This window comes from Ferroplasma sp. (assembly GCF_031200575.1).
Lineage (GTDB): Archaea > Thermoplasmatota > Thermoplasmata > Thermoplasmatales > Thermoplasmataceae > Ferroplasma.
This window is the reverse complement of sequence record NZ_CP133597.1, coordinates 57,672-171,352: the sequence shown is the minus strand read 5'-3', so window position 1 is coordinate 171,352 and position 113,681 is coordinate 57,672. Positions and strand designations below refer to the sequence as shown.

General features: G+C 38.6%; 132 protein-coding genes and 4 tRNA genes (1 of these 136 only partly in view). 71 read left to right on the top strand and 65 right to left on the bottom strand.

Annotated elements, in window-relative coordinates:
• Both RE471_RS00985 and RE471_RS00980 read right to left on the bottom strand, forming a co-directional pair.
• Positions 1-294, bottom strand: partial view of a DMT family transporter gene (locus RE471_RS00985; RefSeq protein ID WP_309214899.1) — the 5' end (the start) only. The gene continues 588 nt to the left of window position 1, outside the view; 294 of the gene's 882 nt are visible here — the first part of the coding sequence; its start codon is at positions 292-294; its stop codon lies beyond the left edge, outside the window.
• A gap of 81 nt (positions 295-375) precedes the next feature.
• Positions 376-1,521, bottom strand: coding sequence for an NAD(P)/FAD-dependent oxidoreductase (locus RE471_RS00980; protein ID WP_309214898.1), 1,146 nt, complete (start codon positions 1,519-1,521; stop codon positions 376-378).
• Positions 1,522-1,635: 114 nt separating this feature from the next.
• Between RE471_RS00980 and RE471_RS00975 the strand changes: the two genes are divergently transcribed.
• A complete protein-coding gene (locus RE471_RS00975) occupies positions 1,636-2,340 on the top strand; it encodes a hypothetical protein (protein WP_309214897.1) in 705 nt (234 codons plus the stop codon).
• Positions 2,341-2,397: 57 nt separating this feature from the next.
• Positions 2,398-3,366, top strand: a complete 969-nt coding sequence (locus RE471_RS00970; RefSeq protein ID WP_309214896.1) for a PhoU domain-containing protein — start codon at positions 2,398-2,400, stop codon at positions 3,364-3,366.
• Here RE471_RS00970 and rpiA read toward each other — a convergent pair.
• The 7 genes from rpiA to RE471_RS00935 all read right to left on the bottom strand — a co-directional run bounded on the left by rpiA (position 3,361) and on the right by RE471_RS00935 (position 8,076).
• Complete coding sequence (gene rpiA, locus RE471_RS00965) at positions 3,361-4,029, bottom strand: ribose-5-phosphate isomerase RpiA (protein WP_309214895.1); 669 nt, start codon at positions 4,027-4,029, stop codon at positions 3,361-3,363. The genes RE471_RS00970 and rpiA overlap by 6 nt on opposite strands.
• Before the next feature lie 169 nt (positions 4,030-4,198).
• Entirely contained in the window at positions 4,199-5,095 is an 897-nt protein-coding gene (locus tag RE471_RS00960; RefSeq protein ID WP_309214893.1) for a 4-hydroxybenzoate octaprenyltransferase, read from the bottom strand.
• A gap of 49 nt (positions 5,096-5,144) precedes the next feature.
• Positions 5,145-6,011: a hypothetical protein gene (locus RE471_RS00955; RefSeq protein WP_309214892.1), complete on the bottom strand. Its 867-nt coding sequence runs from the start codon at positions 6,009-6,011 to the stop codon at positions 5,145-5,147.
• Positions 6,012-6,013: 2 nt separating this feature from the next.
• Positions 6,014-6,688 (bottom strand): helix-turn-helix domain-containing protein, encoded by a 675-nt coding sequence (locus RE471_RS00950; protein WP_309214891.1) that lies wholly within the window; start codon positions 6,686-6,688, stop codon positions 6,014-6,016.
• Positions 6,689-6,760: 72 nt separating this feature from the next.
• Positions 6,761-7,510, bottom strand: a complete 750-nt coding sequence (locus RE471_RS00945) for a class I SAM-dependent methyltransferase (protein WP_309214889.1) — start codon at positions 7,508-7,510, stop codon at positions 6,761-6,763.
• 110 nt (positions 7,511-7,620) lie between these two features.
• On the bottom strand, positions 7,621-7,809 hold the full coding sequence (locus RE471_RS00940; protein ID WP_309214887.1) for a hypothetical protein: 189 nt from the start codon (positions 7,807-7,809) through the stop codon (positions 7,621-7,623).
• 183 nt (positions 7,810-7,992) lie between these two features.
• Positions 7,993-8,076 (bottom strand) — tRNA-Leu (locus RE471_RS00935).
• Positions 8,077-8,148: 72 nt separating this feature from the next.
• Between RE471_RS00935 and RE471_RS00930 the strand changes: the two genes are divergently transcribed.
• Both RE471_RS00930 and RE471_RS00925 read left to right on the top strand, forming a co-directional pair.
• Complete coding sequence (locus RE471_RS00930; protein WP_309214886.1) at positions 8,149-8,724, top strand: isochorismatase family protein; 576 nt, start codon at positions 8,149-8,151, stop codon at positions 8,722-8,724.
• Positions 8,725-8,767: 43 nt separating this feature from the next.
• Positions 8,768-10,741 carry an acetate--CoA ligase family protein gene (locus RE471_RS00925; RefSeq protein ID WP_309214885.1) on the top strand — a complete coding sequence of 658 codons (1,974 nt, stop codon included), beginning with the start codon at positions 8,768-8,770 and terminating at the stop codon, positions 10,739-10,741.
• A 1-nt stretch (position 10,742) separates the two neighbouring features.
• On the opposite strand, the gene RE471_RS00920 is transcribed toward RE471_RS00925, so the two are convergent.
• The 6 genes from RE471_RS00920 to RE471_RS00895 all read right to left on the bottom strand — a co-directional run bounded on the left by RE471_RS00920 (position 10,743) and on the right by RE471_RS00895 (position 19,121).
• Positions 10,743-11,588: a UbiA-like polyprenyltransferase gene (locus RE471_RS00920; RefSeq protein ID WP_309214883.1), complete on the bottom strand. Its 846-nt coding sequence runs from the start codon at positions 11,586-11,588 to the stop codon at positions 10,743-10,745.
• 43 nt (positions 11,589-11,631) lie between these two features.
• On the bottom strand, positions 11,632-12,411 hold the full coding sequence (locus RE471_RS00915) for an ATP/GTP-binding protein (protein ID WP_309214882.1): 780 nt from the start codon (positions 12,409-12,411) through the stop codon (positions 11,632-11,634).
• A 19-nt stretch (positions 12,412-12,430) separates the two neighbouring features.
• Complete coding sequence (locus RE471_RS00910) at positions 12,431-15,673, bottom strand: DNA polymerase II large subunit (protein ID WP_309214881.1); 3,243 nt, start codon at positions 15,671-15,673, stop codon at positions 12,431-12,433.
• Position 15,674: 1 nt separating this feature from the next.
• Positions 15,675-16,007: an SCP2 sterol-binding domain-containing protein gene (locus tag RE471_RS00905; protein ID WP_309214880.1), complete on the bottom strand. Its 333-nt coding sequence runs from the start codon at positions 16,005-16,007 to the stop codon at positions 15,675-15,677.
• Positions 15,988-17,601: a glutamine hydrolyzing CTP synthase gene (gene pyrG / locus RE471_RS00900; RefSeq protein ID WP_375379263.1), complete on the bottom strand. Its 1,614-nt coding sequence runs from the start codon at positions 17,599-17,601 to the stop codon at positions 15,988-15,990. Before pyrG ends, RE471_RS00905 begins: the two co-directional genes overlap by 20 nt.
• A gap of 158 nt (positions 17,602-17,759) precedes the next feature.
• Positions 17,760-19,121, bottom strand: a complete 1,362-nt coding sequence (locus tag RE471_RS00895; RefSeq protein ID WP_309214878.1) for an MFS transporter — start codon at positions 19,119-19,121, stop codon at positions 17,760-17,762.
• 279 nt (positions 19,122-19,400) lie between these two features.
• Between RE471_RS00895 and RE471_RS00890 the strand changes: the two genes are divergently transcribed.
• Positions 19,401-19,895: a DUF367 family protein gene (locus RE471_RS00890; RefSeq protein WP_309214876.1), complete on the top strand. Its 495-nt coding sequence runs from the start codon at positions 19,401-19,403 to the stop codon at positions 19,893-19,895.
• On the opposite strand, the gene RE471_RS00885 is transcribed toward RE471_RS00890, so the two are convergent.
• The 4 genes from RE471_RS00885 to RE471_RS00870 form a co-directional block, all read right to left on the bottom strand.
• Positions 19,886-21,301 carry a metal-binding protein gene (locus RE471_RS00885; RefSeq protein WP_309214875.1) on the bottom strand — a complete coding sequence of 472 codons (1,416 nt, stop codon included), beginning with the start codon at positions 21,299-21,301 and terminating at the stop codon, positions 19,886-19,888. The genes RE471_RS00890 and RE471_RS00885 overlap by 10 nt on opposite strands.
• A gap of 30 nt (positions 21,302-21,331) precedes the next feature.
• On the bottom strand, positions 21,332-22,360 hold the full coding sequence (locus RE471_RS00880) for a DUF1611 domain-containing protein (RefSeq protein ID WP_309214874.1): 1,029 nt from the start codon (positions 22,358-22,360) through the stop codon (positions 21,332-21,334).
• Positions 22,360-23,295 (bottom strand): pyridoxal-phosphate dependent enzyme, encoded by a 936-nt coding sequence (locus tag RE471_RS00875; RefSeq protein ID WP_309214873.1) that lies wholly within the window; start codon positions 23,293-23,295, stop codon positions 22,360-22,362. Before RE471_RS00875 ends, RE471_RS00880 begins: the two co-directional genes overlap by 1 nt.
• A 139-nt stretch (positions 23,296-23,434) precedes the next feature.
• On the bottom strand, positions 23,435-24,208 hold the full coding sequence (locus RE471_RS00870) for a D-aminoacyl-tRNA deacylase (RefSeq protein WP_309214872.1): 774 nt from the start codon (positions 24,206-24,208) through the stop codon (positions 23,435-23,437).
• 83 nt (positions 24,209-24,291) lie between these two features.
• Between RE471_RS00870 and RE471_RS00865 the strand changes: the two genes are divergently transcribed.
• Both RE471_RS00865 and glyA read left to right on the top strand, forming a co-directional pair.
• Positions 24,292-25,626 carry a hypothetical protein gene (locus tag RE471_RS00865; RefSeq protein WP_309214871.1) on the top strand — a complete coding sequence of 445 codons (1,335 nt, stop codon included), beginning with the start codon at positions 24,292-24,294 and terminating at the stop codon, positions 25,624-25,626.
• 52 nt (positions 25,627-25,678) lie between these two features.
• Positions 25,679-26,980: a serine hydroxymethyltransferase gene (gene glyA, locus RE471_RS00860; RefSeq protein WP_309214870.1), complete on the top strand. Its 1,302-nt coding sequence runs from the start codon at positions 25,679-25,681 to the stop codon at positions 26,978-26,980.
• Positions 26,981-27,000: 20 nt separating this feature from the next.
• Here the strand turns inward: glyA and RE471_RS00855 are convergent, their stop codons facing one another.
• From RE471_RS00855 to RE471_RS00830, 6 genes are all read right to left on the bottom strand, one after another.
• Positions 27,001-28,098, bottom strand: a complete 1,098-nt coding sequence (locus RE471_RS00855) for a CofH family radical SAM protein (RefSeq protein ID WP_309214869.1) — start codon at positions 28,096-28,098, stop codon at positions 27,001-27,003.
• A gap of 60 nt (positions 28,099-28,158) precedes the next feature.
• The gene (locus RE471_RS00850; RefSeq protein ID WP_309214868.1) at positions 28,159-28,890 is read right to left on the bottom strand and encodes an MqnA/MqnD/SBP family protein; all 732 of its coding nucleotides are present in this window, start codon (positions 28,888-28,890) and stop codon (positions 28,159-28,161) included.
• A gap of 1 nt (position 28,891) precedes the next feature.
• Positions 28,892-29,998 carry a radical SAM protein gene (locus RE471_RS00845; protein WP_309214867.1) on the bottom strand — a complete coding sequence of 369 codons (1,107 nt, stop codon included), beginning with the start codon at positions 29,996-29,998 and terminating at the stop codon, positions 28,892-28,894.
• A gap of 203 nt (positions 29,999-30,201) precedes the next feature.
• A complete protein-coding gene (locus tag RE471_RS00840) occupies positions 30,202-31,158 on the bottom strand; it encodes a cobalamin biosynthesis protein (RefSeq protein WP_309214866.1) in 957 nt (318 codons plus the stop codon).
• Positions 31,155-32,576, bottom strand: coding sequence for a cobyric acid synthase (locus tag RE471_RS00835; RefSeq protein ID WP_309214864.1), 1,422 nt, complete (start codon positions 32,574-32,576; stop codon positions 31,155-31,157). The genes RE471_RS00840 and RE471_RS00835 overlap by 4 nt, the downstream gene beginning before the upstream one ends.
• The gene (locus tag RE471_RS00830; RefSeq protein ID WP_309214863.1) at positions 32,569-33,597 is read right to left on the bottom strand and encodes an aminotransferase class I/II-fold pyridoxal phosphate-dependent enzyme; all 1,029 of its coding nucleotides are present in this window, start codon (positions 33,595-33,597) and stop codon (positions 32,569-32,571) included. Before RE471_RS00830 ends, RE471_RS00835 begins: the two co-directional genes overlap by 8 nt.
• Before the next feature lie 253 nt (positions 33,598-33,850).
• Between RE471_RS00830 and RE471_RS00825 the strand changes: the two genes are divergently transcribed.
• Positions 33,851-34,735, top strand: a complete 885-nt coding sequence (locus RE471_RS00825; protein ID WP_309214862.1) for a phosphoserine phosphatase — start codon at positions 33,851-33,853, stop codon at positions 34,733-34,735.
• Between the two features lie 2 nt (positions 34,736-34,737).
• Positions 34,738-35,133, top strand: coding sequence for a DUF131 domain-containing protein (locus RE471_RS00820; RefSeq protein ID WP_309214861.1), 396 nt, complete (start codon positions 34,738-34,740; stop codon positions 35,131-35,133).
• Here RE471_RS00820 and RE471_RS00815 read toward each other — a convergent pair.
• Entirely contained in the window at positions 35,120-36,196 is a 1,077-nt protein-coding gene (locus tag RE471_RS00815) for an NDP-sugar synthase (protein ID WP_309214860.1), read from the bottom strand. The genes RE471_RS00820 and RE471_RS00815 overlap by 14 nt on opposite strands.
• 80 nt (positions 36,197-36,276) lie before the next feature.
• Between RE471_RS00815 and RE471_RS00810 the strand changes: the two genes are divergently transcribed.
• Positions 36,277-38,634: an ABC transporter substrate-binding protein gene (locus tag RE471_RS00810; protein ID WP_309214859.1), complete on the top strand. Its 2,358-nt coding sequence runs from the start codon at positions 36,277-36,279 to the stop codon at positions 38,632-38,634.
• A 35-nt stretch (positions 38,635-38,669) separates the two neighbouring features.
• Here the strand turns inward: RE471_RS00810 and RE471_RS00805 are convergent, their stop codons facing one another.
• The 6 genes from RE471_RS00805 to RE471_RS00780 all read right to left on the bottom strand — a co-directional run bounded on the left by RE471_RS00805 (position 38,670) and on the right by RE471_RS00780 (position 42,891).
• Positions 38,670-39,752 (bottom strand): hypothetical protein, encoded by a 1,083-nt coding sequence (locus RE471_RS00805; RefSeq protein WP_309214858.1) that lies wholly within the window; start codon positions 39,750-39,752, stop codon positions 38,670-38,672.
• Between the two features lie 52 nt (positions 39,753-39,804).
• A complete protein-coding gene (locus RE471_RS00800) occupies positions 39,805-40,623 on the bottom strand; it encodes a hypothetical protein (RefSeq protein WP_309214857.1) in 819 nt (272 codons plus the stop codon).
• A complete protein-coding gene (locus tag RE471_RS00795) occupies positions 40,613-41,629 on the bottom strand; it encodes an ABC transporter permease subunit (protein WP_309214855.1) in 1,017 nt (338 codons plus the stop codon). Before RE471_RS00795 ends, RE471_RS00800 begins: the two co-directional genes overlap by 11 nt.
• Before the next feature lie 57 nt (positions 41,630-41,686).
• On the bottom strand, positions 41,687-42,220 hold the full coding sequence (locus RE471_RS00790) for a GNAT family N-acetyltransferase (RefSeq protein WP_309214854.1): 534 nt from the start codon (positions 42,218-42,220) through the stop codon (positions 41,687-41,689).
• Positions 42,217-42,540 carry a transcriptional regulator gene (locus tag RE471_RS00785; protein ID WP_309214853.1) on the bottom strand — a complete coding sequence of 108 codons (324 nt, stop codon included), beginning with the start codon at positions 42,538-42,540 and terminating at the stop codon, positions 42,217-42,219. Before RE471_RS00785 ends, RE471_RS00790 begins: the two co-directional genes overlap by 4 nt.
• Before the next feature lie 108 nt (positions 42,541-42,648).
• Entirely contained in the window at positions 42,649-42,891 is a 243-nt protein-coding gene (locus tag RE471_RS00780) for a hypothetical protein (RefSeq protein ID WP_309214851.1), read from the bottom strand.
• Between the two features lie 112 nt (positions 42,892-43,003).
• On the opposite strand from RE471_RS00780, the gene RE471_RS00775 reads away from it, so the two are divergent.
• Positions 43,004-44,431 (top strand): RtcB family protein, encoded by a 1,428-nt coding sequence (locus RE471_RS00775; protein WP_309214849.1) that lies wholly within the window; start codon positions 43,004-43,006, stop codon positions 44,429-44,431.
• A 49-nt stretch (positions 44,432-44,480) separates the two neighbouring features.
• On the opposite strand, the gene aroF is transcribed toward RE471_RS00775, so the two are convergent.
• The 8 genes from aroF to RE471_RS00735 are packed head-to-tail and all read right to left on the bottom strand — an operon-like array spanning position 44,481 to position 51,186.
• A complete protein-coding gene (gene aroF, locus RE471_RS00770; RefSeq protein ID WP_309214848.1) occupies positions 44,481-45,263 on the bottom strand; it encodes a 3-deoxy-7-phosphoheptulonate synthase in 783 nt (260 codons plus the stop codon).
• A gap of 4 nt (positions 45,264-45,267) precedes the next feature.
• A complete protein-coding gene (locus tag RE471_RS00765) occupies positions 45,268-45,978 on the bottom strand; it encodes an indole-3-glycerol-phosphate synthase (RefSeq protein WP_309214847.1) in 711 nt (236 codons plus the stop codon).
• Positions 45,975-46,535 carry an aminodeoxychorismate/anthranilate synthase component II gene (locus tag RE471_RS00760; protein ID WP_309214846.1) on the bottom strand — a complete coding sequence of 187 codons (561 nt, stop codon included), beginning with the start codon at positions 46,533-46,535 and terminating at the stop codon, positions 45,975-45,977. Before RE471_RS00760 ends, RE471_RS00765 begins: the two co-directional genes overlap by 4 nt.
• A complete protein-coding gene (locus RE471_RS00755; protein ID WP_309214845.1) occupies positions 46,513-47,664 on the bottom strand; it encodes a chorismate-binding protein in 1,152 nt (383 codons plus the stop codon). The genes RE471_RS00760 and RE471_RS00755 overlap by 23 nt, the downstream gene beginning before the upstream one ends.
• Complete coding sequence (locus RE471_RS00750; protein ID WP_309214844.1) at positions 47,651-48,241, bottom strand: phosphoribosylanthranilate isomerase; 591 nt, start codon at positions 48,239-48,241, stop codon at positions 47,651-47,653. Before RE471_RS00750 ends, RE471_RS00755 begins: the two co-directional genes overlap by 14 nt.
• Complete coding sequence (gene trpD, locus RE471_RS00745; protein WP_309214842.1) at positions 48,238-49,209, bottom strand: anthranilate phosphoribosyltransferase; 972 nt, start codon at positions 49,207-49,209, stop codon at positions 48,238-48,240. Before trpD ends, RE471_RS00750 begins: the two co-directional genes overlap by 4 nt.
• Positions 49,202-49,936, bottom strand: coding sequence for a tryptophan synthase subunit alpha (locus RE471_RS00740; protein WP_309214841.1), 735 nt, complete (start codon positions 49,934-49,936; stop codon positions 49,202-49,204). Before RE471_RS00740 ends, trpD begins: the two co-directional genes overlap by 8 nt.
• Positions 49,933-51,186 carry a TrpB-like pyridoxal phosphate-dependent enzyme gene (locus tag RE471_RS00735; RefSeq protein ID WP_309214840.1) on the bottom strand — a complete coding sequence of 418 codons (1,254 nt, stop codon included), beginning with the start codon at positions 51,184-51,186 and terminating at the stop codon, positions 49,933-49,935. Before RE471_RS00735 ends, RE471_RS00740 begins: the two co-directional genes overlap by 4 nt.
• 157 nt (positions 51,187-51,343) lie before the next feature.
• On the opposite strand from RE471_RS00735, the gene RE471_RS00730 reads away from it, so the two are divergent.
• From RE471_RS00730 to RE471_RS00720, 3 genes are all read left to right on the top strand, one after another.
• Positions 51,344-51,994, top strand: a complete 651-nt coding sequence (locus RE471_RS00730; RefSeq protein ID WP_309214839.1) for a triose-phosphate isomerase — start codon at positions 51,344-51,346, stop codon at positions 51,992-51,994.
• Between the two features lie 4 nt (positions 51,995-51,998).
• Positions 51,999-52,670, top strand: coding sequence for a hypothetical protein (locus RE471_RS00725; protein WP_309214837.1), 672 nt, complete (start codon positions 51,999-52,001; stop codon positions 52,668-52,670).
• 139 nt (positions 52,671-52,809) lie between these two features.
• Positions 52,810-52,882, top strand: a tRNA-Gly gene (locus RE471_RS00720).
• Positions 52,883-52,937: 55 nt separating this feature from the next.
• On the opposite strand, the gene RE471_RS00715 is transcribed toward RE471_RS00720, so the two are convergent.
• Entirely contained in the window at positions 52,938-53,273 is a 336-nt protein-coding gene (locus RE471_RS00715) for a DsrE family protein (protein WP_309214836.1), read from the bottom strand.
• 113 nt (positions 53,274-53,386) lie between these two features.
• Between RE471_RS00715 and RE471_RS00710 the strand changes: the two genes are divergently transcribed.
• The 3 genes from RE471_RS00710 to RE471_RS00700 are packed head-to-tail and all read left to right on the top strand — an operon-like array spanning position 53,387 to position 56,411.
• On the top strand, positions 53,387-55,393 hold the full coding sequence (locus tag RE471_RS00710; RefSeq protein WP_309214835.1) for a threonine--tRNA ligase: 2,007 nt from the start codon (positions 53,387-53,389) through the stop codon (positions 55,391-55,393).
• Positions 55,394-55,443: 50 nt separating this feature from the next.
• The gene (gcvH, locus tag RE471_RS00705; protein ID WP_309214833.1) at positions 55,444-55,818 is read left to right on the top strand and encodes a glycine cleavage system protein GcvH; all 375 of its coding nucleotides are present in this window, start codon (positions 55,444-55,446) and stop codon (positions 55,816-55,818) included.
• An 8-nt stretch (positions 55,819-55,826) separates the two neighbouring features.
• Positions 55,827-56,411, top strand: a complete 585-nt coding sequence (locus tag RE471_RS00700) for an RlmE family RNA methyltransferase (RefSeq protein WP_309214832.1) — start codon at positions 55,827-55,829, stop codon at positions 56,409-56,411.
• A gap of 23 nt (positions 56,412-56,434) precedes the next feature.
• On the opposite strand, the gene RE471_RS00695 is transcribed toward RE471_RS00700, so the two are convergent.
• The 3 genes from RE471_RS00695 to RE471_RS00685 form a co-directional block, all read right to left on the bottom strand.
• The gene (locus tag RE471_RS00695; RefSeq protein WP_309214830.1) at positions 56,435-57,067 is read right to left on the bottom strand and encodes a hypothetical protein; all 633 of its coding nucleotides are present in this window, start codon (positions 57,065-57,067) and stop codon (positions 56,435-56,437) included.
• Entirely contained in the window at positions 57,064-57,984 is a 921-nt protein-coding gene (locus RE471_RS00690) for a helix-turn-helix domain-containing protein (protein WP_309214829.1), read from the bottom strand. The genes RE471_RS00695 and RE471_RS00690 overlap by 4 nt, the downstream gene beginning before the upstream one ends.
• A 63-nt stretch (positions 57,985-58,047) precedes the next feature.
• Complete coding sequence (locus tag RE471_RS00685) at positions 58,048-58,635, bottom strand: hypothetical protein (RefSeq protein WP_309214828.1); 588 nt, start codon at positions 58,633-58,635, stop codon at positions 58,048-58,050.
• A 226-nt stretch (positions 58,636-58,861) separates the two neighbouring features.
• On the opposite strand from RE471_RS00685, the gene RE471_RS00680 reads away from it, so the two are divergent.
• Together RE471_RS00680 and RE471_RS00675 are read left to right on the top strand one after the other, a co-directional pair.
• Complete coding sequence (locus tag RE471_RS00680) at positions 58,862-59,764, top strand: NAD(P)-dependent oxidoreductase (RefSeq protein WP_309214827.1); 903 nt, start codon at positions 58,862-58,864, stop codon at positions 59,762-59,764.
• 2 nt (positions 59,765-59,766) lie between these two features.
• Complete coding sequence (locus RE471_RS00675; RefSeq protein ID WP_309214826.1) at positions 59,767-60,882, top strand: aminotransferase class V-fold PLP-dependent enzyme; 1,116 nt, start codon at positions 59,767-59,769, stop codon at positions 60,880-60,882.
• Here the strand turns inward: RE471_RS00675 and alaXM are convergent.
• Positions 60,869-61,585 carry an alanyl-tRNA editing protein AlaXM gene (alaXM, locus tag RE471_RS00670; RefSeq protein ID WP_309214824.1) on the bottom strand — a complete coding sequence of 239 codons (717 nt, stop codon included), beginning with the start codon at positions 61,583-61,585 and terminating at the stop codon, positions 60,869-60,871. The genes RE471_RS00675 and alaXM overlap by 14 nt on opposite strands.
• Before the next feature lie 107 nt (positions 61,586-61,692).
• Between alaXM and RE471_RS00665 the strand changes: the two genes are divergently transcribed.
• Entirely contained in the window at positions 61,693-62,355 is a 663-nt protein-coding gene (locus RE471_RS00665; protein ID WP_309214823.1) for a thioredoxin family protein, read from the top strand.
• A gap of 64 nt (positions 62,356-62,419) precedes the next feature.
• A tRNA-Thr gene (locus tag RE471_RS00660) sits at positions 62,420-62,493 on the top strand.
• Positions 62,494-62,514: 21 nt separating this feature from the next.
• Here RE471_RS00660 and RE471_RS00655 read toward each other — a convergent pair.
• Both RE471_RS00655 and RE471_RS00650 read right to left on the bottom strand, forming a co-directional pair.
• Positions 62,515-63,723, bottom strand: a complete 1,209-nt coding sequence (locus RE471_RS00655) for an FAD-binding oxidoreductase (protein WP_309214821.1) — start codon at positions 63,721-63,723, stop codon at positions 62,515-62,517.
• A 69-nt stretch (positions 63,724-63,792) separates the two neighbouring features.
• A complete protein-coding gene (locus RE471_RS00650) occupies positions 63,793-64,059 on the bottom strand; it encodes a hypothetical protein (RefSeq protein WP_309214820.1) in 267 nt (88 codons plus the stop codon).
• A gap of 83 nt (positions 64,060-64,142) precedes the next feature.
• On the opposite strand from RE471_RS00650, the gene RE471_RS00645 reads away from it, so the two are divergent.
• The gene (locus RE471_RS00645; RefSeq protein WP_309214819.1) at positions 64,143-64,808 is read left to right on the top strand and encodes a type I 3-dehydroquinate dehydratase; all 666 of its coding nucleotides are present in this window, start codon (positions 64,143-64,145) and stop codon (positions 64,806-64,808) included.
• Here the strand turns inward: RE471_RS00645 and RE471_RS00640 are convergent.
• The 3 genes from RE471_RS00640 to dnaG all read right to left on the bottom strand — a co-directional run bounded on the left by RE471_RS00640 (position 64,789) and on the right by dnaG (position 68,279).
• Positions 64,789-65,415, bottom strand: a complete 627-nt coding sequence (locus tag RE471_RS00640) for a MarC family protein (RefSeq protein WP_309214818.1) — start codon at positions 65,413-65,415, stop codon at positions 64,789-64,791. The genes RE471_RS00645 and RE471_RS00640 overlap by 20 nt on opposite strands.
• Before the next feature lie 102 nt (positions 65,416-65,517).
• Complete coding sequence (locus RE471_RS00635) at positions 65,518-66,999, bottom strand: ATP-binding protein (protein WP_309214817.1); 1,482 nt, start codon at positions 66,997-66,999, stop codon at positions 65,518-65,520.
• Positions 66,984-68,279 (bottom strand): DNA primase DnaG, encoded by a 1,296-nt coding sequence (dnaG, locus tag RE471_RS00630; RefSeq protein WP_309214815.1) that lies wholly within the window; start codon positions 68,277-68,279, stop codon positions 66,984-66,986. Before dnaG ends, RE471_RS00635 begins: the two co-directional genes overlap by 16 nt.
• A gap of 289 nt (positions 68,280-68,568) precedes the next feature.
• Between dnaG and RE471_RS00625 the strand changes: the two genes are divergently transcribed.
• From RE471_RS00625 to RE471_RS00615, 3 genes are read left to right on the top strand one after another with little or no spacing between them, the layout of a single operon-like run.
• Entirely contained in the window at positions 68,569-69,582 is a 1,014-nt protein-coding gene (locus RE471_RS00625; protein WP_309214814.1) for a TIM barrel protein, read from the top strand.
• Between the two features lie 9 nt (positions 69,583-69,591).
• Positions 69,592-69,879 (top strand): DUF5611 family protein, encoded by a 288-nt coding sequence (locus RE471_RS00620; protein ID WP_309214813.1) that lies wholly within the window; start codon positions 69,592-69,594, stop codon positions 69,877-69,879.
• A gap of 22 nt (positions 69,880-69,901) precedes the next feature.
• Positions 69,902-70,267 (top strand): DUF3198 domain-containing protein, encoded by a 366-nt coding sequence (locus RE471_RS00615; protein WP_309214811.1) that lies wholly within the window; start codon positions 69,902-69,904, stop codon positions 70,265-70,267.
• On the opposite strand, the gene speE is transcribed toward RE471_RS00615, so the two are convergent.
• The gene (gene speE / locus RE471_RS00610) at positions 70,268-71,089 is read right to left on the bottom strand and encodes a polyamine aminopropyltransferase (RefSeq protein WP_309214810.1); all 822 of its coding nucleotides are present in this window, start codon (positions 71,087-71,089) and stop codon (positions 70,268-70,270) included.
• Positions 71,090-71,332: 243 nt separating this feature from the next.
• Here speE and RE471_RS00605 point away from each other — a divergent pair, with 243 nt between their 5' ends.
• From RE471_RS00605 to RE471_RS00580, 6 genes are all read left to right on the top strand, one after another.
• Positions 71,333-71,605 (top strand): HU family DNA-binding protein, encoded by a 273-nt coding sequence (locus tag RE471_RS00605; protein WP_309214809.1) that lies wholly within the window; start codon positions 71,333-71,335, stop codon positions 71,603-71,605.
• A 102-nt stretch (positions 71,606-71,707) separates the two neighbouring features.
• Positions 71,708-73,306, top strand: coding sequence for a bifunctional N(6)-L-threonylcarbamoyladenine synthase/serine/threonine protein kinase (locus RE471_RS00600; protein WP_309214808.1), 1,599 nt, complete (start codon positions 71,708-71,710; stop codon positions 73,304-73,306).
• Between the two features lie 37 nt (positions 73,307-73,343).
• Positions 73,344-73,895 carry a non-canonical purine NTP pyrophosphatase gene (locus tag RE471_RS00595; protein WP_309214807.1) on the top strand — a complete coding sequence of 184 codons (552 nt, stop codon included), beginning with the start codon at positions 73,344-73,346 and terminating at the stop codon, positions 73,893-73,895.
• 254 nt (positions 73,896-74,149) lie between these two features.
• Positions 74,150-74,539 (top strand): 30S ribosomal protein S6e, encoded by a 390-nt coding sequence (locus RE471_RS00590; RefSeq protein ID WP_309214806.1) that lies wholly within the window; start codon positions 74,150-74,152, stop codon positions 74,537-74,539.
• Positions 74,539-75,756 (top strand): translation initiation factor IF-2 subunit gamma, encoded by a 1,218-nt coding sequence (eif2g, locus tag RE471_RS00585; RefSeq protein ID WP_309214805.1) that lies wholly within the window; start codon positions 74,539-74,541, stop codon positions 75,754-75,756. Before RE471_RS00590 ends, eif2g begins: the two co-directional genes overlap by 1 nt.
• 86 nt (positions 75,757-75,842) lie before the next feature.
• Positions 75,843-76,127 carry a DUF357 domain-containing protein gene (locus RE471_RS00580; protein WP_309214804.1) on the top strand — a complete coding sequence of 95 codons (285 nt, stop codon included), beginning with the start codon at positions 75,843-75,845 and terminating at the stop codon, positions 76,125-76,127.
• On the opposite strand, the gene RE471_RS00575 is transcribed toward RE471_RS00580, so the two are convergent.
• The 5 genes from RE471_RS00575 to RE471_RS00555 all read right to left on the bottom strand — a co-directional run bounded on the left by RE471_RS00575 (position 76,115) and on the right by RE471_RS00555 (position 79,669).
• Positions 76,115-77,266 carry a DNA recombination protein RmuC gene (locus tag RE471_RS00575; protein ID WP_309214803.1) on the bottom strand — a complete coding sequence of 384 codons (1,152 nt, stop codon included), beginning with the start codon at positions 77,264-77,266 and terminating at the stop codon, positions 76,115-76,117. The genes RE471_RS00580 and RE471_RS00575 overlap by 13 nt on opposite strands.
• 49 nt (positions 77,267-77,315) lie before the next feature.
• Positions 77,316-77,711: a hypothetical protein gene (locus RE471_RS00570; RefSeq protein WP_309214802.1), complete on the bottom strand. Its 396-nt coding sequence runs from the start codon at positions 77,709-77,711 to the stop codon at positions 77,316-77,318.
• A gap of 77 nt (positions 77,712-77,788) precedes the next feature.
• Positions 77,789-77,862 (bottom strand) — tRNA-Lys (locus RE471_RS00565).
• 60 nt (positions 77,863-77,922) lie between these two features.
• Positions 77,923-78,420, bottom strand: coding sequence for a hypothetical protein (locus RE471_RS00560; protein ID WP_309214801.1), 498 nt, complete (start codon positions 78,418-78,420; stop codon positions 77,923-77,925).
• A 76-nt stretch (positions 78,421-78,496) separates the two neighbouring features.
• Positions 78,497-79,669, bottom strand: coding sequence for an MFS transporter (locus tag RE471_RS00555; RefSeq protein ID WP_309214800.1), 1,173 nt, complete (start codon positions 79,667-79,669; stop codon positions 78,497-78,499).
• A gap of 192 nt (positions 79,670-79,861) precedes the next feature.
• Here RE471_RS00555 and RE471_RS00550 point away from each other — a divergent pair, with 192 nt between their 5' ends.
• Positions 79,862-80,488 carry a helix-turn-helix domain-containing protein gene (locus RE471_RS00550; RefSeq protein ID WP_309214799.1) on the top strand — a complete coding sequence of 209 codons (627 nt, stop codon included), beginning with the start codon at positions 79,862-79,864 and terminating at the stop codon, positions 80,486-80,488.
• A 75-nt stretch (positions 80,489-80,563) separates the two neighbouring features.
• Here RE471_RS00550 and RE471_RS00545 read toward each other — a convergent pair whose 3' ends face one another.
• Together RE471_RS00545 and RE471_RS00540 are read right to left on the bottom strand one after the other, a co-directional pair.
• Positions 80,564-81,340, bottom strand: coding sequence for a cytochrome C oxidase assembly protein (locus RE471_RS00545; RefSeq protein WP_309214798.1), 777 nt, complete (start codon positions 81,338-81,340; stop codon positions 80,564-80,566).
• 12 nt (positions 81,341-81,352) lie between these two features.
• A complete protein-coding gene (locus tag RE471_RS00540) occupies positions 81,353-83,521 on the bottom strand; it encodes a 4Fe-4S binding protein (protein WP_309214796.1) in 2,169 nt (722 codons plus the stop codon).
• A 136-nt stretch (positions 83,522-83,657) separates the two neighbouring features.
• Here RE471_RS00540 and RE471_RS00535 point away from each other — a divergent pair, with 136 nt between their 5' ends.
• Positions 83,658-85,196, top strand: a complete 1,539-nt coding sequence (locus tag RE471_RS00535; protein ID WP_309214795.1) for a hypothetical protein — start codon at positions 83,658-83,660, stop codon at positions 85,194-85,196.
• 88 nt (positions 85,197-85,284) lie between these two features.
• On the opposite strand, the gene RE471_RS00530 is transcribed toward RE471_RS00535, so the two are convergent.
• Positions 85,285-85,440, bottom strand: coding sequence for a hypothetical protein (locus tag RE471_RS00530; RefSeq protein WP_298278158.1), 156 nt, complete (start codon positions 85,438-85,440; stop codon positions 85,285-85,287).
• Between the two features lie 132 nt (positions 85,441-85,572).
• Between RE471_RS00530 and RE471_RS00525 the strand changes: the two genes are divergently transcribed.
• Positions 85,573-85,791 carry a hypothetical protein gene (locus tag RE471_RS00525; protein ID WP_309214794.1) on the top strand — a complete coding sequence of 73 codons (219 nt, stop codon included), beginning with the start codon at positions 85,573-85,575 and terminating at the stop codon, positions 85,789-85,791.
• 69 nt (positions 85,792-85,860) lie between these two features.
• On the top strand, positions 85,861-86,082 hold the full coding sequence (locus tag RE471_RS00520; RefSeq protein ID WP_309214793.1) for a hypothetical protein: 222 nt from the start codon (positions 85,861-85,863) through the stop codon (positions 86,080-86,082).
• 218 nt (positions 86,083-86,300) lie between these two features.
• On the opposite strand, the gene RE471_RS00515 is transcribed toward RE471_RS00520, so the two are convergent.
• Positions 86,301-87,062 carry a DUF929 family protein gene (locus RE471_RS00515; RefSeq protein ID WP_309214792.1) on the bottom strand — a complete coding sequence of 254 codons (762 nt, stop codon included), beginning with the start codon at positions 87,060-87,062 and terminating at the stop codon, positions 86,301-86,303.
• A gap of 494 nt (positions 87,063-87,556) precedes the next feature.
• On the opposite strand from RE471_RS00515, the gene RE471_RS00510 reads away from it, so the two are divergent.
• The 36 genes from RE471_RS00510 to RE471_RS00335 all read left to right on the top strand — a co-directional run bounded on the left by RE471_RS00510 (position 87,557) and on the right by RE471_RS00335 (position 110,335).
• On the top strand, positions 87,557-90,064 hold the full coding sequence (locus tag RE471_RS00510; protein WP_309214791.1) for a cbb3-type cytochrome c oxidase subunit I: 2,508 nt from the start codon (positions 87,557-87,559) through the stop codon (positions 90,062-90,064).
• Positions 90,065-90,074: 10 nt separating this feature from the next.
• Entirely contained in the window at positions 90,075-90,302 is a 228-nt protein-coding gene (locus tag RE471_RS00505; RefSeq protein ID WP_309214790.1) for a hypothetical protein, read from the top strand.
• Positions 90,299-90,913, top strand: a complete 615-nt coding sequence (locus tag RE471_RS00500; RefSeq protein WP_309214789.1) for a sulfocyanin — start codon at positions 90,299-90,301, stop codon at positions 90,911-90,913. The genes RE471_RS00505 and RE471_RS00500 overlap by 4 nt, the downstream gene beginning before the upstream one ends.
• A gap of 10 nt (positions 90,914-90,923) precedes the next feature.
• Positions 90,924-91,751, top strand: a complete 828-nt coding sequence (locus RE471_RS00495; protein ID WP_309214788.1) for a cytochrome-c oxidase — start codon at positions 90,924-90,926, stop codon at positions 91,749-91,751.
• 51 nt (positions 91,752-91,802) lie between these two features.
• A complete protein-coding gene (cyoE, locus tag RE471_RS00490) occupies positions 91,803-92,669 on the top strand; it encodes a heme o synthase (RefSeq protein ID WP_309214787.1) in 867 nt (288 codons plus the stop codon).
• A 32-nt stretch (positions 92,670-92,701) separates the two neighbouring features.
• Complete coding sequence (locus RE471_RS00485; RefSeq protein WP_309214786.1) at positions 92,702-93,316, top strand: MBL fold metallo-hydrolase; 615 nt, start codon at positions 92,702-92,704, stop codon at positions 93,314-93,316.
• A 342-nt stretch (positions 93,317-93,658) separates the two neighbouring features.
• Positions 93,659-94,651, top strand: coding sequence for a 50S ribosomal protein L3 (gene rpl3p / locus RE471_RS00480; RefSeq protein ID WP_309214785.1), 993 nt, complete (start codon positions 93,659-93,661; stop codon positions 94,649-94,651).
• Position 94,652: 1 nt separating this feature from the next.
• Positions 94,653-95,423: a 50S ribosomal protein L4 gene (rpl4p, locus tag RE471_RS00475; protein ID WP_298278126.1), complete on the top strand. Its 771-nt coding sequence runs from the start codon at positions 94,653-94,655 to the stop codon at positions 95,421-95,423.
• Positions 95,424-95,672: a 50S ribosomal protein L23 gene (locus RE471_RS00470; RefSeq protein ID WP_298278123.1), complete on the top strand. Its 249-nt coding sequence runs from the start codon at positions 95,424-95,426 to the stop codon at positions 95,670-95,672.
• A gap of 10 nt (positions 95,673-95,682) precedes the next feature.
• On the top strand, positions 95,683-96,381 hold the full coding sequence (locus RE471_RS00465; protein WP_309214783.1) for a 50S ribosomal protein L2: 699 nt from the start codon (positions 95,683-95,685) through the stop codon (positions 96,379-96,381).
• Positions 96,375-96,830 carry a 30S ribosomal protein S19 gene (locus tag RE471_RS00460; protein ID WP_309214782.1) on the top strand — a complete coding sequence of 152 codons (456 nt, stop codon included), beginning with the start codon at positions 96,375-96,377 and terminating at the stop codon, positions 96,828-96,830. The genes RE471_RS00465 and RE471_RS00460 overlap by 7 nt, the downstream gene beginning before the upstream one ends.
• 4 nt (positions 96,831-96,834) lie before the next feature.
• A complete protein-coding gene (locus RE471_RS00455; protein ID WP_309214781.1) occupies positions 96,835-97,284 on the top strand; it encodes a 50S ribosomal protein L22 in 450 nt (149 codons plus the stop codon).
• Between the two features lie 4 nt (positions 97,285-97,288).
• The gene (locus RE471_RS00450) at positions 97,289-97,939 is read left to right on the top strand and encodes a 30S ribosomal protein S3 (protein ID WP_309214779.1); all 651 of its coding nucleotides are present in this window, start codon (positions 97,289-97,291) and stop codon (positions 97,937-97,939) included.
• Between the two features lies 1 nt (position 97,940).
• Positions 97,941-98,135 (top strand): 50S ribosomal protein L29, encoded by a 195-nt coding sequence (gene rpmC, locus RE471_RS00445; RefSeq protein ID WP_298278109.1) that lies wholly within the window; start codon positions 97,941-97,943, stop codon positions 98,133-98,135.
• On the top strand, positions 98,135-98,434 hold the full coding sequence (gene yciH / locus RE471_RS00440; RefSeq protein ID WP_309214778.1) for a stress response translation initiation inhibitor YciH: 300 nt from the start codon (positions 98,135-98,137) through the stop codon (positions 98,432-98,434). Before rpmC ends, yciH begins: the two co-directional genes overlap by 1 nt.
• Positions 98,431-98,730 carry a ribonuclease P protein subunit gene (locus RE471_RS00435; protein ID WP_309214777.1) on the top strand — a complete coding sequence of 100 codons (300 nt, stop codon included), beginning with the start codon at positions 98,431-98,433 and terminating at the stop codon, positions 98,728-98,730. Before yciH ends, RE471_RS00435 begins: the two co-directional genes overlap by 4 nt.
• Positions 98,727-99,047: a 30S ribosomal protein S17 gene (locus RE471_RS00430; RefSeq protein WP_309214776.1), complete on the top strand. Its 321-nt coding sequence runs from the start codon at positions 98,727-98,729 to the stop codon at positions 99,045-99,047. The genes RE471_RS00435 and RE471_RS00430 overlap by 4 nt, the downstream gene beginning before the upstream one ends.
• A gap of 1 nt (position 99,048) precedes the next feature.
• Positions 99,049-99,447, top strand: coding sequence for a 50S ribosomal protein L14 (rpl14p, locus tag RE471_RS00425; RefSeq protein ID WP_298278101.1), 399 nt, complete (start codon positions 99,049-99,051; stop codon positions 99,445-99,447).
• 10 nt (positions 99,448-99,457) lie between these two features.
• Positions 99,458-99,943: a 50S ribosomal protein L24 gene (gene rplX / locus RE471_RS00420; protein WP_309214775.1), complete on the top strand. Its 486-nt coding sequence runs from the start codon at positions 99,458-99,460 to the stop codon at positions 99,941-99,943.
• Positions 99,933-100,649, top strand: a complete 717-nt coding sequence (locus RE471_RS00415) for a 30S ribosomal protein S4e (RefSeq protein ID WP_309214774.1) — start codon at positions 99,933-99,935, stop codon at positions 100,647-100,649. The genes rplX and RE471_RS00415 overlap by 11 nt, the downstream gene beginning before the upstream one ends.
• Positions 100,639-101,166 (top strand): 50S ribosomal protein L5, encoded by a 528-nt coding sequence (locus RE471_RS00410; RefSeq protein ID WP_309214773.1) that lies wholly within the window; start codon positions 100,639-100,641, stop codon positions 101,164-101,166. The genes RE471_RS00415 and RE471_RS00410 overlap by 11 nt, the downstream gene beginning before the upstream one ends.
• A gap of 5 nt (positions 101,167-101,171) precedes the next feature.
• Positions 101,172-101,330 (top strand): 30S ribosomal protein S14, encoded by a 159-nt coding sequence (locus tag RE471_RS00405; protein WP_309214772.1) that lies wholly within the window; start codon positions 101,172-101,174, stop codon positions 101,328-101,330.
• Positions 101,331-101,340: 10 nt separating this feature from the next.
• Positions 101,341-101,730 (top strand): 30S ribosomal protein S8, encoded by a 390-nt coding sequence (locus tag RE471_RS00400; protein ID WP_309214771.1) that lies wholly within the window; start codon positions 101,341-101,343, stop codon positions 101,728-101,730.
• A 13-nt stretch (positions 101,731-101,743) separates the two neighbouring features.
• A complete protein-coding gene (locus RE471_RS00395; protein WP_309214770.1) occupies positions 101,744-102,289 on the top strand; it encodes a 50S ribosomal protein L6 in 546 nt (181 codons plus the stop codon).
• On the top strand, positions 102,279-102,683 hold the full coding sequence (locus RE471_RS00390; protein WP_309214768.1) for a 50S ribosomal protein L32e: 405 nt from the start codon (positions 102,279-102,281) through the stop codon (positions 102,681-102,683). The genes RE471_RS00395 and RE471_RS00390 overlap by 11 nt, the downstream gene beginning before the upstream one ends.
• Positions 102,680-103,156, top strand: coding sequence for a 50S ribosomal protein L19e (locus RE471_RS00385; protein ID WP_309214767.1), 477 nt, complete (start codon positions 102,680-102,682; stop codon positions 103,154-103,156). The genes RE471_RS00390 and RE471_RS00385 overlap by 4 nt, the downstream gene beginning before the upstream one ends.
• A complete protein-coding gene (locus RE471_RS00380; protein WP_309214766.1) occupies positions 103,134-103,607 on the top strand; it encodes a 50S ribosomal protein L18 in 474 nt (157 codons plus the stop codon). Before RE471_RS00385 ends, RE471_RS00380 begins: the two co-directional genes overlap by 23 nt.
• 2 nt (positions 103,608-103,609) lie before the next feature.
• On the top strand, positions 103,610-104,275 hold the full coding sequence (locus tag RE471_RS00375) for a 30S ribosomal protein S5 (protein WP_298278077.1): 666 nt from the start codon (positions 103,610-103,612) through the stop codon (positions 104,273-104,275).
• Complete coding sequence (locus tag RE471_RS00370; RefSeq protein WP_309214764.1) at positions 104,253-104,747, top strand: 50S ribosomal protein L30; 495 nt, start codon at positions 104,253-104,255, stop codon at positions 104,745-104,747. Before RE471_RS00375 ends, RE471_RS00370 begins: the two co-directional genes overlap by 23 nt.
• Positions 104,728-105,135, top strand: a complete 408-nt coding sequence (locus RE471_RS00365; protein WP_309214762.1) for an uL15m family ribosomal protein — start codon at positions 104,728-104,730, stop codon at positions 105,133-105,135. Before RE471_RS00370 ends, RE471_RS00365 begins: the two co-directional genes overlap by 20 nt.
• Positions 105,128-106,888 (top strand): preprotein translocase subunit SecY, encoded by a 1,761-nt coding sequence (gene secY / locus RE471_RS00360; RefSeq protein ID WP_309214761.1) that lies wholly within the window; start codon positions 105,128-105,130, stop codon positions 106,886-106,888. Before RE471_RS00365 ends, secY begins: the two co-directional genes overlap by 8 nt.
• A 2-nt stretch (positions 106,889-106,890) precedes the next feature.
• Positions 106,891-107,433: an adenylate kinase gene (locus RE471_RS00355; RefSeq protein ID WP_309214760.1), complete on the top strand. Its 543-nt coding sequence runs from the start codon at positions 106,891-106,893 to the stop codon at positions 107,431-107,433.
• Position 107,434: 1 nt separating this feature from the next.
• The gene (locus RE471_RS00350) at positions 107,435-108,118 is read left to right on the top strand and encodes an EMC3/TMCO1 family protein (RefSeq protein ID WP_309214759.1); all 684 of its coding nucleotides are present in this window, start codon (positions 107,435-107,437) and stop codon (positions 108,116-108,118) included.
• Positions 108,115-108,651: a (d)CMP kinase gene (cmk, locus tag RE471_RS00345; RefSeq protein WP_309214758.1), complete on the top strand. Its 537-nt coding sequence runs from the start codon at positions 108,115-108,117 to the stop codon at positions 108,649-108,651. The genes RE471_RS00350 and cmk overlap by 4 nt, the downstream gene beginning before the upstream one ends.
• 27 nt (positions 108,652-108,678) lie before the next feature.
• Positions 108,679-109,734, top strand: coding sequence for an RNA-guided pseudouridylation complex pseudouridine synthase subunit Cbf5 (locus tag RE471_RS00340; protein WP_309214757.1), 1,056 nt, complete (start codon positions 108,679-108,681; stop codon positions 109,732-109,734).
• Positions 109,735-109,762: 28 nt separating this feature from the next.
• Complete coding sequence (locus RE471_RS00335) at positions 109,763-110,335, top strand: ribosomal biogenesis protein (protein ID WP_309214756.1); 573 nt, start codon at positions 109,763-109,765, stop codon at positions 110,333-110,335.
• Here the strand turns inward: RE471_RS00335 and purF are convergent.
• The 5 genes from purF to RE471_RS00310 form a co-directional block, all read right to left on the bottom strand.
• Positions 110,332-111,729 carry an amidophosphoribosyltransferase gene (purF, locus tag RE471_RS00330; protein ID WP_309214755.1) on the bottom strand — a complete coding sequence of 466 codons (1,398 nt, stop codon included), beginning with the start codon at positions 111,727-111,729 and terminating at the stop codon, positions 110,332-110,334. The two genes, RE471_RS00335 and purF, sit on opposite strands and share 4 nt — an antisense overlap.
• Entirely contained in the window at positions 111,677-111,841 is a 165-nt protein-coding gene (locus tag RE471_RS00325; RefSeq protein WP_298278675.1) for a 50S ribosomal protein L37e, read from the bottom strand. The genes purF and RE471_RS00325 overlap by 53 nt, the downstream gene beginning before the upstream one ends.
• 1 nt (position 111,842) lies before the next feature.
• Positions 111,843-112,097 (bottom strand): LSM domain-containing protein, encoded by a 255-nt coding sequence (locus RE471_RS00320; RefSeq protein ID WP_309214754.1) that lies wholly within the window; start codon positions 112,095-112,097, stop codon positions 111,843-111,845.
• A 75-nt stretch (positions 112,098-112,172) separates the two neighbouring features.
• Positions 112,173-112,631, bottom strand: a complete 459-nt coding sequence (locus tag RE471_RS00315) for a phosphate-starvation-inducible PsiE family protein (RefSeq protein WP_309214753.1) — start codon at positions 112,629-112,631, stop codon at positions 112,173-112,175.
• Positions 112,632-112,666: 35 nt separating this feature from the next.
• Positions 112,667-113,644, bottom strand: a complete 978-nt coding sequence (locus RE471_RS00310; RefSeq protein ID WP_309214752.1) for a methyltransferase — start codon at positions 113,642-113,644, stop codon at positions 112,667-112,669.
• Positions 113,645-113,681: the final 37 nt, after the last annotated feature.

The following is a 113,681-nucleotide window of genomic DNA, read 5'->3' as shown; positions in this document are numbered from 1 at the left end:
GGTTATAAGCCCAGACTGGGAGGAAGTTGTATATTCCAGACCAACTGTTTGTGTATAATATGCAATAAACAGAAGTATTCCTCCCGTTATCCCAAGAATTACGTTCTTTTTTTCTACCAGCATTTTATTTTTCATTACAATGGGCATCATGAGTAACCCGGAAAGGAGGAATCTGAAAGAAAGTAGCATGGTTGGGGTAATATAATACAGCGAGAGTTTCATAATTGGAAACGTCGCCCCCCATATGACCACAACGGAAATCAGGAGCATAAAATAAAAAATCTTCCCCTTCATTCACAGTTTAATAATTCATAATTAATTAACTTAATCATGAATTTCAAATATAATCGATTAATAATTGTTTATATCCTTACACTACCCACCTAAAAGGAAATATTTGACCAGTCTGGGTTTTCTCATGAGAATAGAAAATACAACCCTCGCAGGATAGTCTATATCACCAAGGGAATTAATCCTTTTTATTATGTCCTCAGTGTCTATGGTACTGTATATTTTATTCAACATTTCATCATTTGTGCTTATTCTGGCAAAATATCTCTGAATAATCGAATCAATATATAGTTCTCTTCCTATTTCGCGCTTCCAGAGCTTCTGGTATTCGCTCATGGACTTCTCTGAAAAATCATCTTTTTCAAAGGCATGGTTGATGGCTGTATATGCATTTTTGGCTGATACTATACCGGTGTAAATCCCTCCTCCAGAGAGTGGTTTCACTATTCCGGCCGCATCACCAAGCAGGACCGATCTGCTGGAGTATGTCTTCTTAAGGTAATTTATGGGGATCGGTCCAGCATTTATGCCCAGGATCTGTGATCTTTCGAATCTACTATTTATATTTTTGAAATACTTGATTGCGGTTACATGGTCCACACCAACGCCTATCCTGGTTATTTCTCCTGATGGCACTGCCCAGCCAAAAAAACCCTTGCTATTTTCTGAACCTATAAAGACATTAACATCATCCTGGTCTTCTAGGTGAAATGAAGAATCTACCTGATATGTGGATATAAGTTTTCTTGGCCTTTCATAGTTCAGTGCCTGTCTTATTCTGCTGGTTGCACCATCTGCACCCACAACAATGCTGGCCTTTTGATACTTTATTTCTCCATTTTCACGGTATTTCACCTCGGCGTAGTCATCATTTACCCTGGCGTCTAGAACCCTGGCGTTTATCCTTGTGTCTGTGCCTGTACCTATTGCCATGGCGGATACGTCTTTGTCAAATTCGTCCCTGTACATTACTATGGTTTTTTCCCCCTTTGATATGTGTATACTTTTTCCATTGGGAAAAAATACGTTTGCCCCATGTACCTCATTAATCTGAGATTTTGATTTTACGTACCCAAATACCCTTTCTGATACAAGCCCAGTACATTCTACCGGCTTTCCTATTTCCTTATGCTCCTCTAACTGAAGTACACTGTACCCGTTTTTTGATAGTAAATATGCTAAATAGGACCCAGAGGGGCCAGCCCCCGATATAATTACATCGTACACCATTATTGATATTATTTTAATATTTATAACCTTACAAAAAATGTCCTATTTTTTTAGCTCCTGTTATATATGGGTTTTAATGCAATATTTTTATAACATGATTAACTACGAACAGTAATGACCATAAGAGAATTCTTGACAAGACACAACAGGCTGTTTATACCGCTTATAGCCATACTTTACGCGCTTATGGTTTTTTCTGTGTCAATATATTATGCTTATCTGTTTCTCCTGATATTTACCATACCGGTTGTAATGTTTCTGCTGATGCATTTTCTCGGCATGTACAAATTCAAGCCCAGACTATTTGGTGGCATAGTAATACTGCTTGTTGTACTCATCATAGCCGGGGGGATGTATTCCACATATTTCTATGACCTCAATGGAAAGGAAAGCAAGGACATCAACGGCACATCATTAAATATTGACATATCTCCATTTTCCGGTGTGGATAAGAATTATAACTTCACAGTTACAACAAATTATACAGGCTCTCTGAATGGCTCATATCTGTATATATATTCGGGTGGAACATATTCACAAAACATAACTTATTCCAAACTTAACCATACTGAAAAGAATGGGATCACCACCATTTATTATGATACAAAGCTACCATCTGGCCTGTACGATACAAATTACACTATTGCAGGAAACATTACAATTACAACAGCAGGCCCTGTGAATGTTGGGAGGTTGACATTCTATGAATTCTATGTATTCGCGCTGGCTGATGAATATATAGCATCTATAGGTGTTCTCTATGTGATCGGAATAGCCCTGGCATATTTTATGAGTAAAAGAGGTATTGTGAAATCTTGAATATGTATTTATGAATTTAATAGATATTTATATATAGTTATTAATTATTATATATACATGCAATCAGTCAGAAAGATACAGCTTACAGGCGGGTCAACATACATAGTATCGTTACCCTCGAAATGGGTAAAGAGCAACAACCTGCAACAGAGCAGCGAGGTCAAGATAGAAGAATCCAGAAACAGGTTAATACTCTATGGTAGCGGTGATGTGAAAACCGATATAGAAAAGCATCTGGTCCTCAACTCCAAAATGGATTCCAAAAGCATTCAGAGGGCCCTTATTTCTCTATATATATCAGGATATGACACTCTTGCGATAACCAGCTCATTTTACATTAGCGATGAAACACGCGAGGCAATAAAAAAATTTTCAAAACTTGTTATAGGCATAGAAATATTTGAGGAAGACTCAAAGAGAATCGTGCTTCAGAATGTACTTAATTCCAATTCATATCCTATATACAATTCCATAAAACGTATGTCACTGAATGTTGAATCTATGATTTACGACACGATCAAGGGCATAAACGACAGGGACCTTGACCTACTAAGGAATGTTATAGAGCGTGATGATGAAATAGATCGTTTTCAATGGTACATATACAGGGAGGTAAAGGGTAAAAGCTGTGAAGACCCAAATAGCATATACTACTTAATTATATCAAGGATTCTGGAAAGGATGGCAGATCATACAGTGAACATATGTAAAATCTGGCTGGATAGGGAAGATGTGGAGGTTCCCTACCAAAAGATTGTTGAGAACCTTACATTCTCACTTGATCTATATAAAAAATCAATGGCGCTCTTCTACTCTAAAAAATATAACGGCCTCAACGATATAATATCATTCAAAAAAACTATAATGACCCAGAAAAAGGAGCTTCTTGACCTGGGGAGAAATTCTGACATTGCAACTGTATCTTTTTCATCAGAAGAAATATCCAGGATAGCACTATATTCCACGGATATAGCCGAACTTGCAATGGACATGGTGCTTTCAATGCAGAATGAAATAACATTATGATTTTTTAAAATCCATTATTCTGCATTGTCCACCATTCCCCATGAATATTCTGGTGGCTATGCCCCTGAATATTCCAACTTCAACAACACCGGGGATCATTTTAATTCGGGATTCCAGATCCGGGTCTGTGTATTCAAATTTACAGTCAAGGATATAATTACCATTGTCACTCCTGAACTTTTTCCGGTCTCTGAAAGTTGAAACACATCCCAATTCTTCTATGTTTTTTCTGGTGCTTTCCTCCATGAAGGGGAGAACTTCCACTGGAAGTGGAAAATTATGCAATCTCTGTGAAAATTTAGAGTGATCAGCCATTATATAGACATCACTGCTATTATACGCCACTATTTTTTCCCTTACAAGTGCCCCACCACCACCCTTGACAAGATTGCCTGCAGGGTCGAATTCATCAGCACCATCGAAATCTATTTCAATTCCCTCCACGTTGTTGGCAGTTTTTATCCCATAGGACCTGGCCAGTTCCTCTGTTCTGATGGAGGTGGGGACGCCCGTAATATCTGAAATTTTTCCGGATTTCACCATTTCCCCCAGGCCGTCAAGAAAATACTTTGTTGTTGACCCCGTACCGAGCCCGATCTTCATGCCGCTATGCACATATTTTAAAGCCTCCATTGCAGCAAGTTTTTTTTCCTCTTCATACATAGGATGATAATAACAGGTTAGTTAATTAATATTTATTGAATTTAAGATATTGACCTGTAATTTTTCCACATTCATATAGGAACTGTTCCATATTATGTGTAAATACAAATCCTGAAGCCCCGCCTGATATACCTGAAAATTTATGGAATTCTATCATGTAATTTGGGCATCATAATGCTGGAAACCCCAGTGCCACATCGATTATAATGCCCATGGCCAGCACCACGGAAGCGTATATATTGTAATAAAATGCCTTGCCAAAGTTACCCTTATATGCGAGCAGGAATGCGGCCAGCATGATTCCTCCGTGAAGGGTTGTGGTTGCATAGGATAGAATATTCAATCTATATACAATATCCCCGCCGAATGCCAGGGCCACTGAGAGAATCTGATTGAGGCCAGCGAATTTAAGTGCATTTTTTCCGAGCAGGGTGGCAAAACTGTGCAGGTTGTTTTCCCTATCATATTCCATATCAGGTATGTGATTATAAAGATCGAATCCCAGTGCCCAGAATATGGTTGCAAATACGAAAAACCATGGTATTCTATCTATTATATAAATAGGGGTGTGAACACCTATGGCAGCTATTGCACCTGCCATGACAGAAAGCCCCTGTATTGATGCAATCTGGTAATTTGCAAATGATGTATATCTCTTCATATAAGGATAACTCATAATAATAAGTGCACCAAGTGGCGATATTGAAAAAGCCACAATATTGATAAAATACACAGATATAAAATATCCGACGAGGCCTATTGCAATCAATGTATACGCATTTTTTACAGTAATGACACCGGTTACCAGCGGCCTTGTTTTTGTTCTGGGGTTTTTTGCGTCTATGAACCTGTCGGCCAGGTTATCATTTGTCATTCCGGCAATTCTAACAAAAAACAGTGCAAAGAAAATTAGTATCAGTATCCTTAAGTCCGGAATTCCCCGTATAGCAAGGAACGCTCCAAGATATGCCATGGGGAGACTGAAAAATGTCTGCTCCATCCTCAGAAACCTCAAAATTATGTACAATTTGCTCTTGACGTCCCTGGCTCCTCCCGGATCCCACATCCTACGTTATCTGTGCAAAACTAATAAATTTTATTGAAAATATTTTTGATTAAAGCACACTTATGAATCCCATTTTTCCCCTCCTTAACCGGTAATATTCTATCAGGAATTCAGGCATTAACGAATATAAATATCCTGTTCGGGTCGAAGCTTCCTTCATACCCCACGGATATCTGCTTTTAATTCTTATGCCTGTACCTTTAAAGTTGTCCAGCACTACTATAAAGACCGGCTTGAAATTATCACCATTCCCATTAATATGCTTTCCAACAAATGCCCCCTGCCTCATTGAAAGCTCTCCAGATCTTATATCTGAATCAATTATATCGCCTATGGCATATAAACCATCTTTTGCCATAAAATTTTCATCAACCTTTATGAAATTTTCAAACAGAGCCGGCCTGCATCTTGGGAAAATAAAATCCGGTTCCTGGGCAATAGGTATTTTAGATGCCATAAGGAAATCCCTGACAGCGGCTGCCACATTTTCTCCAAGTCCAGCCAGGAAATTACCGCTGTAGCCTGCATTTATGCCATTCATATTCAGTTTCAGTATAAACTGGAGAAGAATATAATCATCATATTCATTGGCAGATCCTAGGTATTTATTTCTGTATATATTTTCATTTTTCATGAATTCTATCTGGTTCTGCCTGTTGCATCCGGTTGCAATAACAATATTCTCTGCACAATATTCGCTGTTCTCTGTGTATATGCAATGATTATTAATATCAATCTTATCCACCCTCTCCCGGGTAGCCTGCGGAATTTCTATGGCAATATCCCTCTGCTTTGAATGGTATATGAAATTTCCTGTAGAATCTATCAGCAATGTGCCTTTTTTATCCCTGATTCCATAATAAGCGTTTAAGCCTGAGTACCCTGACCCTATAATTACATTCCTGTATTCTCTCAAATCTACTCCCTGGTTGTCTGTACTTTTTCTCCAGATGCAATTTCAACATCGAGAAAATATTTCAGAGACTTCCTTATAATTAAGTCCAGGGTTGTGGGAGGTATATTTAAAGTTGCAGAAAGTTCCAAAAGATTAATCCTCTTCGGGACATCAAAAAAACCAAGATCATATGCCTCCTTTACTATGAAAAGCGATTTTTTATCAACCCTGGATTTTTTATATATATTCACTAACACATCATCACCAGTAGCATCCTTGAGCCTTTCTGAAAGTTCTTTTACAAGCTCCACACTGGTCATGGACATATACCAAACGTTTTCGCCTTCCTCTATTTTTTCCTCCTTGGTGAATGTCGTTTTTCCTTCTCCAGAATATTTTTTAATTATGCCCAGTATGGGGCATTCCTCTGTGGTTAATTTTATTATCAATATGTTCTCATTGCTATATAGGGTATCAACATTAATGACCTCACTGTTTGATCTAATGGATGCAAGTATCTTTTCTAGATCGTTTTTTTTGTAATAAATTTCAGCGATCTCATAAACAATGCCCTCTTTCATTTCCTTCTTGATAACCCTGGAATTAACTCCAAATTCGGAATATAATCCACTGAGTGAACAGCTCTTATTTTTTACTCTGAACTTAACATCCATCTGTGCTTCCTCCCTGTGTGTCATATTCTGTCTTACAATACATATACATAATAGTTTATAAATTTTCTTAACACAGGATTAATGGTATCGTTCTTTTTAAAGTTTTGTTCCCACAATTACTATCCAGGATTTATAAAAAGATTTCCCATCCCATCTTATTGCAGAAGCAAATCCACTGGTATCATTCATAAGGTATTCAAGGGATTGTATACCCTCATCGGAACTCTTATCAACTGGATTTAACCACTGTTCAAATGTAACCTGTCTCCTGTATATCTTGATCTGGATATTACCAAATCCAGCATTTTCTAGAATTTTTTCCCACTCTTCAGGAGATGCAGCGCACATGTGTGATGGGTCGCGTATTTTCTCAAATTCATTAAGATTTTTTATTACGTTATCAGGCGCAGTCATGTCGTCTATGCCTATCCTTCCACCATCTTTCAAAACCCTGTAGCATTCTTTGGCAAATTTATTTTTATCCATGAAGTGATGCGGGGCCCTTCTTGATGCAACAACATCAAATTTTTCATTCTCGAATGGCATTGAATCAACATAACCCTTAACTGTAATTATATTTTTAAGCCCTTCCTTCCTGGCCAGTTTCCCTGTTTCCTCCAGCATATTTTCGACCATGTCCAGTGCATATACTTTGGAAATTCTCTGTGCCATTTTAACTGCTGTAAATCCGGCACCAGTAGCTGCGTCCAGTCCTATCATATCACCCTGCAGTTTAATCATATCTACAAGAATGTTAAGATCGTTATCCCCTGCATGAGATTCACTTCTAGAATAATATCCAGAATTTTTCGCAAAAAAATCTCTAGTTTTATCATATCCATCCATGAAAAAATATGTGGATAGCATATATAAATTAATCTCATTAGCCAAAATATTACTAAATTTTTATCTGTAGATTGGTGCATCAAGTATAATAATGCCAGTAAAAATATGATTCATTCTATTTCAACATGCCCGCATTTAGGACATATCCAGCCTACCGGTTTATATGAAAGCGAGCCGTCCATTACTTCCTGTACATATAGTCTTTCCATTGGATAACTTTCCTGTGTGCTTGACTTTCTAAGCAAACCTTTTTTAACCTGTATATGGGCCTCTGATGGACAAAATTTTACATTAGCCATTTTAATTGAATATTATACTTATATTTTAAGCCTTCTAAATTATATTTCACTGGACAGAGTCCGTAGGTTAGGGTGCCTAAAAGCAATCTTCATATCTTCATTATAAGGTGGCACTATGCTGAATATAGTTTTATATAAAATAAGAAACCTATAGATTGTTGCAATATCAGCCTGCCTGCATAATGCGGAGAGTGGGATTTGAACCCACGAATCCCTGCGGAAATGGACCCTAAATCCATCGCCTTTTCCTAGCTCGGCAATCTCCGCGTACTCTGTATCATGGAACTTTATATATAATTTATTGAATAAGTTAAAAATACTTTCCATGTATAAACATCTATGATAAATCCAGATGATACATCATTGGTTATGATTAATTACAGTACAGAGTTTTTCAGGCACACATTTAGCAAAATGGAATTTCTCATGGGTATGGATTATATGAATTCCTTCATCTCCAAATACAATATCCCTGTTATATTCACCAAAAGAGAAATCTGCTATAATGTCAGTAACCCTGATTTAAATGTAATACATAATTTAAAGGAAAAGAACAGGAAAAAGAATATGCCCCCGGAATCTGATTATGATGAAAATTTTATAAAGGAATTTAATAATAAGATAGCAGTAAAAAATGAAATAAAAGTTCAAAAAGAGGATATTTTTTATCAAAGCAATATTGAAAACGTCCTCAAAGATACTGAAAGAAAAACTGTATTATTTGGCGGATTTTTAACAGATACTGATGTGTTCATCAGCTCTATTAATGCAGGTATGCGTGAATATAGAAGCATAGTGGTATCTGACATATCCTCAACTTATTCTGAACGGTTATATTTCCAATCGCTGGAAATGATAAGCCAGTTCATAGATGTCATTGATACTAGGGACCTGGGTGAGGATTTTCCGTTATAGCTCCTATGGGGAAACTATTTAACTCAATGATAAATAATAGTTTATGCTGGAACAATTATTTAAACCTAAAAGCATAGCAATTGTTGGTGCATCTTCTGATAGCCTCAAGGTCGGCAACATCATTTTAAGGAACATATCATCATCTTTCTCGGGCAAAATTTATCCTGTGAATAATAAAAATTCTGAAATACTGGGTTACGCTGCATATAAAAATTTGAGGGATATAAAGGATCAGGTCGATCTTGTTGTAATCGTTGTTCCAAGGGATGCTGTGCCAGGGGTGATGGAGGATGCAGCAGCAATAAAAGCAGGAGCTGCAATCATTATAACCTCTGGTTTTAAGGAAACTGACCAGCACGGGGCAGAACTTGAGGACAGGATAATGGCAACTGCCAGAGAAAATAATATACGTGTCCTTGGTCCAAACACGATCGGTTTAATAACACCTGAGGTTAACGCAACCTTTGCCTTTGCAGATGTAAAAAGGGGAAAGGCTGCAATTGTTGCACAGAGCGGTGGGCTGGGTGTGTACATGCTCAACTGGGCCCAGGAATCCAATGTGGGAATTAGCTATTTCATTAGCCTTGGGAACCAGGCAGATGTGGACGAAACGGATGCACTTCAATTCCTTTCCTCGGATGTTGAAACCAGGGCAGTATTTTCATATCTGGAGGGTGTTTCATCCGGGAATAAGTTCCTGTCAGTTATACCGGATGTTACAAAAAGAAAGCCAGTCATATTCCTGAAGGGCGGAATAGGAAAAACAGGGGCAGCCGCTGTTAAGACACATACAGCCAGTGTCGCAGGATCTATAGATATCTTCCGTGCTGCAGTGAGAACTGTTGGTGGCATATTTGTGGACAATATAGAGGACATGCTCAATCTTGCAAAGATAGTATTATCTTCAGAACCGGTAACAGGCGATATACTTATAATCACAAACTCTGGAGGACACGGAGTGCTGGCTACAGACGCAATAGATACGGAGGGTTTGAAGGAAATAGAACTTCCTGACAGGATAAAGCAGGAGCTATTGAGTGTGATACCGGCACAGAGTACGCCTAGAAATCCTATAGACCTTTCCGGGGATGCTGATTATACCAGATATAATAACGCCCTTGGGATAGTAAAGGATCTGGACTGTACTAAAATAGTTATTGTGCAGTCCTTACCCATGGTTACCTGTTCTGATGTTGCAAAGGCAGTGGTAAATTATCGCGGAAAGGGAGTAATAGGGATTACCATGGGCCTGGACCAGAACGCAGCGGCAAAGCTTCTCGACTCCGTATCGGTTCCATCATTTATATTCCCTGAGGACGCGATCAAATCAATAAAGTATATGGTGGAAAGGCCTGAACCTGTAAAAAAGATCAGGACATCCAATCCAATAAGGAAGGCAGCTGACCTGGTTACTGGAAAAACCTATCTTAGGGATTTTGAGGCAATGGAACTTATGGAGATATATGGAATAGGAACACCTCTCTATGCAATGGCTGAAAACGTGGATGAAGCCCAGGCAAAATCAGATACTGTTGGATATCCATTTGTAATGAAAATTTCACCTGATACACCTGTGCATAAAACAGACGTAAAAGGTGTTATTATGAATGTGGAGAAAGATACAGTTTCAAAGGCATTTACAGAACTCAACTATAAAAGGGTGATAATGCAGCAGCAGGTTTCCGGGGCCGAAATATTTGTCGGGGGAATAAAGGATCCCGTATTTGGGCCAGCTATTGTGGTGGGAATAGGAGGGGTTTATATGGAGGTCATAAAAAGCCTGAGCTATGGTATATGCCCTGTTTCCGAGGATGAAGCATACAGGATGATAAAGGAGAGTAAGATTCTGGACATGCTCAGGGCAAGGAATAGCAATTACGATGTAAATGCAACGGTGAGTGCCATATCGAAGATATCAAACATGTTTATAGATCTAAATATTAAGGAGATGGACATAAATCCATTAATTGTAAATGAAAAAGGTGCATTTGCTGTGGATGTGAGAATCGTTCTCTAATTCACCGGTAAAATGATATTATCATGCCGATCAGAAATATAATTCCTATAAATGAATTTGCATTGAAAAAAGACATTCTGATGGTTTTTATATTTGATGGGTTTACAATAACATGCTCGTAAAGTATCAATCCTATTATGGGGATCAGTAGAAAATCATAATAAATATTTCTTACCAGGAAGGCTATGAAAACGAACAGCAATATGGTAAATATATGGAAAATATATGATATGACCATCCCATTCCTGAGGCCGAACCTAACATTCAGGGTTTTCAGATTGTTCTTCCTGTCGTAATCCATATCCGGTATGGTGTATATAATATCAAATCCGGCTATCCAGAAGGTAGAAATAAGGACGGTAATGTAAATTATCAGGGGTGGGAAAACCGGTGTTATGGCAAGGAATCCTCCAAGAACTCCAAGCCCTATTGTAAACCCCATGAAAAGATGCCTCCATGATGTTACCCTTTTTAAAAGTGGATCGGCTATGAAAAATAGTATCACAACCGGTGAAAGATAGAGCACAACATCGTTAAGTAAATATGTTGAAATTTCAAATACTGCTATGAGGATGGCTGTGAATAGATATGCAGTTCTGAGCTTCATTGTGCCCTTTACCAGGGACCAGTCCTTTTTCCTTGGGTTGATTTTATCATAGCGCAGGCCCAGTATCCTGTTTATGGACATGCCTGCTCCTCTTGCACTTGTGGCAGTAATAAGTATTATTATGTATTTCAAAAAATGATATGAACCGGCAGATGCTATTATTGCACCGGCATAAATAAACGGGAGATCGAATACCGTATGCTCAAGTTTTATGAAATCAACGAGCTCTCTTGCCTTCATATCATTACCACCATGGCAAAATAGTTAATTAACAATACGGCGGTCAGTCATCCCTATACATGGTATCTGTATCCTCTCCTCCCTGGAAAAAATCTGACATATCAGTATATACATCCTCAAAACCCATAGCGTCCTTTGAAGATACAGGAATTATTTTATTCAATATTTCAGAGTCCTTGAGTGCATTTATTATATTAAGAAAGTAATCCTTTACTGTATCTGTATTCTCATTTCTCAGTTCATCATAGAGGAGATCCGGGCTATCCTCCCAATCTGATATTTCTTTGACCTTGTCTTCTCCAATGAGGTCAATTTTGTTCAGTATGAACATCATTGGAACATAAAACCTGGAGTATACGGAACCGAAAAGCATTTTTTCAGAAACATAACCAGAAGGTGTTTGTGAAATCATGGAATCCGCCATAAACGCTATCATGGCCTTTTTATTCGCCAGCGATTTAACCAGCAGCGGGCTCCCTGGTCTGAAGCTGAAAAGCTCTATCTGCCCGGGTGTATCAAATATTACATAATAATCATCATAAAGGTCAAGTTTTGATTTTATTTTTTCTATATTATCCAGAAGCAAATCAGCAGCAACTATCTGTGCACCATTCGGGCCCAGTGAATAGGCTGACATAACCTCATTCAGGGAAATAAACTCCCTTATATCAATATCTGGTTCATATGGCAGGTATTCTGCGCCAGGATCCAGATTCACAATAATTGCATCATATTCATTCTGTATAAGCCAGTCCTTGAAAGCACCGCAGAATGTAGACTTACCGGTACCTGCTGGTCCTGTTACAAATAATGAACCTATCATACTTCTCTATTGCTTGTCTTTATTTAAATGATTCCAGTGTTGTTTCTTCAACCTTAACAGGTTCAGAAACATCGAATGTATTGTCTATTGAATCTATTAAACGCCTTATCTGGTACTGCAGGTAAACTGGCAGTCTGTATTCATCCATGACCTTTTCCGTCTCCTTTAGATATTTTACTATGCTACCATGATGTATTGTCAGTATGATATTGTCTGATCCGCACTTCAAACATTTCCCTGAGAGTGGGATACGCCTGAATTTTGTGTTGCACTTAGTGCAGCGGAATTCCTGTGTGAAGAAACTCCTCATATTACCAAACATATCTGGTAGAAAATGTGATGATATTACCCTTGCGGCAACATCGTTCTCATCAACGGATAAAAGCTTGGTTGCCAGTCCCAGCTGTTTTTCTATCTTTTCCTCCATGGAGTCTATGGTTTTATACGCAGACATCAGCACTCCACCGTTCAGGTCAGATGTATCAAAGGAAAATCCAGAACCGGTATATATTCCCTGGGCCTCTATTTTTGCTTTCATTGTGAGCATAATTTTCTCTATCTGGGAAGGTGGAATACCCTTTTCGGTGGCCTGGTAAAATTCCAGTGGATATTTCCATAGTGTATCAACATTCATTGCCTCCTTGTCCACTTCTTCAGGATCCAGAAGCACTGTAAGTACCAAAGGGGCGTCCATTAAACCGCCAGTGGTAGATGGCAGGAAATCTCTGGAAAAATCAAGCAGCCCTTCAAGCAGAAGCATTATACTGTCCTCATCCCCATCACAGTTCCTTCTTTTGGCAGCATGATAAAAGGGATGGGCGTAGCATCCACTTACCTTTGAGAATCCAATTATTCTTGAAACAATGCCTCCTGATGTATGTGGGGCCAGTCCAATAACAAGCTCACCTATAAGATCATTTATATCGTGGCATGAATAATATGGCTGCATATTGTAATAACGGACCAGCAAATCATCAACAAAATTTGCAACATTCAGGAGATACCTGGCTGAGTCTTCTGGTATTATTATGTCCTGTGGATATATTTCATTTATCTCCTGGTCGGGATAACCCAGCGCCTCAAGCTGTTCAGATGTCAGGTTAAGTTCGGATTTTTTGAAATGGGTTATAGGTATATCTGACATATCGTACCTGCATGTGCCATCCTTGTTGATGCTTATATCATGTATCGATCTTAATATCCCTTTTTCTATAGGCTCGACGGCGTTGTTCTTTGACATTAATTTTTTAACACCCTTTAATTCCTTAACCTGGTCTGGCCTTATATTAAGTCTCGACTCTGCCTTCTGGAGGACATTATTAAGGTCGATTTTCATTTTTCTGTTCTGGTTCTGGTTGTATGTTACTGAACCGCAGTTCTCACACACTGTTAACGGTGTTTCATTGCCACAGTTTTTGCACACTCTTGCATTGAGTTCTATGGTATACTCAGTTTTATTCTTTGCAGCATTAAGTATTGATCTTCTGTTATCACCGTAATTGAGGATGGGGAACAATACATGGACCTTGGGTTTCATTTTCCTGTCCCCTGCCTTCTCAGGTCTACCAAGCCTTGCCCCCACACGAACAGGGGACCTTGCCTTGATTATGATGCCGGAAAGCTGGTTAACAGCCTCAAGGGCACTATTAGCTGTAAAAGTGCCATCTCCCATTGGAACTCCATTTTCTATGGAAAAGCCGGTGGATGCAAGTAATGGATAATACTCCTTTAATACAATATAATCACCCTCATGTTTGAACTCGATACCCAGTTTTATAAGAACATCCTTTGCGTCTGCACTAATATACAGTTTTCCATCATTTATTTTGCCCCGCTTAATCATAGAAATAAGTGATTTAAGTTCTTCCACCGTTAAATCATGCCAGTAATAATCATATTCAGGATAAAGAGGTATATTGTATTTTCTCGATATTTCGACCGCCTCAAACTGATCGGGCTTCGAACGTTCGAATTTTTTTAAATCATCAGGCAAATAATATGACCACCATTCCAAAGTAAATGGAGAGGTTACCAGATTTTTGTTGTTTTCCAGAAAATCTCCATAGGCAATAAGGATTTCACCCAGATCAGTTATCATCTCTATCTGATCTTCTATGGATTTTGCCTCCTCAACTGTCCTTATCTTCCTGTGTTCTCCAGATTTTAGAAGCACGGATGGCCCATCTATCGTATCACAGGGTGTTATTGCAGCAGCCTTTCCAGGCAGTTCCACCTTTATCTGGGAACCTATGGCTATGAACTGATCCACAATGTACATTGAAACTGGATTTATGGACGCTGCAGCAAGTCCTGAAAGCCTTGATCTCCCGTACCTTAGCCTGAATCCTCCTGGCCTGTTAGGATATCCGAAAACAGGCCTCCCTGCTATTATATCACGGAGATATTTCTGTGAGGTATCCCCCTTCTCTTCAGTTTTATTTTTGCCTATTTTTTCCAGGATATTCCATTCCTTTAAATTCATTAAGTTTGTATACTTAAGGACCTTTCTTGATTTTTGAATTAAACCCTCACAGAGAACAAGGCACATTCCTCCCCTTATACGGTTGGTGGGGATGCGTTTCATGTCCCTGTGTCCTGATATTTCTTCCTCCTCGCTTCCCTCTCCATCTATCATAACCGGAGAATTGCCAATAACAAGCCGTATTTCATCTGGAGTCGGAAGATACTGCAAGTGCTTTGACCTGTTATAGGCCTGTATCTCCTCTATATAACGCTCTATCTCCTCATCCGTTGCCTTAAAACTCCCTATGTTCAATTCCCTGCGGACAATATCTGCCATCAAAACACTGAGGGCCTGTGCAGTTCCACCGGCACTTCTTATGGGCCCTGAATATACAATATCAACGTATTCAGTACCATCATCGTTTGGAACTATGTTAACCTCCTTGATTCCCTCCAGTGGGGCAACAAGTATTCCCTCTGTTAAAATTGCTAGCCCAACCCGAACCGATTTTTCAAGTGCCATTCTTCTATCGGACTTGAGCATTTCAGCAACCTTTCTGGAAATCTCCAGGGATACTTCTTCCCTGGACTTTGTTTTGCTGAGTTCCCTTATATCATTTGCGATTCCATCAATCTGAATTAATTTTTCAACCCTTTCAGCCATGTCATTGGCCAGCGGTATTTCTACGTCTGTGGAAACGTCCCTGCCCAGGGATCTTGCCTCCAGGGCTATTTCGTAGCATTCATTGACGCTTTTTGTAAGGGCTTTATTATATTTATCCAGATTATGGTCTATCATTCTATGCTTTCAGCAAATCGCTCAATAATAACTTATCCATCAGTGATGATTTTATTTTTATCTGCTGCTTCATATAGGCATCCATGGCATTGATTTCCTTTGACAGTATCTTATTGAAAATATCCGAACTTACAGTTACAGTTATGTCTGCGTCTATCTTTCCGCTCTGAGGCTCTGTTATATGGCCGTTTTCCACCTTGAAATAATATGAATCCCTGTCATCAAAAACAATATCGATGGATTTTGTTACGTTCTGCAACTTCTTTGCATACGTCTGATCGCTTGCTATCTTATCGTTCAATTTCTTTACCAAATTATTCAGTACTTCCTGCATATATACTACCTCTTTTTTCTTTTCTGTATTCCAGTGATTTTTTTATAAAATATAAATGTACCTTTGAGGGGTTTAATGGCCTGGACTGGAATTCTGCATGATACTGTGTTGCAATATAATTATCACGGTCGTTCAATTCAAGTATTTCCATCCTTATCTTTTCGTCATCAGTTCCCGAAAATATGGCACCCTTCTCCTCAAGTCTCTCTATATATTCCGGATTCACCTCATATCTGTGCCTGTGCCTTTCACTTATTCTCTCAGATCCATTGATTTCATATGCAATTGTGCCCTTTTTGATAAGCACCGTTTTTGCACCAAGTCTCATTGTCCCGCCAAGATCCTTAATCCCTCTCTGCTCTGGCAGAATATCTATAACGGGATCCTGTGTCCCAGGATCAAATTCTGTGCTGTTTGCATCCTTTAACTTTAAAAGGTTTCTTGAAAGTTCTATAACCGATGCCTGGAATCCAAGGCATATGCCCAGATATGGAATACGTTTCTCCCGGGCGTACTTTGCAGCGGCAATTTTTCCCTCCACGCCACGGTATCCGAATCCACCCGGAATAAGTATTCCGTCAAGGTCGTCCAGTTGCTCTGTGCTTTTTATCAGATCGTCGGAATCAATCCATTTGATGTTTACTTTTATGCCGGTATTTCCAGTTACATGTGAAAATGCCTCTTTATGGCTAATATACGCATCCTGCATATCAACATATTTCCCTATAAGCCCAACTGTAACCTCCTCTGTGGGTTTTTCAATATTCCTCGTAAACTCTCTCAATGTATAATTCAATTCATGGTCATCAAATTTGAAGAGTTCCCTGGTATATTCCAGCGCTCCCTGTTTTTCAAGCACCATGGGAACAAAATATACGTTAGAAACATCGTAAACACTGATTATGCCTTTCCCAGCAACATCTGTAAAGAGAGAAATCTTCTTTCTTGCATCTATACCCAGTGGCCTGGAGGATCTGCAGAACAATATATCTGGCTGTATTCCTATTGCCCTTAATTCCTTTACACTGTGCTGTGTTGGCTTTGTCTTCTGTTCTGATCCGGACTCCGGGACAAGTGTAACGTGCCCGAAGATCATTGAATCCCCTTTATCCGATCTCATCTGCCTGAGTGCCTCAAGAAACGGCATTGATTCTATATCACCCACTGTACCGCCAACCTCTATGAGCGCTATGTCATATCCCTCAGCAGCCTTCCTTATACGTGCCTTGATTTCGTTTGTAATATGCGGGATTATCTGTACCGTACTTCCCAGGTAATCACCGCGCCTTTCCTTTTCTATTACCTCTTTGTATATCTTTCCTGTTGTTATATTATTGGCGGATGTTAGTGCAGTGTCCAGGAATCTCTCATAATTCCCAAGGTCCAGATCTACCTCCCCACCATCATTCAGTACAAAAACCTCTCCGTGCTGGTATGGGTTCATTGTGCCTGCGTCATAATTAATATACGGGTCTATTTTAATATTGGTCACCCTGAAACCACTATTTTTTAAAAGATAAGATAATCCAGATGTTATTGTACCCTTTCCTAAACCGGAAATTACCCCTCCGGTTACTACAATATAATGCATTATTCTATAGTAAAAATCGTTTAATAAATCTTTTCATTGCATGGAATGCATGTAATTCGATAAATAATATGTATTGATAAGAAAACTTCAAATAATCACGAAATTATGGAATAAAAATTCTGATTATTTGATAAATATTGTTTAATGTTTAAAAATTTATTTCATTCAGATATGTCTTCCAGGTTTCTTCTTGACACTCTTGTGCCCCCTATGAGTACAAGAAGTCCGGCTATGAAGCCCGTAATTCCAATGAAAACAAATCCAAATGCCCATGAATAGGTTGCAACAAGTATGGGCAGGAGTATTGCACCCAGCGCGCCTCCACCATGCCCTATACCATCAGTTATACCAAATCCTGAGCTCCTGGCCCTTGTGGGATAATTTTCTGCAGTGAACGTGTATGCTACCTGAAGGTACATCCCCAGTCCAAGTGCGGCAAGGAAAGATCCAAAATAAAGGAAATCAATCACTTTTGTTGCCATAGATATCATGCCTATCAGCCATACTAAGGTAGCTGCAAAAATAACATGCTTTCTTTCATACTTATCTGAAGTATACATCATGATAAGGGCTCCTGCTGGATAACCTATTATTGCCCCTATGGCTATGTACAGTATGGCCGCTGCAACTGTAAATCCTATCCCCTCCAGCAGGGATGCAGCATCACCAAGGAACGCATAATTTCCTATGTACCAGAAAAACCACACCGCTATAAGAAGCGCCATACGGGTTGAATATGGTTTTTTGAACAGATACAGTGTGGGGAATTTTGGCTCCTCCACAACAACTGATTCTGGATGTGGTTCAGGAAGCTTTCCCACCTTCTTGCTGGCATTTGCTTCCATCATTTCCAGAACCTTTTCAGCCTTTGATATGTTGTTACCCCTCGTGGCGAGCCATCTTGGAGATTCAGGAAGCTCCATTCTCAAAAATACTGCTATAAATGCGATTATTGCTCCAATTCCGAATAGCCAGCGCCATCCTGTTGTGAAGGCAGGCACAAGGAAATAACCTATAAACGGTGTTACAGCCTGCCCAAATATACCTATAAGGAAGGTGAATACAGTTATTTTACCCCTAACTGCAGAAGGTGCAAATTCAGTTATGTATATGGATACCAGATTGAGATCCGCACCAAGGCCTATCCCTGTTATGAATCTGAAAATTGTCAATTCAGGCACGTTGAAAGATAGTGCATCCCCGAGGGAACCGATTGCAGTTAATGCCATGGTTAAAATCATGGATCTATACCGGCCAAATATATCTGCAAGGCTTCCTATAATGTAAGATCCAATTGCATATCCTATAAGCCCAACTGAAAGCGCTATGAAAAGAATTATAGAGCCATGGAGATTGAATTGTTCATCTATCGCAGGCATTGCAAGACCAATATCTGATATATCATAAAAGGTAAAGAAATACCCCAGGCCTATAATTCCGAGAAATGCTGTGGGTAGGGACCACACGGGGATCCTGTTTTCCCTGGCAATTATATCCTTAACTTTGTCCATATTTTCAACCATAGAAATCCATGAGTATTCAATATAACTACTTTTCTATTTTTATCTTTGTATATTTAAATCATCCTATTAAAACACTTACTAATATTTAATCCACATATTTATTAGTTATACATATAGTAATAATATTATATTGAAATTTTGTATTAACGTTTAAATATACTATATAAATGTATTCAATCATTGATATATTTGTTCAATTTTTCTACACACTTTTATTACCGGTCAATTTCTGCACATAAAATACCAAATTTTATATTTTTATTCTAACTGATATATTTCATGGAAAAAATATTCTATGTTTACATGAATCAGGATGACCCTAAAAAATCTACAATGAAAAAACTTGAAAGATACGGTCTGGCAATACATATCCCTATAAATAAAATTTACAGTAAACTATATCTAACTCCATATTCAGAAAATTTCCTTCTAAATTCAGATAAAGAACTTTATGAAAGGCATGGTATTGTTGTAATCGACGGTTCATGGAACAGAATAAGTTCTATTGAAAATATAGAGGCGAAGAATGGCAGGAAACTTCCCCTTCTGTTGCCGGTAAATCCGGTTAATTATGGAAAACCTGGGAAACTATCATCTCTGGAGGCACTTGCAGCAGCCCTGTATATTATGGGCTATCCTGATTTAGCCGATGAATTTATTTCCAAGTATTCATGGGCGCAGAACTTTATCAAAACTAATATCAATCCATTAAATGATTATTCAAGGTGCACTACCAACGGGGAATGCATTGCTGTGCAGGAAAGTTATTTCTGAACTCTTACCCATGCATTATCCTTTAGCTCATATGTTCCATCAGTATACCCGGATAAAATTTTCTTTATGGAAGGCCTGAAATTTTCCGGGACTGCTGACAGTACATCTTTTTCATAGGGCATTATATGCATTCCCGCAACATGGTTTATTTCCATATTCTTATTATCAGAAAACCCGATCTTAGATTCTGCATACTGCCTCTCATCAGGATCCAACCTTAACCGGGATTTTAAAAGCCTGCGCCCGAGCAGTCTTATGTCTGTATCAGAATACATTATATCCCTGGGGTCACCACCTGCAGATTCTATAAATAATAAAATACCCAGGCATTTGGAGCATTTTCCACAAGGATAGATAACACCATCTTTTTCATGGCAGGAGTGGCATGACCGTTGCTGAAGGAATAGGTTTCTATACCTTTCCATCAGTATTTTTTCTTCAACGTATCCGGTTACCGGATAAACTATGGAGTAAACTTCACTGTTTATCCCCTTATCACGGAAATAAGCAGAGATCATCCTGTTAAAATCATATGTCTGGTCAAATATTCCATAATAATATTTCAGGCCCTTATAATCCTCCATGCCGCGGGGATCATCAAATTCATCGCCCATTATTATGTTTCCTATCTTATACTTCCTGATCATTGGAAGAAGAAGGAATATGTACAGCGGAAAAATGAATACCTGTATGGGATAATCATCCGATCTTATATCTATCATTTCCTGCCTGATTATTTTCAGGTGTTTTAAAGCTTCATGATAGAATCTATCAGTGTTTGACCAGACCTTCATTACATTGCCGAAGTTGTTCCTGTAATAATCATATGCTGTCTTTGCAGTTAACCAGTGTGAACCTGATTCTTCAAAATAAAATGCATAGTTGTTTTCCGATCTGTTTATTTCATTGAATATTCCGAATGCCAGAAGGCTCTCCTTTCCTCCGGATGACATTATTGCAACCTTTTCCCTGTAAGTAATCCATGGATTTTCATCCTTTACGATTTCTGGGCATACAAGCTCTGTGATCCCATCTGCGTTTTCTTTGTTTATGTCGCTTTCTGCTGGAATAAATTCTGGTTTGATATAATCATACCTTCTGTTAATTATCTTATTAATGAACACCTCATGGGCATTTATGACCATGAAATCCCTTATAAGTTTTATATCCCTCTGGCTGACCGGAAAATTCAGTAAGAGTTTTCTGGAGAAATATGTGTAATTTATTGCCGGCATTGTAAGTATTAATCCGGCTATATTCCTGTCCACATCTATATCCTCTGCGTATGTAAAAATTAACCTGTAACTGAAATCATCGAGCTTTATGTACCCTGTTATTCTGCGTTTTTCTATTTTATCTATGCTGACCTCTATACTATTGAAAGAAATTATGTTATCGATGTACATTTATTCCCCTATGTATAATGTAACAGACGTTTATAAATCTGATATAACGCCTGTAATGCTTTCGAATTCCTGAAGCGGGTCAAAAACAGGTATTCCATACTGTCTTTCCAGTTTTACCTTTTCATTATCTATCTCATAGGGCTCCATGTTTTCTGTGTTAAGGGATATTGCAATTACCTTCTTGCTGGATACCAGCTCAAGTACCTTTATATACTTGTCCAGTGGTTCTATGGGGAATTCAGGAAACCCATCATAGTATTTCCTTTTTGGCGCATGCTGGAGAATAATGGCATCTGGTCTCATTGCACCTATGATCTCGAACCCCCCAGGATATGCAGGATGAAGTATTGAACCCTGTCCCTCAAGGAACATGTACTGGGGGTGCTTTTCCAGCCATGCCCTGTAAGTTATGTACTCCAGGGAACCTGCAACAAAATCATTTATTATGGAATCCATGACAACCGTGTATGGAAAGCCCTGCATCCATGAGGTTTGACCAGTACCGATCAATTCTGAACTTTTCCCCTGCCTGTTCATGGCATCGTTCAGGTAAACAGCTGTAGTTCTTTTACCTATTGCACTATCAGTCCCCAGCACTGCAATCTTTTTTGATTTTACCTCCTCAATTTTCCCCGTAAATGAATATTCATAGCCATTGAACATCTTCCTTACATCTGTTATCTGAACACCGTATTTCTGAGCCATCCTGCTGAACTCACGGTCGTTGCTGATATACTGGTGCAGCCCGCTGACGATATTCATTCCACTTTCTATTGCATCTGAAACAAATTTTCTATATTCTACAGGAAGATACCCACCGTCGGTTGCAACACCCACTATCATTGTTGTTGCCCCAAGATTCTTTGCCTCCTGTACGGTACTTACAATTCTTATGCCATCCTGCCTGCCCATGAGGACATATCCGGCATCCATGCCGTAATATCTCGAATCTATTACAGATACGATTTCATATCTTTTACTGTACCTCACAAGTCCATTAGCCGTTTTACCGTATGTTGTTGCAAAACATCCCTCTGAGAGAATCACTGCCTTTTCCATTATTTATCACTTCCAGTTAATACTATCACACAACTTTTATTCCTAGCATATTTTAATGCAGCCAAAGCAGCCGAAGCCGATGCAGGCAGTACCGATAGATGATCTATTTCCCTGAACCCTGCTGACATATTTATCATGTCTTCATCAGATACATACGATGCCCTGCCCTTTGTTTTATAAAGCACATCAAGTGCTTTCTGACCATCATATGACCTGTATGCTATCAGTGGCTCGTTGCTATGGGTCTCCACTATACTATCCTGATCAAGTTCAACTATCCTTCTGAACCCATTCATGAATGAATAAACCACTGGATTGCCCCCATCTGTGCTGGACGCTATGAACGATGGGACTTTATCAGACCTTCCATTTCTCATCAATTTGAGAAATCCATAATATATGCCGTACATTGTTGTTCCATTTCCAACTGGCACAGAGACATAATCAGGGGCAAATCCTAACTGCTCATAAATTTCATAGGCTATTTCACTGTAACCTGCCACATCGAGATCACTGTTCTGTGATCCAGGGCTTGCATCATACCAGCCATTTTTCCCCGCTTCATCCCTCATATATTCAACCATTTCCTCATATTTGAGTGGCTTCTCTATGACTTCTGCACCGTACGCTGCTATCTCTGCATATCTTGAATTTGAATATTCAGATGGAATTCCAACAATGGCTTTTATGCCCATTGCCCTTGCGTAATATGCTATGGATGCACCATAGTTTCCACATGTTGCCACAGATATTTCGCTGTAACCTTTCTCTATGGCATTTTCAACATGTTTTTTAGAAATTCTATCCTTCTGGGTTCCTGTAGGATTTACGCCCTCATATTTGAGGAAAAAATTACTGTTCCCTAGATAATTTCCAATATCAAAATCCCTGATTAACGGACTACCTGGAGGCTTATCTTCAGTTTCTATTTCCATTTTTTTCACTGATATCATTATAATATTAATTACTATATAAACATTGAGTATGCAATGATTTGCCATGGCACTGGCAATCATCTATATAAACACCGGATAAAATTATATTTCACTTATTTATAATTTAACTTTAGAAAAATTATATCTTTATAATTTCAAGGTTCATTTCATCTGCTATTTTTCCTATCATATCCTTGACCCTGCCCTTAGTACCATGTGCGTCCATGAGGAATCCCCTACATTCTGGTGTTTTCTTTACTGTACTTTCTATTTCTTCAATGGATATTGTCTCGTGGATATATTTCGGAATTATGTGCCCTATGTTTATTTCATTTTCGAAAAAATAGGAACTGAGTTTTGGTGCATAATGGCCACCTCCTACTCCAACATAATTTTTATATTTTATAATTTCACCATCTATTACAGACCTTGCCATTAACTCTGCAATTCCATCCATTTTCCATTCATTTTCTGTTGTGCCTATTTCTATAAAGTACGATGGTTTTTCCAGATAAGGCCCATGGTGCGTGGCCTCAAATGTAATTTCAAAGTAGTTCCCATGATAGTTACTTTTTATATATCTCAGTGACGCACCCATACCCTCTGGATCAGAAGGCACTATTACATTATCAAACCCGCCAAGTTCTGCCTTCCTCAAATTTCCCACTGGATGCACCGTAAGTGATTTAACCCCTGCACTGGATGAATGCTTGGATAGAAATACCACTTTTTCAATTGAATCATCCAGATTTTCCACATTGTTGTAAATATGCAAATTACCAATAAAAAGGAGTTTATAATTCCTGTATGTAAACGTGTCAGTATTTTCCTGCCTGAAATTATACAGGCGAATCATTTTATCTGCCATCTCCATGCTGGCACCATCTTTCCTGGACGCAATAATTAAAATCATGCCGCCTTATTTAGAAATCCATTATAAAATTTTTTTAGTTTTTCATTAGTAAGATATAAATATCCAAATTTAGGTTTATGTTTATGAAAGCTAAAATAGTTTTAACATTATTGGTTGTCATACTGATGGCCATGTCGGTATCTGCAGCTGTTCCGCTAGCAGCAGGTAGCAGTGTGCAGCAGAATGCAATTTCTGGGGATAGTTATAATGGAATGTCAGGTAGTGCGAATTTCAATTCCAGCATAAACGCGCATTTTCAACATATGCATAATTACGGTGCAAGATTAATGTATAACACGACCACAGGCAACATTTCGGGGAGATTCCTAACCGGAAATTTCAATTCCACTAGTGGAGTTTTCTCCAATTTAACATATAATCTAACATCGACACAGATTATAAGCAAACTATATGCAAACAGTACATCATCGCTTGATATACGCATGCCATATATCCCATTACTCTTCCAGGGTACAAATGTAATCGGGAACCTCTTTATGTATACCAATACCTCATCATTCTTTGTAATGCATAACAACCCAACAATAGAAACAAACATGCTGGTACATAATGGGACGATACACATATATGTGCCATCCGGGGCAACTATATACAACACAAGCAACATGCAGGTTTCTTCGTCAGCCAATGCAAGTCTTAACGCAGAGGCAAACAGCAGTGTATTCACAAATTCAAATGTTGCCATGCATACCATGGTGAATTTCAATAATACCGTAAATGCTGGAAGACAGATGATAATTATTGACAACAACGGCACCATAGCAATGCTATTTGTACATAATGGGTCTTTCAAAATTACCGGACATGAAATATCAATAAGCTCTGCAAAAACAGGACCAGTTTTTGTAAATATGGTCGTTCCACCAGGAATGCAGAAAATTAATAACAATACAACTGTAATGCGCGGAATAATGAAAGGAATCGTATCATCCGAAATCGACCTGAACATGGTTAACGGGACCCTGACAAACAGCACCTTATATTATAATTCCTCAATTCATATGGTATTTACAGGAAAGACATCATCAACAGCAACATTTGATGTGGACTCATCTGTTAATCACCATACAATAGTGGCAATATTCATAGGCAATAATGTAACAAAAAATACAGGGCATGCATATGTAAAATTTGATGGAAAAATAGCATCATATGTCACTGTTTCAACGCTCATGAACGAAACAAGCAGCAGTCATGCATATTATTCCTATGTAAATAGCTCATCAGGAATGTATGTGCTTATGTACATACCGCACTTCTCCAATCATACAATAGAGGTATCTGATGTTCCATTCAAGGCAGTTAACAATTACACAGAATACTACATAGCTGGAGGTGTTATTGCAATACTTGCAATAATCGGAGTGGCAGCCTATGCAATAAAAAAGAGAAAATAAATTTTATTTTTATAAACTAAAGATAAATATACCTTTTTATATTATCTATTTAATGATAAATAAAAGTGATGAATTTTTGGAGGACGCACTTTTTATAAGGGAACTTGCAATGAAGCATAATAAGTTTTTCGAGGAAAGCATACCTCTTATAGCATCCGAAAATATAATGAGTCCCATGGCAATGGAAATGCTTCTCACTGATCTTGGATTCAGATACGCAGAAGGATTGCCACATAAAAGATACTATCAGGGAAACCAGTTTGTCGATCTTATAGAGGATAAGGTGACAGATCTTGGAAGGGCATTGTTCAATGCAAAGTATGTTGACCCACGTCCACTTTCAGGAACCAATTCCAACATGGCGGTATTGTACGCATTTACAAAGCCAGGTGATACTATAACTACGCCCGCGTTATCTGGCGGTGGCCATATCAGTTCAGCGTCATTCGGTGCTGTTGGCTTCAGGGGATTAAAGACAGTTAATTATCCCTTTGATGTTGATGAAATGAATATTGACATTGACGGTACCATAAAGGTTCTGAAAGAGGTTAAACCAAAACTGGCATGGTTCGGTCAGTCTGTTTTCCTTTTCCCGACCCCACTGAAAGAACTGAGGGATACATTTGATGAAATCGGGTCGACAGTTGTCTACGACGCAGCACATGTTCTGGGATTAATAGGTGGAAAGCAGTTCCAGGATCCACTGAGAGAGGGTGCACAGATCATTACCGGGAGTACACATAAAACACTTCCAGGCCCACAGCATGGAATAATTATCGGTGAAACAGAGGAGGAGAAATGGAAAAAGGTCCAGCGTGGAGTATTCCCGGGCACGCTAAGCAATCACCACTTGAATGCCATGGCAGCTCTGGGAGTTACCCTTGCAGAACATCTTGACTTCGGGGAATCCTATGCAAAGCAGATAATTAAAAATGCACAAACACTGGGTTCTGAATTGAGCAAATACGGTTTCAAGGTCCTTGGAGAAAAAAATGGATTTACAAAATCCCATACACTTGCAATAGACGTTTCAAAGAACGGCGGTGGAAAGGAAGTTGCTGAAAAACTTGAAAGCTGCAATATAGTACTGAACAAGAACCTGCTTCCATATGATGACAATAAAAAATCAATGAACCCGAGCGGGATAAGAATAGGAACACAGGAAGTGACCAGAATAGGTTTCAAGGAATCTGACATAAAATATCTGGCAGAATTGATCAGCGATATAATTATAAAGAAAAAAGAGCCGGAAGCTATGGCTGAAAAGGTAAGGGACTTTAAATCCCAGTTCCAGCAGGTTCAATACTGTTTCGGGAAATTAAAACCATATAAATATATAGAACTTTTTAAATAATAATTTTATAAAATTAATTTTTAATATGTTTTGATGGCACGGTACATATTATCCCTTTCAACAGGAATCATATTCAGCTGTTTTATAGAATTAATTATATAGTCTTTTCTGAGATTGCCCACCTGTTTGCCGGTTGCGGGTATAACCTTTTCATCGTATATTGTTCCTCCCCAGTCATTTGCACCGAAGAGTATTGCCATCTGTGCCATCTGCATGCCATTTGTGAGCCATGAGCTCTGTATTACGGGCAAATCCTTATTGAAAACTATCCTTGCAATTGCAATGTTCTTCAGTACAGAAACTCCACCGGATCTGTATTTATAACCCTCCTTTGCAAGTTCTGTGTTTCCTGGCTCAAAATTCCACGGTGTAAATGATAAAAATCCGTGGTATTTTTTCTGCAACTCCAGTATTGAGAGCATATGGTGGGCCTTGTCCATAGATGTTTCGAGATGGCCGAACATCATTGTTGCAGATGTGTGTATTCCCAGCTTATGTGCCTCTTCCATTATCTCAAGCCACTGCCTTCCGCTTTCCTCAGGGCGTCCCATCCTTTTTCTGACGCTGCCATCAAGTATCTCTCCACCGGCACCCGGGATTGTTTCAAGACCACTTTCCCTTAATTTGATTAGAAGATCTTTTACAGGAATATGGGCCTTGAGTGATATGAAGTGTAACTCGGAAGTTGAAAGCCCGTGTATCCCAAGCCTTGGGAATTCCTTTTTTATTCTCTGAAATAATTCTGTGTAATATGAAAGATCAAGAAAAGAATTTACGCCGCCCTGTATCAGCAGCTGCTTAATACCATATGGCTCATAGTATTTTTTTATTTCATCAACAACACCATCCACCGACAGGGTATATGCATCACTATCTGTCTGCTTTCTGTAAAATGCGCAGAAATGGCAGCGGACGTTGCATATATTTGTATAATTTAGTATGAGATTTGAAACAAATGAGACCCTGTTTCCGGATATTTCATCAGTAATTGACCTTGCCAGCCTTCCAAGGTCCCTGAGGCTGGCGGAATCGTACAGGTATACAATCTCATTTTCATCAAGTGTTTCGCCATTTTTTATTTTATTTTCAACACTGTCCATGTAACTGTAAGAAATCATAATTATAATATGGCTTTATAAAATAAATATGTTCCCAATTTATAGATTAGTGCCTATTATCTACAAGTCATTTAATCCTGATACAAATTCAACTGTTTTCATCACCGGTTCACTAAAGGAATAATCTATGCTTCTGTAATACTCCTTCATAACCTCCTCCTTGACATTGAATTTTTTTGAATTCAACTCAACTGCATCCTTAATGTATTTTTTTGATTCCGCTATACGGCCGTTAAGATAATTTACCATGCTGTCGTCCACATTTGTGCCATTTGCCGCAGCTGAAATGGCATATACCGGATACATATGGTACTGTTTTGAAAATTCCAGGCCGGTGTCCATTAATATGTTAAGGTTTCCAGAATATGCCTCTATTGCATTATCACCAATAATCAGTGCATAATCTGCTGTTTTTAAAAGATTGCCAGGGTCGGAATATTTTGAATTGGAGATTACATATGATAATCCCATTCTGTCCAGGACAAGTTTTAGATAAAGTTCAGTGGTTTTTGTCAGGGACGTTACATTTATTTTCATATTATCCTTTAAATGATCAAGCTTTGAGACAAGGAGCGTAGATAGTGTATTCGCTCTGGAATGTATATTCATGCTTTTGATAAGCTTCAGCTTATCCCTGTTTTTTATGTAAGAAACCAGTGATATCATGCCTATCTCTATACTCCCTGCCATTAAATATTTAAGATTATCTGCAGCACTATTCCTAACTGTTTGACCGGCAGGGAACGCCATGTAAAGTGGATCAGAATGAGATAAATTAATGATCCCTATCATTTCAATAGTACTCCTTGATATTATAAAATGTATCTCTCAATGCAGGGACCTTTCCTATTTCCTCAACCATATGATTAAGTTCCTCCACGCTTCCAGAAGTTTTTCTGTTTGTTGCGCCAAAAACCTTCTCACTGAATGCAGTGCCCACAAGATCGCTTCCTCCTGACATCAGTGCAACCTGTGCCAGCTCCTTTCCCAGAGCAACCCAGTAAACACTTATATTTCTGATGGATTTCCCCAGAATTGCCCTTGCCAGAGCATAAACCTTTATGTCCTTATCACCGGAAGCAGGCATCCTGACCTTTCCCATCTTGTAAAGGGGTGTATTTTCTATGCTGAATTTTAATGGAATGAATGATAGGAATCCTGGCTGTTCAAGCTGGTTATCCCTCAATCTGATCATATGATTTATAATGTCATCGTATCCCTCCACAGTTCCATAGGTCATTGTTGAATTGCCTTTAATTCCAAGGCTGTGAATAAGTTTGGCGTCCTCCAGCCATTTTTCTCCGGATATCTTCTCCGGTGTTGTAATCTGCTTCCTTATATTTTCATTGAATATCTCGGCACCACCGCCCGTATGGGCATCCATTCCCGCCTTCCTGAACCTGTCTATTACCTCCGGTATTGAGTTTCCTGTGGTTCTTGCAATGAAATCTATTTCCGGTATTGTGAATGTTTTTAAAGTTATATCTGGAAGCACCTTTTTAACCTCCCTGAATATATTTTCATAGTATTCTATGCTTAAATCCGGGTTAAACCCGCCTACAATATGTATCTCGGTAACATTGAGGTCCTTTGCTTTCATGGCCTCATTATGTACATCTTCGACGGATAATTCAAATCCCTTTTCCGGATTGTATTTCTTTATTTTATACGGAACATAATAGGCGCATATAGGGCATGAGGCGGTGCAGTAATTTGAATAATTTATATTATATGATACAGCATATGAAACCCTATCCCCAACCTCAAGCGATGTTAGAGAATCTCCCAATGACATTAGGGAATAAATATCCATATCAAGTAATTCCTTGGCATCCTTTTCAGTAATTTCTTTGCTCTTCAGGTAATCATACCAGTAATTGCTATTATAAGCCATTGACATAACTGATATATTGTTATTAAAAATAAATAATTATTCATATATTTTTTTAGCTCACCGTGAACACATTCTATAAATAGTTATGAATAAAACATCAATAATTGCCGGATTTCCAGGCATAAATTGGTCATCCATTCTCTGGTGCAGTTAATGCATGATACAATATGTGCGTATCACATTTCGGCTTTCATTCAGATTATATATTGTCATAAAATCACTAGAAGGTGTATAAAAAATAGTATAGCAATAACAGGAATAATAAAGAGAATGAGAAATAAGGCCGCTGACACATAGTATATATTCATGGCCTTCCTGATATCTTCCACCTCTGGCTGTTGCCCCTGATTGTTAATTATATATTCGCCTATTTTTTCAAGTCTAACATTTAATACTGAGGCCATTGACCCAATGCTGTAACCAGCATTCAGGCTGTCAGTTGTATTGACAATTCTTGTTTTTCCGGCGCTGTATCCCATCAGAAACGCACTGATCCTGAATATTCCCGGTACCATCCTGGAACCGAAAAAATTTATGATGGAATCTCCTATTGCAGTGCACCTTCCAATTTCATAATACTGTGACTCCCTGTATGCAATATTTGAATCCATGGTATTTATCACTCTTGACACCAGCGCGCCGGCCAGTCCAAAGAAGGAATAAAAAAATAATGGTGTTAAATATCCATCAACGAATCCTTCTGCTATGGTTTCTATGGATGCAGATGCAATACCGTGTATATCCATATTATCTGTTGGTCTTCTCACAACCATAGATGTATGCTTTCTGGCCATGATAATATCATGATCTTTTATTGAATTCACAATACGCTTTATGTGCTTTCCCATTGAATTTATAGAAAATGTGCTTTTCAAGAAATATACATATATTATTATAAATGCGATCAAAAATAAAATATTTCCCGGCCGGTATAAAATGTAGAGAACTATTATAACCGGCAAGGAGTTCAATATTATAACCCATAGAAGGAATAGGCACCCGGCAAGTATTCTATTGTGGTACCTCATAAAATATGGTTTAAATTTTGAAATCGTACGTCCAATTATCACAACAGGGTGTATAATATTGGGCGGTTCTCCCATAATAATATCCAGTATAAAAGCTAGAGTAACTATAAGTATCAGTAGTTCCGCACCGTTTATCATAATACCAGTTTTTCTATCTTTTGCATATCCATATTGTTCGTGAAAATCTTCTCAGTATATTCTATATTTTTCTCCAGTGTTCCACGGTAGTCATCAATGTCTGCCTTCATTATTCTTTTTAGAATATATCTGTTTTCAAATATCCCGTGTATATTGGTGCCATATACATTCCCATGTACAGATCCCTCAGGCATGCCATCCACAAAAGCAAAGGGTTTTTCATGATTTTCAATACTCCTCCCGTAATGTATTTCATATCCAGTTTCCGGTAAATTTTCTCCGAAAATTCCAGAATTCAGCACGTATTCAACCTTCCCGGTTTGCTTTTTATCCATATATTCTGTTTCAACATCAAGAATGCCCATGCACTTTATCTCAGTTTCATCTGATTCCACCCTATTCTTGTCTATAATTTTTTTCCCCAGCATCTGGTAACCCCCACAGATTCCTATTATAGTTTTATTTTTGTAAATACTCTTCAATTTTTCTGCTATGCCACTTTTTTCCAGATAATATAAATCCTCAGATACAATTTTTGAACCGGGAAGTATTATAATATCACTTTCATCCAGCACTTTAATATTTGAAGCATCAACAAAGGTAAATCCTATGTTTAGCAAATAAAATGGATCCATATCGCTGTAGTTTTCCATGTGTGGGTATCTTATAACACATATCCTGCTATTATGTATCCCAGATTTTGTATAGTTGAGGGAATCCTCACCTGGGAGGGTAAATTCAGAATACGGAATTACCCCTATTACAGTTTTTCCTGTGAGCCGCTCCAGTTTTTCTATACCGCTTTGTAGCATGGATGTACTTCCCCTCATCCTGTTAATAACCAGGTATTTCACAAGTTCGTTATTGCTCATTAGCTTCACTGTTCCATAAAGTGATGCAAAAACCCCTCCCCGTTCTATATCAGAAATAATTATTGCCGGTGTTCTATAAATACTGGAAACAAATATATTTGCAAAATCTCTACCCTCCATGTTTATTTCTGCAGCAGAACCTGCACCCTCGGCTATAATAATGTCATATTTACCGGAAAGCTCTCTTAAGGATTCCCTGATAACGCTTTCCGCATTGGACTTCAGATATTCATAATAATCATTTACTTTCAATGATCCAATTGATTTACCCTGAACTATTATCTGGGATTTGCCCATGCCCTCAGGTTTAATCAGGAATGGATTCATGTACATTGAAGGCTCTGATCCAGAGGCAATTGCCTGAAGCCACTGGGCACGGGATATCTCTGAGGAATCTGCCAGGGATATTGAGTTTAGTGACATATTTATTGCCTTAAACGGGGCAACACTGTATCCTTTGCGGGAAAAATATCTGCACAGGGCCATTGCCATTGTGCTTTTTCCGGAATCTGAAGCTGTGCCCAGTACCTGTATCATTTTAATCATTCAAACCACCAATATACTCCTTTATCGACCTGAGAAGGATTGCATTTTTCCAACGTTTTTTTATGCCTATGCGCATATAATCGCTACCGAATTCTGGATAGTCATCAAGGATTCTAATCATTATATTCCTTGCAGCAAGGAATTTTTTCATCTTCTCCCCATTAATTCCCTTGGGAAGCCTGAATGTTACAAAATTAGCTCTGGGTGACCCAACCGGTTCCATCCCCATTGTTTTCAGAGATTTTATGACATATTTACGTTCCATCTCAGTTTTTTCCGGGATGCCGCTGAAATCCATGCTACAGCCTCTCAGATACAGGAGTGCTGGCTGGCTGATTCTCCACGGGTCCAGATTATTTTCTATGCGGCATATATTCTCACATGAGGACAGTACATACGCAAGCCTGAGACCTGGTATCGAGAGTATCTTGGTTAATGACCTGCCTATTATCAAATTATGATACGCCTCTATCAATTCTGATTCATCTACCTCACGGTTATTTACAAACCAGATAAATGACTCATCAAGAAAAACATCTGCGTTTTTTCCCAGGCAAATATCAAGAATTTTTATGAGGCTGTCTTTTCTCATAATCTGCCCTGTTGGGTTGTCCGGGTAAACAAGAAATAAACTATCAAAATTATAATATTCGATTATCTCTGGATTTCTGTTTACAGCATTGAAGGGTAGTTCAATTCTCCTGGCATCGGTTCTGGCATAATTGTATTCTGTAAATGCCGGGGAAATTATTATTGCATTGCCCTTGAGGCCTGCCATATAAAAATGTATAAATGATGTCAATCCCGGAACAATGGCTATATTACCATTTTTAAATTTATTTTCTGAAAGTATGGATTTGTATTGTTCAAGATTATTTTCTGGATAATTTTTTATATCCTTTCCATATATTTCCATGTTCTTAATATTGATAAAATCATTCATGTTGGCGGAAAAATCAAGTACTGATTCCCGATCCGTTCCCTGTTCTTCTGTAAATGTATAAACATCTCCCCCGTGCATTTTTGCTTATGATTATTTATTATATAATTTTATACGGATTGTTTTTCATTTGTGAAATATATCATATATTTATACCCATTTAATATGCTCTGCACACCCGGGAGTTAAATCATAAATCATGATATTTCTGTAGCTACCGGTTGATAGTAATACTTATATAGTCTTTTTAAATACAAATCTCAACTACAGGTTTATGAACCGGAGTATTATTAATTCGGGCATAATATCTGCAATAAGATATCGAAGTGTTAGCATGACGGACCTTTTGGAAGATTTTGAAACAAAAAAAGAGGCAATCAGAGATGAAGTAGAACTCCATATTAAAAAGCGAGATGAAGCCAATGCAGAAGCGCAGAAGTATGCTAAATTACGTGATGAATTGAATCAAAAAACTCACGAAATGCGCGAGCAGGCTAAGGAGAAGATTGCGGAAAAAAATGATTTGATAGAAAAAATCAAAACACTGCGTGACGAGAAAGAAGTTCATTATAAAAATCTGTCTGAATTGAAAAAGAATCTGAGAGAGTACAAATCCTCCATTGGAACAGGCATGGATATAAAGGATATAAAGGCCAAGGAGAAGGAACTCCAGTATCTTGAAAAGAGGCAACAGACCACAGAGCTCAAAAAGGATGAGGAAAATAAGATTATTGTGGAAATAAGAAGGCTCACAAATGAGATTAAAAAATCAAAAACCCTTCGGGAACAGGAGCTTTTAAAGAATGACACAATAAAGGAACTCACCGATAAGATTAATGAGGAAAGGGCCAAGGGAGAGGAATATAAAAAACAGATAGAAGAACTGTCAAATAGGATATCCCAGCTCAGTGATGAAATAAACGATGAATTGCAGAAACTCGATGAGGTCCGTAAAGAGGCGGACGAGAAACACGAAATATTTATTAAGTATAGCCAGGAATCAGAGGCCGAGCATGCTGCATTCATAAAAGCCAAGGGCGAGTTAAAGGATATGGAAAAGGCCATATTCTCCATAAGAAACAAGACAAAAGTTACAAGGAAAAAGGAAAAGGAATCAGAACTTCAGGAGAAGGCTTCAGAACTCTATGAAAAGTTCAAGGCCGGAGAGCAGCTCACTACTGAAGACCTTCTGATACTCCAGAAGGCCGGCTTCCTGTAATTATGAATGGCAGGCTAGCAGCTATATTTTTAATTCTGGCCGGGTTTATTATTTTAATTATGCTGGCACTGGAAGGACTGGTGCAGTTCGGTATATTTCTTTTCATCCCCTTTGCGGTAAGTACAGATCCACTTACGGTGTTGCCATTTATAATGATATTCTCCGGCGTTGTCCTATTTTTTATTTCAGTTCCAGTTCCATATAAAGGTGATATAAATACTGATATGCAGGACAAGGAAGAGGATAAGAACGGCAAAAAATCAAAAATAGGCGGCCTTGTAATGATTGGTCCCATTCCCATAATATTCGGCAACGACAAAAAATTAATTTATATATACATGGCGGTGGCTGCCTGCATTATAATCCTCTATATCTTATCTATATTCAATCTTCTATAATTTTTGAGGCCAGAGAAACATTATATATCCTAGATTTTCCCATTAAATCCATATCCGGTGCTATTATGCTGTCCAGTATCTCTGAATCCTCCCCGATTATGCAATTTCTCATTATAACCGAATTTTTTATTTTTGTCCCGGATTTCACGGTTACGTTTTCCATAAGGAGAGAGTTGGTTATTTCGACATTATCTCCAAGTACCGCATTACTGTATACCGCAGAACTGGTCATGGTTACATTATTTCCAGCTTTAATTCCCATACCTGTATAACAACGGTTTATTCTGGTCTTTTGAAGCCCGATCATATCCATTATTATATTTTTCCCACTGATAAAATCCTCACTGTACGATTTCCCATATTTTTCCACCATAATCTGGTTCGCAATAATAAGATCGTTTGGTCTTCCTGTATCAAGCCATACTCCCTTCCCCATGTATCCATATATATCGACATTCTGTTTCATAAGTTCTGGAAACAGATCCTTGGCGAAATCATATGGTATTTTTTTAATGTATTCCATAATTTCTGGTTCTATTATGTATATTCCTGTGTTTGCTATATGTGAAAATGTCTGATCCTTATCCGGCTTTTCCAGGAATCTCACTATCTTATTATTTTCAAGTTCCACTATCCCGAACTGCCTGGGATCCTCCACCTCTGTAAGCACCACAGTTATTTTGGCTCCCATATTTTTATGGAATTCCAGTATTTCAGATATATTAAAATCAGAAAGTATATCACCACTACCAACTATAAACGTGTCATCAATAAAGTTGGAAACTAATTTTACACTGCCGGCAGTTCCAGCAGGCTCTTTTTCTACAGAAAACAGTATTGTCTGGTCATCATGCCTGTTTTCAATTATGCTTGTTATAAGGGAGCTAAATTTATATCCTGTGGTAACTATAACATCCTTAATGCCGGCGCTGTAGTAAGAATCCAGTAAATACAGCATGCATGGCTTTCCGGCTATGGGCACCACCGGTTTGGGGATTGAATATGTTATAGGCCTGAGTCTGGTACCCTTTCCCCCGGCCATAACCACTGCTTTTATAGTCATAAAATTGAATAATACCGGTATTTATATTATTTTCTATAATATAAGGAAACCTTAATTATACAAATTTTAATACACTTTGTATGACATCCAGCATGCCTGATCCTGAAACCTATCCAAAAAAACCGAGATCAACAAGGAAAAAATGGTATGCAATTATAATAGTCCTAATGGTTGTTCTTTCCTCCTTTGCCATATTATCTCTTCTCCACCCATCAAGGCTGGAACCTTCTATAAAGGTGGATTCTGCCCAGAACTATATTTCTCCAGGGGAAAATTATACCCTGACTCTCAAATCTAATGAGGCTTACAGAAATATTACAGTAGAATGGGGGGATAATACCGAGACCGCAATGAATTATACTGGCAATACTCTATCAATATCGCATATCTATACCAGTCCAGGTATATACTATATTTATTACTGGGCAAACTTTTCATCCGGGTTATACAGATCAAACACATATATACCAGTATACGTAGAAAACCAGGCATCATCCAATAGAACGGCAGAGGGAATTATTACCGTCCTTAATTCATCAATTCCCTCTGTGGTTTCAAACTCGAATATATACAGACCAGGCACAGCATTAAATATCAGCATTGGCAATACTGGCTGTCCTGTCAACTCAACTTTCAAGATAATCAGTCAATCATTAACAATTTACCATAATGGAACCATGGAACAGAACAAATCGGGATATTCAACATACAGTTTAAATCTAGGCTCTGGGTATTACATACTCAAACTAATTACCATAACAGGTCATGGCACTGCAAATTATAAATCCACATATTATATGGATATACCGGTTAATCCCAATGCAATATTATATATTAACACCGTTGCAGATTCCATTGTTGTTGATAGCCTAAATCCATATTCTAATCTCAACCCGCAGGAAGCGTACACAGCCGGAGATCTTGAAATACTTTACAACACAGAACAATTTCTAGTTGGCAACGGCACATCCGGTTATTTCCCGGAAGTCGCATCCAGCCTTCCTGGGCCGGATGGGAATAGCTATACATTCCATATAAGTCATAACGTCAGGTTCCAGAATGGCATTCCTGTGAATGCATACGACGTATACTACTCGCTGGTGATGGATCTTCTCCTGGAAGATAAATCACCGCAAACACCGGGGTGGATACTGGCACAGTACCTTCTGCCCGGTAACTATCATGAAACAAATAATTATACGAATATCATGAATGCCATAACATACAGTAACAGTACAGATACAGTGACTCTCAATTTTACAGTACATCTGAGCCCCAGCAGGGTCTACGGCCTGCTCTCATCGCCAGGCACATTCATATCATCTGCTACCAATCTGAGCAGGAATGGCGAGGACATATCCTTCACCCCCGCAGGTTTCCACGCTTTCAAGTCAGCTAACTCAAATTATACCATGGAGAATATACTGGCTGACGGCCCATACGAGATAGAAAAATCCGTGCCAGGAAAGTATATTACACTGATCCGCAATCCAGAATTTACCGGCACAGCTAATAATACGGCACCTTCCATGGATACTGTTACAATAGACTACAGAAATAGTTATTCTGCCATATACCAGGACATGAGATTCAACACATCACAGATAGGCGTGTTTCCATCTTCTTACACATATTTATCAGGGCTGGCCTCGCTATCCACATATAATATTACATATAACCTTTCATCCATATACAACTTCAATGCCAATATAAACACAACACTTCTGGAGAGATTTGTCCCAGATGCCAATATGCCGTATAATTTATTCTCAAACATAACAGTCAGGGAGGCATTTTACGAGGCTTATCCAGGAAATAATCTATCAATGGCTAAAAGCCTGTGGCGTTCCTTTATAACCAACTCCACAGAGTCTTCTAAATATCATATTGCCAGTAATTTATATTACAGTGGTAGCCCGCTGGTTATACCTTTATTCACAGAGGCAGGGATATCTGGGTCCAATATATCTGAGTTTTCCAAGAACCTTGCAGCTATGGTCAGTAATGGTTCAAGCTTCCCAATAATAAACGAACCAGTAGCATTTATGAATACTTACATATCAGCAGGAATTAACCCCATGCCGGTTTACGAGGAAACATTGCCTGAAATGAATTCCTCTATTTATTATTCATATCTGGGCAGCACAGAAAATTTTACACATTCATATGCCAATGGATTTAGTTATTATGCATTCAACATTTCAAATAAAAATCAGTCAGTTTTGATGAAGGCGCTTAATTCAAATATTAGCAGCCTGGTTCAGAATTATAATAACACAAATTTGAAAAATGTAAAAACTTTGATGAACAGTACTCATATGTATATATTACCAATTCACAGAAGGGTTGAAATGAAAATTTATTACCAGTCATACCTGACCATGAAAAATAGTATTACAGGGTCAGGAATTATGCTTTTCAATGATATAGTTGCATAAAACAGATTTTCTAAAAATAATACAATCATGTAAATTTATATATCCACTATACTGTCAAACAGATGGATGGCGCTTTCTGGAAACTTATCATCTTTGCATAAGTAAAGGCATGCCATAGCCTGAACTGATTTCATTCTCCTTATGTACTCTGACACCTCAGGAAGTATTCCTGGATTGAGTGAGAGGTCTACTATCGTTACTGTTTTTTCTGTAATAAAGCCTGTACCTATGATGAATTTATAAAGATCAGAAACAGGTATTTCAGATGGCCGTTTACTGTAAAGGCCACTGTTGAACGTTATGCCCATTAGATTAAGCTCTCTTGCAAGCAGTTCTATGAATTCATCTTTCAGTATGCCTTCGCTGTATGGTTTTGTGAGATTTAGGCTTATGAAGTCAAAATCTTTTCTTTCTCTCCGTTTTAAATTTTCTATCTTCCTTATTAAATCCCTATCTTTCCCTGAGTCCATGGTGGATTTCTTATATAGATACATGAGCCGGTCTAAATCAAGCCTGTGCCTATAATAATCCCTTAGAACGGCTATATCCGCGAGATTCGCACCAGTTTTTTTCCTTATAATCAGGGATGCAAGTAAATCCCTTCTATCCGGTTTTCCTGAGTCAAGGACCTCATAAATTTCACTGAACAGGCCCATCACCCCAAAATTTTTGCATGTCCAGAATGTAAACTCTCTCTTTTCTTGGGAACTGTCAAAATCCTTTATTATTGTGTCTATTTCTGTTATTTTTATCATTTCCCTTCTGATCACAGAATTGAGAATATCAATCCTTGATTCATAGGGGAGAAAATCAAGTATCTGGCTGTAAATTTCATTTCCAAGATCAAACAGATCTAGGGGATTGGAGGGTATACAAAGCACATCCCCAAGTACATATGCTGCAATCCCTATCCTGTTTCCGTTCACCCTGAATTTTTTTATATTGGAAATAATATCAATTAAATTTACTCCTCCATGCATAACAGACCCCGAGTACCTGTAGCTGTTAAAAACATCAAAAATAAAAATTCCCGGGATCAATGAAATGTTGTTATTTGCTGAGGTTAATAAAATTTCACAGTTTTCGCTTAAACTCAAAGTAATATTTCCAATTAGCATATCCTTGCCTGAGTATATGGCAAAATTTTCAAATGATAGTATATTTTTATTATCATTCTTCTGCGCCCGATACCACCCCCCTTATTTCATAGCTCAGCAGTGCCGTAAAGCCTATAAACACTGTAATAAACAGGAGCGGGAATACAGCTATCCACCATGCACCAAACGCCAGGAATGTGCTAACATTGCCGCCAAGATACATAATATTGCCTATGTCAACCACGAACGGATTCTTGAAATAAAATCCAAAATATGTTATTATAACCACAACCCCGCTAATTGCACCCATATCAGTTAAAATATAGGGCAAGAATTTTAACAGTTTCCACCAGTTATCTGTCTGTTTTCTGCTATTCTTGAATTCTAAGGATTCAACATATCTTATAATATAGAAGGGAAACCATCCAACAGATATGGCAATTATTATCCCGGTTTCATCAGGCCTGGCAACGTAAAGGATTAAAAGCATGACAAGCAGGTATGGAGCTGTTGTCATGACCCTGACTACGTAAAATATGAATTTTCTTATGGCACCACCAGCATAATTTGCAAGAAATCCTATTGCGCTTCCAGCAAGGGCTGAAATTCCCAGTGATGCAAACATTACAGCAAAATCAAATTTAAGGGATCCCAGAAGCGCCGGAAGAAGGGCAATCCCATTGTATGTCGTGCCAAAATAATTCCACCACCCGTTATTTAATGTGGGTGGTGATGGTATGGCCGATAGGGTTTTCTTAAACACCAGAAGGTTAGATAAAGATCTCACACCAAGATATGATGGGTAAAAAGAATCGAGGATAAATGCAAGTATATAGAAAAGAATGAAAGCCACGCTTATTCCCATAATTAAATTCCTTGGATTATATTTCATTTCTCACTCCCCTGTTGATAATATCAATAAAAAGGTCAAATATTATTACTATTATTGCCAGAATAAAAAAGCTGTAAATACCGCCCATTATGCCATAGTTATAGTTCAGGGAAGAGTATATGGCAAATTCTCCTGTGTTCATATATGAAAATATGTAGCTTACTATTGCCATTCCACCCATGAATATAACAAATACAGACTTCACCTCCCCCATAATTCTTGATTTTATGCCTCTCCTTATATACGTTGTATAACTGTCCATAAAGGCATTCCTGGTGATGCCTGCCCGCATATACTTCTTGTTATACTCTATTGATGCTTCATGGCTTATAAAAACACTTAAATAAACAGTTGTTGGAATAAACAGTGAAAAAAATGGAAGTGCCGTGTGTTTTAAATAATCTAGAAATACGGAGGACGAACCATGAATAATACTGTCTATGAAAATAATATTTGTCGGTGCTGTGGTATATATGCTGTTTCCAGTGGATGAAACCCACCCATTCAACGCTGCTGAACTGGCGGAAAGTATACCATGTGATGGCAGCCATCCAAGTATCCCGGAAAATACTGCCAGCAGAATCAGCCCTGAAACCAGATACATGAAAAGTAACGGGAAAATATTCATGTTAACAATCTTTGCTGTTTTAAATACTGTACCGGAATAAATTCCAATATAATAAGATACCGTGTAAGATATGGCAAAGGTTACACCAAGAAACAGTAATGTTTCCGGGATGGTTATGGAAATAGCACTGTACACTGTTCCGGAGTAAAAAGACGTGTTAGAATATCCCATGTTTCCAGTTACCAGTGAGTGCAGGAAATAAAAATACTGAAATAGAACATTTCTATTTATTCCCAGTATCTCTATTGAATTTCCAGGGAAGTCATTCTTTATCACAGATGTTGGCACAAATTTGTATACTGCAAATAGAAATATGGTTAAACCTATGAATATAAAAAAATATTTCAGTAAAATATCCGTTACTTTTGACCCTCGCATTATATTACTCTTATTGAAACTGTTAATTTAAATCTTTATGTCAGACTAATTATGCCATTAGTTTTTATCCTCCAGGGTAGATGTAAAATATGTCATTAAAACATCATCGACATACTGGTCACCTATCATAAACTGCCTTCTCCTTACACCCTCATATTCGAATCCTAGATTTCTATATGCTTTAATTGCATTTACATTGCTGGAAAAAACCTCAAGGTTTATTTTCTCTATTCCCTGTTCTTTGGACCATGAAATCGCCTCCCGTATCATCTTTGTCCCAATATTCATGTGCCTGAAATCTCTTTTTATGGCAATTCCCATAGATGCTGTGTGCCTGTTCTTTTTATACATTCCCCTCTGTATGGTTGTAACCCCCACTATCTTTCCATTAACCTCGCACACCAGTGTGAGGTCGTCACGGTTTTTTAATCTCTCCTGCTCACCCCTTTCCGTCAAAAGATAGTATTCGCTTACAAGATAGATCTTTTCGTCCATTACACTCTGCATGCATTCAATTATCCCCCTCGCATCTCCAGGAACACCGCGTCTTATCAAATATTTTTCTGCCTGTTCATTTTTTTTGAACATCATGGTGACTCCAGAATATTTTTCAGTTCCTTATATATATTTTCAAGCCTTTGTGCGTTCTCCCTGGCATCCGTAAGGATTTTTTCCCGGTTTGCAATAAAATCAGATGTCAATATGGCACCCTCCCTGGAAGCCTCAATAATGCCTCCGTGTTCCAGTATCCGCAAAGAATACCTGATTTTATGCTCAGGTATTCCTGTTTGCTGTGACATTTTAATAATACCCAGAGGCTGTTCCGTTAACAGCGTTTTAATAATAATAAGGTGCCTTTCAAGAGTTTCTATGTTCTCCCTGATTTCCTTAAAAATTGATATATCATTCATGGTAATAAATGACAAGCCATTATTTATTATTTTGGAACATTTCAGAATGGCTTCAGGCTGAATACTGGATTTAGTTGCTAAAACGGTTTAAAAACCCTGTTTGCATAATCAAGCCAGATTCACAAGTTCGGGGTCATATATAATTTTATCATGGTCTTTTATGGCGAATTTGGCAGTGGTATTCAGCAGTCCCCTGATTTTGTCTTTACGCTCTCCTATATATTCGTCGTATTTTTCAGGGTTTTTTGAATTTTCTCTTATTTTCAGTGTATTGTTAAGAAGTGCGATCTGGAGTTTGATTTCGAATTGTTTCCTTTCATCAAAGTCATTAATATCAAAAATCTTTACCATTTAGCCCTTATTACTTTATTATTTTATTAATTTTTTTATTTCTGAGCATTTTCAGTTATTAACCAAATTTAAAAACTGAAAACAGTTATGTTTAACCATGTAATAAACATGTATGTTCCATCTTAATAAATTGAATGATTTCCAGTATGAAATCCCGGCAACAGGCAGCATGAGGGTTCCAGGCATCCTGTACATAAACGATCGAATACTGGGCCACTTCAGTGATGATGAACCTTTGCGGCAGGTTATGAATGTTGCATCCCTTCCGGGAATCGTTAAGGCATCACTGGCCATGCCTGACATACATCTGGGATACGGCTTTCCAATAGGTGGGGTTGCGGCATTTGACTATTATGATGGAATAGTATCTCCCGGCGGTGTGGGGTATGATATAAACTGTGGCGTTTCACTCATTGCCACCAACCTGGATTACAGCATGTATAAGGATAGTGTACGTAAGGTACTTGACGAACTATATAAAACCGTACCGGCAGGGATAGATAACAAATCAAGTTTCAGAATAAACACCGGGGATGAGAATGAAATCCTTTCCTCTGGCCTTGAATGGGCATATAATAATGGATATGCCACCCGTGAAGATATCCTGCATACAGAGGAAAAAGGGCATATGCCTGCTAATATTTCCAAAGTGAGCGAGAGGGCCATTAAAAGAGGCAAAAATGAACTTGGAACCCTTGGGGCAGGCAACCACTTCCTTGAGATAGACCGGGTTGACAGGATATTTGACCAGAAAACCGCTGAAAAATTCGGCACTGGAGAGGGAAATAAGCTGGCTGTAATGGTTCATACCGGGTCCAGGGGCCTCGGTCATCAGGTTGCCACGGACTATCTTATGCGATTGAACGAGGATGATGAAAGCGTAAAACTCCCGGAGGACAGGCAGCTCATATCCGCATATGCTGGTAGCAGCGCGGGCATGGATTATATGGATGCCATGAATGCAGCCGCTAATTTTGGTTTTGTCAACAGGCAGATTATAACGTATAAAATAAGAATGGCATTTGAAAAGGTAATTGGGATGGATTTTGAGAGCATGGGCATAAACATAGTTTACAGTCTTGCCCATAACATGGCTAAAGTAGAGACCCATAGCATTGACGGAATAAAAAGAAAATTAATAATACACAGGAAGGGGGCAACAAGGGCCCAGCCTGCAAATACTGCCAGTGGATATTTTGCTGATACAGGAAATCCAGTTATAATACCTGGGCACATGGGCGGCCCATCATATATCCTTGTGGGGACAGCTGGAAATGAAGAAACCACATTCTCCAGTTCATGCCACGGTGCTGGACGCCTCCTTAGCAGGAAGAGGGCCACAGAGCAGTTTACCATGGAAGGAGTCAGAAATGATATGGAATCTAGAGGTATATACCTGCGTGCAACAACTGGCAAGGCGGTGGTTGAAGAATCTCCTGGAAGCTATAAAAACATCGAGGATGTAATTGATGTTATTCGTGGTGCCAGAATTGCATCACCTGTTGCATCCCTTATGCCCCTGGCGGTTATGAAAGGATAATTACTTCAGGACCTAAATCTGCCAAAATGCTCATAACTAAGAGTTTTAGTTAAATCATGGTTTTGCCTAATACTGTGTTAATCCTCTGGACCTTGGTGTAAAGTTCCCTGAACTGTGGAACTGTTAGCTGCTGTGCTGAATCGCTCAGTGCTTTTGATGGGTCAGGATGAACCTCAATCATGAGGCCATCAGCTCCAGCAGCCGTTCCACCCAGAGCCAGTGGTTCTACATACCTGTTTACTCCTGCCGGGTGGCTTGGGTCTATAATTACCGGGTAATCTGTTTTTTCATGCAGTACTGGGATGGCCGATATATCCAGGGTAAACCGAGTAGACTGCTCAAACGTTCTTATGCCTCTCTCTGAAAACATTATGTTATGATTGCCATTCATGGAAAGGTATTTTGATGATGCAATAAGTTCATCAACTGTATTTCCAAATCCCCTTTTTAATAATACCGGTTTTTTCTCCCTGCTTACCCTTTTCAATAGAGAAAAATTCTGGGAATTTCTCGAACCTATCTGTATTATGTCTGCATACTTTTCAACAACCGGTAATTCCTCTATATCCATTACCTCGGTTATTATGGCCATCCCTGTTGCTTCCCTTGCCATTGAAAGCAGTTTCAGACCTTCCTCACCAAGTCCCTGGAATGAATCAGGGCATGTTCTGGGTTTGAACGCCCCTCCACGGAGGACATTTACGCCAATTTTTTTAAGTTCTTTTGCAACCCCAACAATCTGTTCCTCATCCTCTACAGAGCACGGCCCTGCAATCATGAGAAATTTATCATCGGTTAGGCTAATTTCGTCATTTATTTTTACATTCACCATTTGATCACCTGATTTCATCGCCGGAAAGTATGGAGGATCCTATAAGTAGGCCACTGTACCTTTCAGTATGTAGTTTACCAATATTTTCAGATGTTATGCCACTCTCCAGTATCAGCGGCAGGCCAAAGGATTTAAGGCTGTCATATACATCTTCTGCCCTGTCATCCATTTTCAATGTCCTCAGATTTCTCCTGTTGTATCCAATCAGGACGTTTTCTGCTGGAAATATGTTTTTTATCCTGTTGGGGTCATGCACCTCCACCAGTGCCTCCATTCCCAGTGAACCACCATACTGTACCAGATCTTTTATGGTACTGTAATCAAGGAAGTCGCAAATCAGGAGAAATACATCTCCTCCTGCCATGAATGATGATTTTACCATCGCACGGCTGGATATGAAATCCTTAATTAGTATTGGTTTGCTATAGCATTGCACGGCTCTGGCATCTAACGGGTCACCGCCAAAGTAGTGAGGTTCCGTTAAAATACTGATTCCTGCGATGGTTTCCTTTATACTATTAAAGTATTTAAGTATATCAGTATTGAATTTATTTCTGAATCCTGAAGGTGATTTACGTTTGAACTCAGCTATAATTCCTGGTTTTTTCTCCGCATTCTGCAGGGACTCTTTAAGGCTTAAAATAGTTCTTTCACGCATATTGAATTCAATAAGTTTCCTTTTGTCATTTTCGGAATAAATATCATCCACTATCATAATGCATCAACAAAATTTTTGAAGATACTCTTTCCATATTCTGAATAGTAACTTTCTGGGTGAAACTGAACACCGTAAAAACGCCCATCCCTTGAATGGAACCCCATAATCTCACCATCTGTCTCTGAAACCGCATCTATTACTATCCTATTTCCACCTGCCAGTACAAGTGAATGGTATCTAATAGCAGTGAATTTTTCCGGAATTCCCCTATACAGCGGCGAATCTCTATGTATTATTGTGTCCGTCTGCCCGTGCATAATCCTTTTTGACAGAACAATATCAGATCCAAGATAATACCCAAGAATCTGGTTCCCGAAACACACACCCAGAAATCTCGATCCCTTATTCCTATCTATAAATTCATATAGATTCCCGCGATCCTCAGGCCTCTCAGGGTTACCTGGGCCCGGGGATATAATATACCCATCGTACTCTCCGGAATCCGGGAGTTTATCGTTAGGTTTTATGTCTATACTTACGTCCTTAGAGTATAGATACTGGTATATATTATATGTAAATGAATCATAGTTATCAATAATCAATATTTTTTTCATATAAACCACCTGTAACGGTTAAAATCTTTGAATACATTTCATTTACTTCATTAACAGGAACAGAGTCCTTTACTATGCCCGCCCCGGCCTGTGTATAATTTTCAGTACGATTTCTATAAAGGCTTCTGATCAGGAGGGCAAGGTCAAGTTCATTATTTCCAGCTATGCCCAGTGCACCTGCATATGGGCCCCGGGGAGTTTTTTCATACTGGTTTATCAATGTCATTGCCTTTTTTTTAGGGGCTCCGCTTACGGTGCCTGCCGGGAACACCGATGCGAGTATGTCACCGAATCCATAATTTTCCGGTATACCCGATACCCTGCTAACAAGATGCTGTACGCTGGCAAATTTTTCAACATCCATGGATTTTTCAACCCTAACAGAACCTGGTGTGCATATCCTTCCCAGATCGTTTCTTGCCAGATCCACAAGCATCCTGTGCTCCAGAAGTTCCTTCTCATCGTTTTTAAGGTCATTTTCAAGAATTTCATCCTCTTCTTCTGTTTCGCCCCTCCTGCGGGTTCCGGCAACAGGGAATATTTCTATGCGACTGTCATGAAGTGAAACAAGATTTTCAGGGGAGCTTCCTATAATTTCAAGATCCCCAAATTTGTAATAATAGACGTAAAGGGACCTGTCACCGGCCATAAATTTCCTCAGTATATACAGCGGATCGTAATCCCCCAGATTGAATCTCCTTGAGAGTACTATCTGAAGAAGGTCTCCATTTTTAATCCGTTCAATAACTGATTCTATATCTTTCTCCAGATCCGGATCTGGCTGCACAGTAGAGGCAGTTTTTATAGATTCCGCTGTTCTCGTAAAAGGCTGGCTGTATTCCCTATCGGGGATTATGTAGGAAATCTGTGGCCATTCTGATCTTTTCAGCATAATATCAGGATAAATGTCATCAACAAAATCATATGATACGAAAATTGGTATTGTTTTGTTTTCAGATACCACCTTCATGAACTGGTTATTCATGTAACTAACTGCATTTTTATATACATTTACAGGGGCATTTTCAGAAATAAATAGCCTTTCCATGCCTGATATCCTCTCATCCCCGAACCTGCAGAAGTATGCAAAATTTTTATCCCTGAATTCGTTGATTCTATCTAATAGCACCGCGCTCACCCAGACTACAGAAAAACTCATCAATTTTTTCAAAGGATTTTTTCCCTGTTCTCTCCTCAAGGGAACTACTCACGTCAATCAGATCAGGATTTAATTCCACGAGCTGTTTCAGGTTGCGGGAGTCTATCTTTCCAGCTATACCTATCCTTTCCATGTTAAGTCCCATTAGCTGCGGTTTTCTTTTAATAATTCCATCCCGGTCTTCCAGAAGAATATAATCGGATCCGGCATTAAGATACGATGTTATTTTTTCACTAATATGATTACAATGCAGATCAATTACAGATATGACTCTTTTACCCATCACATTCTTTACATAGGCTATGTCTTCCGGCGAATGGTTGAAATGGAGCTGTACATAATCCTCTTTTCCAACTGATCTGGGCATGTACGTGTAAACCCCTGCAACCTGTGCCTCCGGGTGCATTTTTTTAATCCTTTCAATTAATTGCACTGTACCGTGCCTTTTTACATTTAAGTCAAGTATAACACCAATAATATCAGCGCCCATTTTCAGTGAATAATCTGCATCCTCCTCATTGGTTATGCCGCATATCTTGACCTTCATTTGCACACCTCCTTTAACTTTTTTATTGCGATTCCTGATTCTATGCTTTTTACTGCGAGATCAAATGCCTCCTCTGCCGTATTTGCCATTCCATTGATCATTATGGCTGGCACCGCGTTTAATCCTATGAATTCCTCTACATCCCTGTTTTCTCCTGAAAGTCCTGAAAGCAGCATTTTGAAACTCTTTTCTGGATCCACGGTGGATATTCTCTCAATTCCAGTACTATGGCCGGTCAAATTTACAGGGTCTATTTTTGTTTTTTCTATTTTGCCATTAACGTAATAAAGCAGGTTTTCGCTATTTGGAGATATCTCATCCATGCCATCGCTGGAATGTATTATGAAACCCTTTTTTCCTTCCTGCAGGATTACATGTGCATAGAGGTCCGCAAGGTCGTCACTGTATGTCCCTAAAACCACCCTTTCTGGATTTAATGGATTTGTCAGGGGCCCAAGTATGTTAAAAACTGTCCTGAAACTGATCATTTTTCTTGCACTTGCAAATTTTGCAAAACTCTTATTATACTGCGGGGCGAGTATATACACATAATTTTTGCTGTCAAGGTTTCTTATTATTTCATTTTCATCCATATAGAAGTTATAACCAGTATATTTCATAAAGTCGGCACTTCCATGGTGGCCTGTAATCCCAAAATTACCATGCTTGGCTGTTTTTATTCCCATGGATGCCAGGACGATGCTTACTGCAGTGCTCACATTTACTGTGTTCTTTCCGTCTCCACCGGTCCCAACGACGTCAGTTAAACCTGGATATTTCACATTGATCTCAGCCATATCCCTCAGGGCCATAGCAAACCCGGCGATCTCCTCTGGTGTTTCACCCCTCTTGTGGATTTCTGTAAGGAATTCTACCTTTTCCCTGTCAGGCCTGTCAACAAGCCTTTTCATAGATTCCATGGCATTCATAACGGTGCTGTTTGCCACAGTGTATTCTGTTTCACGCATCAAGAACACCCCTCATCCTGTTTATATAATCAACAAAGCCCTTCTCATCGCCACTGTCTATCATCTTTACCAGATAAGTTCCAATGGCAACCCCGGAACCCCCATTCTTCATGAGATTTTTTATATCCTCATCGCTTTTGATTCCGAACCCGTAGGTTATCTCCCTTCCTGGCAGCAGGGTATTAATCCGTTCTGTTGTATAATCCAGTTCATATGGTATTTCTATGCCTGTAGAAGGTTGGAGACCATAATAGATCCAGGAATCTGTAAGGGATGCCACATTTTTTATTATGGAATCTGGAGTAGCCGGCGAGAAGAAGGGTATGTATTCGAACCCTCTTTTATTCAAATCTTCAATCACCCCTCTTGATTCACTGAAGTAATCTATTATTAGGTCAGGTATGATTATTCCAGAAAACCTGTTCTTCTGAAGATATGCAATAAATTCATCGAATCTATCCTTTATATCAGAAAAATAGGATAATGAATACATCTTTATGTGGTTTTTATAAAAATAATCAAAATATTTACTGTAAACACTATCTGAGAAATTACTGTTCCCAACACTGTGGGTTTTTCTTATTACCGGTCCGTCGTAACGCGGGTCATCTGATGGAAAACCAAATTCAATATAATTTATTTTTTCCACCGGAAGTATGTCCAGGAACCTGCAGAGCCTCGAATTATCTGGATATCCAAGGGTAAAATATGGAATAAGTTTTTTCATTGCTTTTCACCGAAAATAGAAAGATCCAGCATACCGTGCCCGCTTACATTTACAACTATTGTCTTGTTCTCGTTTCTGTGAGCCTTTACATAATTTATTGCTGTGGCTATTGCATGTCCTGATTCCGGAGCTGCTATAATACCCTGCGTATTGGCAAATGTTCTTAAGGCATCCTTTACCTCGCTCTCTGTAACCTCATCACTTTTTATTCTGCCCCTGTTGATAAGCAATGAAAGTGATGGTGATGCACCATGATACCTTAAACCACCAGCATATATTGTGGGAGGAACAAAATCAGCGCCAAGAGAATACATGCGCAATTCTGGAAGAACGCCGGCAGAATCAACAAGATCGTATTTATAATCGCCCCTGGAAAATTTAGGCACCTCATCAGCCGTCGTTGCAATTATCTCAGTCTCATCACCATCCGGGATAAATGGGAAGGTGAATCCCCCGAAGTTGCTTCCGCCGCCAACACATCCTATCAGTACGTCAGCATGTTCCCCAAGTATTTCAAGCTGTTTCTTCGTTTCCTGGCCTATAACACTCTGATGTGTAAGTGAAACATTCATAACGCTTGCAACCATATATCGATAATCATGGTCAAGCGCATATTCAACTGCCTCACTTATGCCGATACCCAGCGTTCCTGGTGTATCAGGGTGCTCTTTCAATATTTTCCTCCCGTATTCTGTAAGTGTTGATGGGCTTGGAACTACATTTCCATTGTAGAGGTTCATTACAGTCTTTCTTAGTGGTTTCTGCTCAAAGCTAATTCTAACCATGAAAATCTGGGCCGGTAATCCGTAAAGTGATGCGGCCAGTGCTGTGGCTGATCCCCACTGGCCTGCACCTGTCTCTGTTGTTACGCCATTAACACCCTCCTTCATTGCATAATATGCCTGCGGTATTGCAGTATTTATTTTATGGGAGCCTGTGGCCGTAGCCCCCTCATATTTATAGAAAATCTTTCCACGGTATCCCAGATGTTTTTCAAGATTTCTTGCCCTTATGAGCGGTGTCGGTCTTCCGATCTGTTCATACTGCTCCATAACCTCATCCGGTATTTTCTCATATCTCCTGAAGGTAAATTCCTGCTTCAAAACTTCCTTGGGAAGTATTTTATTGAGCAGATTTATGGATGAAAAGTCCTGTTTTGAATCCCTTGGCGGGGCCAGTGGCTCTGGAAGGTCTGGAACTACGTTGTACCAGTTTTCTGGCATTATATCTCTGTTAACTGATGTTATCATAATATGTGAATATATACATATTATTTAAGCATTATTGAATATAATAATAGTATAAGAATAAATAATTAAGTGACATATATACATTCAAATTTTAGCATTTTAATGGTACCAGTAAATAACATACCTGTTTTTATATTCTAAAATGAAATACTGTTCCATGAAGCCGGATATATTCATCAATTTCAAACATTATGAAAATGCTGTAGGATACAACGTTGAAAAGCTTTTACAGGATTTTGAAGGTCTGGATACCCAGAATGGCGTTTATTACTGCCTATCGCCCCTGGATTTGAGGCTACAGCGCGAGTTCCCCGATCTACAAATATATGGGCAGCACGTAGATTCAAATGGTTTTGGTGCATTTACAGGATCGATTTCCATGGAATCCATGAAGGGTATGGGAATTAACGGGTCTTTACTGAATCATTCTGAAAGGAGAATCCCCCCTGTGGAGATAACTAAAACAGTCAAAAGATCTCTGGAAATGGATTTTAAAATTGTTCTGTGCGTGGAAAATCTTGACGAAATTAAAAAATACTCAATACTGGAACCAGAGTATATAGCATACGAGCCACCTGAACTCATAGGCGGGGATATTTCAGTATCATCGGCTAAACCTGATATCATAGAAAAAGCTGCAAAAATCTGTGATGGTAAAACAAAGCTTCTTGTTGGTGCCGGTGTTAAAAACAGGCATGACGTGGAAACATCAATGGATCTTGGAGCTAACGGCGTGCTTATTGCCTCTGGAATAATAAGAAATGCGAAACCAATAAATATGTTGGTTTCATTAATGGGTAACAGGTAAAGCTATGGCAAATCCAAAGAAAAATGAAGAGCCCCTATTTGAGGAACCTAAATTTGACAAGAGGCAGTATCTCTCTTATGAGAGGGAGCGGGCCAAGGCCATTATACTGGTATTTATAACCGGGGCATTGGTAGGACTTCTTTCAGGGGAATTAGAAATTTACGGGTTCTGGTACCTTGCAATAATACTAATAATAGTTGTTATCTACTTTTTGAGAAATTTAATCAAAATGTTCAAGATTGCAATTCCAAAGCAAACATCACATAAGATGTTGGTATACCTTGAGCTTATAATTACCTGGTTTGTGTTCTGGATAATCGCTCTCAATCCTCCATTGCATGTTGTTTCCGGGCCGGAGGTTATAGATCTGGAATATCAGGTGGGCCATGGAAACTGGACTGCCATGAAGGAAACGGACAAGGAATATGAACTTGTTACAGGAGATAATTACACGCTCAGGTATTTCACGGAATATAAGTACCCAATAACAGGGATAAGCATAGAGGAACATGGCAGTCAATTAAATTACACTTATAATAAAAGTACCGGTTATGTTATGTTTAATATAACTGCCCCATCACCTGTGAATTCGGTAGCAGATATATACATAAACGAAACCTCAACGCATGTTTCAACCCATAAAGTAATACCAATTATCGCCGAATATTCTATTTAATATTTTATGTGGCTTCCTCCTCATTATAGCACTCAGGACATATACTGAGGTTAAAATTATTATACAGTTTATATGATTTTACGCTTCTTATATAAGTGAAATAGAAAAATAAATAAATAGAGTTGTGATTAAGCCTTAAGCAGGTGTGGTGTAGCCTGGTAGCACGGAAGCCTTCCAAGCTTTCGACTCGGGTTCAAATCCCGGCACCTGCATTTTTACATTAAAAAATAATAATTATTTTTACGGTGGAAAATTATAAATGATTGATCACAGTTGCAGATAATAATACCCATCAGCCTGTTTTCTAACTATTTCCTCAACCGCTGCATTCACCATTCCTATTCCCGCACCAGTATCAACTTCCTCTTCACTGAGCTTCATTTCTTTAAGTGTATTTCTGCATGCATTTATTTTGATTCCTGACTGTATAAGTTCTTTTATGTCCGGTATGTACTCGCTTCCCTTAAGAAGTGTTTTCACTGCAGACCTATTGAAAACAACCTCAATATTTGCATCAGGCATGGCATTTTTTAAATTTTTAATCTGTTTGAATATTGTTTTTGCCATTGAATAATCATTTCCGCATATAATTACGTTGTACATGGTAGAATATTACATAAAATTATAAATAGGTTGGTCAGTATTTAAGAACTGGCAAATCCGGATTTGATTCAACAGTCAAAATAAATTAATATACCTTAGAAATATTGGTTATAATGGATTCTAATCAACTTTTTAAAATTAAAAAAGGACAGGCATTTCAGGATATTGTTCCTGCAAACCAGAAAAATACTATTGTAGCAGCACGGTTAAATGGAAAGTTATATGATTTATCAGAAGCATCTCCTGAGGACGGGAACATAGAACTAATCAGCATTAACTCCAGGGAGGGTGAAAAAATACTCCTTCATAGTGCCGCCCACCTTCTGGCGAATGCCATAGTAGAACTTTATCCGGATGCACTGCCCAATACCAGCAATGAGGGAGAAGATACATTTTACTATGATTTTAACATGCAGCCCATATCCACCGAGGATTTTCCAGCAATAGAAAAGAAAATGGAGGATCTTGTGCATCAGAATTTAAAAATAGAGAAAAAAATTTTACCAAAACTGAAACTTCTAGAGGAATTTTCTGGAAATAAATACAAGCAGGATAAAATCAATGAAAATGTACAGGATGGCAGTGAATCCAGTATGTACATTCAGGGCAATTACAGAGAGTTCTGCAGGGGGCCACACGTTCCATCTACCGGCTTTGTAAAAGCTTTCAAGCTTTTATCTATCTCAAGCACTAACTATGAGGGAGATGTAAATAAGGAGAGAATGATCAGGATTTACGGAACCGCATTTCCTGACAGAAAGATGCTGAGAGAATTTCTGCAGAGGCGGGAAGAAGCCATGAAAAGAGATCATAGAAAAATCGGTCAGGAGATGGATCTTTTTACCTTTGACAATGAAAGGGCTCCAGGCATGCCATTTTATGCCCCTAACGGTGCAGTGATCAGGAACGAGCTTATAAATTATATGAAAGAACTCAACGCAAAAAGTGGATGGGAAGAAGTATGGACAGCCCATGCATTTAAGGATATTATATGGAAGCAATCAGGCCACTATTATAAATATAAGGACGATATGTTTCTATTTACACTGCCAAACGGAGACAGCTACGGCTTAAAGCCCATGAACTGCCCGGGGCATATAGCAATCTTCCAGAGGAATATTTACAGTTATCGTGACATGCCCATAAAATACTCTGAGGCCGGCACTGTTTATAGATATGAAAAATCAGGCGAGATGGGTGGATTAACAAGGCCAAGGGGGTTTACCATTGATGATGGCCACGGATTTGTCAGGGAAGATCAGATATTTGATGAAACAGTATCACTATTGAAAATAATTCCCTCCATATTTAAAACTATAATGGGCACAGATGAAATTACCTATGACCTCAGTGTTATGGATAAAGAGCATTCTGAAAATTATCTTATGTCATATAAGTGTTCATCCTGTGGCGAAAAATTCATGCTCAGGGCGGCATCACAGGAATATAAATGCCCTAATTGCGGCTCAACTGTTCTTGAGGCCGATTTTACAATGTGGGACAATGCAACAGAAAACCTGAGAAATGCCCTGAACAGCCTTAGTCTCAAATATACCGAATATCCGGGAGAAGCTGCGTTTTATGGGCCGAAAATAGATGTACACATAAAGGATGCACTGGGGAGGCAGTGGCAGCTTTCAACAATACAGATTGATTTTTTCATGCCAGGCAATTTTGATCTTTACTATATAGATAGTGGTGATAAGAAGGTTAGACCCGTAATCATTCACCGTGCAATATATGGAAGTTATGAGCGTTTTATTGCCATTCTTCTGGAACATTTTAATGGGAAACTTCCACTGTGGCTTACACCTATTCAGGCATATGTAATTCCTGTATCTGAAAACTACAATAACTATGCTAAAAGCATTAACCAGAAACTGATAGAAAACGGCATTAGGTCAAGAGTGGACCTATCAGATGGCACAATATCCAAGAAAATTAAACTGATAAGACCAATGAGGCCGGCATACATAATAGTTGTAGGTGAGAAGGAATCAAGTAGCAACAGCGTTTCCGTAAGAAATCGCAATGATAAAACTAGAGAATACACCCTTGACGGCTTTGTTTCAGTTTTGCTGAATGAAATAAAAAATAAGGATATAGGGCAGGCATTCTAAACTGTATTGCCATGCCTATGTATTTTTATAGGTAATATTTATACAGTACTATGTCCACAATACCTGCAGATTTAAGATATACCAAATCACATGAGTGGTTTAAAATAGAAAACGGAATAGCAACAGTAGGGATAACCGATTTTGCACAGCACCAGCTTACAGATATAGTTTATATAGATATGCCCGGTAAAGGAGCCAAAGGAAAGGCAGGGGACACACTTCTTACTATAGAATCCGTAAAATCTGCCGAGGATGTTTATTTTCCCGTAACTGGGGAAGTAATTGAAACAAATCAGGATTTGAATGAAAAACCTGAACTGGTAAACTCGGATTCGTATAAATACTGGCTTGTTAAGATTAAGATGTCAGATGAAAAGTATGAATCTATGAGTCCGGAAGAATATAAAGCATACATAGGGGAATAAACTTATCTATGGATAGGAAGGATAAATATTATACAAAGGCAAAAAAGGAGAATTACAGAAGCAGAGCTTCCTATAAACTTCTTGAAATACAGTCAAAATTTAATGTTATAAATCCCGATAATTATGTCCTTGAGTTCGGTTCGTCTCCCGGTGGATGGACACAGGTTGTCCAGCAATTTACTGAAAAACCGGTTATATCCGTGGATATAAACAGAATGGAACCTATAGAAAATGTGTTATTCATACAGGGGAATATAAACGACCCAGATCTTACATCAAAAATCAGGGATTCAATGATATCAGCCGGTATAAATCATATAGATGTCATTATATCAGACGCAATGATAAAAACAAGTGGAGATTACAATCGCGATCATTACGGTTCTTACCTGCTCTGTGAAAATGTTATGGAGCGTTCCATGTCTTTACTGGCAAGTGGTGGTAACGCAGTACTGAAGCAGTTTCAGGGAGATTCCACAAATACGTTTGTTAATACATGGAAAAAATACTTTAATTTTTATAAAATAACAAAGCCAAACGCATCCCGCCAGCATAGCAGGGAGGTGTACATAGTGTTCAAAGGAAAAATTTGAGGTGGATAACATTCCACAGGCATTCATCTGTTTTCTCTGTGCTCATCAAAATGCCTCAAGATGCTTTTGTAATAGTCATAATCAACAACACATACAATTCTTTCGTCACTGTGCTCTTTCAGGAGGCTATCAATTCTATTTATTATATACTCCTCTCTGGCGGCATTAACCTTCTTGAAAGATTTTAAGTCAACTGCCCTGTTCCATGCCTCGACGAATTCTTCCGGCGTTTCCTGATCAAACTTAAACCTGCTGACCTTCTTCTTTCTCAGTGAATGCCTGAGCAAATCTGTGGTTTTAATGTATTTGCTGTAAAGGATCTGATATTCCCCCTCTTCCATGTCAAGGCCGATCATTTCTATGTTATTCTCCTTGCAGTACTTTGTCGCTTCTATGTATACAGGTGAGGGCGTCATAACCTCTCCGTAATTAGCCAGATTAATTCCGTAAAGTATTTCATAATCTGAAAGGTCTACCTCAAAGGGATCCTCTATAAAATCTTTCATGCCCTCAACCTGTTCCGGGGAAATAGTTATAAACACTATATCCGGTCTTTTTTCCAGAAGTTCCTTTCTCAGTTCTTCACCGTCTCGAACAAGCCCCTTTACCCCTCCAAATATATATAACCTGTCATTAACCTGGTACATCATATTCATTTTTCTAACAGTTCATTAAAGCGGTCAATATCATAAACCTTTCTCAAATCACTGAAATTAATTATCCGGCATCCATAAACATCTTTTCTGGATGTTCTCTCTCTGTTAACTATGATGGGTATTTCTTCCAGTACATCACTTATCTTTTTTATTGATTTTATTCTATTTAAATTTTCGCCGGTATCATTGAATGTCCCTACGATCAGCCGTGCGTCAGAACTGAAAGAAAGACCGTCAAATGGATTTCTGCTTATATACTCAGAGACATAGCCTATACTGTTCATAATACTCAGAACCTCACTGATAAACTCATTTGCTGGGCTTACGGGCATATCAGGTTCAGCTGTTATTGATATATCAACTTCACGGCTGATATCTCCCTTGAGTATTGACTCAAGTTTGAGATATATGTCTATGGTAGCAGAGCTCCCTGATTCATACAGGGATACCGATCTTCTTGAGACACCAAGTTTCTGTGCTATGTAACCTATTGAATAATCTTTCTCCTCTCTGAGGCTCCTCATTTTTTGGCCATTTATTCCAACGTAAAATCCGCCTGGAGCTGAATATATAAACGGAGCATCTCCATTTACATAGTCCTCGAAACTTTCCAGCGAAAGTATTGGCACACCGTGCCTGAAATAAAGGACCCCCCTTTCAAGTTTTCCATTTCCAGCCTTTTCACCAATTATAAGTGCAGTGGAATCGGTCATTGCACTCATCTTAATAAGAGGAACCACACCGATCTTGCTGAATGTATTTACATTATAAAGAATTTTGAGTATATACCTTTCACTGCCTCTCCTGCATATTAAATCGAAGGTAACCAGCCCGTACAGCCCTGGCTCTGAAACAGTGAAATCATTCTTCCTAAGAAAATCGTATATATTTTTTATTAGTTCCTGCCTTGGATCCACGATATACTAAAAATATTGTTACATATATATTTTTCTATTATATATGACATTATATAGTCCAGTTCAAATATTATGTTCCCTTAAACTTGAGGATATTTTATGCGGGCATATTTTTATTTCGCACTTATCGCATATAACATTTAACTTTTCAGGGGCATTAATGATAATTCTGTTTACACCAGCTATCCTGTCAATACCCCGAAATGCAGACGCGTCCAGCTCATTATAAAAAATAATCCTGATGAAATTAGATTCATAGTCAGAATTCTGTGAATATATTTCTTTTATATTGGGGGCATGATTCCTTAAAATATCCATGACCTCCACTATAACCCTGGAATACATCCCTTTATCTATATATATAGTTACAATTTCATTCCTCATTAACAAAGAAACCTTTTTTATGTCAGGGATTACTGAAATATTCTGCATAATCTCCCTGACTACTGGATTTTCATTTACGAATTTAATAGTCTCATACAGGGTCCTTCTATTCACCTTTATTGCATTTGCAATACTGCTCAGTGGGACTTCTATATTGTTTACAAAAAATTTATCATTCACTATGGATATCCCATTTGCATACAGCTTTTCGATTATCCTCTTCTTTACCGGATACGACTTAAAGTATTCATCGAAGACCAGCTGCATACATCTTAAATCATGTATCCTATAAATACTTTATACGATTATGGATCTGGAAAAGTTCGGGCTTCCGGATAAGTGCATGGGTAGTCATAGACTATCCAATGTTGCCACATTAACAATATATTTCGAAGCTGGATAATAAATTGCTTTTTTGAATTAATTACCTGATGCCATATTTGATTTCAACTGCGGTAAGAAATTATTATAAGTAATAATACCATCACTTTATATGTACGGAAAAGTACTGATATGTGACCCTGTTGATAGTGTACTAAGGGAAAAATTGAGCGATAGGTTTGAAATAAACTACAGCCCTGAAATATCTGCACAGGAGCTCCTTAATGTAATAGAGAATTATGATGTTGTAGTGGTAAGGAGTAGAACCAAAATCACCAGAGATGTCATATCTAGGGCCAAAAAATTAAAAATAATCGCAAGAGCCGGAATAGGGGTGGATAATATAGACACAGATTATGCCGAGGAAAAACACATAAAGGTTGTTTATGCCCCAGGATCCTCTACAGAGAGCGTTGTAGAAATCACACTGGCAATGATGGTAATAGGCGCCAGGTCCCTGTACAAGGGTATAGAAAATACAAAAAAGAATAATTTCACAAAATTAAAGGGTATTGAACTTGAAGGTAAAACTCTTGGAATTCTTGGATTCGGCAGAATTGGCAGGGCAATTGTAGATGCAGCCCGGGTTTTTAAGATGAATTTTATAGCATATGACCCCATGCCAGTTGAATACCCAGAATATGTCAAAAAAGTATCTCTGGACGAACTTCTACAGAAATCAGATGTTATATCAATCAATGTAACCATGAGAAAGGATTCCCCATACATACTTAATGATCCTGAACTGGCAAAATTAAAGGAAGGGGTAATAATAGTCAACACCTCAAGGGCAAGGGCTATAAATGGAAAAGATATGCTTAAATATCTGAAAAATGGTAAAATATCAGCGTTTGTAAGTGATGTATTCTGGAATGAGCCCGCAAAGGAGGATTATGAACGTGAAATGCTAACCATGGATAATGTGATGATAACCCCGCATCTGGGTGCCCAGACAAAGGAGGCCCAGAAGAGAATTGCTATAATGACTGCCGAAAATATAATCAATGAGTGGTAATAATGCTGTTAATACCGGGCCCAGTGGAGGTTCCATTCTCTGTTGCAAATGCAGGTTCCTATGTTGTCAATCACCGCTCACGTGAGTTCAGGGAGATTATGGAAGAGAACCAATTGCTCCTCAATAAATTTTCAGGTGCGTATAAAACTGTAATGGTTACAGGTTCAGGCACTCTGGCCGTGGAAACCATGGTATTTTCCCTTATAAAAGAAAATGAAAGGGTTCTCTCTATTAGCTATGGTGATTTCGGTGAAAGACTTATAGAGTCCATCTCAAGAAGAACAAAAAATACCCAGTTTATAAAATATGATATGCTTGACATGCAATCACTCTTAAATGAAATCAGAAACAGGGATTATGATAAACTATTTTTGGTGCACAACGAAACCTCGAACGGAACAGCAATAAGGGATATTTCCGAAATCATAAAAATAGTTCATGGAAAAGGTGCAAGGCTTTTGGTTGATGATGTTTCTGGATTTGGTGGTTATTCTATGGGCATGGAAGGGATATATGCTATGGTAACCGGTAGCCAGAAAAACATTGCCGCCATCCCTGGCATTGGAATAATATTCCTGTCCAGGGAGGCATGTGATGATATTGAAAACACAGAATCAGTTAATGCACCTTTCTATCTGGATCTTAAAACTTCCCTGAGATTTCTTGATAAGAATGAGACAGCATACACACCAGCTACAGGGGCATTTAAATCTATGAACATGGCATTGAAAATACTTGATCGGGAAGGATTCCTTAACCGGGTGAACAGAATAGAAGCCTCCTCACAGTTTATAAGGGATAAACTAACAGAAAATGGCGTAAGGATATTCGGCAATAAGGACATATATTCCAACACCGTTGTTTGCTTTTACAATAACGACAGTGAGATGATAAAAAAACTTCTAAATGCTGGCATTTCTGTATCCAAAGGAATGGGTTCAATATCCGGCAACACTCTTAGGATAGGAACAATGGGGCTTATAAATAACTTTTATATAGGCAAATTTTTGAATACATATTTCAAATTATCCGGGGTTAATAAAACGGTAAGCTTGGATGAAATACCAGAGGCAACAAGGCTCCCGGCATTCCTTATAGATGACGTTAATTTAGCCTGAAACTTAGTCTTTTATGTCCTTTCCCCTTATTTTCAATTTTTAGCATTTCTATCTGCCCGACCTCCTTTGTATTCGCGACATGGGTGCCTCCATCTGCCTGGAAATCAAAATTTTCAATTTCTATTATCCTCACAACCGGCAGTTTTTCTATTAATTGCCTGCCTGGCTCTGTTCTTGAAAGTCCCGGTATCTTAAGGGCCTCTGATCTGGTTATTTCACGCTGGAATACCTTTAATCCCGAATTAACAATATCCTGGGCTCTTGATATTATTTCAGTTATAAGGTCTTTATCTATAATGTCAAAACTAAAATCAACTCTGGCATGATCATCGTATATCTGCCCACCGGTAAGTAGCCCGTTCTTGTAGTCATTGTTTACCACACCATCAATAATATGTACTGCTGTATGGTATCTCATATGTATGTAACGCTTTTCCCAGTCTATGATGCCATGTACCTTTTCACCACTGGCCAAATCTACACGACCATCTGCAATATGCATAATTGTACCGTCTTCCTGCCTGACGTCAACTATATGTATATCGCCATTTGTTGCCTTCAGGATTCCCGTATCATTTGGTTGCCCGCCACTTGTAGGGTAAAATAATGTTCTATCTAACACAATACTTCCATTTTCGGCAGAGATAACAGAAGCATCGAACTCCCTGCCGTACATATCGGTATAATAAAGTTTTTCAGTCATCTATTTTGTAATGCGATATATTATATTAATATACTTTGTCTTTAAATAAGTATACATATTTGTGCAGTAATATTTATATACTGTATTAAAATGTCAATACGATAATTATGAGTTTGATAAGAGAAGAGGATGCAAAATTCCTTAGGGAAGATTTCGAGAAAAAATTAACCAACATGGTAGATTTAGTAGTTTTTACATCTGAAGATAGCAACTGCAAGTACTGCAAGGACACACTTAACCTTGTTGATGAGGTTGGTGCTCTATCCAATAAGATAAATGTGGTCAAGTACGTATATGAGAAAGATAAGGAAATGGTTGAAAAATACCAGGTTGAAAAATATCCTGCTACAATAGTCGCAAGGCATGGAGATGAGGATGGAAGAATTATCTATTATGGTATTCCATCAGGATACGAATTCGGATCACTTATAGAAGATCTTGAGAATGTATCAAGCGGTGAGGCTGATGTATCTAAGAAGGCCGTTGAGCTTATCTCAAAAATAGAAAAGCCTGTGACCATAAAAGTCTACGTAACACCAACATGCCAGTACTGCCCGAAGGCTGTAATTACAGCACATAAATTCGCCCTGATGAACAAGAACATAAAAAGCGAAATGATAGAATCACTTGAATTTGACAAGGAAGCATCAGATGCAGGGGTTTCAGCAGTACCACACATAGTTATAAATGATGATGTTACATTCCCCGGAGCATATCCTGACGACCAGTTTGCAGAATATGTGATGGAAGCCTATAACCATCAGGAATAATCTTTTTATTTTTTATTTAAGATAAATAGAAATTTTATATAAGAATTTTAAATACACTAACTGCGCCATCGTAGCTCAGCATGGTAGAGCGGCTGACTTGTAATCAGCAGGTCGGGGGATCGAATCCCTCCGATGGCTTATTAATTTTATTCAATAAATTCAGTATATGGTCCCTATTCCTGAATACATGGATTTTATGCCTGAACCATTCTTGAATCTTGCCAGTGAGAATTTCGACCAGTCGAATAATGAATTCTCTGGCTTAATGCCGGTTACCATATCAGCAACCATTAGTCCATAAGCAGGGGAAAGTTTGAACCCGTGTCCACTCAATCCTGCACAGATATATACATTTTCCATTCCATTTGCGGCAAGGGAATCAATGATCGCCTGCCCATCTGGCGACATATCATACAGGCCGGATATGGCTGCAACAATTGATGCATTGCCCATGGATGGAATTCTTTCTGTTATTTTAGCAAGATACTCCTCTATATAACTGTCAGTAACATGGTCCTCAATGTTTTTGTTGACATCAAACGGTTCATTATCTATACGTGGGTCCAGGCTCCCGATTGCTGTAAGCGTCTCACCCTCCATTTTATAATAGGCTGACTTCTGGGGGTCCCACAGTGTTGGTTTTATTCCCTGGTAATTTTCAGGCCTCCTTACATATATAATGTCATGTATGGAAGCATATAATGGTGGAAGGCTGCGTTCATCAATGCCGGAAGATCGAAGAAGATTATTAGTCCATGTATTGGTAGCCAGTATAACCGCATCTGCACTATATTTTTTGCCTGATGCCAGATAAACCGAGGCACCTTTTCTTTCATTCTCAACCTTTACGACTTCCGTGCCAGTATATACTTCCGTACCCAAATCCTTTGCTGCGTTTGCATATGCAGAGGCAGTTGCAACAGGGTCAGCATATCCACTTTCAGGTTCATAAAGTATGTAATCAAAGCCGCTGGAATCAATATCTGGGAAAAACTCCCTGACCTGTGATACTGATATCTCATTTTCCTCTATTCCAAGTTCAAGCAGCATGTCGCGGTTTTTTCTCGCAGTTTCGGCGTTGTCCCCGTTAAATGGGAATACCATGCCTGTCCTGGTAAATCCTGAATATCCAACCATTCCAAAATTCTTGAGTTGATTTATTGAATATAATGCCATGGATGCTATTAGCCTGTTGCTGTAATGGGTCCTGACCAGTGCACTGGATTTCCCTGTATTTCCAGATGCGATACTTCCACGATCCACTAGCGTCACTTTTACACCTTTTATTGCAAGGTTATAAGCTATGCTGGAGCCAGTACTTCCACCACCTACTATAATAACAGATCTCACAGATTTATCAAAGGGCATTATAATTTATATTAAATGAATATAAAAATATTATCTGTAAAACTAATATAAGTGAAATTATTTTAAAACTCAGTTGAAATATGTGGTTTTTCCTCTGTCCTCATCCTTATTTTTTGATACCACATTCTCCTCGTCAAATTCTATATATGATACAGAACCAACCGGTATGAGCCTCAATTTTGTTTTTCCGTTTGTTGTAATTCTGAATACCAGGGATCCCTCCTCTCCAAGAATAGCGTATCCAAAATATTCTCCCTCTGTTACCAGGGGCTTATCATCCCCGCTTGATGAAACAACAGTGTATTTGCCTCCTTTCTTAATCTCTATCATATCCATGCGTGGATATAATATTCTATGTAAAAAGGTTTATCATATTATGTGCAGTAGATAATTTTTATAGTATACTGAAATACTTTAATATGCCCGGCAACTCATGTAAGGTTTACACATCAGTTTTTTTCGTTGACTTCAGGCACATGAAAATGGAATTTGAAAATGGGTCTATGGACTTTTCAAAGAGTTACGAAATTAGATATGATCTCTTCGAGCACAGGGATACTGTAAATTTAGGACAGGTACTGGAATATTTAAACAAAAATCTTGTTGATTATATATTTACATTCAGATCCAGCCAGCCCGATCAGATAACAACAATTTATACTTATGCCATGAATTACACTCCTCCAATAGTGGATGTTGACATCGGGTCTTTCAATTTCCGGAGAAGTTTTTTTAATAATACAAATCTCATGGTTTCATTTCATGGTTTAAATAATGACAACGTGCATCTTGTATTAAAGGACATGTCAGCAATTTCCCCTGATATATATAAAATAGCATTGCTTTACAATGATACGGGAAAATTTCTTGACGATCTGGATTACCTGTATCATTATAAGAATGATCATCAAATTAAACTGGCATACATACCTATGGGGAACAACAATAGCCTTTTCAGGCTTGTTTCTGCCATTACCGTTTCTGATTATGCTTATGCTTCATATAAGCACGAAACAGCTCCTGGACAGATAGAAGCCTCTGAATTTATCTCTCTATTGGGCCGCTTCAGAGAAAAATATGAATGATTCCAGTTGTAATCAAGTCAACGGCTATGGCTGTTAATAGCAATCCCATTATTCTTGATATCACTATTGACCCAGTTTTACCTATTCTCTGGAAAATTGTAAGAGAATACTTTAGTATAATGAATGCAAGTATAAGCACGAGAATTACTGCGGCTATTACAACAATTCTTGACAGTATATGTATTCCGGTCCCATTAAAATATATTATGGCCGTTGTTATTGATCCCGGACCAGCAAGCAGAGGTGTTCCTATTGGGGCTATGGCTATTGCTTCCCTATCAGCCGAATCCTGCTGCTCTGCATTTGTAATTTTTGTCTGGGAGGTTTTACCCTGTAGCATATCAAAACCGACCTTGAAGAGTAGAATGCCACCAGCTATTTCAAAATCATATATGCTGATTCCAAGGATATCAAATATATACACACCAAGGAACATAAAGCCGAAGAGCATCCCAGAGGCCATGTAGACACTTCTCCGGATCACCTCCTTTCTCTCTTTCAGGCTGTAACCATCTGTGAGTGTGATAAGTATTGGTACTGCTCCTATGGGGTTTATAATTGCAAACAGTGCCACGAAAACGGTTATAAATAGAAGAATAATATCCATTTATCCACCATAATTAAAACCTATTAATTCTTTTGCCCGCCTTAAATTTATAATCTCTCATTATTTGAAAACAAGGATAATATAAAAATTATTAACATGATATCATTGGTACGATCTGTCTTCGTTATAATTGTAATAATTATAATATTCGCCCTTCTGAGATCCGGTTGCCTCCTCACCTATTGCGTTGGTCATACTGCCGTAGTATTTTTTGATCTTTTCTTCTACAGGAACATACAGGGAAAGTGCCTCCTTGACATCAGATTTTTCTATTAACTTATGATGATTTTCAACTGCCATATCGCCTGAGGCCCTTACAAGACCACCAAGCTCCCTGAGCTTAAGGGTTAGGGCGTTGCTTTTGTGGTCTTCAAGTGCCCTTCTTCTACCCTCGTTTATAATGATATCTGTTGCATCTATTGCCATGTTAGGTATTTTTCCGTCCATGTTGATTTCCTGGGCGATAAACTGGAGGTACCTCATTCTGTTTTCCTTCGTGTCTGGCATGGAATTCTCCATTAAAATTTCGTAACCATTTCCAACAATCCTTGAACGGAGTGGACTCAGTATGTACTGTAAATCCTGTATATTACATGCCGCGACAAGTATGAAATCTGTTGGTACATCATCAACCTTGACACTTGCCCCAGCACTCTGCGGATTTCTTCCTACTATGGGGAACTTCCTTTCCTGCATCGCTGTGAGTATAAAACGCTGAAGTTTTCCAAGATGTGTAATTTCGTCTATAAATAGAACACCCTCATGTGCCATATGCACCGAACCTGCAACTACACGCTCATATGGCATGGTTCCAAGCTGTGGATGCCCTCCATATGGATCATGCCTCACATCTCCAAGAAGCTCAGTCTCACTGGCCCCTGTAGCCAGCACAAATGGATTTCGGTCTATGGGTACTATTACCTTGCTTGGGCTTTTCTTTTCAAGTTTCCGGCGCCTTTCCAGTGTTTTCTCATCAAGCACCCTGATCTTATCGCCGTATTTTTCGTATACGACTATCTCTTCCCTGTCACCGATTTTTCTGGTTTGCGTCACCCTATCATTATTGTTATTCACACCAAAGGCCACGCCTATAACGTTAAAAACATCATTGAATGGACCCTGAGTATTATTTGCCGCCTTGCTGTTATTACAGTTGGGGCACACGCTCTCAGTGGGTGGGGAATAAAATCCACAGTGTGGACATTTATATCCAAGTCTCTGTGCAACATTATCCGGTGCATTTTTTGGATCTATGATTTCTCCCTCTATAGAGTTCATTTCGTGCTTTTCTCTCTCAATCTCACTGATAGTTCTTACCTCTACAAAAGGCCTTTCTGGATATGATGGATTATGCACTACCCTGATTTCTTCCTCCGGCCTGCTAATATAAAAAGACATAGCCTGGGCAATCATGGATTTTCCAACTCCCGGAGGACCAACAAGAAGAAGATTCCTCCTCTGTTTTGCGGCTATAAGTGCCAGGCGAACAGCCTCTTCCTGACCTATTACCCTTTCCAGCGGGCTTGTTGGTATTTTTATATATGATGTATCCGGATATTCGCTGTAATTTACATATGATCCCATGTAACCACCCTGATTCCGTCCGGCTTCTTTGTTACATGTCCCATTTTCATGCCGTAAATGGATTTAACACCCATGTTGAAAGCTATATCAACGAATCTCTGGGAGATAACACCCCCACTTATTATTACACTGGCATTTTTGACACCCTGCATGAGCTCAACAGCATCTGAAATGGGATACCTTGCAACTGGATTTGATGTACTGTCATATATTTCAACAGCCTTGCTTTCATAAAGTTCATTTAATTTATTCCTTACAAAGCGCGGGTCTTCCACATCCCTAATCTCCTCTTCTACAGTTGTTGCGGCAGGCTCACTATGTTCCACATGTTTTTCCTCCTTTTCGGCTTTATGAGGTTCCTCTTTCGTTTCCAGCTTTTTCTCAATATTTACATTCATGTCTGCAACGGCCTTATTGTTTTTTTCAGTAAATTCTTTGAGTTCCTCTATCATTCCATGCGATTCAAGATACTGATTTACAGGTGCCTTGTATTTTAAAGCTTTAACAATCTGCTTGTATGTAAGTTCCTCAACTTCAGTTCCCGGTGGGGCCCTGGCTATGAAATCCACGTCAGCAACCTGCAGCATTTCTTTTATAATAAGTTCGCCTCCATGGTCACCGTCAACAAATAAGGTTACTGTTCTTGCCTTGGAGAGCTCCTTTACAGTTTTAGGAACGCTGGTGCCCTGAACGGCTATGGTATTTTTTATGCCATACCTTAGAAGATTGAGCACATCATTCCTGCCCTCTACAACTATAATTGAATCAGAAGTACCTACTGCAGGACCCGCCGGAAGATGTTCCTCCCCGTATGATAGAATTTCCTTCTTCTCAACTTCCTCCCTGACAGACTGGATTATGCTTTCACTGAGGCTCTTTCCATTTGTGCCCATTTTTTTATACAGCTCTTCGGCCCTCTGAATAACTTTATCCCTCTTGTTTATACGTACGTCTTCAACGTCTTCTATGTCCACCTTTGCCTTGCATGGGCCTATTCTGTCAATGGTTTCAAGAGCCGCCGCTAGAATTGAACTCTCTACCTGGTCAAGTCCAGAAGGAATTAATACGAACCCCTCTGTCCTACCTTTCTTGGTATCTATTTCAACTTCTATCCTGCCTATCTTTCCACTTTTCTGTAAATCCCTTAAGTCTAATTCCTCACCCAATAATCCTTCAGTCTGCCCGAATATTGCACCAACAACATCGGGTTTTTCAACAACACCATCAGTTACTATCTTTGCTTTGATAACATATTTTGTTATGTTTGGATCGACATTCATTATTACCACCGTTATATGCGTTAATTAAGTCATTATGATAATTTTTAGTTACCATTAAATTGTTATGTTTAAAATGTATATAATCTATTCGTTGCCTAATATGATATGGTAATATAATTTTAGCATAAAAAATAACATATATACATAATAGACCATTTGATGGATCGTATAATCTTATCCCCTGTTCAAATTTATTTCAGGCATTATAGGCAGGATGCATAATAAATCTATGTGGAAAGATGTGGTAATTTGCAAAAGGTTAAAATAAGGCAGATATATCATTTAAAGAATGATTAAGTTTGGTGTTGCAGGGATACCGCTTACCAGCAAGGGAAGAACCTATATAGATTCTATAGAAGATATAGGGAATCTTGGATTAAATTCACTAGAGGTCCAGCTGTTGAGGGTCAATGTAAGTGAAGACCCTGCGATTGAATATGTTGGTATGTATCCAAAAGATGTCGATGACTCTATTATAGTTGATGTTTTAAGGCCAGATGAAAATGGAAATTATAAAAGCATAGGAACCGAGAATGAAATAGAGGAAGACGATATTGTACAGGAAATCTTCTGGAACATGGCCCGCAACTATGACGATCTTAGAAATGGCAGTGAAATCGCCAGGGAACTTGATGTGGACATCTCCATGCATGCCCCTTATTACATGGATATGCTTAACGGGGGAGAAATGGCTGAAAAATCTATAAACCATTTGAGATGGTCACTTTTAATTGGCAGGGCCATGGGCGCAAAGAGAATAATCACACATACAGGATTTTATACTAGGAAAAAATCTGAAGCCCTGAAAAAGGCACTTGATATATATTCAGATATAGCGAAAGAGTTTTCGCATGAAAAGGGGTATCCATACATAGGCATAGAGGCTGCTGGCAAAAAGGACCTATTCGGCACACAGAAAGAGCTATTCTATCTGGCTGATAGAATTCCTGATGTTGAACCTATACTGAATTTCCCACATATACATTCAATAAACAACGGCTCACTCATAGATGCAAAGAACTTTGAAGACGTAATAAATTCATTTGCAAAATATTCCAAGTATGACCTCTATACGGAATTCGGCGGAGTTGAATATGACAATGGGAATGAACTGAAGATAACTGCAATAAAGCATGGAGATCTAAAATTTGAAACACTGGCTGATGTCATATCATCCAATGATAGAGATATGGACATAATATCCATGTCTCCTCTTCTGGAACATGACGCACAGTATATGGAGCTTATGTACTGGAGGGCACTTTCAAAAAAATACCAGAAAAAACTTGCAAAAAAATTATAGGTGAAAAAAATGAGAGAATATCCTGTTAAGAAAACTGTTAAAATTAGCAATTCTGCCATATCTGAAATTCTGAAATCCTATAATATGGATTTTGAAGAAAAAGAGGGGCATATTATATCATCTTATCCCGGTCTAAAAAAAATAGAACTGTGGACGGATGGGAAGAAGTTATATGCAGAAACTGAAACGGATATGGAGTATAAGAATCCTGGTGAAACTATTAAATTCTTCAATAATTTACTGGAAAAACTGACCGGTTATACATCTAAGGAAAGAAAGAAGCTAATATCTAAATAGTTTATTTTATTATAAGATATAAATGTATAAAGATAAAATTTATATAATCAGCATTGTCATAACCCTTATTTCACTATTCTTCTTTATTATATCAATAAACGATCTTTTATTTGGCAATGTAGCTCTGATTCATTTATTTTCCATTAAATTTATAGGTGCATGGCAGTACTGGGTTTTGATTGTGTCTGTGATTTTATTTTCTTATTTCGCATATATGTCATATTCCCTGATAAGCGATATGTCAAAATTTAAAAAACTCCTGCAAAGTTCAAGTAAAAAAACCTTTATTTCGAATATGCCTGATCTTGAACGGATATCTAAAAGATTCGGGGAACACTATGACGACCTGCTTACTGAGGCCAAGCATAAGTGGGGCATTAAAAAATAATTATTTTAAGATGTTTTTTACAAATTCCGGTAAATAAAATGAACCGGTCAAAACATCTCCGTTGAAGTATTTTCCTGTTATTTTAGATTCATCTCTTCCTATGATCTGATCTGGGGACGCCATGGTAAAAGACCAGAGGCCACTAGGGTACGTGGGTATAAACGCACAGTATGTTCTAACATCCCTGAAAACTTCTGTCATTCCTTTATGTGCCATGGCCAGTGCAGTGGGCTGGTAATATGGAGACCCTGACTGTGTCACCACTATTCCATCAGGGGCTAAATGTGCTTTTATGTCATTATAAAACTCCCGGGAAAATAATCCCTCAGCAGGCCCTACAGGATCTGTGGAATCAATTATAATCCTGTCAAACTTATCACTGCTTTCTTTTATGTATTTTATCCCATCACCGATAATCAATTTCACTGCACTTTCCTTGAATGAGGATGATATTGCCGGAAAATATTTCTTGGCGACTTCAACAACATTCCCATCTATTTCTACGTTAATTATATTTTTAATTCCAAGGTCTAGAAGGCGCCTTGCAGCACCACCATCTCCTCCCCCTATAATTAGAACCCTGGAAGGCTTTGAATTAAAGTAATATGGAACCATTGTTATCATTTCGTGATAAATATATTCATCCTTTTCAGTTAGCTGAACAGTGCCATCTATGGATAGTAATTTACCGAAATCATAGGTGTCAAATAGGTCTATCCTCTGATAATCGGTTTTTATTGAAAGGAGCTGATCCTTAATTCTGAAGGAAAGCTGCAAGTTGTCTGAATATCTCTCTGAAAACCAGTTTTCTATTAGTCTCATGTGAGTTTATATTTATTCCATATATAATTTTTAGGGAGATGCACCAGGCATTTCTGAATTAATGAATTAATTATTTATATTTTATATTATACATACCATTATCCGGATATATAAACTATGATATATATTAAAATTAAGATATCTATTCATAAAAATTGGCAGCAACCTGTAAAAATAGGGCTCTGCCAGATTTTTAATAGAAAAGTTTTTATATAACGAATTACATTAACTATTGGTGAAATAATGGTAGGTATAAGTGAATTATCAAAGAAAGTTGCCAGCACGACTAACACAACCCAGAAGAAGACAGCTGAAATAATAACAGCATTTCTGAAGGAGACCGTTGACTCGGTAAATGCGGGTAAGAAAGTAAACCTTGCTGATTTCGGTATCTTTGAAAGAAAGGAACAGAAAGAAAGAGTTGCAAGAAACCCAAAGACCAGAGAAGAAATAAAGGTTCCTGCCAAGGACAAATTTGTGTTCAGAGCATCATCAGCAATTAAATATAAGGATTAAAATTAAAATTATTTATATATTTATATCGGCAATTTTATATTACCGATAACTTATAATTTTTGGCAAACTCAACTATAAAATAATATACTGCAATGAAGTTTTATGAAGGTTCTTGGACTGGAAGGCACTGCCCACACTGTGAGCGCAGGAATTGTAGATGAAAACTCCATACTTTCTAATGTTTCTTCCACTTACATACCTGCCTCTGGAGGCATACATCCTAGAGAAGCAGCTGTTCATCATGCCGATAAAATTATACCTGTAATCAAGGAAGCATTCGAGCAGTGCAATGCAACACCTGATGAGATAAGCCTGGTAGCCTTTTCCATGGGTCCAGGATTAGGTCCCTGCCTCCGTGTGGTTGCCACTGCAGCACGGGCATTTTCAATAAAATACAGCATTCCGGTAATAGGCGTAAACCACCCACTTGGCCATGTGGAGATAGGAAGAAAACTTTCAGGTGCCAGGGACCCTGTTATGCTGTACATCTCAGGGGGAAATACCCAGGTTATAGCACATAAAAATGGGTCATACAGGGTACTGGGAGAAACCATGGATATAGGTTTAGGAAACATGCTTGATAAGTTTGCCAGGGATCTGGGCATACCATTCCCCGGAGGGCCGGTTATAGAGAAACTTGCATCCAGGGGAGACAAACTTCTTGAACTTCCATATTCAGTTAAGGGTATGGATACATCATTTTCAGGGATATACACGGCTGCCCGGAACCTCATTGGAAAGGAGTCATCCGAAAATATATGTTACAGTGTCCAGGAAACCACATTCGCAATGCTAGTGGAGGTGCTGGAAAGGGCACTTTACTACACAAATAAAGAAGAAATACTCCTGGCCGGCGGAGTTGCACGGAATGACAGGCTTAGGGATATGGTCTATCAAATGGCGTTATCTTCCGGTTACAGGGCATATTTGACCGATAAAAAATACTGCATGGATAATGGTGCCATGATTGCCCAGGCTGGCATGCTTATGTATCTCTCAGGTCAGAGGCAGGATATAATGGATACCCGGGTTAATCAGAGATTCAGGATAGATGAGGTTTCAGTTCCCTGGATTAAATCAGAGGGAACACAAATAAATACTGGGAGAGGGGCAGAGGCTTCCATCACTGATGCAGAATTTTATGGCAGAAAAGCCATCAAAAAAACGCGCATGGAGAAAATTTACAGGAATGCAGAACTGGACAGAAGAATAAGAAACGAAAGAATCAGGAACGAATTCAATCTCCTCTTCAAATTGAAGGAGAACGGGATAAACGTACCTGTAATCTATGATTTTGATAAATATGATTATTCCATAACAATGGAAAAAATTGGTGGGATAACACTTAATAAATTAATAAGTGAAAATAATTTACAGCTGGATAAAATAAGGAGCCTTGGTGCCCTGCTGGCACATATGCACAACAAATCCCTTTCACACGGGGATCTCAATCCAAATAATATTATGGTGTGGAAAAATCAGATTTATCTCATTGATCCCAGTATGGGGACAGTCAACTGCAGTGTCGAGGATATTGCCGATGATATCTTTCTTTTAACAGAATCTTTTAAAAGCCTGTTTTCTCAATTCAGCCAATCACTGGAAGAAACACTCAATGAATCCTACAGCGAAGTATCAAATAATTACATAGAAATAGCCGGTGTACTGGATGAAATAAGACAGAGAAGGAGATACGTATAGATAACATGAATTAATTCTAATATAGATGTGATATATAATGGTATTAAAATTCGTAACAAGCAATGAACATAAATATATTGAAGTTTCTGCGGCCTTCCAGAAAAATGGGATCTCACTTTCCTGGCAAAAGAAAAAATATGAAGAAATCCAGGCAGGAGATACTGAGACTATCAGCAGGGATAGCTGTATAAAACTTGCAAAGGATACAGAGCAACCCTTTTTCATTGACGATACTGGACTATACATAGAAAAGCTGAACGGATTCCCGGGCCCATATGCATCATATGTACAGGATACAATTGGCAATTCTGGCATAATTAAACTGGCTTCCGGGTCCAGTGCATATTTTAAAACTGTAATTTCCTTAATCATAGAAAATAAGGTATACCAGTTTACCGGAACATTAAATGGGAAAATATCGGATAAGGAAAGCATGGGAAACAAATTTGGATATGATCCCATATTTATTCCTGATGGGTACAGCATATCACTTGCGGATCTATCCCCTTATGAGAAAAATGGCATATCGCATAGGGGGAAGGCCCTGGGCAATTTAATAAATTTCCTGATACTGAATCATATAATGTAAAGATCGAGTCGATATACGGCATGGGAACTTTAACCCAGCTTAAATGATAAAAACATGGCCATATTACTGTAGCAAAAACACGTGCTGAAATATTTATTAATAAAAATAAACTTATATATCAATATATAATCCAGTATCGCCCACACCTGAAATGGTAAGGCACTCTATGGAAGAGCAAACGGTTATAAGTTGGGAAATAATAAGTTTCAGCAAAAGCTTCAAAAGTGGAATAAATAAAACTTAAGGTGTATATTATGGTTGTAGCAGTAATTGCAGACAGGAAAACCGGTAAAACATACAAAAAGGAAATATCAGAGGATGTTCTGGGCTCCCTTGCCGGTAGAAAAATTGGTGAAGAAATAGATGGCATATTTTTCGAAATGCCTGGATATAAATTGAAGGTTACAGGCGGAAGTGCTAATGATGGATTTCCAATGAAAAGAGATCTATCCATAGCCGGAAAGAAAAGAATACTGGTATCTTATAATTCAGGCAGAAAAGGGAAAAATGGCATTAGAAAAAGAGTGACTTTCAGGGGAAATATTATAGGCTCAGATATATCTCAGCTGAATCTGGTGGTTACACAGTATGGAACAAAACCTCTTGATGCTGGCGAAGAAGAGGAACAGAAAGGAGAACAGTAATGGAGCAGCCTTCTGTAAATATAGGTATGGTCGGCCACGTGGACCATGGGAAGAGCACACTGACTTTTGCCCTTACCGGAAAAAAAACAGATGTTCACTCGGAGGAAGTTAAGCGTGGCATTTCTATCAAGCTAGGGTATGCAGATACGCCTATATACCGTTGCACAGGCGACGACGGCAAGGAATTTTACTCAAATAAAAAAGAATCTGAAAATTGCAAACTTTCCCGTGTAATTTCAATTGTAGATGCACCTGGCCATGAAACTCTTATGGCCACAATGCTTGCAGGATCTGCCATTATGAATGGGGCGATTCTTGTTATAGCAGCAAATGAAACCTGTCCCCAACCACAGACGAGGGAGCATTTAACAGCCCTGGAAATAATGGGCATCAAGGAAATAATAGTGGTGCAGAATAAGATAGATCTGGTTACCCGTGAAAGGGCACTTGAAAGCTATAAGGAAATTAAGAGTTTTTTAAAGGGTAGCATAGCCGAGAATGCACCGGTAATACCGGTAAGCGCATATCATAATACAAATATTGATATAGTTTTGGAAGCCATAGAGAAAATTATAAAAACCCCTGAATTTAGGGAGGATGACACACCTATGATGTATATTGCCCGATCTTTTGATATAAACAAGCCTGGTACAAAACCTGCGGACTTAAAAGGCGGCGTACTTGGTGGGGCACTTATAAGGGGGAAATTAACGGTTGGCGACGAGATAGAAATTTCACCTGGGGTTCAATCCACAAAAGGCAATAAAACGGTCTGGGAAAATGTAACCACCAGGATAACCTCTCTTATGGCCGGTTCATCTTCATATAAATCAATAGTTCCAGGAGGCCTGGCAGCTGTTGGTACTGAACTTGATCCATTTCTGACCAAGGGTGATTCCTTCACAGGCCGGATAGTTGGATTGAAAGGACATGTACCAAAAACTATATTTAATCTTGAAATGGATATACATCTACTGAACAGGGTCGTTGGTTTTGATGAAGAGGTGACAGTTGAGCCACTAAAGCCAAATGAAATTATAATGCTCACTATTGGAACCGCCAATACAATAGGATCGGTAACATCCATAAAAGACAACAGGGTCAGTGTTGCATTAAAATATCCAGTGGCGGCAAACATAAACGATCGTATGGCAATCGGCAGGCGCATATCTAACAGGTGGCGTCTGATAGGTTACGGTTCAATACTGAGCATATAAAAATCAATCATAAATTCATCCCTTTGCTAAAAGTAATAGATGGATAGGTTCTACCATTAATATAATTAATTATAATACTGGTTATTATGGAATTAAAGGAAAAAGTTGAGAGATATTTTGAAATTGAGAAATCGGCACTGGAAAAAATACACATCAGTGTCCCTGAAGATTCATACCTATATGGCATAGCAAAAGATCATCTGGACATGGTGATGAATTACTACAACGACGCCAGGTATTTCTATAATAAAAATGATCTTATAAATGCATTTGCATCATTAAATTACTCATATGGCTGGATAGATTCGGCTATAAGGATAGGTTTATTTGATGGGGATTCTGATCACAGGTTATTCACTCATTTCAGGTGATCATCAATTTCCGACGGTTTCCGGTCCACAGTATTAAGGCCAATATTACTTTTATTTGTCACCATATCTGTTTTTATGATATTTTCTATAATTGGGTCCAGTTTCTTCTGTATATCTGCTGTCATACGGTTGAATGAATCTATGGACCTTGAAAGATTCTTCGACGTATCATTGAAATCATTGACAAATGTTTCCATATTGTTATAAAAGTCCTTTATTTTTACAGTAAGTTCATTAAAATTTTCTATGGTGTTAACGTCCTTCCATCCCATATGGACCGTTAATAATAAAGATATTAGAGTTACAGGTGTGGCCACAATGACCCTTTTTGAAATCGCATCCTCTATCATATCTGGCCTGCTGGACATTACAGTACTTAAAAGAGATTCCATAGGGAGAAACATCACCACAAAATCTACTGAACCGTCAAATTTTTCCCAGTACTTCTTTGAGGCAAGTTCCCTTATGTGGTTATTAAATGCAGCTAAATACCGATCTATCTCACCCGAGTTATTGGCATCGTCCTGGCTTTCAAAGAACCCGCTTAGGGGAACTTTTGAATCTACCACTATATTCCTCCTGTTGGGCAATCTTATTATCATATCCGGCTTGGATTTATCTTCTAACACTGCCTGCTCTATAAAATCACAGTAAGGAATCATACCGGCTATCTCCACAGTTCTTCTTAGAGTTATTTCACCCCACTTGCCTCTTATAGATGGATTTTTCAGTGCGCTGGAAAGTTTTATTGTGTCATGTTCAAGATCTGTAATTTTCTTTGAAAGGGTATCCAGATTATCCTTCAAAGCACCGGTTTCAGATTTTCTTTCATTTTCAACGCCTTCTATATAAGTCTGGTATTTTTGTAATGAATCCCGTAGCGGGTCTATGAGGCTATTCAATCTGAGTCCTGTGTTTTCTCTATCTGACCTTTCAGTTTCCAGCGCGTTCCTGAAGGCAATGGTGCTTGTGTTCAGAAGATTTCTATTCTCTGCTTCCAAAAACTCATGCATGCTTGATTTTAACTTCCCCTCCATATTTGTATATAACTTTCTTGAAACTATAAAGTATAAAAACATGCCAACAGCGATTCCCGCAATAAAACCTATTATTGCATCCACGGCTCCAGAAAAGTACATTAAAAGTATATATTAAACTTATAAAATAAATTTGTCATACAAATTGAGATTATTGTATGCCAAGATCAATCTGATTTTCAATGTATTTCCAGAATTTATCTTCTATCTCAAAACTCCATAGAGATTCAGGCACCTCAAAAAATGCCAGTTCAGGTGTGAGAAGAAAACTTTCTATAGCCGCGACCCCGAGATCCTGAAGCCATTTTCCCATTCCGATGCTAATCTTGACATTGTCTGGAGTGCCTGAGACTGTAATAGAATACGCTCTATCCATTCCCGCTATGCTTCTCAATAAGCCCTCTTTTGTTGCCTGTATTAGGGTTCCATTAGGATGTTTTCCCAACTGTGTTTTGAACTTTTCGTCTGCAAAATACTTCTCGATAACTTCGGATAATTTATCCAGGTCTATATTTTTTCCACTGAATTCCTTTACTTTGGTCTTCATGGTTCCTTATATAAATATCCATATATAATCTTTTGTCGAAAAAGATATAATAATCCACAGATTGACAAAAATAAAAACGGGTCCGAAGGGATTTGAACCCTTGACCGATGGATTAAGAGTCCATCGCTCTACCTAGCTGAGCTACGGACCCAGTTAGTTAAATAGGTTATGCTAAAATACTATTTTAACTTTTTATAGTTAAAATACCAGATCAAAACTTACTGAGCTTAAAGTTTTTATTAAGCACTGCACCGGCAATAAGAACTATCCCACCTATAACCAGAAGTGTCGTTGCAAAATCCCCAACATATCCTATGTAAACAAGATAACCCGTTGGTCCATATGTTATTGATGTTGCTGGTTTTGATGTGGAAAATTCTATAAATGAATAATTTCCCTTAGCCATGTTTCTATATTCCTTTATATTCCCGAAGCTGGTATATGTTGGCATTGCCATGCTGGAAAGCATAGAAATATTTGTTATCTCACTTGCATTTTTAGACATTACAAGTCCTGAATGACTCGTAGGATTTGTTATGGATATTATAAAATTGCTAGAAGTGACTGTTATATTCTTTGATATATATTCACTGCCCTTTACAGTAAAACTACTTTCGCTTATTTTCGGTTTTTCAAAACTGCTGTAAGCATATAATGATGCACCGATAAGTACCATAATTATGCCAAGTATAAGAATCCATTTTTTCATAGGCTCGCTAATATCCTATAATGTTTTAAATTATAAATTGTTTAATATATTCTATAAATACTGTTATATATAGAATTTAATCATTTTTCCTGTTGAGATAAATTTCCCTGAAGTGAGTAATAAAATACAGTAAGACTATACTAAATATAAACGACACAATTAGGAGAATCATAATGGATGTATCATGGTTTATCTTAACTATCAATAGTCCTGTAAACAGGGCCCCAAAAAACACACCTGCATGTTGCATGGATGTGTAAAATCCAAGATTTCCCCCATAGCTGTTCCTGGGTGCCAGTCTTGTTATAAGGGTAGGGAACACCGTTTCACTTATTATATATCCGGAATAGAATGCCGCAACACTCAAACCAAAGTATGTGACATCGTTAACTCTATTATTCAGAAAGAATAAAGGAATGCTTATCAATAAAACTATTAATGATACAAGTGAAAATAATACCGTTTTATTTTTATCCGCCGGTCTCGCGATGGCGAGTCCTATAATGCCGGCTATAATAACCACAGGTATTAGGAATTCATAAAACCTGTTAACTGGAAAATATCTAAGTGAGTATAAAGGAAGATAAAAGTAGAAGACAATCATATAAAAATAGATAAAAAAGCTTATGATAGATATTACCGCAAGTTTAGAATCAATCTTGCTTTTTATCTTGAATATCCTTTCTTTCTTTGCCTCCATTACCATCAACAGCGGAATAAATGACACTATTCCTATAATTGCAGCTATAATGAATATAAATGAATAATTAACAATTGTTGTCAGTAAAGGCCCTACGATAACACCAACCATAAATGAAAAACCTATGGCTACACCTATAATAGCATCAGAAATATTCCTTCTTTCTACAGGAACACTTTCGTGTACCAGTGCTATTCCAGCAGAACTTACTGCACCCGCACCCTCAACTAGCCTACCTAGTACAAGTCCATAAATATTAATCGGATCTGCACATATCAAATTTCCTATAACAAATGTTAAAATGCCTATGGATATAATCAACTTTCTCCCATAACGATCTGATAGCCTTCCCAACGGTGTCTGAAAAATAGCCATTGTTATTCCATAAGCCCCCAGTGCGATCCCAATGAGCAAATATGAAGCTGTAAATTTTTCTCCATAAAGCGTAAATATAGGTAAAACCATGAAAAGGCCCAGGGTTCTTAGCCCTATAGTCATTGAAACCAGGGAAAGTATTCTGAACTGGCTTCTATCAAATACCCGCATCATATATACCTGCATACCGTTATTTATTAAATCATTTTGTATGCTATTTTAAAAAATCATTTAAAATTGTCAGATTAAGTATAATTAAATATCATATTATGTCATTCTATGAATAGAATCGAGTTATAGATTTCATAATTGCTCTTATAGATAACAACATTTAATAATTAAAACCTTATAAATGTTTGATATTGCATGCAGATACTGTACTCATTTAAATATGAAAAATGTTTCGCATCACAGCTGATAAGCGATTATAATGTGCGAATTAAGATTGTAAATCAGGAACTGCGTGATAATTACGTTTACGAAACACTGGCTATATATGCGGAGTCAGAAGACCTTCTGGATAAATCTATTGAATACCTGGAAAATTACCCACACTCTTATGAAATTGAGATAATTGGAAGGGAGAACAACTGTGTAACAGTTAGCGTTTTAACAAAGAGCTGCCCCCTGGTTGAACTCATGAGGCGCAAACTTATGAGCCCTTCAAATAAAATAAAATTAGAAAGGATAGACTACTCTGGAAATATATTCTGGGAGATGAATGTCAATAACTATAATAAAATAAGGCACATAGATGAATCATTGAAAGAGGTGTATGATATCAAGGACAGCAATATAAGAATATATAATGGAAGGCACATCAATGTTAAATCTGAATATATACTGAAAGAGGCATTTGAGCGGGGATATTTCGATGTACCCAAAAAAATCGGGCTTAAGGAACTTTCTTCAACACTGGATATACCCCCAACAACTCTTGACCTTCTTTTGAGGCGCCAGTTGAGGCAGGTTATACAAAAAACAATAAAATAAGCTGTTTTTATAAATAATTTTTAACCAATCAACATTATATAAAACCCATTTGCAAAAATAATAAATCTATTTAATTTATCTGAAAACACTTAACTGGAATACTATGGAGAGTACAATGAGTATGGTGAAAAACTGATGCATTGGCACTATGAATCCCGGTCTTGATGCTGATTTGTTGACAGAAATGAATACTATTATTCCCACAATGATCTGGAAACCGATTATTATGAGGGCTACATTGTAATCGAAGAAGAATAATATAAGTGAGAATAGAAATAGCAGTACTGCCAGTCCATGTATTGTCCATATCCACTGTGCCTTTGTTTTTGGTATTTTGAAGTATCCAATAGCCTTCTGGTACCCCCTTTCCCCTGTTGTCATACCACCCATATATATGACTGCAAAGAAAAAGTATAGTGGTATATTATGATATATCAAAGCGAGAACATTTCCAGCCACAGGGTAAACAATTAAAAGATAGGTAAGGGCAGTCGAATAGGCCAGAATATCATGTAAACCCTGGACTACTGATGGTGCTTTTCCGGCCAGGGTGTATAATGTGGCCATGCCAAGAAGTGCGGTTATAACTACAAGAATTAAACCTGTTATTTCCAGGGAACCGTGTATTAAAACTACCATTATTACCGCATTTATGCCAAGTAATGTAGCCAGTATTCTATGCCAGACCTCCGGGTCACCCGCTTTTGCCTTCAATGGCATATCCTTGGTATATGGCCATTTTGTTCCCAGGGATAGTCCATACCCATATCCTTCAACAGTCCCGCCAACTACTACTATTCCAAAAGCAAGAATCACCTGGAATACAAAATAATAATACAAAATAACATTCATTCATTTCACCGTTTACTTTTTAAGTTCTGTGTTTTTTTTCACCATTACGAATTCTCCATCATTATTTAATTCTTTATTCTTATGTCCCAATTTTTCGCGTAGATAATTCCTCACATCATAAAAATAAATATTCCCATAGGGGCATGCCCTTATGCAATCTCCAGAACCCACACATTTTACGCTTTTGAACTGGCCACTTTTGATAAAAGAGCCAGGCATTGTGGATAAACCAACCTCACATGATGTTGCACACTCCTTTGTCTCACATGTTCTGCACACATTTTTGTCCTTTACCTTGAGCTTGAAAAATCCCAGAACACTGAAAAATCCTACAAGAGTTCCGGTTGAGCACCATCCATATTTTCTGCACGGGCTCATGCCTACAAACGGTATGGAGAAAAAGAAAACGTACCATAAAAGATTCCATATGAAATATGAATAGAAAACTGAGGGGTCAATTCCATAAATGCTAAACCTCAAGCTTCCTGTAGTTGTATACATATATGAAAATAAAGAGGCAAGTATTGCCCAAATCCATGAACCCGTAGCTATAAACAGGACAGAATCCGTGAAATAACTTGTTCTCTGTTTCCTGCTTACTTTGGACTCGTAATTATATTTTATCATGGACTGACCAAGAGTTCCGCCGTACATCACTGCCGATGGGCACAGTGTTGAGCAATAAGACCTCCTGCCAAAAAGCAGGGCAAGAAGTGCATATAATGCATAAGACCCAAGGAGCGGGAGAACGAGATATGGATAAAGTGCTGCCTGTGCACCAGTATTTGCCCAGAAAGGAAGCCGGTTATAATATAAGGGATTCAGAAAATTAGGGCCTATAGTTGTATAAAGGAGATAGGCCGCAATCGCGAACATCAAATTGATCTTTTTTCCCCTGTCCTTCAATATACGTATCTGTGCCACAACTAGAGTTATCATCTCTATTCCCATTATCAAAAGAAATGTTGGCGAATCTGTTATGTACCCTATTATATAAAGAATTTCTATAAATGTTGAAACCGGTGTAAATTTGTATACGCCTCCAACCATCCCGTAAAAAATAATTAAATTATACGGCCCGGTGCTTGCTGGAACAAAAGGCGATACAAACTCTTTTAAAACATCTTGGGCGTAGAAACCTGCCACACTGGCTCCATGATAAACTGGCAGGGTATCAATCACGCGGAAAAATGGTAAATAATTATATGTGGCAAAATCCATAGAACCGGCCATAAAAAGCTCAGAAACAAAGGAAGCAACAAGAACGAAGAATATTAGTCTTGCAGGTTTGTTTACTATTTTCTTCCGTTTCACTACCACATTATTACTAGTTTTTTCCTCAACTTTTGGTTTCTTTATTGAGAACATACTCTGGAAGTAATATATCATCCCAAATATGATCGCCATTGCAAAAAATATCCAGGCAAGGCCAAATGGATCTAAAAGTAAAGTACCGATAAACGTTCCGGCACCCATTAACAGGTAATCGATAAAAATCATTTTTATATGGTAAGCATCATCCTCCGGCAGCATTAACCTGTGTTTTGCTATGTATTCAAAGAATATAATCATAAATATTATCATTACTGCAGTTTCTCCAACACCACCTATGAATACGAACGTATTGTTTCCAAGCAGGGTAGGCGCAAATAGGTCCATGGTAAATATAGAAATTGAAGCGTATTTATGCATCCCCTTCGGTTTATAAACCAGATAAAGGAAGAACATTTCCACACTCATGGGTACAAGGAAATATATTGTATTTATTCCATTACTCAGATCTGAAACAAAATCAAGGGAATAGAAAGCGTGATAGTAATCAAAATGTATTATGGTAGGGTTAAATAAATAGAATAGAAATAGTCCCATGGACACCTCGTTCCATATAATTAGCCCCGTGAACGCTGTGGCATTTGCCCTGGTTAAACCTTTCCTGTCCAGTCCACCATGCATCACTCCCACGAAGGTTGCCACTATTGGCTGTGACATTAAAATCATACCAAATGAAAATGCCAGTGCTGTATCAATGAAATCATGTACTGTTGTTATGTAAAGCAGGAATGCATCAAGCATGCTGGCCATCATTGCAGTAAATATTCCGATGGCGGCCACCTTTAAAAATGATATGTCATATTTATGCCTGATTAGGTATGAAAATACAAAAATGATATACGTTACCATAACTATAATTGTTATGATACCTATTAAAAACACAATATCAAGCATGTGATTCTCGATTAAACAATTTTATTATTAGTTAATTGTAGATATTGTTCTATAATTAAACTTATCCTTACTTAGAAATAATCAAATTATAATGAAGCGAGAAGCAGTAGAAAGTATAATAATTTCAGTATTTACCTTATATCTGTTCATCTATTCCGCCATATCAGGAATATTCGTGGTGTTTTCATCCAGGCTCTATCCTTCTATATACCAATTTATAGCCATGTTAATACCATATGTAATATTGCCACTTCTGGTTTTTTTCAGGAGAAATTCAATAATAAACAGAATTTATCTGTATTTCATGTTCATTGGGTTATTTACATTTATAGTTCTACTCTTTACCTACATAGTCTATCCCCTAATGGAAATAATGATCCTGCTTACGCTGGCTTTTTACACCGATATAATTGATAACCTATATTTCAAAAAAAGCAAGCCATTGTTTTACCGTGGGGCCGCATTCATATTAATTCTATTTATCATGTTACTTATTTCCAGATTTTTTGTAATATCTGTTCCGGTGGAACCTACGAAAATAGTTGTTGACTCCATATATGCAGATTTTTCTTCATCAAAGGTTCCATACCTGTTTTACTATGGTATTATAATGCGTGTTAATTATATATATTTTACAATGGGGGTGCAGTCCATCATACTTTATATAATACTTGCAGCACTTTTAACTGAGAATTACTTCCTTATTTTTAGCATTGTGAACTTAAACACCGGGATTCTGGGGAAAAAATCACGGGCAAGAAAGCAGGCAACAAATCTTGTTACTCCAGCTATAAGCGGCGGTGTTTCAGCCTTAAGCTGCCAGTGCGAGGGTCTTACAGCTATACTGCCCACTGTAGCTGCAGTGGTGGCCACTGTCATTAGCACTACATTACTCTCTGAAAGTATTCTGTTGCTGCTTCTGAGTAATTTTATGCTCAGTGTTTTTATTAATCGCAGAGCAAAAATAAAATTTGTATCCTCAATCAAAAATTTGAGAAACAGTAACTATTTTCCGTTGCTGGCTATATTCTTTGTTATGCTGATCCCAGTTCTGGAAGTGATTGGCATATTTTTCCATTTGCAAAAAACCTCTATGCTATTCTTTTATGGGGTAAATATACTTATGTTTATTTCTGGTATTTTCCTCATGTATGCCATAACAAAATTAGGAATGAAACCCTTCATAAAAACTGTAAAAGTAAAGGCAGCTATAATAACCATAGCATCCGTTATGATGTTTATATGGTTCGTGCCTTCACTAGCCTATTATGCATACTCTAATTATAATATTTATATAATGATGAATATAATGGGTATAGGCGCTGGTATCCTGACATATCTTGTGTATTTCAGCCTGGAAAAGCTAAAGGCTGCATATATAGAGTTTAATTCCATGATGTTCAGCATGACTGCACTAGTATTTTTCTACATATCAATTATATCACTTACAGACATGTTTCCATTCTTCGGAATTAAACAGCAGCTTTACTTCTCTGCAATTCTATGGGCGGTCTCACTTCCGTTTATGTGGCTTAGCACAATAGATACAATGTATAGATATTCTATTCCAGAAACACCAATACTTATGAAAAATCACAATTCTAAGATAGCTATGCCAGCTGAAAAATAAGACTCTAAATAATTATTTAAAACTTGATTTTATAAAAAATGTTTATCTACAAAATTTATAACTTTTAGAAAATGTCTTTAATCTAAGTTTATCTTCTAAGTATAAATTCCTTTACAAATATTGTTGCTCCTATAGCTATTGCGGCACACATACCCATTATAACAAGCAGGAACAGTGTTTCTGAATTAGGATTATAAGCGGCTGCATGCAGTGTTATTAATGCAGATGTTATATCAAACGTCATATATACATATTATCTGTATGTATAAAATACTTATTAATGAATATATTCAAACTTTAATATAAACGTATACAGGCAAATGATTTCTATAAAAAATATTAAATAGAATTAAATTATAATCACTAAGTGATAAATATGTTACCTAAAGGAATGAAACTTTTGACGGCCGGGCTCTCTTTATTGATCGGTGGATTCGGACTAGCGATATTATCAATTTATGGATTATTGCCCTATGCATCATACACTGGCGTGATTGGGGCAGCAGCCTTTATAATTGGTCTCGGACTTACAGCATTAGCATCTACCCAGATATCACTGCATGGCCCAGAGAATAATGGTTCAAATAAAATTTAAACCTGTATATTTAAAATATAAATATATTTTATAATAACTTTTAAGTAATATACAAAATTATACATAATTATGAAAACTCAGGGTAAAGAAATAAAAAATAGATTCTTTTCTGTGCCTATGATGGGCATATTCGGACTTTTGCTGGCATTTAAGCCATATTCTACCAGCTCTATTGTTTCGGGATTTTACGAAGACGGATATGCTGTAGACCTATTTATGTTAGCTATAGCACTGGCATTTATTGCTATAATGATAATCCTAAAGTTCAGAGACAAAAATAAGGAATCATAACCCAGCATATATAATTTAAGCGAGAATGCCAATTCAAATTAAATAATTTTTATAAATATGCAGCATTTTGTACAATAGATTATCTTCATCCATTTTTCTGTTTAGCAGGCTAGTTATTATAATATGGGATCCCCTTTTTTACTTTTTTTACAATACTTTATAAATTATTAGCATCTCTTCTTTATAAACAATCTTATAGTTAAAATTTTGATAAATAATTAATCAGAATCCTTAATATATGTTTCTAGACCTTTGACCGCATTTCTTACTGGCTTATAAGATGGGTTGTCCTTTAAATCTGTTATTACCTGCTTCGGTGTCTCATCCTCAAAATTGGTTGGGTTTATAAGGTATCCATTAAAAATATATGCTCCTGCAGGTCCATTTATCAACGTAACAGAATTAATATGATGATACGTACTGATATTGTCGCTTGGTATGCTAAGCCCATCAACTATCGCCTCTGTTGTATATATTTTAATCTCCTTATATACCACACTAGGCACCTTTCCTTTTAATTCTTGTAGACCCGCGGCTATTGTAGTACTATTAGTTAAGTTCTCACCATAAATATATACTGGTTTAATTATAGTTGTGTGCCCACTATAATCTAAAGTATATGTAGAATTATTGAATATTACTCCAGGGGTATTGTTAAACTCAAAGTTCTCCATGGATTGAGAGTTTTTGACATAATTGTTTTTATCCATATTGTATCCATGGTCATTTAAAAATTCATATAATGCCCAGGATCCCGCATTACCAGTAGGGCTTCCATCCCATGTTATGAAGTACACACATGTACTGGTATTGCCTTTAACCAGATCATTATCTGATATTTTGCAGTATTGTTCAAGCTCCACTGTTTCATCATGTCCGTTATAATGTTCAGCACCGTAAACTGCAAGAAAAGTTATAACTATAAAAAAAGCTATAAAGAATGCCAGTAACTTTTTATTATAATGCTCTTTTTGGCTCATTTGTAGCAATAAGTTAAAAATGTTATTTAGAGATTTGTATTGTGGGCTCCATCTGACAAATGCAGATGTTCTCTGGCTTTTGTGTATAAACCTAATCCTTGTATTATTTATTCCTTAATGGCATCAATTTGGCAGAGCCTGTGCCTAATATTCAGTTCTATTAGATTATCCGGCTTTCTGAGTCAAATTATAAGTCCTGTAAAGATTTTACTCTCTTCTTTTTTGACTATATTTACTGTAGCATGATGAACCGTACCGATATAGTACAGCTAAATGGATTACAGGCATTAACACCCTATCTTGCAGTCATGGAGGGGGAACTTCTTACATCCACGTTAAATGCATATATATTGCGTTTTATCTAATTATATGTTGATATATAACATATTTATGAATGAAAATAGCATTATATGATAAGTTTTTAAATTTATATAGGGATAAGTTACGAAAATATTCTATAATTACTCTTATATTTTACATAGAAATTATTTAACATGGAAGTCGGTAGTAACGATGAATTATATGAAAAGAATAACAAGATATACAATTCAGTCAGAGGCTGGATTTTCTCTACAAATCACAAACAAATAGGACTGCTGTATATACTGACATCTCTGGTTTTCTTTATAGGTGGCGGTGTTCTGGCCCTCTTGATGAGAGTACAGCTGGCAATACCGAGATATGACCTTGTTCATTATGGTCTATTCTCCGGAAGATTTCTGGACGCACTTCAGTATAATCAGCTTGTAACCATACATGGCCTTACAATGCTAATATGGTTCCTTGGTCCACTAGGTTTTGGATTTGGTATTTATTTGGTACCGCTTGCTATTGGTTCTAGAGATATGATATACCCGAGGATTAATGCCCTTGGTTACTGGTTATACTTATTTAGTGGCATACTTCTCTGGATGGGATTCTTCCTCCCTGGTGGAAATCTGGACACGGGATGGACAGTTTATCAGCCATTATCATCATTTAAGTTTACACCATATATAGGGGCTGATACAGCTGCTGCTGCAGTGGTGGTGAGGGGTCTTGGTACAATCATTGCATCAACTGAGGTTATAGCTACTGTCTTCAAGGCCAGGGCGCGTGGTTTTAGGTTAATGAACTTACCATTATTCGTGTGGGCCATACTCTGGGTTGCAATGATATCGTGGTTTGTATTCCCAGAAATAAGTGCACTATTCTTCGTTCTTGTCGTGTCTAACCTTCTGGGATTAAGTGGCTTTATCTCAACATATGGAGGTGCCCTTATGTGGGAAAACCTGTTCTGGTACTTTGGGCATCCAGAGGTATATTTACTTCTATTACCGGGTACCGGGGCAATGTTTGATTATCTATCGAATTTAGGTCACAGGGCTCCCTATCTGAAGAAGTGGATGATAGCTGCAATGGGCGCAATATCAGTTGACAGTGTTATGGTTTTCCTCCATCACACATTTATGACCGGTATAGTCTTTGCATGGTTAATGGCGACCAGTGTATTCACAGAAACCATATCCATACCTACCGGAATGTTGATCGTTGGATTGATAGCAACACTGCTTGGGGCAAAGCATAAGTTCCAGACGCCCATATTATTTGCACTGGCAGCATCAACATCCTTCATGATCGGTGGTATAACAGGCGTTACACAATCTTCACTTGCTATAGACACTATCGTTCACGGAGACTATTATGTCGTTGCACATTTCCATTATTTCATGGTGGGTGTGGCCGTAATGGGGCTTATGGGAAATCTGTATTATTATTTCCCCAAGTTCACAGGCAAAATGTACAGTGAAACACTTGGAAGAATACACTGGGCAATTGCGTACATAGGAGTTAACACACTGTATTTCCCGATGTTCTTCCTGTACGATTTACCGAGGAGGGTATACACATACCAGTCTGGATTCGGTTATACTATATTCAATGAAATATCAACAGTTGGGGCATTTATATTCGGTTTATCCTTCCTGATAATGTTCGCAAACTTTGCATATTCGATGAAAAAACACGCGCCATTGACAGACCAGAATCCGTATAAGGCCACTGCAGGATTTGTCTGGTTCACAACAAACCCACCGAAGTATTACAATTTTGACTATGAGCCATATGTTGGCGGAGAGGACAACAGAGACCTGTTACTGGATAAGAATAAACCTATAAAACCACCCAAAGTAGAATTATCTACAAGACCATTATATATTGCTCTTGGCGTGGTAATAGGATTTATAGGTGCAGTAGTCGCAATGATGGGATACAAACCATATGCATTCGGCATATTCTATGCTTATCTGGGATATGCAATAGTAGCAGTTGCAGCTGCACTCTTCCTGGTTGGAACCATTGGTTGGATGTATGATGATTACAAACTTAAATCGCCAAATGTACCTCCAACATATAAGAAAGACCCGGTAACAAAGGGATTCAATAACACAAGGCTCGGTATGCTGATATTCTTGGCTGGTGATATGATCTGGATGGCCACATTCTATGGAATGGTTGAGTGGTTAAAACTTCAGTCAGTATCTCCGTATGTAGAAGGAAATGATCCAGTCACATGGTTCTTCCCGTCGCTTGCATCAGTCTACATATATATCTCAATAGCTGCCATAGGAATAGCTGCACTGCTCGCATGGGGATCACTATCAGGCGCTATAAAAAAATCACCTGGAAAGAGTGCAACCTATATGGCTGTAGGGTCTGTGTTTGGAATAATATTCATAATAACATCTCTGCTTTCACTGCTTAACATAAACTCTTACTCTGCTTTAAGCCTTGGAGGGGCAACAGCGAACAATCCTATAGCCTCTATGTACTGGCTTATATCTTTGATGGATCTGCTATTTGGAATAGGTGTGATAGCAGTAATGATCGGCTATGCAATAAGGGTCAAGTATTCCAAAAAGTTCCTTTGGGGCAGAACTGCAACAAGTGCAGACGTTATAATGTGGTTTGTAGCGTTTGTATTCCTTACAACAGTGTTTACCACTGTTGCATTCATAGCATGAGGTGAAAAAAATGGATAATATAAATAAAGAAAACGCAGAAACGATAAACAAAAATAAAAGCGGAGTGGCATCTTCGTACAGTTATGAAGATGTGGATATGGAACTGGGTGACGATGACCTTGAATATGGAGAAGTCGGTATATGGAAGAACCCATATGCTGTGGCTGTAATCATAATAGCCATATGGTTTAGCCTTTGGCTATTTCTCCAGGTATTTATGGGAAGGTGGTTTAGTTGAAACCGATTACAAAGGCAGCTTTTGCAGTACTTGCGATAGCTATAGTACTTATAGCGGCTATTGGTATAACAGTTGCTACTTATCAGCCAATGAATACAGTTATGTCAGACCAGGGCAAAGTTAACTACAAGGCGATACCATACTATAATACTACTGTTAATGGAACAACAGTTCAAATAGTGAATCTCTCACTGGCAGCCTGGGGGCAGGGAAATGGGCACCCTAATGCATACCCATTTAATTTCAACGGTACCTCATACGGTGCTATGACCATATACCTACCAGCGAATGCAGATATACATGCGAATATGACAGATTATGAGGTTAAGCCGCACACACTTAAATTCGAACTTCCATATGCATCACAGTGGGCACGTGGACCTATATGGGCACATACTAGTGTTCACGTAAAGAAAGTCATAATTAGCACAGGTACAATAGATCCTATATGGTATGGTAATGTTGCACATTACAGATCCATATGGTGGAACGACACACAACCAGGACACTACTGGGCTGTGTGCGGATTAACCACCCACGCCGAGGCTGGAATGTATGTATATGTAATAGTTAGCTCTTCGGTTCATGTACCGTACTATACAATAAAATAAGGTGAAAAAAGTGTTAGAACTATATAATATCTTACCTAGTGTGTATCATCTGATACCAAGAGGTTCCATTACGGGAGCCGAAATTACATCCATATTCCTGGCATATATTGTCCCTGGTATTTTGATAGGGGCAGGTTTTGCTCTATGGTATGTGTATGTATTTCTCAAAAGTTACAAGCCAAAAAAAGCTGATGACTTTGAAAATTCAAAGTACAATAAGGATGTAGATATGAGACCAGGAAGGATAGAGAACCTTGAACGTGGGAATAAAACCATCTTCAAGCTATTCGTTCTGTTTGTGGTGCTCATATTGCTGTCCTTACTGGTATATGATTTACCGCCAGCATATGGGATCAGGGTTGCAGGAGCAGCACCATCAGCCCCTACTGATGCTCATCACTACATGGATATTGATGTAGTCGGATATCAGTGGCAGTGGGTTTTCATATATCCCAATGGTGCATCATCGAGGCACTTTGTTGTACTTCCAGCAGACACTCCAATTCAGTTTAATGTAACCAGCGTTGATGTAATGCATTCGTTCTATCTGATTAATGTCACGAAGGTTGACGCTTTTCCAGGACATTATAATTACATATGGACTAATATTACAGAAACTGGGGAATTCCACTTTGAGTGTGTTGAACTATGTGGACTCGGTCATGCCCATATGAGAGGTCAGGCATTTGTATTACCAAAAACACAGTACGAAAGCTGGTTAAACACCACAACCCATGGTGAGATGGTTGAGAAATTCCACATGGACGGGTACTCTGAAAACTACGGGCCTAACAACTACTATAATGGCACAATTGCACCACCATCAGCTGGTGCATAAATACTTTTATTTTATTATAAATTACTTCTACTTTAATCAGGGTGACTAAATATGGGTAAATTAACAAATTTCATGAAAATAACGAAACTGGAAATCACAATTTTAATAGATTTAGTTGCCGTAACAGCTTTTATTTTAGCACCGGGCAGTTTCTCTCATCCTTTTCTATTGTTCCTGCTTATCCTGACAGGAACCTTGGCTTCCATGTCAGCAAGCATATTCAATAACATCTACGATATGGATATAGATACAAAGATGAAAAGGACCAGGTCCAGATCAGGCACACTAAATGAACACACAAGAAGCTATATATTTTCAATTGCTCTTATTATGATAATTGTTTCATTTGCAGTCAGTTCCTTATTTATAAACTTACTTACGGCATTATTTATCTTCGGCGGGTTCCTTAGTTATGTATTTTTGTACACCGTATTCCTTAAAAGGAGGACAAGTCTTAACATTGTCATAGGAGGGATTGCAGGTGGATTTCCTGCCCTCGCCGGATGGGCATCCCTAACAAATTCGGTTTCACTTACATCACTATTTCTCGCCTTCCTTGTATTTATGTGGACACCAACCCACTTCTGGAATCTTTCAATTAATAATGTTGATGATTATAAAGCCAGTAAGGTGCCCATGCTGCCTGCAATGGTCGGTGTTAAAAAAACTGAATTCTGGATTATTGTCAACACTGTAATACTTGTGTTTTATTCTCTTATACCATTCCTGGTACCAGCAATTAAACTTGGACTTGCATATCTGCCTATAGCAGTAATCATGGATGCTATACTACTATACTATGTGGCGAGACCAGCTTTCAAGGAATACAACAAAAAATATTTCAGAAGTGCATTCGGATTTTCTAATATGTATCTATTGATCCTCTTGCTTGTTATAATAATATATCCTTTTATATAATTTTAACATCTTCGTGATAGGAGGTAAATGTGTTGTCTAAAATTGTTTTCAATTTTCCTGAGAATATAGACATGATACCCGGTACAGTTGTTCATACATATGTATTAAAACATAACGGTACTACTATCCAGATAGATGCCGGGATACAGGCGGACTTCAATAAAATAATGGATTATTATAGTACGACTGGTTCTTCCCCGGATTACGTATTGATAACCGCTGTAGATTATATCCATGTGGGTGCATTGCGTGATATTTACGATACTTACAATCCTAAAATATACGTGCCTAAACGCGGGATGGGAACCATGAAAAATGGCCCTAATTTAAAGGGAATTCTTGAAATAGAAGGGAAAGGGTTGAGATTTGAAGGAATTCAGCATGTATATTCTTATAATAAGATGGACATTGATTTTCTTGAAGTTATGGATACGCCAGGGTATTCCCAGGACAATGTATCTATTTATTATAAGGAGCAAAACACTGTATTTGTTGGGGATGCATTTACTATAAAGAGAAAAAAGTTTAAGATTGACCCTATGTTTACTCAAAATATGGAAGATGCCCGTCAGTCCCTGCAGAAGATTAAGGATTTATGCCCGGTAACCATACTACCATCACATGGGGACCCATATAATTGCCCATAAATAATATATATTTTATAACGTTGATAATCAGTAATAAATTAAGAATACCAGGATACCTTTAAGAAATCATTTGGCGTCATCTTAGCAATATTTGCCAGATGATTTTTAACTGTATTATAAAAGACGCATATATTATACTTTAGCATGTTTTCCTGTAGGCAGGGAATAGGTTATCTACCATTAGAAATTGTGGGAAGAATTAGAAATTATAATAACAAACTTAATAAATATTAATCCAATAACCTTTCGCAATTTAACCATACACATTGGGCAATGCAAATAGCAACCCGGAATATTGCAATTTATTGGCAATATAGCAAGTGTAACGGTTGGTGATATAAAATGGCAACACCGCATCATTCCCGTAGGGGATCAATGGCGTACTATCCCAGAGTACGTGCTAAAAAGATTGGGGCTGGAATTCGATCATGGCCAGAGATAGAAGGCAAATCGAAGATTCAGGCATTCGCTGGATATAAGGTAGGAATGACACACGTTCAGGTAACCGATTACCGTAAAACCAGTGTAACAGCTGGAAAAACCATAATGGTTCCCGTAACAGTGGTAGAGGTACCTCCTTTGAATGTTATAGCTATTCGTTACTATGAAGATGGTGACAATGGCCTCAGAGTATTCACAGAAAAGAGGGCTGAAAACATAGAAAAAGAAGTTTTTAAGAGGATACCTGAAATCAAGAATAAGGATTCAAAAAATATAGAGGTTAAGGATGTGGCAGATGTAAGGCTGCTGGTTAACACCAATCCAAAACTTGTTACAGGAATACCTAATAAAACTCCGGAAATATTTGAGGTTAGAATAGCTGGAGGTACTATTCCTGAGAGAATTAAACTCGCAGAAGAGAAGCTCGGTAAGGAACTGCACTTCTCTGATTTCAATGCTGAGGGCTCTTTTGTTGATGTAATTTCAGTTACAAAAGGAAAAGGTTTTCAGGGCGTGGTAAAGAGGTTCGGTGTAAAGCTTCTGCCCAGGAGTAACAGGAAACACAGAAGAATGATAGGAACTCTCGGTCCATGGCATCCTGACTGGGTAAGAAATACTGTTCCCCAAGCTGGTCAGGTAGGACTGCATCAGAGGACCATACATAATATAAGAATTATGAAATTTGGAAAAAAGGACAATGTCGACGAGATTAATGTTAAGGGCGGTTTCCTAAACTACGGCCTGGTAAGGAATGATTATATATTACTTTACGGGTCCATATCCGGTCCTGCCAAGAGGTTAATAAAATTAAGAGACCCGGCAAGACAGAAAGTATCAAATGCAGAAAAGGTTGAGATAACATACATCTCAAGAGAATCAAAACAGGGTGATTAAAATGAAGGCTAATATTTATTCTATAGATGGGGAAGTCAGCAAGGAAATAGACTTACCTCCTGTATTCGATATTGATCCAAGAGAAGATCTTATTCACAAGGCCTTCAGGGCTATATCGCTTTCAATGAGACAGCCCTATGGATCAAGTCCACTTGCTGGAACAAGAAGAGTTGGGCATAACCTTGGTCCAAATCATGGTATTTCCAGGATTCCAAGACTTGCCAGCGGATCCAGGGGTGTACTTCTCGCCAGTATGGTAGGAGGTAGAAGTGCCCTATCACCGAGAAGTGATAAGGTACTGTATAAGAAAATTAATAAAAAGGAAAGAAAAATGGCAAAATTAAGTGCCATCGCAATGACAGCTAACAAAGAACGCATAATCGCCCGCGGGCATAAAATTTCAGAGGATTATGTGGATAAACTAACTTTTCCAATAGTTGTGGAAGATGATATAGAGAACATAAAGAAGGTAAAGGACGCAGTTCAGGTGCTGGCAAATCTAGGCGTATATGATGATGTTCTAAGATCTAAAAACGGGAAGAAAATCAGGGCCGGAAGAGGTAAAATGAGAAACAGGACATACAAACAGCCTAAAAGTCTTTTGATAGTTGGATCCTCCAGCGAGAACCTCAGGGCATTTTCATCTCTTCCAGGAGTTGATCTCGCATCCCTGAACAGTCTCAGCATAACCAAGCTTGCCCCGGGGGGAAACCCTGGCAGGCTGACTATATACACGGCATCTGCAATAGAAAATCTGAGGGAGGTGGATTAAATGGATTATATAATATCTCCTGTGGTTACTGAGAAGACCACACTAATGATGGAGAAGGAAAATAAATTAACATTCATTGTTGATCGCAGGGCAAAAAAGGCAGATATAAAAAAGGAAATTGAAGAGAGATTTGACGTGAAGGTGGAAGGACTTAATATCCTTATCACAAAAAAGGGGAAAAAAGCAATTGCAAGGCTTTCCTCTGATTATTCTGCTGAAGAAATAGGCGGAAGGATTGGAATATTCTAGGGTGAAATGAATGGGAAAACATATAGTAGCACAGAGAAGAGGACACGGCTCATTAACATACATGAGCCCGAGCCATAGACATCTATCAGAAATAAAGCATCTTTCTGATGGTAATTACACAGTATATGATATTGTGCAGGCTCCGGGAAGAAATGCTCCAATTCTATCACTAAAAAATGAAAAAAATGAAATAAATTACATGATAGCTTTTAATGGCGCATTTAAAGGACAAAAACTTTATTCTGGAGAAATGGGCAATTCAAACCCAGGTACAACCACAACACTATCCAAGATAGATGATGGAACCTACGTATACAATATTGAAAATCATCCCGGAGATGGTGGAAAGTTTTGCAGAACGGCAGGGTCATCCGGCCTTATAATAAGTCATGGAAATTATGTATCGGTTAAGCTTCCCTCAGGGAAAACCAGAGAGCTGAATCCGAACTGCCATGCCACTGTTGGGGTTGTGGCAGGTTCTGGAGCCAGGGATATTCCCATATTGAAGGCAGGGAGACATATCAAATATCTACAGAGCAAGGCCAAAAGAGCATACACTGTGAGGGGTGTAGCAATGAATGCAGTTAACCATCCACATGGAGGTGGAAACCACCAGCACGTTGGAGGACCGAGCACTGTAGCAAGAGGTGCCCCGCCAGGTGCCAAGGTTGGTAGATTATCACCTAAAAGGAGGGATAAGAAATGGTAGTTAGGAGACAGGTAACAGTAAAATCTATTAAAAGAAGGGCCCGAAAAGCCCAGAAAGCCATAACAGGAAGGGCCAGAGAGTTTTCCTACCGTGGAAAGTCCATAGAAGAGCTGGAAGAAATGGAGCTTCCGGAACTTCTTGAAATTTTCCCGGCACGTGTGAGGAGATCATATAACAGGGAAATGAACCATGAGCAGAAGAAAGTATTTGACGATCTTCTTGGGGATAAAGAAACAATTAAAACTCATGTAAGAGATATTATCATACTTCCACAGTTTATAGGCAAGAAAATAGAGCTTTATAACGGCACATCATATTTGAAATTTGAAATAAAGCCAGAAATGATAGGTCATTATCTGGGGGAGTTTGCACCGACGAGAAAAGAAGTAAAGCATTCCGGTCCAGGAGTCGGAGCTACAAGGTCATCAAAATTCCTGCCACTGAAGTGATATTATGAAAGGATACAGTATAGATAATATGCCGGAAAAGCACGCTAGAGCACAGGTAAAGGAGACAGATATATCCTTAAAGGACGCAGTTAATGTTGCCCATTTCATTAGGGGCATGAATCTGGAGTCAGCCAAAAATACACTGGATCTTGTTCTTGAAAAGAAAATGGCAGTCCCATATTTCAGGTACCTTGATTCAGTATCGCACAGGAAGGCTGTTGGTCCTGGAAGATACCCAGTTAAGGCAGTAAAGGCATTCAAAAAACTGCTTGACGATGTTTCAGCCAACGCAGAATTCAAGGGATTGACTGATGACCTGAAGATATACCATATCTCCGCATCTAAGGGAAGAATGATTAAAAAATTTACCCCGAAGGCATATGGAAGGGCCGGGGCATTCTTTAAAGACCTTATAAACCTGGATGTAGTCGTAATAGAAAATGAAAAGGAGTGATTAGATGAAGGAGAAGAAATTTGTTAGTGATAACATTAAAAAACTGCTTGTTACCGAATATTTACAATCTGAGAACGATAGTGCAGGTTTCGGTGGAATGGAGATGAAGAGAACACCGTTCGGGACAAATATAACACTGTACGTAAACAGGCCTGGCCTCGTAATAGGAAGGCACGGGTCTAAAATAAAGGCCATGACTGCAACCCTTGAATCAAAATATGGGCTTGAATCACCACAGATAGAGGTCAAAGAAGTAGAGAACCCCGATCTTAATCCTCAGGTTATTTCAAAGAAAATAGCCCTGTCTCTTGAAAAAGGCTGGAATTACAGAAAAGCAGGAAATACAACGTTAAGGAGAATAATAGACCAGCATGCAAGAGGAGTTCTGATAAGAATAGGCGGGAAGATATCCGGTGAGCGTGCCAGAACCCAGAAATTCATGTTCGGCGAGATAAAATATTCTGGGGAACCAGCCAGGTCCGGAGTGATAAGTGGCTACTCTGTGGCCATGCTCAAAACCGGCGCTATTGGCATATATGTCAGGCTACTAAGACAGGATTACCGTCTTCCTGATGAAATATCAATTAATACGGCGGCTAAGGTTCCTGTTGCACCAGAGAAGCCGGAAACTAATGACAGTAGTGAGGTAGAATAAAATGGAAATGAAGGCAAGAGAATTAAGGGAGATGACTCCGGAAGAACTGAATGAGAAACTAAAATCACTGAAAGAGTCTCTTCTTAAAGAGAGATCTGCAATTGCCATGGGTGGAGCTCCTGCAAGCCCGGGCACCATGCACTCTATAAAGAAGCAGATAGCCAGGATACTTACCATAATGGAGGAAAAAAGATAATGAAAGATAAAGATTTCACAGGAATGCCAAAGGAACTGCAGCCTTGGGAAGGATTTAACCGTGACAGTGAGCTTGTAAAAATCAGTGTTGACAAGAGAAGATATGGAAAGCTTGTCACAGTTATTGATGGAATAGATCCGAAAACAGAAAACATCAACGAGATTGCCAAAGCATTGAAGAAAAAGGCCGCCTCAGGTGGAACCGTAAAAGATGGGAAAAGCATAGAATTGCAGGGCGATCACAGAGATGTTATGAAGAGAGAGCTGGAAAGCATGGGATTCAAGGTTCAGATGGCATGAATACTAATGAAGTCTATTTAAAGGAATTAATAGGTAAGTATATCAAAGTCAAGAATTCGCCTAACATGAATAATGTAGGCATTAATGGTAAGATAATTGACGAATCAAGGAATATGATTGCAATAGATGCCGGGAGTAAGGTATGTAATATACCCAAAACCGGCGCTGTATTCCGTGTGGAGTTTGGTGATGCCTGGTATGATATCCATGGTGATGCCATACTGCTTAAACCGGAAGACAGAACCAAGGAGAAAAGAAAAATATACAAAAAACTGAGGAGGTATGATTCAAGATGAGAAATATAGGAATAGATGTTAAGCCACCCGAAAAGGAGTGCAATGATGTCAATTGCCCCTTTCATGGGGAGCTACCGGTCAGGGGACAAATACTCACCGGTAAGGTTGTTTCAGTAAAGATGAAGCGAAGCGTGGTGATTCGCAGGGAAGCAAAGGTATACATTAAGAAATATGAAAGATATAAAACCAAATTCACGAAATACCACGCACACCTTCCTGACTGCATCGATGTAAAAGTCGGTGACAGCGTAAGGGCAGCAGAATGCAGGAAACTGGCAAAAACAATTGACTTTGTAGTGATCGAGAAGGTGAACTAAGATGAAAGGGATTTCAGGAAATGAATCAAGAGGGCTTCCACTGGGTGCTGTTATTCCGTGCGCAGACAACACCGGTGCAAAGGTGATCAGCTTGATAGGAGTGAAGGATTTACACACAGTTGCAAGGAGAATACCGGCAGCGGGAATTGGAGACCTGTTTATTGCCAGTGTCAAAAAAGGAACCCCAGAAATGCGTGCAAAAGTAGTGTATGCTGTGGTTGTAAGACAGAGAAGACCATATAGAAGGGCAGATGGCAATATAATAGAATTCGAAGATAATGCGGCTGTTCTTGTTACCCCAGAGGGAGAGGTAAGGGGTTCAGAAATTAAAGGGCCAGTTGCCAGAGAGGCAGCTGAGAGATGGCCAAGAATTGCCGCAATAGCATCTACAATAGTATGAGGTAAGTATTATGTTAAATACAAAAATAAATGTGGCATTAAACCAGGAACTAAGGAAGAAATACGGTATACGCCGCTTTCCAGTGGTAAAGGGGGATATCGTGAAAATTGTTTCTGGATCCAGAAAGGGAGAAGGAGGCAAGGTAATTGCAGTTAGCCATAAAACAAACAAAATCTCAATAGAGGGGATTACCTTACCAAAGGCAGATGGAAAGCAGGTTGCCTATTATATTGATCATAGCAATCTTGTGATAACAAAACTTGACCTTTCCATTGAGGGTAGATATAACAAGATTAAAGATATAACAGCAAGAAGAAACCTGCCCGCACCTGAACCGGAAAAACCGGCGGAGTCGGAAGCAACACCGGTCGAATCCGAGCCAGTTGAAGAACAAACAGAGGGTGAGACTATTGACCTCCCGGAACAGGAAGATGAAAACGATGCTTCTACGGAAGAGGATAAAAATTTAGGAGAGGATGATAATAATGAAAACTAAGATAATGATGGCCTCGAGAAAACTGAAAATACCCAGAAAAACAAATTTCTGGTCAGTTACTCCGACTCCGGCCACACATAAGAAGCAGGATTCAATTCCCATGCTTATTGTACTGAGGGATTATTTAAAGCTCGGCGACAAGGAGCGTGAGATAACAAGAATATTAAACAACAACCTGGTACGTGTGGATGGAAAGATTGTTAAGGATAGAAGATTTCCTGTGGGATTCATGGACGTGCTTACAATTGAAGGCATGGACAATGATTATATCATAATGTATGATTCGAAGGGCAAGCTGGTTGCAAGGAAGAACCCCCAGGAAAATAAGGGTATAAAATTGTTCAAAGTTGTGAGAAAAACCGTAGCTGGTAACAATAAAATACAGCTTGGAATGCATGACGGGAAAACCATTACAACAGATAGGAAGGATATACACACATCGGATGTTTTGCTGATGAAGGTGCCAGACCTTGAGATAGTGGATGTTCTGAAACTGGCTGACGGTGATAAGGTATTTATTACTGGTGGTTCCCATGTGGGAGAACTTGCATCAATAAAATCTATCGAGGTAAAGCAGTCTTCAGTCAAAAATATGGTGCATTTGAATGAGGGTTTTTCCACAATTAAGGATTATATCTTTGTTGTGGGAACACCAAAATATACATTCAGGACTCCTGATCTGGAGGTGACCAGAAATGATGAGTAAAACAGAGAATCCAATGAGAAAAATCTCCATAGACAAGGTTGTTATAAATATAGGTGTTGGTGCGGCAGGCGAGAGATTAACAAAGGCCACAAAGGTTATTGAACTCCTGACGGGCCATAAACCTGTTATAACAACTGCAAAGAAGACTATAAGGGATTTCAATATAAGAAAAGGCCTCAGCATAGGGGCAAAAGTCACACTTAGAAAGGCTGATGCATACAAGTTTCTGAAGGAGGCATTTTATGCAAAGGATTACAAGATACCCGTATATTCCTTCGACAGGCAGGGGAATGCATACTTCGGAATAACCGACTATACCGATTTCAAGGGGATGAAATATGATCCTGATATCGGGATATTTGGTATGGATATAGCCATAGTCCTTAAGAGGGCCGGGGGGTACAGACTTCCCAGAAGGAGAATAGGTGCCAAGGGAATACCTGCCAGTATAGGTATATCCAGAGAGGAAAGCATAAAATTCCTCGAAGAAAACTTTAATGCTCAGATAGTGAGGTAATATCAATGCAGGTAAAATTACAGCCAAAAAAGAATTATGGGCACTCACAGGGATGTGTCAGATGCGGAAGAAAAAGAGGCCTGGTAAGGAGATATGGTATCAGGCTATGCAGGCAATGTTTCAGGGAAACGGCTGAGAAGATCGGTTTCCGAAAATATAGTTGAGGTGATAGTAATGAAAAGTGATCCTTTAAATGATGTAATAAACACAATTAAAATGGCCTCCCGTATCGGGGAGAATGAGATAACAATTGCACCTGCTTCAAGAATAATAGGAAGAGTCCTGAAAGTTATGCAGGATTATAACTATATTAAAAGCTTTGAGGTAATAGAGGAGGAAAGAGGCGGAAAATTCAACGTCAAACTCAGCGATACAATAAATAACTGTGGTGTAATAAAACCACGGTTATCTGTTACAAGATCCAGCATAGGAAGATATGAATCAAGATATCTCCCTGCACAGGATTTCGGGATAATTATTCTCACCACAACAAAGGGTGTGATGAGCCACCTCGAAGCTAGGAAATTCGGCATTGGTGGCAAGCTTCTGGCCTATATTTATTGATGAGGTGGATTAAATGATAAATTGGAAAGATAAAATGGAATTAAAAATTCCAGAGGGAATAAACGTGGACATTGATGGGACAGTAATCAATGTCAAGGGCAAGCTTGGTTCAACATCCAGGAATTTCAGGGACAAATATGTAAAGGTCTATAAAAAGGAAAACTCCATAATAATAGCTGTTAGCAAGGAAAACAAATTCACTAATGGCATAGTAGGAACCTGGTATTCCGAACTCAACCTGGTATTTCATGGTGTCACTGAGGGCTTCAAATATGAAATGAAAATAGATTTTACTCATTTCCCTATGAGGGTTTCAGTTCGTGGAGACCTTCTTTACGTGGAGAACTTTCTGGGTAGCAAGGCACCAAGAATTGCAAAAATCAAGAATTGCAAGGTATCTGTAAAAGGAGACCGTGTTATTATTGAGGGTATAGATAAGAGAGATATGGGAGACACTGCATCAAATATAGAAAGGGCTACATACATAAAGCACTTTGATGCAAGGGTCTTCCAGGATGGGATATATCTATTAAAGGGGGTGAACCCAGATGAGCTATAAACCCTTATTAACTAAGGAACAGAAAATACTATTAAAAAAGAAAAATGAAGCAAATAGGAGAAGGGTAGAATTCCATAGACAGGAATGGTTTAGGTATAAGAAGTTTGACGATTCGTGGAGAAGGCCAAGAGGAAAGCATTCAAAGCTCAGAACACATCTCGGTTACAGGCCACCTGTTGTGAGCCCGGGTTACAGAACCCCGAAGGCCGTTCGTGGACTGCATCCATCCGGATTCAGGGAGGTTCTTGTACATAATGTTAAGGAGCTGTCACTCATAAATCCTGATCTGGAAGGAGCAAGAATAGCCTCGACAGTAGGTTATAAGAAAAGAATTGATATCGAATCAGAGGCCGAGAATCTTGGTATACATGTATTTAATAAGGTGGTAAAATGAAAATGTCTAGCATAAGGGAAATCTCGGCAGATGAGCTGAAAGTAGGCAAATCAAGGGTATGGATAGATACAAATAACCTTGATAAAGTACTGGATGCCACATCAAGAGACGATATTAAAAAGTTAATCGGACTCAATGTTATACAGAAGAAGGATAAGAAAAACCATTCAAATCAGCGCTTAAAGAAGAGAATAAACCAGCTAAGCAAAGGGAGAAGAAGGGGTCCAGGATCTGTCAGGGGCACAAAATACGCAAGGTATCCCAGGAAGAGAAGATGGATAACAACCATAAGGGCACTGAGAAATGAATTAAAGACATTAAAAGAAAAAGATGCCATCGACAGGACTACCTACCGCAAATATTATAGAACCATAAAAAGTGGGTCCTTTACTTCAAGAGCTCAGCTTGTTTCGCATCTAAAGACAGAATCATTAATAAAGGAGGATAAAAATGAAAACAACACCAGTTCTTAAGAGAAGGAAGTCCGGTATTACGGATTACGGTAAACGTTATAAACTACTCAAATCAGAAATAACAAGGGCTGTAGTAAGACCCAGCAACAAGGGATTAATGATCCAGTTTGTTGACTATGATCCAGCCGGGGATGTTGTAAGGGTAACTGTTACAGATAAAACCCTGCAAAAGGAATATGGAGTGTACGGGAATAACATACAGGCAATGTACCTGGCAGGATATCTTGCTGGAAAGAAAGCAGCAGAAAAGGGAATAGAGGAGGCTATACTGGATACTGGAAGGTATAAATTTATCCATGGGGGCAGGCTATCCGCAGCATTGAAGGGCATTATAGACTCTGGCATTGATGTTCCTGCAGACGAAGACTCGTTCCCGGATGAATCCAGGATAAATGGTGAACACCTAAAAAATAAGGTGGACATTTCAAAATTTGTTAAAAAAGGTGAATAAATATGGACGAAGAATGGATTCCTAAAACGGAACTGGGAAGACTTGTGGCCAATAATGAAATTCAGAGCATAGGCGACGCGTTGCACACAAAACTGCCTCTGCAAGAATACCAGATAGTTGATTATCTTATTCCTGATCTTCAGGATGAGGTCATTAACATTGAAAGAGCTCAGAGAATGACCGATTCTGGAAGGAGGATGAATTATTCTATTACCGCAGTTGTTGGTAATGGAAATGGATACATAGGAATAGGCCGTGGCAAGGCAAAAGAGGCCGCACCTGCCATAAGAAAGGCAATAAACAATGCCAAAACCAACATTATAGAAATCAAGAGAGGATGCGGTTCCTGGGAATGCGGATGTGGAAGACCACATTCACTGCCGTTTGAAATTACTGGAAAGTCGGGATCAGTTGTTGTCAAGCTTAAACCCGCTCCCCAGGGAGTTGGACTTGCAGTTGGGGATGTTGTAAAAATTATCCTGAAGATGGCAGGTATAGAAGATGCATGGGGTTTCGCATCAGGCCACACAAAGACAACTGTAAACTATGCGCTGGCAACATTCGATGCCCTGAAAGAGACGGTATCAATGAAAATGAACCCCAAAATAAATCTGACAACGCCCATATATGTAGGAGGAATAGAACATGATAGCAATAATAAGGATTAGGGGGAGCACGGGAATAAAACCCAGTGCTGAAAAAACTGCAGAATTACTGAATCTTAACAGAATAAACCATATGGTTATTTTTCCTGAGTCAGACAGCTTAAACGGCATGCTTAACCGTGTGAAGGATTATGTGACCTGGGGGGAAATAGACCAGGAGACCCTGGAACTTGTTCTCAAGGACAGGGTTCTATTAAAAGGCCGTAAAAAATTAACCGATGATTATCTGAAGGAGTCAGGTTACTCCTCTATTAGTGAACTGGCAGGTAAATTGGCTGATGGCACACTAAAGTTTAAAGATCTAACTGACGTTAATCCTGTAATAAGATTGAATCCCCCAAAGGGTGGATATGAGGCAATACAGAAACCATTCCACCAGAAGGGTTCTGCTGGTTACAGGGGCAGTGAAATCAATAAGCTGATAAGGCGTATGATTATTCCGGGGGTGAATTTAAATGGTGAGAACAAAAACTAAAAAATTAAGAGGAGGCCATTATGGCAGAGGTATGAAATCAGGCAGAGGCAAGGGTAAAAAAGGAGGTAATGGAATGGCAGGCCTCGGTGGCCATAGGAAAATATGGCTGATACTTCACGATAAAAACCATTATGGAGTACACGGATTTACAAGCCATTCAAAAACCTATGAAAAGCCTATAACCCTCAATCAGCTTAACGACCGTTATGAGGAACTAAAGGCAATGGGCTATGTTGTGGATGACTTGATAGATCTGGAGGGTGCGGGTTATACCAAGCTGCTGGGTACCGGAAACTTCGAGGTGAAGTGCAGGATCAAAATACCGCAGGCTACCGAAAAATCTATTAATAAGCTTTCCAATTACGGTACTAAGATAGAAAATGACTGAAATCCGTAGAAATAAGGGAGCCGCCATTCCCGTAATATTTATATTCGCCCTGTTTATCGTTGTATTTTATTATTTCTCGCATTATACCGGGCTCAAATTATTCATCCTTGGACTGCTATCATCGCCACTTTTTATTATTGCATACCTGCTTTTGAGCTACAGGGGACCGAAAAAGAGCAAACTGTACGGTCTTGAAAACCTTACAGCAAAACTTCCTGCGGTTAAAAAAGCCAAGGGTCACGTTCCATTCAAATATAAATTAATGTGGACTGCAGTGGTTGTCCTTATATATTTTGCCCTGACAAACGTTTACATATACGGGCTCAACACATCAAAGACTGTGGATGTATTTGCCTCATTTAGGGCAATTTTTGCTGGTGCATCCGGGTCACTTATGGATCTAGGTATCGGGCCCATTGTAACAGCAAGTATAGTAATGCAGTTATTTGCAGGGGCAAAAATATTCAACCTGGACCTAAGCGATTCCAGTGATAAGGCCATGTATCAGGGATTCCAGAAACTCCTGGTAATTATAATGATATTTGTAGAGGCTATTCCACAGGCATTCGGGTTTCTCGTGCCTGATGCCGGTTTAGTATCCAGCATAGCACATGTTGTTCCCGGATACGGTGAATTCCTGGCACAGAGCATTATTATACTTCAGCTATTCTTCGGTTCATATCTTGTATTCCTTATGGATGAGGTGGTATCAAAATATGGTATAGGATCAGGTATCTCACTATTTATTGCTGCAGGGGTATCACAGCAGCTCTTTACAGGTACATTTAACTGGATACCATCCACAATAACATCCCCACTTTCTCTTTCAAATCCTCCTGCAGGGGCAATACCTAAAGCCCTTTACCTTTTCATGAATGCACTAGGTTCATACCTGACAAACACCGGAATGGAGCAGATACTCTTTGCGCAGCCAAACCCAATGATAGCGCTTGTAGGGACGCTGCTTATATTCTTCATAGTAGCCTTCTTCCAGAGCAGCAAGATTGAGCTCCCCATAGCACATGAGCGTGTAAGGGGAGCCAGGGGAAGGTACCCACTGCAGCTTTTATATGCTTCAAACATACCTGTTATACTTGCCACAGCGCTTCTGGCAAACATATCCATGTGGACCCTGCTATTCTGGCACAGTCCGGTTCTGGATAAGATTCCTATACTGGGCCATAGCCATCTGCTCGGATCTTATGCCTCATCAGCGCAGATTTCGGCACTGGGCATATCTTCCACAACACCCACGGGAGGGCTGGCGTTTTATCTTTATACGCCTAACGGTTTATCCGACTGGTTGTTCCCAATATTGCAACCCTCTGTCTCACAGAGCGTGCTATTGGGTCACACGCCTGTGGAAGAACTGATCCATATCATAGTATTCATGGCTTTCCTGGTTGGGTTCAGTATACTGTTTGCAAAGTTCTGGATTGAAACAACCAATATGGGGCCGGATGCTGTTGCAAAGCAGATCCGTTCCAGTGGTATGCAGATACCCGGTTTCCGGCGCGATCCACGTATAATGGCCAAGGTGCTGAGCAAGTATATACCCGCAATAACTATATTCAGCGGTGCAATTGTGGGAATACTGGCAGGGGCTGCCGATCTCATCGGTACAGTTGGTGACACCAGCGGTACAGGTCTGTTGCTGGCTGTTGGAATTGTAATACAATTCTATGAGGCAATGGGGAGAGAACAGTTGATGGAGATGCATCCATTGATAAGGCAGTTCTTCAGTGGTGGATAAACATGAGAGTAGTAATTTCAGGCATTCCAGGTGTTGGAAAATCAACAATCCTGGAAATGGTTTCAAAAAAAACACAGTATGAGATAATTAATTTCGGTACCCTGATGTTCGATATGGCTGTGGACCTTGATCTTGTAAAATCCAGGGACGACATAAGAAGGCTTGATGTGGATACCCAGAAAAATCTGCAGAAAAAGGCATCAAACAAAATAGGAAAGATGGATAATATCATAATAGATACCCATATGTCCATAAAGTCACCTGCAGGTTATCTACCCGGGTTGCCGGAATGGGTCCTAAGGGAATTAATGGTTTCCTCCTATTTTCTTATAGAATCCACTCCGGAGGAAATTAAGCGCAGGAGAGATAACGATTCAACAAGGAGCCGTGACAGTGATACAGTACAGGACATAAAGGAACACCAGGAGGTTAACAGGTATTATGCCGCGGCCTATTCTGTCTATTCTGGAGCCACAATAAAGTATATATATAATCCAGACAATCATCCAGAGATAGCTGCAGAAAGCATATTAGGAGGTTTGTAAAATGCAACAGGGTAATAGACCGGCACAGAATCCACAGATGACTAAATTTATGATGATAGAGTTCATCTTTATGTTTGCAGGGCTGGGCCTAATTTTTATTATAAGCGACCCCTCCATAAGAAACCCTCTTGGGCATTATCTTAACTACGTTTTCATGCCATTGCTTGGCTTTAACTATAAGCTCCCCATCCTAACACTTATGCTTACCGGGATTATCCTGGGGCTTATATCATCCATCCCGAGATATTTCTTTACCGACTGGCTCAAGATGGGAAAAATGCAGATGATAAGCAGGGCTTATTCCAAGGCCATGAGAGAGGCCTATAGATCAGGCGACCGTACAAGACAGCAGAAACTTCAGAAGATGCAGATGCAGAGACAGATGGATCAGGCTGCACTTTCAATGAACACAATGAAGCCATTAATGGTCACTGAAATATTCTTCTTTCTGATATTCATATGGCTTTATGTCTTCATGCTTACAATACATTACCAGTATGTATCCATGCCATGGGATTTAAATCTCAATATAGTTACATCGAAGATATATATAATGCCCCTATGGATGGCCCTGTATACTCTGGGTAACCTCGCAGTAGGATACTTCGTTACAATGATTATGAAGTATGTTGACTTTACATACAAGCTTAGGAAAATTGATGAGGATACGGCGCAATCAATATGATAGTAACTATCAGTGGTGAATCCGGATCCGGTAAAACAACTGTTGGCAAGTTACTAGCCGAAAAACTGAATTACCAATTTTTTTCTGGAGGGTATTTTTTCAGAAAAAAGGCAGAAGAATATGGACTAAATCTCCTGGAGTTCAGTAACTATGCAGAAAAACACCCAGAAATCGACATTGATCAGGACAAAATGATTCTAGATTTCATGAGAAATAATGATAATATAGTTATGGAATCCCGGCTTTCTGGAGTTCTGGCATATAGGGAGGCAATAGGGATCAAGATATACCTCGATACATCTTTTAATGTTAGAAGCAGGAGACTCATGGAAAGGGACAATGGTACTGATGAAAAACACATACTGGCCAGATCTAGATCTGAAATTCTACGCTATATGGAATTTTACGGACTTGATTACCGGGTATTCAGTTATTATGATTATATTGTGGACACAGATGATTTTACACCTGAGGCAATAGTAGATAGCATTGTAAACTATATGAATCATAAACAGCCCAAAAACAAAGATTAAAATTAGATTTACAATAGAGTATAAATTATGTACACTTCAGGATCAAATAAAGGGGAAATAAACGGATTTATAGTAATTGATAAGCCAAAGGGGCCCACAAGCCATCAGGTCGATTCATGGATAAGGGATATAACTGGGGAAAAAAGGGTTGGGCATATAGGTACTCTGGACCCAGGAGTATCCGGTGTACTGGTTATGGCACTGGGAAAGGCCACAAAACTTATAGATATAGTTCATGAAAAATCAAAGGAATACATATCTGTAATGAGATTATACTCCCATGCAGATAATGAGACTATAGAGAGAGTGTTTAGTGAATTTACCGGCAAAATATACCAGCTTCCACCTGTTCGGTCCGCAGTTTCCAGGCAGGTCAGGGAGCGCACCATATACAGTATGGATATACTTGAAATTGATGATAAACTAATACTATTTAGGGTTAAATGTGAATCAGGCACCTATATCAGGACTCTATGTACGGATATGGGCTATGTAATTGGAACCGGAGCACAGATGGCAGACCTCAGAAGACTCTCCACAGGTGATTTTAATGAAACCCAGATGCATACGCTTCAGGAACTCAGCGATGCCGCAGTCATGAAAAGTGAAGGAAAGCCATCAATGTTCAACAGCATGATAATTCCAATGGATTTCGTTTTTTCAGACTCGCCTAAGGTTATCGTTAAAAATACTGCGATTAAAAATATTATGCATGGATCAGACATATATCCTGCAGGAATAAAGGCCATCGTAGGGGAGTTCCACAAAGGCAGCAGGGTTGCCATATACACAGATAACAATGAGCTTATTGCCTATGGAACCATGCTTGTTGACGAACTTAATGATCTCAAGACAATTGATCTTGATGGTATACTGAGTGATAAATATGGAGAAAATAATGTGGTACGGAAAGATAATAAACAAAAAAATTTACCTGTACAGAAACCTGGAAAAAGATTACATGGACATATTCGAGAGCCTGAGGAACGGAAGAATCCCAGAAACGGAAGAGACATGTTCAGAAAAAATCCCGGATTTAAGAGACCTCCTGCTAAAATACGAAAAGGAAAGAATAAATTCTGAATTCTCGCATGACCAGTATATAATTAAAATGTACTCTGTTAGAAAGGAAATAGATGCAATTATAAACATTTACCTTGAAAAGCTGGTGTCTATATACACACTTCTGGATATTAAATATAATAATGATCCGTGTCTTTACTTTGAAAGGCTCAAAAATTCTGGGCTGTCCGAAATCGATGGGCGTGCGGCTGAGATGGGTTCATCATTATGTACCTTTAAATCCTACCTCGATACCTATCTCAAATCGGAAATTGAAAACTACATGCCAAATACCGCCCAGCTTATAGGTCCAGGGCTCTCTCTTGATTTTCTTCTTAAGGCAGGCAGTCTTAAAAATCTTGTTAAATATCCCTCCGGGACATTACAGATACTGGGTGCAGAAAAGGCTTTCTTTAACCATATGAGAAAGGGTACACCACCGCCAAAGCATGGAATTATATTCAATTACCCCGGGCTATCTGCACTCCCCCCAAATAAGAGGGGAAAGGTGGCCAGGACAATAGCCAATAAAATGGCCATAACCCTTAAAATGGATTATTTTAAAACTGAAGGAGATATAGACACTATGATCTCTGAGATAAAAAACAGGATGCTGGATTAAGTATAGTTTGGCTTGGCGCCCTGTGGAATCTCATCTGGATAGTTTCCTGTAAGGCATCCGACGCATAGGTTATCCATGCCGATGCTCTCACGCAATCCCTTTATAGTTAAGTATCCAAGCGAATCTGCATTTATTGCCTTCCTTATTTCCTCTATTGTATGACCGCCGGCGATGAAATCACTGCTGGTCTTCATATCAACACCGAAATAACACGGCGCTATTATTGGTGGAGACCCCACGCGTACGTGAACTTCTGTGGCGCCGTCCTTTCTAAGTATGTTTATTATATGCCTCATGGTATTCCCACGGACTATGCTGTCATCAACAAGGACAACCCTCCTCCCATTTATTACCGATTTGATAGTATTAAGCTTTATTTTTATTGCATCATACCTGGATTTCTGATCTGGCAAAATAAATGTCCTATCGGAATACCTATTTTTAATTAAGCCCTCACTGTAGGGTATATTGGAATATACAGAATATCCAAGAGCCTGAGACCTGCCGGAGTCTGGGACAGGGACAACAACATCAGCATCAACCGGATTCTCCTTTGCCAGTTTTATTCCTATATTGTATCTAACATCGAACACCTCTCTTTTGTCTATTATGCTGTCAGGCCTTGCAAAATAAACATATTCGAACATGCAATGGGCTGTTTTGTGCTCAACTGTGAAGACACTCCTGTAACCTGATTCCCTTATTTCTACCAGCTCCCCGGGGGCTATATCCCTTATGACTTCCCCCGATACTGTATCTATGGCTGCACTTTCAGAGGATATAATATAGCCACCCTCAGTCTTTCCCAGTATCAACGGCCTGAATCCGAAAGGATCCCTGAGAGCATAAAGTACATCATTTATTAGAATTGCCAGGGCATATGCACCCTTAATCTTAAGCATTGCCTTCTTTATTCCATCTATAATACCATATTTCCCAATTTCACTGACAATTTCTGTAAGAAGTACCTCAGTATCACTGGAACTGTAGAATATATATCCCTTTTCCTTTAGCCTCTCCCTCAGATCATGGGCATTTGTAATCTCGCCATTATGTGATATTCCTATATAGCCCAGTGATGAGGAAATGACAAAGGGCCCAGCATTTTCAACGCCCTTCGATCCTGCAGTTGAGTATCTGTTATGTCCTATTCCAATTCTCCCGGGCAAAATTTCTCCCCTAAAAACTTCTGAAACAAGCCCCATGCCCTTGGTTACATGAATTTTTCCGTCAAAGGTAGCTATCCCGGAGCTTTCCTGCCCCCTGTGCTGTAGGGCCCTTAAAGAAAAGTTGATTGTGGTAAATGCGTCACTGCCAGTGTAACCGACAACAGCGCACTCCTCACTTGGCTTTTGCCCAGTTATAATGTCTGATTCTCGGGGAAGGAAATCCACAGTAAGAACACCTTTTTTCCCTAACGTTGTAGCTATTATGCCCACATCTTCTGCATCTTATGTGAATCTTTTTATTATTTGCCTTTCCCATTGATGAAGTTCCATTGCTCATCTTATTCCCCTCCTGATGGTGATACAAATATTATATTGTCCCCACGAAGTAGCATCATGCCAAATGTTCCCTTATTTTCGTTGTTTATAGTCTCTGTTGCGTTTTTCAACACCAAATTCATGTATATGTCATATCCTTCAAGTACGCCTGAATATGTCCTGTTTCCCCTAACGTCTATCATTATGTTTTTTGATAGTGAATTTTTTAATGTTTCCATGGGCTTTGGAACATAACCTGTTCTATTATTATTTACCATTTATTATCACCAGTTTAATGGTTCTACCATTATCCAAGATGGTGATTAGAAAATAATATAATAACTTTTATGCCCCTATTGAGCTTTTAACGGTTTTTTATTTTTATCTGCAAGTATAAACAGATACCTTGTTCCAGCAAGTGCAAGAATAAGCGCAGAAAATCCCATCAGTTCATAGGTATCTACAGGCCTGAATACGTGTGCGGCAAAAATAGTAAGTATTATTTCCCTGGTTGTAAATGATATGGCTGCATTTATAATATAAAGTATGGTGTCACCCTCGCCGTGGAAAAACTGTATTATGCTTTCATATATTTCAAATATAACAACAGCAAGAAGGGAATCCTCAACTATAATGTCAATAAAGTTATAAATAGCGCTTTCTGTGGATGCTGGGTCCCTCAAGGCGCCGAGCACGGTATCATACATTCCAATGAACATATGCAGGATCACCGCCACGAAGGCAATAAGGAGGAGGAGCCGCAGCAGAAGCGATACAGCATCAATAAAATTAATGTCCATACGGTTCGGCATTAAATAATATCATTCGAGCCCTTATTAATTTTTGCTCATATGGCCCGGACAACTGTAAATATTGAGTTTACATGAATATAGCTGGGGCTAACAGACTTCACATTATGCCTTGATTGGCACATTAAAAGAAAACCCATCTTCCTGGCCACCACCATTATACTGCTTTCGCGCTTTTCTATGTTCTCTGCGGTTGCAAGATAATGCATGGATATTTCGGTGCCCGGGTGTGATCTGATCAGTGCGGCACTTATAAAATACGGACTGTTGAAATTACCCATTATTATATAATCTGCACTAATGAATGGAATAGTAGTACGTGAATCACCTGTTAGAACCTCCACCGGGTAAGCTATTTTATTGGCAAGAATATTCTGTTTAAGGTAATATGTGGAATCCGGATTAATATCGCAGCATATCATCCTTTTGGGCCTGCTATTCTTCATAACCTGCAGGGAAAAATAGCCTATTCCGCAAAACATATCTATTACAGTGTAGCCTGATAGTTTGATAGAACGCATTTTACTTCTCGTGTTGATATTCCCAGGCGAGAACATAACCTTCTGGAGGTTCATAATGTATTTAATTCCGTACTCCACCACCGTTGTATCTCCACCAGGCCCGAATACCAGCCTCAGGGAAGGTTTTCTCCTCGCACCCATAATCTTTCCAGCTTCGTAGTATATATTTTCTATTCCCGGCATCCGGGAAAATATTCTGGCAGTTTTATAGGATATCTTTTGCTTAAAAATCAGAGAATTTCCCAGTCTTATATAGGACAATTTACCGGTATCGACCCCATATCTTGAAATATCTCCTATTATGTCATCGATTCCTGTTTTTCGGGTCCTGAAATCATAATACTTTGAATTCTCTATCTCCATAATCAATGGCACATACACAGTATTCCCAGCTTGTTCTATCTGATAGCGGCTGTCTAGCAGATGCTGTTCCCGTAATTTTTTGATAGTAGAATCTGCATTGAATTTACTGACTCCCAGGCACGGCCTTATCATGAAAGTATATTAGATCGGGCAATTTAATATTTTTACC

What these genes read in the sequence shown, in the direction of transcription:
- RE471_RS00980 (WP_309214898.1), bottom strand. Translation starts at nt 1,521, where the DNA reads ATGGTGTACGATGTAATTATATCGGGGGCTGGCCCCTCTGGGTCCTAT.
- RE471_RS00975 (WP_309214897.1), top strand. Translation starts at nt 1,636, where the DNA reads ATGACCATAAGAGAATTCTTGACAAGACACAACAGGCTGTTTATACCG.
- RE471_RS00970 (WP_309214896.1), top strand. Translation starts at nt 2,398, where the DNA reads ATGCAATCAGTCAGAAAGATACAGCTTACAGGCGGGTCAACATACATA.
- rpiA (WP_309214895.1), bottom strand. Translation starts at nt 4,029, where the DNA reads ATGTATGAAGAGGAAAAAAAACTTGCTGCAATGGAGGCTTTAAAATAT.
- RE471_RS00960 (WP_309214893.1), bottom strand. Translation starts at nt 5,095, where the DNA reads ATGTGGGATCCGGGAGGAGCCAGGGACGTCAAGAGCAAATTGTACATA.
- RE471_RS00950 (WP_309214891.1), bottom strand. Translation starts at nt 6,688, where the DNA reads ATGACACACAGGGAGGAAGCACAGATGGATGTTAAGTTCAGAGTAAAA.
- RE471_RS00945 (WP_309214889.1), bottom strand. Translation starts at nt 7,510, where the DNA reads ATGGATGGATATGATAAAACTAGAGATTTTTTTGCGAAAAATTCTGGA.
- RE471_RS00940 (WP_309214887.1), bottom strand. Translation starts at nt 7,809, where the DNA reads ATGGCTAATGTAAAATTTTGTCCATCAGAGGCCCATATACAGGTTAAA.
- RE471_RS00930 (WP_309214886.1), top strand. Translation starts at nt 8,149, where the DNA reads ATGATAAATCCAGATGATACATCATTGGTTATGATTAATTACAGTACA.
- RE471_RS00925 (WP_309214885.1), top strand. Translation starts at nt 8,768, where the DNA reads ATGCTGGAACAATTATTTAAACCTAAAAGCATAGCAATTGTTGGTGCA.
- RE471_RS00920 (WP_309214883.1), bottom strand. Translation starts at nt 11,588, where the DNA reads ATGAAGGCAAGAGAGCTCGTTGATTTCATAAAACTTGAGCATACGGTA.
- RE471_RS00915 (WP_309214882.1), bottom strand. Translation starts at nt 12,411, where the DNA reads ATGATAGGTTCATTATTTGTAACAGGACCAGCAGGTACCGGTAAGTCT.
- RE471_RS00910 (WP_309214881.1), bottom strand. Translation starts at nt 15,673, where the DNA reads ATGATAGACCATAATCTGGATAAATATAATAAAGCCCTTACAAAAAGC.
- RE471_RS00905 (WP_309214880.1), bottom strand. Translation starts at nt 16,007, where the DNA reads ATGCAGGAAGTACTGAATAATTTGGTAAAGAAATTGAACGATAAGATA.
- RE471_RS00895 (WP_309214878.1), bottom strand. Translation starts at nt 19,121, where the DNA reads ATGGTTGAAAATATGGACAAAGTTAAGGATATAATTGCCAGGGAAAAC.
- RE471_RS00890 (WP_309214876.1), top strand. Translation starts at nt 19,401, where the DNA reads ATGGAAAAAATATTCTATGTTTACATGAATCAGGATGACCCTAAAAAA.
- RE471_RS00885 (WP_309214875.1), bottom strand. Translation starts at nt 21,301, where the DNA reads ATGTACATCGATAACATAATTTCTTTCAATAGTATAGAGGTCAGCATA.
- RE471_RS00880 (WP_309214874.1), bottom strand. Translation starts at nt 22,360, where the DNA reads ATGGAAAAGGCAGTGATTCTCTCAGAGGGATGTTTTGCAACAACATAC.
- RE471_RS00875 (WP_309214873.1), bottom strand. Translation starts at nt 23,295, where the DNA reads ATGGAAATAGAAACTGAAGATAAGCCTCCAGGTAGTCCGTTAATCAGG.
- RE471_RS00870 (WP_309214872.1), bottom strand. Translation starts at nt 24,208, where the DNA reads ATGATTTTAATTATTGCGTCCAGGAAAGATGGTGCCAGCATGGAGATG.
- RE471_RS00865 (WP_309214871.1), top strand. Translation starts at nt 24,292, where the DNA reads ATGAAAGCTAAAATAGTTTTAACATTATTGGTTGTCATACTGATGGCC.
- glyA (WP_309214870.1), top strand. Translation starts at nt 25,679, where the DNA reads ATGATAAATAAAAGTGATGAATTTTTGGAGGACGCACTTTTTATAAGG.
- RE471_RS00855 (WP_309214869.1), bottom strand. Translation starts at nt 28,098, where the DNA reads ATGATTTCTTACAGTTACATGGACAGTGTTGAAAATAAAATAAAAAAT.
- RE471_RS00850 (WP_309214868.1), bottom strand. Translation starts at nt 28,890, where the DNA reads ATGATAGGGATCATTAATTTATCTCATTCTGATCCACTTTACATGGCG.
- RE471_RS00845 (WP_309214867.1), bottom strand. Translation starts at nt 29,998, where the DNA reads ATGTCAATGGCTTATAATAGCAATTACTGGTATGATTACCTGAAGAGC.
- RE471_RS00840 (WP_309214866.1), bottom strand. Translation starts at nt 31,158, where the DNA reads ATGATAAACGGTGCGGAACTACTGATACTTATAGTTACTCTAGCTTTT.
- RE471_RS00835 (WP_309214864.1), bottom strand. Translation starts at nt 32,576, where the DNA reads ATGATTAAAATGATACAGGTACTGGGCACAGCTTCAGATTCCGGAAAA.
- RE471_RS00830 (WP_309214863.1), bottom strand. Translation starts at nt 33,597, where the DNA reads ATGCACGGGGGAGATGTTTATACATTTACAGAAGAACAGGGAACGGAT.
- RE471_RS00825 (WP_309214862.1), top strand. Translation starts at nt 33,851, where the DNA reads ATGACGGACCTTTTGGAAGATTTTGAAACAAAAAAAGAGGCAATCAGA.
- RE471_RS00820 (WP_309214861.1), top strand. Translation starts at nt 34,738, where the DNA reads ATGAATGGCAGGCTAGCAGCTATATTTTTAATTCTGGCCGGGTTTATT.
- RE471_RS00815 (WP_309214860.1), bottom strand. Translation starts at nt 36,196, where the DNA reads ATGACTATAAAAGCAGTGGTTATGGCCGGGGGAAAGGGTACCAGACTC.
- RE471_RS00810 (WP_309214859.1), top strand. Translation starts at nt 36,277, where the DNA reads ATGACATCCAGCATGCCTGATCCTGAAACCTATCCAAAAAAACCGAGA.
- RE471_RS00805 (WP_309214858.1), bottom strand. Translation starts at nt 39,752, where the DNA reads ATGCTAATTGGAAATATTACTTTGAGTTTAAGCGAAAACTGTGAAATT.
- RE471_RS00800 (WP_309214857.1), bottom strand. Translation starts at nt 40,623, where the DNA reads ATGAAATATAATCCAAGGAATTTAATTATGGGAATAAGCGTGGCTTTC.
- RE471_RS00795 (WP_309214855.1), bottom strand. Translation starts at nt 41,629, where the DNA reads ATGCGAGGGTCAAAAGTAACGGATATTTTACTGAAATATTTTTTTATA.
- RE471_RS00790 (WP_309214854.1), bottom strand. Translation starts at nt 42,220, where the DNA reads ATGATGTTCAAAAAAAATGAACAGGCAGAAAAATATTTGATAAGACGC.
- RE471_RS00785 (WP_309214853.1), bottom strand. Translation starts at nt 42,540, where the DNA reads ATGAATGATATATCAATTTTTAAGGAAATCAGGGAGAACATAGAAACT.
- RE471_RS00780 (WP_309214851.1), bottom strand. Translation starts at nt 42,891, where the DNA reads ATGGTAAAGATTTTTGATATTAATGACTTTGATGAAAGGAAACAATTC.
- RE471_RS00775 (WP_309214849.1), top strand. Translation starts at nt 43,004, where the DNA reads ATGTTCCATCTTAATAAATTGAATGATTTCCAGTATGAAATCCCGGCA.
- aroF (WP_309214848.1), bottom strand. Translation starts at nt 45,263, where the DNA reads ATGGTGAATGTAAAAATAAATGACGAAATTAGCCTAACCGATGATAAA.
- RE471_RS00765 (WP_309214847.1), bottom strand. Translation starts at nt 45,978, where the DNA reads ATGATAGTGGATGATATTTATTCCGAAAATGACAAAAGGAAACTTATT.
- RE471_RS00760 (WP_309214846.1), bottom strand. Translation starts at nt 46,535, where the DNA reads ATGAAAAAAATATTGATTATTGATAACTATGATTCATTTACATATAAT.
- RE471_RS00750 (WP_309214844.1), bottom strand. Translation starts at nt 48,241, where the DNA reads ATGAAGGTCAAGATATGCGGCATAACCAATGAGGAGGATGCAGATTAT.
- trpD (WP_309214842.1), bottom strand. Translation starts at nt 49,209, where the DNA reads ATGCGTGAAACAGAATACACTGTGGCAAACAGCACCGTTATGAATGCC.
- RE471_RS00740 (WP_309214841.1), bottom strand. Translation starts at nt 49,936, where the DNA reads ATGAAAAAACTTATTCCATATTTTACCCTTGGATATCCAGATAATTCG.
- RE471_RS00735 (WP_309214840.1), bottom strand. Translation starts at nt 51,186, where the DNA reads ATGATAACATCAGTTAACAGAGATATAATGCCAGAAAACTGGTACAAC.
- RE471_RS00730 (WP_309214839.1), top strand. Translation starts at nt 51,344, where the DNA reads ATGAAGCCGGATATATTCATCAATTTCAAACATTATGAAAATGCTGTA.
- RE471_RS00725 (WP_309214837.1), top strand. Translation starts at nt 51,999, where the DNA reads ATGGCAAATCCAAAGAAAAATGAAGAGCCCCTATTTGAGGAACCTAAA.
- RE471_RS00715 (WP_309214836.1), bottom strand. Translation starts at nt 53,273, where the DNA reads ATGTACAACGTAATTATATGCGGAAATGATTATTCAATGGCAAAAACA.
- RE471_RS00710 (WP_309214835.1), top strand. Translation starts at nt 53,387, where the DNA reads ATGGATTCTAATCAACTTTTTAAAATTAAAAAAGGACAGGCATTTCAG.
- gcvH (WP_309214833.1), top strand. Translation starts at nt 55,444, where the DNA reads ATGTCCACAATACCTGCAGATTTAAGATATACCAAATCACATGAGTGG.
- RE471_RS00700 (WP_309214832.1), top strand. Translation starts at nt 55,827, where the DNA reads ATGGATAGGAAGGATAAATATTATACAAAGGCAAAAAAGGAGAATTAC.
- RE471_RS00695 (WP_309214830.1), bottom strand. Translation starts at nt 57,067, where the DNA reads ATGAATATGATGTACCAGGTTAATGACAGGTTATATATATTTGGAGGG.
- RE471_RS00685 (WP_309214828.1), bottom strand. Translation starts at nt 58,635, where the DNA reads ATGCAGCTGGTCTTCGATGAATACTTTAAGTCGTATCCGGTAAAGAAG.
- RE471_RS00680 (WP_309214827.1), top strand. Translation starts at nt 58,862, where the DNA reads ATGTACGGAAAAGTACTGATATGTGACCCTGTTGATAGTGTACTAAGG.
- RE471_RS00675 (WP_309214826.1), top strand. Translation starts at nt 59,767, where the DNA reads ATGCTGTTAATACCGGGCCCAGTGGAGGTTCCATTCTCTGTTGCAAAT.
- alaXM (WP_309214824.1), bottom strand. Translation starts at nt 61,585, where the DNA reads ATGACTGAAAAACTTTATTATACCGATATGTACGGCAGGGAGTTCGAT.
- RE471_RS00665 (WP_309214823.1), top strand. Translation starts at nt 61,693, where the DNA reads ATGAGTTTGATAAGAGAAGAGGATGCAAAATTCCTTAGGGAAGATTTC.
- RE471_RS00655 (WP_309214821.1), bottom strand. Translation starts at nt 63,723, where the DNA reads ATGCCCTTTGATAAATCTGTGAGATCTGTTATTATAGTAGGTGGTGGA.
- RE471_RS00650 (WP_309214820.1), bottom strand. Translation starts at nt 64,059, where the DNA reads ATGGATATGATAGAGATTAAGAAAGGAGGCAAATACACTGTTGTTTCA.
- RE471_RS00645 (WP_309214819.1), top strand. Translation starts at nt 64,143, where the DNA reads ATGCCCGGCAACTCATGTAAGGTTTACACATCAGTTTTTTTCGTTGAC.
- RE471_RS00640 (WP_309214818.1), bottom strand. Translation starts at nt 65,415, where the DNA reads ATGGATATTATTCTTCTATTTATAACCGTTTTCGTGGCACTGTTTGCA.
- RE471_RS00635 (WP_309214817.1), bottom strand. Translation starts at nt 66,999, where the DNA reads ATGGGATCATATGTAAATTACAGCGAATATCCGGATACATCATATATA.
- dnaG (WP_309214815.1), bottom strand. Translation starts at nt 68,279, where the DNA reads ATGAATGTCGATCCAAACATAACAAAATATGTTATCAAAGCAAAGATA.
- RE471_RS00625 (WP_309214814.1), top strand. Translation starts at nt 68,569, where the DNA reads ATGATTAAGTTTGGTGTTGCAGGGATACCGCTTACCAGCAAGGGAAGA.
- RE471_RS00620 (WP_309214813.1), top strand. Translation starts at nt 69,592, where the DNA reads ATGAGAGAATATCCTGTTAAGAAAACTGTTAAAATTAGCAATTCTGCC.
- RE471_RS00615 (WP_309214811.1), top strand. Translation starts at nt 69,902, where the DNA reads ATGTATAAAGATAAAATTTATATAATCAGCATTGTCATAACCCTTATT.
- speE (WP_309214810.1), bottom strand. Translation starts at nt 71,089, where the DNA reads ATGAGACTAATAGAAAACTGGTTTTCAGAGAGATATTCAGACAACTTG.
- RE471_RS00605 (WP_309214809.1), top strand. Translation starts at nt 71,333, where the DNA reads ATGGTAGGTATAAGTGAATTATCAAAGAAAGTTGCCAGCACGACTAAC.
- RE471_RS00600 (WP_309214808.1), top strand. Translation starts at nt 71,708, where the DNA reads ATGAAGGTTCTTGGACTGGAAGGCACTGCCCACACTGTGAGCGCAGGA.
- RE471_RS00595 (WP_309214807.1), top strand. Translation starts at nt 73,344, where the DNA reads ATGGTATTAAAATTCGTAACAAGCAATGAACATAAATATATTGAAGTT.
- RE471_RS00590 (WP_309214806.1), top strand. Translation starts at nt 74,150, where the DNA reads ATGGTTGTAGCAGTAATTGCAGACAGGAAAACCGGTAAAACATACAAA.
- eif2g (WP_309214805.1), top strand. Translation starts at nt 74,539, where the DNA reads ATGGAGCAGCCTTCTGTAAATATAGGTATGGTCGGCCACGTGGACCAT.
- RE471_RS00580 (WP_309214804.1), top strand. Translation starts at nt 75,843, where the DNA reads ATGGAATTAAAGGAAAAAGTTGAGAGATATTTTGAAATTGAGAAATCG.
- RE471_RS00575 (WP_309214803.1), bottom strand. Translation starts at nt 77,266, where the DNA reads ATGTACTTTTCTGGAGCCGTGGATGCAATAATAGGTTTTATTGCGGGA.
- RE471_RS00570 (WP_309214802.1), bottom strand. Translation starts at nt 77,711, where the DNA reads ATGAAGACCAAAGTAAAGGAATTCAGTGGAAAAAATATAGACCTGGAT.
- RE471_RS00560 (WP_309214801.1), bottom strand. Translation starts at nt 78,420, where the DNA reads ATGAAAAAATGGATTCTTATACTTGGCATAATTATGGTACTTATCGGT.
- RE471_RS00555 (WP_309214800.1), bottom strand. Translation starts at nt 79,669, where the DNA reads ATGATGCGGGTATTTGATAGAAGCCAGTTCAGAATACTTTCCCTGGTT.
- RE471_RS00550 (WP_309214799.1), top strand. Translation starts at nt 79,862, where the DNA reads ATGCAGATACTGTACTCATTTAAATATGAAAAATGTTTCGCATCACAG.
- RE471_RS00545 (WP_309214798.1), bottom strand. Translation starts at nt 81,340, where the DNA reads ATGAATGTTATTTTGTATTATTATTTTGTATTCCAGGTGATTCTTGCT.
- RE471_RS00540 (WP_309214796.1), bottom strand. Translation starts at nt 83,521, where the DNA reads ATGGTAACGTATATCATTTTTGTATTTTCATACCTAATCAGGCATAAA.
- RE471_RS00535 (WP_309214795.1), top strand. Translation starts at nt 83,658, where the DNA reads ATGAAGCGAGAAGCAGTAGAAAGTATAATAATTTCAGTATTTACCTTA.
- RE471_RS00530 (WP_298278158.1), bottom strand. Translation starts at nt 85,440, where the DNA reads ATGACGTTTGATATAACATCTGCATTAATAACACTGCATGCAGCCGCT.
- RE471_RS00525 (WP_309214794.1), top strand. Translation starts at nt 85,573, where the DNA reads ATGTTACCTAAAGGAATGAAACTTTTGACGGCCGGGCTCTCTTTATTG.
- RE471_RS00520 (WP_309214793.1), top strand. Translation starts at nt 85,861, where the DNA reads ATGAAAACTCAGGGTAAAGAAATAAAAAATAGATTCTTTTCTGTGCCT.
- RE471_RS00515 (WP_309214792.1), bottom strand. Translation starts at nt 87,062, where the DNA reads ATGAGCCAAAAAGAGCATTATAATAAAAAGTTACTGGCATTCTTTATA.
- RE471_RS00510 (WP_309214791.1), top strand. Translation starts at nt 87,557, where the DNA reads ATGGAAGTCGGTAGTAACGATGAATTATATGAAAAGAATAACAAGATA.
- RE471_RS00505 (WP_309214790.1), top strand. Translation starts at nt 90,075, where the DNA reads ATGGATAATATAAATAAAGAAAACGCAGAAACGATAAACAAAAATAAA.
- cyoE (WP_309214787.1), top strand. Translation starts at nt 91,803, where the DNA reads ATGGGTAAATTAACAAATTTCATGAAAATAACGAAACTGGAAATCACA.
- rpl3p (WP_309214785.1), top strand. Translation starts at nt 93,659, where the DNA reads ATGGCAACACCGCATCATTCCCGTAGGGGATCAATGGCGTACTATCCC.
- rpl4p (WP_298278126.1), top strand. Translation starts at nt 94,653, where the DNA reads ATGAAGGCTAATATTTATTCTATAGATGGGGAAGTCAGCAAGGAAATA.
- RE471_RS00470 (WP_298278123.1), top strand. Translation starts at nt 95,424, where the DNA reads ATGGATTATATAATATCTCCTGTGGTTACTGAGAAGACCACACTAATG.
- RE471_RS00465 (WP_309214783.1), top strand. Translation starts at nt 95,683, where the DNA reads ATGGGAAAACATATAGTAGCACAGAGAAGAGGACACGGCTCATTAACA.
- RE471_RS00460 (WP_309214782.1), top strand. Translation starts at nt 96,375, where the DNA reads ATGGTAGTTAGGAGACAGGTAACAGTAAAATCTATTAAAAGAAGGGCC.
- RE471_RS00455 (WP_309214781.1), top strand. Translation starts at nt 96,835, where the DNA reads ATGAAAGGATACAGTATAGATAATATGCCGGAAAAGCACGCTAGAGCA.
- RE471_RS00450 (WP_309214779.1), top strand. Translation starts at nt 97,289, where the DNA reads ATGAAGGAGAAGAAATTTGTTAGTGATAACATTAAAAAACTGCTTGTT.
- rpmC (WP_298278109.1), top strand. Translation starts at nt 97,941, where the DNA reads ATGGAAATGAAGGCAAGAGAATTAAGGGAGATGACTCCGGAAGAACTG.
- yciH (WP_309214778.1), top strand. Translation starts at nt 98,135, where the DNA reads ATGAAAGATAAAGATTTCACAGGAATGCCAAAGGAACTGCAGCCTTGG.
- RE471_RS00435 (WP_309214777.1), top strand. Translation starts at nt 98,431, where the DNA reads ATGAATACTAATGAAGTCTATTTAAAGGAATTAATAGGTAAGTATATC.
- RE471_RS00430 (WP_309214776.1), top strand. Translation starts at nt 98,727, where the DNA reads ATGAGAAATATAGGAATAGATGTTAAGCCACCCGAAAAGGAGTGCAAT.
- rpl14p (WP_298278101.1), top strand. Translation starts at nt 99,049, where the DNA reads ATGAAAGGGATTTCAGGAAATGAATCAAGAGGGCTTCCACTGGGTGCT.
- rplX (WP_309214775.1), top strand. Translation starts at nt 99,458, where the DNA reads ATGTTAAATACAAAAATAAATGTGGCATTAAACCAGGAACTAAGGAAG.
- RE471_RS00415 (WP_309214774.1), top strand. Translation starts at nt 99,933, where the DNA reads ATGAAAACTAAGATAATGATGGCCTCGAGAAAACTGAAAATACCCAGA.
- RE471_RS00410 (WP_309214773.1), top strand. Translation starts at nt 100,639, where the DNA reads ATGATGAGTAAAACAGAGAATCCAATGAGAAAAATCTCCATAGACAAG.
- RE471_RS00405 (WP_309214772.1), top strand. Translation starts at nt 101,172, where the DNA reads ATGCAGGTAAAATTACAGCCAAAAAAGAATTATGGGCACTCACAGGGA.
- RE471_RS00400 (WP_309214771.1), top strand. Translation starts at nt 101,341, where the DNA reads ATGAAAAGTGATCCTTTAAATGATGTAATAAACACAATTAAAATGGCC.
- RE471_RS00395 (WP_309214770.1), top strand. Translation starts at nt 101,744, where the DNA reads ATGATAAATTGGAAAGATAAAATGGAATTAAAAATTCCAGAGGGAATA.
- RE471_RS00390 (WP_309214768.1), top strand. Translation starts at nt 102,279, where the DNA reads ATGAGCTATAAACCCTTATTAACTAAGGAACAGAAAATACTATTAAAA.
- RE471_RS00385 (WP_309214767.1), top strand. Translation starts at nt 102,680, where the DNA reads ATGAAAATGTCTAGCATAAGGGAAATCTCGGCAGATGAGCTGAAAGTA.
- RE471_RS00380 (WP_309214766.1), top strand. Translation starts at nt 103,134, where the DNA reads ATGAAAACAACACCAGTTCTTAAGAGAAGGAAGTCCGGTATTACGGAT.
- RE471_RS00375 (WP_298278077.1), top strand. Translation starts at nt 103,610, where the DNA reads ATGGACGAAGAATGGATTCCTAAAACGGAACTGGGAAGACTTGTGGCC.
- RE471_RS00370 (WP_309214764.1), top strand. Translation starts at nt 104,253, where the DNA reads ATGATAGCAATAATAAGGATTAGGGGGAGCACGGGAATAAAACCCAGT.
- RE471_RS00365 (WP_309214762.1), top strand. Translation starts at nt 104,728, where the DNA reads ATGGTGAGAACAAAAACTAAAAAATTAAGAGGAGGCCATTATGGCAGA.
- secY (WP_309214761.1), top strand. Translation starts at nt 105,128, where the DNA reads ATGACTGAAATCCGTAGAAATAAGGGAGCCGCCATTCCCGTAATATTT.
- RE471_RS00355 (WP_309214760.1), top strand. Translation starts at nt 106,891, where the DNA reads ATGAGAGTAGTAATTTCAGGCATTCCAGGTGTTGGAAAATCAACAATC.
- RE471_RS00350 (WP_309214759.1), top strand. Translation starts at nt 107,435, where the DNA reads ATGCAACAGGGTAATAGACCGGCACAGAATCCACAGATGACTAAATTT.
- cmk (WP_309214758.1), top strand. Translation starts at nt 108,115, where the DNA reads ATGATAGTAACTATCAGTGGTGAATCCGGATCCGGTAAAACAACTGTT.
- RE471_RS00340 (WP_309214757.1), top strand. Translation starts at nt 108,679, where the DNA reads ATGTACACTTCAGGATCAAATAAAGGGGAAATAAACGGATTTATAGTA.
- RE471_RS00335 (WP_309214756.1), top strand. Translation starts at nt 109,763, where the DNA reads ATGTACTCTGTTAGAAAGGAAATAGATGCAATTATAAACATTTACCTT.
- RE471_RS00325 (WP_298278675.1), bottom strand. Translation starts at nt 111,841, where the DNA reads ATGAGCAATGGAACTTCATCAATGGGAAAGGCAAATAATAAAAAGATT.
- RE471_RS00320 (WP_309214754.1), bottom strand. Translation starts at nt 112,097, where the DNA reads ATGGTAAATAATAATAGAACAGGTTATGTTCCAAAGCCCATGGAAACA.
- RE471_RS00315 (WP_309214753.1), bottom strand. Translation starts at nt 112,631, where the DNA reads ATGCCGAACCGTATGGACATTAATTTTATTGATGCTGTATCGCTTCTG.
- RE471_RS00310 (WP_309214752.1), bottom strand. Translation starts at nt 113,644, where the DNA reads ATGATAAGGCCGTGCCTGGGAGTCAGTAAATTCAATGCAGATTCTACT.